The organism is Gordonia sp. 34D (assembly GCF_056682775.1).
This window is the reverse complement of sequence record NZ_CM155293.1, coordinates 3448753-3561872: the sequence shown is the minus strand read 5'-3', so window position 1 is coordinate 3561872 and position 113120 is coordinate 3448753. Positions and strand designations below refer to the sequence as shown.

Sequence of the window (113120 nt, the reverse complement as noted above, 5' to 3'; positions counted from 1 at the left end):
GCCTCCACGCAGCCGAGATCCTGGGCGCCGCACAAAGTGGCGTGATCGAACGCGCCGGGATCGACCCCGAACTCGTTGAGCAGGTTGTTGGCGGCTGCGTAATGCAGGTCGGCGAGCAAGGCAACAACGTCACGCGCACCGCTTGGCTGCACGCCGGGCTCCCCTGGCAGACCGGTGCGACCACCATCGACTGCCAGTGCGGATCGGCGCAGCAGGCCAATCACATGATCGCCGGCCTGATCGCCACCGGAACCATCGATGTCGGCATCGCGTGCGGCGTCGAATGCATGTCGCATGTGCCACTCGGCGCCAACGTTGGCACAGAAGCAGGCCCGCGACGCCCCGAATCCTGGTCGATCGATATGCCGAACCAGTTCGAGGCCGCAGAACGTATCGCCAAGCGCCGCGGCATCACGCGCGCTGAGGTCGACGCCCTCGGCGTCCGTTCGCAGGCCAACGCGAAGCGCGCCTGGGACGAAGGCCGCTACGACCGCGAGGTTCTCACCGTGAAGGCCCCGGAGCGCACCAAGGAAGGCGAGCTCACCGGGAACATCCTCGAGGTCAACCGCGACCAAGGCCTCCGCGAGACCACGCTGGAATCGCTTGCCAACCTCAAGCCCGTCATCGAGGGCGGCATCCACACCGCAGGCAACTCGTCGCAGATCTCCGACGGTGCCGCCGCCATCCTGATCATGGATTCCGACAAGGCCAAGGCCCTCGGCCTCAAGCCGCGCGCCCGCTTCGTCAGCCAGGCCCTCGTCGGTGCAGAGCCGTACTACCACCTCGACGGCCCGGTGCAGGCAACGGAGCGTGTCCTGTCGCGTTCCGGCATGACGATGAACGACATCGACATCGTCGAAATCAACGAAGCATTTGCTTCGGTCGTCCTCAGTTGGGCACAGGTTCACAACGCCGATATGGACAAGGTCAACGTCAACGGTGGCGCTATCGCGCTTGGTCACCCCGTCGGTAGCACCGGTTCGCGCCTGCTCACGACTGCTCTCCACGAACTTGAGCGCAGCGACCAGCAGACAGCGCTGGTCACCATGTGCGCCGGTGGCGCGCTCTCGACCGCCACCATCATCGAGCGCATCTAAGTTGGACGCCAATGCGCGCCCGGCACAGCTAGATTCGCCGATTGTCGCGAAGTTCATCAAAGTCGGGTCGCGGCTTAACACGCGGCTGTACAAACTGACTCGCGGCAAGTTCGGCGGCACCTGGCGCGTGGGTTCCGCACTGCGGAATCCCACGCCCGTCTGCCTGTTGACGAGCATCGGACGCAAGTCGGGACAGGAGCGGACCGTACCGCTGCTGTTCCTTCGCGATGGCGACGACATCGTCGTCGTGGCGTCGCAGGGTGGCCTGCCGAGCAACCCCGCTTGGTATTACAACGTGCGCGACGACCCGTCGGTCCGCATTCAAGTCGGCGGCGACGATCGCCGTTACACCGCGCGCATCGCCAACGACGCCGAACGGGATCGGTTGTGGCCGCAACTGGTGGATCTGTACGCAGATTTCAACACCTACGCCGCCTGGACCGACCGGAAGATTCCGGTCGTCATCTGCTCACCGAAGTAACCACGCGTCAGCCAAAATTAGTGCCGCCGATCGTGACTCATCTTGGGTCACGATCGGCGGCACTAATTTTTTCGAGCTATGGAATGTCGACCGGTTTGCCATCTGCGAGCAAGGTCAGCACACCCTTGGGGCACCGCGAGACCGCCCGTATCACCCGAGCTTCCTCTTCTTCGGAAACATTCGGGTCCTTGATGAGGACGTACCCATCGTCGTCGAGCGCAAACACGGCGGGTGCGGCTTTCACGCATTCGCCATAACCGTCGCACAAGCTCATGTCCGCGACTACGGTCAGCTCCGGTCGGTCGGTTCCGGGCTCCGGTTCTTCGTCTTCCACGGCCATCAGCCCACCGCTCGCTCCGATTCCTTCCAGAACTGCGCTCGCAAGGCCTTCTTATCGGGCTTGCCAAGTCCGGTCAGCGGAAGCGAGTCCGCGAAGACCACCGTCTTCGGTGACTGAACTGCGCCCTTGCGATCCTTCACCGATGCCTGCAGTTCGGCCACGATCTTCGCCTTGGCCTCGTCGCCGCCATCGGCGTCAGCCCGCAGCACGACCACCGCGGTCACGGCTTCACCCCACTTCTCATCGGGAGCACCCACGACACCCACCTGCGCGACCGCCGGATGCTCGGCAATCACGTCTTCCACTTCGCGCGGGAAAACATTGAAGCCACCGGAGACGATCATGTCTTTGGTGCGGTCAACGATGAACCAGAAGCCATCCTCGTCTTCGCGAGCGACGTCGCCGGTGTGCAACCAGCCGTCGACGAATGTCTCGGCGGTTTGCTGCGGGAGTCCGAGGTAGCCGCCCGCCAACAGCGGCCCAGACACGCAAATCTCGCCGGGCTCACCACGCTTGACCCGGTTGCCTTCGGCGTCGAGCAGCGCGGTCCGCAGGAACACCGACGGGCGACCGCAGCTACCCAATCGTTCCTTGTCGTGCTCGTCTTTGCGGAGGTAGCTGATGACCATCGGCGCTTCGGACTGGCCGTAGTACTGGGCGAAGATCGGACCGAAGCGATCGATCGCCTCGCCGAGACGCACCGGGTTGATCGGCGACGCCCCGTAGTAGACGGTCTCCAGCGATGACAGGTCGCGGGTGTGCGAATCCGGGTGGTCCATCAGCGCGTAGATCATCGACGGCACAAGCATGGTGGCGGTGATGCGTTCGCGCTCGATGGTCTCCAACACCTCTGCGGGGTTGAAGCTACTCAGGACCACCATGGTGCCGCCCTTTACCAGGCTCGGCACAAAGAAGGCCGCGCCGGCGTGCGAGAGCGGCGTGCACATCAGAAACTTGGGACGCTCCGGCCATTCCCATTCGGCGAGCTGGATTTGCGTCATCGTCGCCATGGCTCGTGCCGTACCGATCACACCCTTGGGCTTGCCGGTGGTTCCGCCGGTGTAGGTAATGGAGACGACGTGCTCGGGGTCGAGAATCGCCGCGGTCAGTTCTTGCGGCTCGTACTTGGCGGCAGCGGCGATGATGTCCACCCCAACCTCGGCGAGTTCGGCGGGCACCGGGCCGAGGGTAAGCACCTGGGTCAGGCTCTCGACCTGCTCCAGCAAGGCGACGGCGCGTTCGACGAACTTGGGATTCGGGTCGATGATCAACGTCGAGACACCGGCGTCGGACAGGACGTATGCGTGGTCGTCGAGCGACCCCAGCGGATGCAAAGCGGTACGACGCCAGCCCTGCGTCTGGCCTGCACCGATCACGTAGAGCACTTCCGGACGGTTCAGCGCCAGCAGTCCAACCGCCTTGCCAGTTCCGGCGCCTGCGGCCTCGATGGCCTGGGTGAAGCAACTGATCTGTTCGGCCATCTGCTTGCCCGTCAGTTCCGTATCCCCCAGGCGGAGCACGGGTTTGTCGTGGTTCCGGTGCAGCGCGGCCACCATGAGGTCGCCCAGGTGGACGGGATTGTGCAATAGATCGTCGATATCGAAACCAGATTCCATATTCCGAATACTAGAACGTGTTCTAGATTTGCGAAAGCACTTGCCCAATCCTGTTGCGCCGCAAGCGCTAGAGCCCAAGGTCCACACCTGCAAACACTGCGTTAAATTCGTTCCGGCCAGCGGTAGACCCGGGTGCGAAACACTCCGGTGTGGCTACTATCGAACTATGACCGATGTGGACCAGACAGCAAGCCGACGCGACATTACCGACGCACTGCTGAGTGCGATGGAACGTCGCCACGAAGTACTCGACATCATCGTCGAGGCCGAGAATCGCGACACCGCAGCCACCAAGATCGCGGCCCTGCTCGGCAAGTCAAAGCTCGGCGCCGAAGCCGTGTTGAACATGTCGTTCTACCAACTCACCACGGACGAGCGCCGCAAGAACCAGGCCGAACTCGACAACCTCAACGAAGCCATCAGGTTCACCCTCGCCGAACGCCCCGCCAGCTCTGGCGACACCCTCAGCCTCCGCCCGTTCTCCGCTGACGAGGACGCCGACATTTTTGCTGAGCGCACCTCCGAACAGGGCGTGGCAGGAGACGGATCGGGTGCTCCCGCGGGCGCACTCGACGACGAGATCGCCCAGGCTGTCGACCGCGTCGACGCGGAGGACGCAGTTTGGCTCGTCGCCGTCGAAGACGACCGCAAGATCGGCATTGTGTTCGGCGAGCTTCACGGCGGCGAGGTCGACGTCCGCATCTGGATCCGCCCCTCTGCCCGCAAGCACGGCTACGGTACTGCGGCCCTGCGCAAGTCACGGTCGGAGATGGCAGCACTGTTCCCCGGCGTCCCGATGGTGGTGCGCGCCCCCAGCTCCTAAATCCAAGTCAATACAAAACGAGCCCGGTCATCGCGACCGGGCTCGTTTTGCGTGTGCCTCACTCTCCCAGCGAATACGCCAGGAGCGAGTTAAATCCGAAGCGCAGCGCATCAAGGGATTCGACCGTTCCCATCTGATACCCCACGAGCAAATACATCGAGACCTGAGCAAACTGTCGTGCCGTTGCCACGTCGCCCAAGACCTGCGCCGTGGTGTCGGCTATGACGTCCGTCCGCTCGCGGTCAACCTCGGTCAAGTGCGCAAGGACTTCGGGATCATGCTGGGACCAGACGCGGATGGCTGCCTCGCAGGCGCGATCGAGCCCCAAGCCGATGTCGATGAGGTAATCCATCCGTTCGCGAAGATCAGGAACCGCAAGCGCGTCCTCGATCAGTCGGCTGCTTTGCTCGCTGCGCCAGTGGGCGATGAGTGCCGTCTTGTACTCCGCCCAGCTACCGAAAGCGTGGTAGAAGCTGCCCGTTGTTGCGCTGGCCGCGTCGCACACCTGGGCCAGCTTGAGGCCCGCATGTCCACTTCCTGCCAGTACCGCCAACCCCGCATCCAAAAATCGTCTGCGCGCTTGCTCCGACGGCACCGACGCCTTTCTCACCATTCGTCCAACTGTATTCACATCTGCGCGAACAACCTCTTGCAGAAAACTATAAGTCCACTTACAGTGACGTAATCGACATCCAAGGAGCGATCTATGTCAAGCAAGAGCACGACTGCCGGTTTGGATCCGGAGACTGACTTTCACGAGATTTACCGCAGGCTCGCCACCTACGAATTTCCGTGGGATATCAATCAGGCGCTGAGCTTCGCCCTGTTCCGCACCTACGCGGTGCCGACCGTCGGCAACCTGCTCGACGAGACCGCCCAGTTCAAGGACGTCCCCCAGAAGCGGTACGACGACACCGCCATCCTTTTGGAGGTGCCACTCCTGAAGGGCTTCGACAGCACCGACGGCACAGCCGCCATGCGCCGGATCAATCAGATGCACAAGATGTACGACATCTCGAACGCGGACATGCTGTACGTTCTAGCAACGTTTGTGGTGGTGCCGGTCCGCTGGATCCACGACTATGCATCGCGCCCACTCACTGCCGAGGAGGTACGCGCCAGCGTCCGGTATTACCGCCAACTTGGCCGCCACATGGCGATCAAGGACATGCCCGAGACATACGACGAGTTCGCGCGACTCATGGACGAGTACGAGAAGGAGCACTACGTCTCCGGCGGAACCCCCGGCGTCCGCCGCACCGGCGATGCCACGCTGAAGCTGTTTAAGACCTTTTACCCGAGGCCACTCGGTCCGGCGATCGACCTCTTCAGCCTGTCCGTGATGGACGATTCCCTGCTCGATGCCTTCGGCTATAAGCGGCCGCCGGCACTGGTGCGCGGCGCATCCCGGGTGGGACTGAAGGTGCGCGGAAAGATCGCCGGACTACTCCCGAGCCGCCGCAAGCCGCGCTATGTCCACAACATGGCCCGGATCAAGTCGTACCCCGACGGGTTCGAAATCGAATCCATGGGTACCTTCGCCCACGCTGGCTGCCCCGTCCAGCATTAGCCGCTGCTCCGCGCATAAAAGTTCCCGCACAGCGTTGATGAGACCTTTCTGAGCCTCATCGGTCCTGTGCGGGAACTTCTATGCAGGTACTACTCGCCTTGCCAGTTCGGCTGACGCTTCTCAGCGAAGGCCCGGGGACCTTCGCGGGCATCCTTCGATGTGAACACCTTCATCCCGAGATCGGTATTGACGGCCCACGGATCCTCGGCACCCCACGCGGGGTTCCAGTCCGAACGTCCCTGCTGGGTCCGGTAGACGGTCTGCTTGGAGTACTGCACCGACAGCGGCGCATTGGCGGCAATTTTCGCAGCCAACTCGAGCGCGGTCGCCAACACTTCTTCGGCGGGAACCACACGGTTCACCAGCCCCCAGTCGAGGGCGGTCGCCGCCTCGATACCGTCGCCGGTCAGGACCAGTTCCAGGGCCCGCTTCAGCGGCAGCTGTCGCTGCATGCGCAGGACGCCGCCTGCACCGGCGATGAGGCCGCGCTTCACTTCCGGCAGGCCAAAGACTGCCGAATCGGCGGCGACTACCAGGTCAGCAGCCAACATAATCTCGGTGCCGCCACCCATCGCGAATCCATTCACGGCGGCGATGACCGGCTTGTCGATCCAATGCTGGACGATTCCCGCGAAGCCACGCTCGGGATGGTCGTTGTCGGCGATGCCCTCGCCACGCGCGACGGCCTTGAGGTCGGCTCCGGCACAGAATGCCCGACCGTTTCCGGTCAGCACCACAACCCGCACTGCAGGGTCGGCCGAGGCTTCCGCCAAGGCATTGCCCGCGCCGATGGCGAGGTCGGCGTTCACCGCGTTCATCGCTTCGGGTCGGTTAAAGGTGATGATGCCGACGCCCTCGCGCACCTCGTAGAGAACAGCAGATTCGGTCACGGTTGTTCCTTAAACCTTGCGGGTGGGGACGGAGAATTTGGCGGTGATCGCCGAGATCGCTCCCGACTCGTCAACGTCGAACGATTCCACCACGCGTGCCGCCAACCCGAGAATCTTGGGATGAACGTGCACGTAGTAGGTGGTGTTGACGGTGCCGTCGACAACGTTGGCCGTGAAGTCACTGATCTGGTAGATCAGTTTGAACTGCGGGCCGTTGTTAAGGCTGCGGCGAATGTGGTCGCCGTTGCGCCCGGTCTTCACACCCAACTCGATGCGGGTGCAACCGGGCGTCAGCTTCACTGCCGACGCATCATGGCTGACAAGCGCATCCACATAGGCGCGAGCGGCCGCGATGCGCTCGGCATCAGCGAGCGCCATATGCCTTCACCTGCTTCGGCGATGCGTCGATAAGCTCGGCGATGACGGGAGTCAGATCGGCAACCTCCCAGCGCGCACCGTTGTCGCGCGAAGCGGCGCGCTGCCAGCCGTCGAGCACGGTCACGATGCCGCCCTCAACCTCGAAGAGGCGTCCGGTGACGGCCGCAGACTCCGGTGAACCGAGCCACACGACGAGCGGCGAGATGTTGGCCGGGTCCATGGCGTCGAACGAGCCGTCGGTGGGGGCGGCCATCTGGCCTGCCATTTCGTCGCCTGCGCCCATCGTCATCTGGGTGCGGGCTGCGGGGGCAATGCCGTTGACGGTGATGCCGTAGCCACCGAGTTCAGCGGCGGCCTGGATGGTGAGCTCAGCAATGGCGGCCTTGGCGGCGGCGTAGTTGCCCTGGCCCACCGAGCCGAAGATGCCCGCGCCCGACGAGGTGTTGATGATGCGGGCGGCCACCTGCTCGCCGGCCTTCGACTGTGCACGCCAGTAGGCACCGGCGTGACGCAACATCACGAAGTGGCCCTTGAGGTGCACGCGAACCACCGAGTCCCACTCTTCTTCGCCGAGCGAGAGCAGCATGCGGTCGCGGAGGAAGCCAGCGTTGTTGACCAGGATGTCGAGGCGACCGAAGGTGTCGATGGCGGTCTGCACGATGGCAGCACCGGTCTCCCAGTCGGCAACGTCACCGGCGGCGACGACGGCTTCGCCACCGGCTGCACGGATCTCTTCAACGACGGTGGCGGCCGAGTCTGCGGCGTAGTCGTTCACGACCACCTTGGCGCCGTCGGCGGCGAAGGCGTGCGCGTGGGCGCGACCGATGCCCTGTCCGGCGCCGGTGATGATGACGACGCGACCTTCATTCAGCTTTGTGCTCACAGGTTTTCGCTCTCTACTTGGTTCTGGGGTGGGTTCTAAGCGGGGTGGGGTTAGGCCTTGTTGTCCGCGTTGGCGGCCGACAGGAAGGCTGGCTTTTCGCCGCCGCCGTGAACGGTGACGGTGGAGCCAGTGATGAACGACGCCATCGGCGACAGGAAGAAGGCGACGGCGTTGCCGATGTCTTCGGGGAGCGCGAGGCGACCCATCGGGATGGTGGCACCGACGGCGGCAATGCCATCGTCGTCGCCGTAATGCAGGTGCGACTGCTCGGTGTGCACCGGTCCGCAGATCACCGAGTTCACCCGAACGGCAGGCGCCCATTCGACGGCGAGGGACTCGGTCAGGTTGTCCATGCCGGCTTTGGCAGCACCGTAGGCGGCGGTGCCGGGCGACGGACGGTGCCCGCTCACGCTCGAGACGTTCACGATGGAACCGCCGTCGGGCTGATTCACCATCACCTGGTGGGCAGCGCGCGCCACGATCAGCGGGGCAATCAAGTTCAGTTCGATGATCTTGCGCGAATAGTTGTCCGATGCATCCGCGGCGAGCGCGAACGGCGAACCGCCCGCATTGTTGACGACACCGTCGAGGGTGCCGTGTTTGGCGACGATCGCGGCGATCATTTCGGCGACGGCGTCACTGTCACGGACGTCGCACGGGTAAAACTCACGGCCGTCGTCGCCCGGGCGGCGCGCGCACACCACGGGGTTGGCACCGAGATCAGCAAGTACCTGCGCAATGCCTGCGCCGACACCGCGGACACCCCCGGTGACGAGGATCGTTTTCCCTGCAAGTCCCAGATTCGCCGGGCTGTGCACTCCATTGGTCATGGTGCTACTGTAACAAACAACCAAGCATTTGCTTGGGTAGTCATTGAGTACCACCCAGCCCCCCAGCAAAGGAGTCGGTGTGCCGATCACCACCGCCCGCGTCGAATCCGGCATTGTGACCGTGACTGTCGACTTTCCGCCGGTCAACGCCCTGCCCAGCGCCGCATGGTTCGAGCTCGGCGAGGCTATCTTGGCCGCCGGCGCCGACCCGGAAACGTCCGTCGTGATCCTTCGCGCCGAAGGCCGCGGCTTCAACGCCGGCGTCGACATCAAGGAAATGCAGAACACCGAGGGCTTCGGCGCTCTGGTCGACGCCAACAAGGGTTGCGCCGCAGCCTTCTCCGCCGTGTACGACTGCCAGGTCCCCGTCATCGTCGCCGTTAACGGCTTCTGTGTCGGCGGCGGCATCGGCCTCGTCGGCAACGCTGACGTGATCATCGCCTCCGACGACGCCGTCTTCGGTCTCCCCGAGGTGGACCGCGGCGCTCTGGGTGCCGCCACTCACCTGGCGCGTCTGGTTCCGCAGCACATGATGCGCACCCTGTACTACACGGCGCAGAACGTGACCGCCCAGCAGCTTGTGCACTTCGGCTCTTGCTACAAGGCCGTCCCGCGCGAAGAACTCCTTGAGGCCGCCCTCGAAGTCGCTCGCATGATCGACCAGAAGGACACCCGCGTGATCCGCGCCGCCAAGGCCGCGATCAACGGCATCGACCCCGTCGATGTCAAGACCAGCTACCTGCTTGAGCAGCGTTACACCTATGAATTGAATCTGGCCGGCGTCGCCGACGAACATCGTGATGCGTTCGTCGAGACCGGCAAGACCTTGAAAGGGAACTGATGTCCTCCAAGACTGACAAGACGTCGAGCTTCGACGACGTTGTCGCCGAGCTCGAAGACGGCATGACGATCGGCCTCGGCGGCTGGGGCTCGCGCCGCAAGCCGATGGCCCTGGTCCGTGCGATTGCACGTTCGGATGTCAAGGACTTGACCGTGGTGACCTACGGCGGCGCCGACCTCGGCTTGCTGTGCGCCGCGGGCAAGGTGAAGCGCGCCTACTACGGTTTCGTTTCGCTCGACGCCGCCCCCTTCTACGACCCGTGGTTCGCCAAGGTCCGCACCGAAGGCACCCTGGAAGCCCGCGAGATGGATGAGGGCATGATCAAGTGCGGCCTCGAAGCCGCCGCTGCTCGCCTCCCGTTCCTGCCGATCCGCGCCGGTCTCGGTTCCGCTGTTCCCGAGTTCTGGGAAGGCGAGCTCAAGACCATCGAGTCGCCTTACGCGGACGCTGACGGTCGTACCCAGACGCTGATCGCGATGCCCGCCCTGAAGCTCGACGCGGCATTCGTGCACCTGGATATCGCCGACATTCACGGCAACGCCGCCTACACCGGCGTCGACCCGTACTTCGACGACCTGTACCTCGCCGCCGCTGAGCGTCGTTACGTGTCGGCCGACGAGGTTGTTTCCACTGAAGAGCTCGTCGGTTCGGTGGCCCGCGAACGCCTCATCGTTAACCGCATGAACGTCGACCGCGTGGTGCACGCCCCCAACGGCGCACACTTCACGTTCGCCGGCGGTTACGGCCGCGACAATGCCTTCTTGAAGTTCTATGCCGAGTCCGCTGGCACCGAAGAAACCTGGTCGGCATTCAAGACCCGTTTCCTCGACGTTGACGAAGCCACCTACCAGAGCGAGGTCGCCAAGTGGCAGGCCGAGCAGCAGGCACAGAAGGAGAGCAGCAAGTGAGCACCGAAATCACCCGCGCCGAATACTGCGTCGTCGCATGCGCCGACGTTTTCACCGGGGCTGGCGAGATCATGGCGTCGCCGATGGCGACCAACCCGCTGATCGGTGCCCGTCTGGCACGCCTCACCACCGAGCCCGATCTGCTGATCACCGACGGTGAAGCACTGATCCTCGCCGACACCCCCGCTGTGGGACAGTCGAGCCCCATCGAGGGTTGGATGCCGTTCCGCAAGGTGTTCGACGTCGTCGCCTCGGGCCGTCGCCACGTCGTGATGGGCGCCAACCAGATTGACCGGTTCGGCAACCAGAACCTCTCGGCATTCGGTCCGCTGCAGCACCCCAAGCGCCAGATGTTTGGTGTTCGCGGCGCCCCAGGCAACACCATCAACCACGCCACCAGCTACTGGGTTGGTAACCACACCGCTCGCGTGTTCCCGGAGACCGTCGACATCGTTTCCGGTGTCGGCTACGACAAGATCGACGAAAACAACCCGGCGTACGACGACCTCAACATCCACCGCGTGGTCACCAACCTGGGCGTCTTCGATTTCAGCGGCCCCGGCCACACGATGCGCGCACTGTCGTTGCATCCCGGCGTCACCGCCGAGCAGGTTGCCGAGAACACCGGCTTCGCTGTTGCCGATCTCGACAAGGCACCGGTCACCGCTGAGCCCACGGCTGAGCAGTTGCAGATCATCCGCGAGGTCCTCGACCCGAAGAACCTGCGTGATCGCGAGGTCCGCTCGTGACAGACGCTGCGAAGGCTGCACCGATTTCGACTCGGTTCACCGAGATGGTCGGCGTGCAGTATCCGATCGTGCAGACCGGCATGGGCTGGGTGTCGGGACCGTCGTTGACGGCCGCCACCGCCAATGCGGGCGGCCTCGGCATTCTGGCCTCGGCCACTATGACGTACGACGAGCTTGAGTTTGCGATTAAGAAGACCAAGTCGCTGACCAACAAGCCGTTCGGCGTCAACCTGCGTGCCGACGCCACTGACGCTAACGAGCGCGTCGACCTGATGATCCGCGAGGGCGTCAAGGTTGCTTCGTTCGCGTTGGCGCCGAAGAAGGAACTGATCGCCAAGCTCAAGGACAACGGACTCGTCGTTGTGCCGTCGATCGGTGCCGCCAAGCACGCCGTCAAGGTGGCTTCGTGGGGTGCCGACGCGGTGATCGTGCAGGGTGGCGAAGGCGGTGGCCACACCGGCCCCGTCGCGACCACGCTGCTGCTGCCGTCCGTCGTCGATGCCCTCGGTGGCAACGACGGTCCGACGTCGATCCCCGTGATTGCGGCCGGCGGTTTCTTCGACGGTCGTGGCTTGGTAGCCGCGCTCGCCTACGGTGCCGATGGTGTTGCGATGGGTACGCGTTTCTTGCTGACGTCCGATTCGGCTGTGCCGGAGAGCGTCAAGCAGGAGTACCTGAAGCGCACCCTCAACGACACGGTGGTTTCACTCAAGGTCGACGGCATGCCTCACCGCGTGCTCCGCACTCAGTTGGTTGAAGCTCTCGAAACTGGCTCGCGCGCCAAGGCTCTGTTTGCCGCCGCACGCAATGCCAACGAGTTCAAGCAGATGACCGGCATGAAGTGGACTTCCATGCTCCGCGACGGCGCGTCGATGAAGAAGAGCGGCGACCGCTCGTGGCAGCAGATCATCATGGCTGGCAACACCCCGATGCTGCTGAAGGCCGGTCTGGTCGACGGCAACACCGAAGCTGGCGTGTTGGCGTCCGGCCAGGTGGTCGGCATGATCAACGATCTCCCGTCCTGTGACGAGCTGATCCAGTCGATCATGACCCAGGCCCACAGCCGCTTGGCCTCCCTCCCCCGCTAGGGAGCTCTAGACCCAGGCCCGACCGGCGAATCGCCGGTCGGGCCTGTTCCATTTGTGGATCGGTGGTTAACTCCATCCACTTCCCGGCATCCCTGGTAACCCACAACCAAACCGGGGACAATGGGAAATATGACCGCAATCGAGTTTCACATGGATGGTGCCCTGGCTCGCGCGGCGAGGCATTTGACGCAGGTGTCGGCGCGGACGATCGCCCGGTTCGCAGACGTCGATCAGGATGCTCTTCGCCGCTACGAGAAGGGGGGAAATTCGTTGTCGTCCAAGGAAATCCAGGCCGTCACCGAAGCCCTCGTGCACTACGGTGCGTCCTTCGTGCCCGAAGACGAAGCTGGTGGCATCGGGGTTCGACGCAAGTTCACCCGCACCAATGTGCGCATGATTGAGAACTGGGAAAGTGAAGGCGGCCCCGTCGGCGACGACGACGCCTAAAGCACTTCCGGCAGACCTGCCAACGAAAACAGCGCGGGTTCAAAGAACGCACCCACGTGCACGACCTTCCCCTCGACGATGCTCAGCACGTCTAACTGGAATCGGCGCCAGACGTCGCCGTCACGTAGATACATGCCGGCCGCGGGCTGGCCGTTGCAGGTGGTCTTCACCATTTTGAGATCGTCGGCCACCTTGGCTGGGCATTGCGAAAGCGTCAGCACTCCAATCTCTTCCGCGCCGATGTACCAGCCGGGGAACGGCGGCATCTCCCAGATGGCGTCGGCGGCAAGGACGTCGACGACGCCGGGAATGTCGTGCCGCTCAAAGGCGGTACAGAAGTCGTCCCACACCTGCCTCTCGTGCTCGGACAACTCCGCCGCACGACGACCATCCCTGCGCGCACAGTCCCCGACCGTTGCGCGCGCCCGCGACAGCGCGCTGTTGGCGGCAGCCACCGACATGTCGAGCACGTCGGCGGTCTCGGCTGCCGAGAACGCCAGCACATCACGCAAGATCAGCGTGGCCCGCTGCCTCGCCGGTAGGTCTTGCAGGGCTGCGACCATCGCCAGGCCGACGCTCTCACGTGCGGTGACTGCCGCCGCCGGATCGCCCAGCGCCGCATCGGGAAGCGGTTGGAGCCACAGGATTTCGTCGTTCGCGATCACCGGCTCCCGCGGATCGGACGACTCGGTCCCCAACCCCGTTGGTAGCGGTCGGCGCGCTTTTCCCTCCAGCGCGGTGAGGCACGTATTGGTCGCGATCTTGTACATCCAGGTCCGGACCGATGACCGCCTTTCGAACCGGTGATACGCCTGCCATGCGCGGAGGTAGACCTCCTGAACGACGTCTTCGGCATCGGTCGCCGAACCGAGCATGTGATAGCAGTGCACCAGCAACTCCGCGCGCAGGGCGCTAGTCGCTTCGTCGAACTCGCGGTCGCCGCTCATGGATCTGGTTAGCTCTCGTTCTGTGCTGCGAAGGCTTCCGGCCCAGCTTCAGCTGCTGCCGGGTCCATCCACATCATCTCCCAGCCGTGGCCGTCGAGATCGTAGAACGAACTTCCGTACATGAATCCGTGGTCTTCGGTATCGCCGAAGGTCGCACCGGCTGCGACGGCTTTGCCGACGAGTTCGTCGACGATCTCACGACTATCAACGTCGAGGCAGAGGATAGCGCCACTGACCTTGTGGGCGTCGATGACCTGCCTGCCCGGCACAAAGCTCTGATAGAAGTCGCGCTTCAGCAGCATCGCGACCATCGTCTCACCGAGGACCAGCGCGGCGGCATTCTCGTCAGAGAAGCGCTCATCGAAGCGGTAGCCCAACGCGCCGAAGAACTTCTTCGAAGCGTCCAGGTCGGCGACGGGAAGGTTGACGAAAATTGTCTTGTGCATGTCGGTTCCAATCGTCTGCGGCACCGCCGATCGATGCCGTCATAGATATAGACCGGTGCCGACCCCGAAACTGATCGGTCGTCGCGCAAAAGATTTACAACCCGTTGACGGCGGGAGCACCGTCGGGCACATGCACAACCGTGATCTCGTCCCCCGGCGCGATGCTTCCCCGCTTCACAACGCGCAGGTAGGGGCCGACGCGACCGGACTGCGCAAAGCGTTTCACCCAGCCATTGGTCTCTTCGCCCATCCAGCGCGCGAAGGTTTGGCAAGGCACTCTCGGCGACGTCACTTCGACGACCACCGTGTCGCCGATGCGCCACTGCTCCCCGATCCGCGCGGCGTTCACGTCGATCCCGACGGTCCGCAGGTTCTCGCCGAAGGAGCCTGCCGGAATCTCCCGGCTCAGTTCGTGCGCCCAGAAGTCGGCATCTTCCTGCGCGTAGGCGTACAGCGCTTTGTCGAGCCCACCGTGGTGTTTGCGGTCGGCCTGCACGTCGGCGTACACGCCGTAATCACCAACCTTGACCGCTCCGGCGACGGGCCGTTTGTCGATCGCCGTTGTCCCGACCTTCCCCGAATCCGGGAGCAGTGCGTGCACAACGCAGATTGCCGTCACGTGAGCCATGGCCGCTACGGTACCGGCGGCTTGAAACCTCCTCGAAGGCACCTCGGCACGCTCAACGAACTTCCTACCGCAACGTCGTCAAAAACGCTCCCGCAGCCAACACCGTGCACGTGAAGATGACGATCGCCATCGGCAGCACGCTGGTGGAACCACCAATCCCTACCAGCGGAGAGACGATGGCCCCGACGGTGAATTGCAGGGTACCGAGAACCGCAGATCCGGTGCCTGCCCGATCGCGGACCTGCCCCAGCGCCAGCGCCGTCGCATTTCCTGCCGTCAGCCCAAAAGTCGCGGTGAGACAAAACACCAGGACCAGCAGAAGCCAGTGCACATCCGGCGCAAACAGTGCGACCGCCAGCATCCCCGTACCCACCATCACCAGCGCGCCGACGCCAATCGTCAACAACCGCTGCGGATGCAACTTGCCGACGAGTCTGGTGTTCGCGGTACCGGCCAGCCCGATTCCGAGGGCATTGATCGCAAAGAGCACGGAGAACACTGCGGGCGAGAAGCCCATCAGTTCCTGGATGACGAAGGGCGAGGCCGAGATGTAACCGAACATCGCGCCGAAGCCGATACCAAAGGTCAGGGTGTAACCGAGGTACAGCCGATTGCTCAGCACCGCGCGGATATTGCTGGCGATGGCGCGCGGCTCCACGGGGTGCCTCCGCTCCACGGGCAAGCTCTCGGGAACAAACCGCGCTACCGCGAACAGCATCACCAAGGCTAATCCGGTCAGTACGTAAAAGACTCCGCGCCAGCCGATCGGCCCCACCAGCACGCCGCCGAGCAACGGCGCGACCACCGGTGCCGCGCTGGTAATGATCATCATGATGCTGAACAGCTTCGCTGACTGATCGCCCTCGGTACGGTCGGCGATCACCGCCCGCGCCACCACGACGCCGATGCCTCCAGTGACCCCTTGAAGGAATCGGAGCGTGATCAACACCCCGATCGACGGTGCTAACGCGCACCCCAGTCCGGCGAGCGTCAGAAGCACGGTGCCGACGATCAGCGGGCGTCGTCGACCCAATCCGTCCGAGAGCGGTCCCATGACGAGTTGCCCGGCGGCCAACCCCAGCATGAACGTGGTGAGAGTCAACTGCACCAGAGACGGTGACGTGTCGAGTTCATCAACGACCCGCGGCAGGCCCGGGAGATACATGTCGGTCGCCAGCGGTGCGATCGCCGACAATAGCGCCAGACTCAGGAGCATCGGCACGGGGATTGAACGCTGCACCTGCGCACCAGAAGACATGGGCTCGACGCTACCGCTGCACCAACGATGCGCCGATCGCGGCCCGTCACCGGTAACCTCCCGATCGTGGACTTCTCCCTGCTCCGGCGCGACCCCGACCCCGACGGCCCCGATCTGTCCGCCTCCGATGCCGCCGACCGGCTGATTCTCGACGAGGCCGCAGGATTCCTCGCCGATGCGACCGCCGACTCGGTGACGGTGTTCGACGACGCCTATGGCGCGCTCGCGATCGGCGCGGCGGTCAGCGGTGCCACGAGTGTGCGCAGCCATCAGGACCTGGTGACGGGCGAACGCGCGTCGAGTCGCAACGCCGACCGTTTCAACGTCGAGATCATCCAGCTGCCCTTCGACGCGAGTGCGGTGTCCGGCGCACGCGTGGTGTTGCTGCGCCTACCCCGCAGCTTGGAACGCCTTGCCGAGGTCGCAGCCCTAATCGCCGCCAACGCCGACCCCGAAGTGGTCGTGGTGGCGGGCGGTCGCATCAAGCACATGTCGGTCGCGATGAACGACGTCCTCGGCCAGTTCTTCGACCGCGTCGACATCTCACACGCACGACAAAAGTCGCGCGTCCTGTTCGCTCGCGGCCCGCGCCCAGCCATTGCCGTCGAGCAACTCGGCACCTGGCCGAAACTGGAACGCCACGACGACCTCGGCGTCACCCTCGCCGCCCACGGCGGAGTTTTCGCAGGCAACCGCGTCGACGTCGGCACCCGCTTCCTACTCTCCACCCTCGACGCCGCCCGCCCCGACGCTACGACCGCCGTCGACCTCGCGTGCGGCAGCGGCCTCGTTGCCGCATCCTTGGCGTTAGCGCGCGACAACATTACGGTCTTGGCGACCGACCGCTCCGCTGCTGCGGCTGCGTCTGCCCGCGCGACCGCCGCCGCCAACGGCGTCGCCGATCGGATTCACGTGGAACAGGCCGACGGCCTGGAGTCGGTGGCCGACGGTTCGCAGGAACTGATCGCGCTGAACCCGCCGTTCCACAGCGACGCCGCCGTCTCGACGGGCATCGCCCGCCATCTCTTCGCCGACGCCGCCCGCGCCCTCGCATCAGGTGGCGAACTCTGGTGCGTCTGGAATTCGCACCTGCGTTACCGGCCGACGTTGGAAAAGGTCGTCGGACCGACGCGTCAGATCGCGCGGAACACCAAGTTCACGGTGACTGCTTCTCGGAAGCCGTAAGTGCTCACGAACACCGATCAGCGCGGCAGGATCCCGTCGAGCACGATCGACAGGTACTGATCCGCGATCTGCTCGACAGTCATGGTGCCGCCGGGGCGGTACCAGCGGACGGCAACCCAGACGGTGTCGCGCATGAAGCGGTAGACGAGGTCGATATCGAGGTCCGGGCGGAAGTCGCCGTCGTCGACGCCGCGGCGCAGCACCGATTCCCACAGGTTGCGGAACTCGAGGTTGCGGTCACTGATGTACTCGAAGCGTTCTTGACCAGCGAGTTGTCGTGCCTCATTCTGGTAAATCGCGACGGCGGTATGGCGGGCATCGATGGCCTCGAATGAGGCGACCACGAGTGCTCGAATGGTGTCCGTCGCCGACATTTTCGCTTCGACGATTTCGCGGTAGCTGGCAAACAGGCTGTCGAGGAAGTCGCGAAGCAACTCGTCGACCATCGACTCCTTGGAATCGAAATGGTGATAGAGGCTGCCCGACAGGATTCCGGCCGCGTCAGCAATATCGCGTACCGTGGTCGAGCGCAGGCCGCGATCAGCGAACAACTGGCCGGCGATCCCCAGCAGTTCGTCTCGACGGCTGGTCCCGCTTACCGATGTCTTCGACGCCACCGTGCCTCCCTCGTATGACTACCCCCTACCCTAGCAAGTGCTTGGTTGGTTAGGTGCGTCGCTCCTCGTTACAGCCCCTGATCCGTAAAGACAACGGTGCGCCCCATCCCGAGGGAATGAGGCGCACCGAGTGACCTACGAGATCACCGCTTCTTGGCCGACTTCTTCATCGCACGACCGTTGAGGAAGCGCCACAGCTTCATCTGAATGCTCGTCGCACGCTTTTCGCGTTTGCCGAACGGCGGCACCATGTTCTCCGCGAACGACATCGGCAGCTTCGAGACAGTAACCGCGCGAGCGTGACTGAACGTGTTGAACCCGAACTCGCCGTGGTAATTGCCCATGCCGGAACGCCCGACACCGCCAAACGGCAGCTTGGACGACAGCATATGCAAGCCAAAGTCGTTCCCCGAGATGGATCCACTGCGGGTGTTATCGGCAACCGTCTTCAGGTTGTCGTTGTCCTCACCGAACCAGTAAAGCGTCAGCGGGTGCCCGGCCGAGTTGATCTTGTCGATCGCCTCAGACAGGTCGCGGTACGGGTACACGGTCAGGACCGGACCAAATACCTCGTCGTCCTCGATCTTCATCCCGGGGGTAACACCGGTGAGGATGGTCGGCGGAATCTTGCGCGCCCCCGCATTCGGCAGTTCTTCGCCCGCGGGCTTGAGCTGATGCTTGGTGGCACCGAGGTTCACGGCGTCGTCGATCAGATCAACGATGCGGTTGTAGTTCTTCTCGTTGATGGTCGACGTGTAGTCGTCGTTGTCGACGATGGTCGGGAAGTTCTTGGTCCAGCGCGCCATCACCTTGTCGGTGAACTCGCCAACCTTGTCTTCGGGCACAAACACGTAGTCGGGGCACAGGCACACCTGGCCGCCGTTCACCATCCGCGAGTCGGCGATGCTGGTCGCGGCCTTGGCGATGTCGTAGCTCTTGTCGACGACGACGGGGTTTTTTCCACCCAATTCCAAGGTGACCGGCACCAGGTTCTTGGCCGCTTCTTGTGCGACGGACGAGCCAACTTCCGGCGAACCGGTGAAGAACATGTGGTCGACCTTGAGCTTCGCGAAGTCCGAACCGCCACCGTGTTTGCTGGTGATGACGGCCAGTTCTTCGATCGAGAAGTAGTCGGGGGCCACGCGCGCGATCACGTCGGTGGTCTTCGCGGTGACCGACGACGGCCGGATGAGGACGCGGTTGCCCGCAGCGAACGCCGAAGCCGCGGGCACGATCGTCAGCTGCAACGGGAAGTTCCAAGGACCCATGATGCCGACAACGCCGAGCGGATCGCGACGCAACCGCTGTTTGAAGCCCACCAGGCCCTGCAGCTTATTGACGGTGACTTCCTGCATCCACTTTTCAGCGCTGCGGCGCTGGTGTGCGATGTCGATCATGCAGCCAGCGATGTCGGCGGCGACGGAAAGGTCAGCCGGCCGGGTACCGAAGTCTGCGGTCAGCGCGGCCGTCAGTTCGTCCGAGTGGTCGAGCAGCATCTGCCCGAGACGGTTGATCCGGTCGATGCGGGTCCGCGCATCGGGGATTCCGTCGCGCAGAAACGCGGCCTTCTGGATGTCGAGAAGCTCTTCCAACGTCCGCGATTCCGACGACACTTTGTCGCCCGCACGCACGGCCATTTCTGCCGGTTTGGTCATTCCACTCTCCCACTACGAGGCATTCAAAACACCGTGAGACAAATTTGCTCACTCATCCCAAGTGTAGCGGCCCCGTGGTTTGAATCACAGGGCCGCTACACGGAAGACACACCTTTATGTGCGCGATAGCGCACGCTTGCTTATGCGATGGCGCGGGCGAGCTGCGGCCACGACTTGTGGAGCTGCTCCTGCCAGTACGGCCAAGAGTGCGTGCCAGCGATCGGGTAGTCGACGGTTGCCGGGATGTTCAGGCTCTTGAGCTTGCCCACCAACTGGTCGGTGCAGATGCGGGTAGCCGCTTCGATGCCACCGCCAACGACGATGCGGTCAGCGAGGACGACGGGATCCGGAACTTCGACGAGAGTGTCGTGCGGGCCGGGCAGACCACTGGCATTACTGAGGTACAGCGACAGTCCGCGCAGGCCGTTGGCGTGCACAACCGGGTCGTTCTTCTTCCACAGCGGATCGGAGAGGTCGCCCCACATGTTGGTGATGTCGGCCTTGCCGCGCTGCTCGACGACGATCTGCATGTAGATCTGCCCGAGCTGGCTCGAAGTGCTGGCGCAGCCACTGTACGAACCGACAGCCTTGTACAGGCCCTTGTGTTCGATGGCGAGGTTCAGCACAGACGTCGCGGATGACGAGATTCCGGCGATCGCATTCTTGCCGCTGGTGTTGTACTTGCCGCCGATGGCCGGCGGGAGTTCCTTACCGAGGAATGTCGTCAGTGTTGCGTTGCCAGGTGGCGGTGTCTTCGCCGCCGCCAGCACCATTGAGGAGGTACAGGACGGGCGCAGGCTTGGACGTGTCCTTCGGCTTGAGGACCGTCAACGGAATGTCGCGGTTCATCGATGCCGAGTGGACCACGATGTCTTCCATTTGCGGGGCCGCATTGCTCGGTGCGGCGGTGATACCAGCGAACACCAGTGCCGATGTTAAGAGAAGCCCCAATCGGCCCAGTCGCGCGCGGTTCATCCAGTAACTCCTCATAGGTAAAGCAAGTGTAAAGAACATGTCAGTTGTTCAGATGCTATGCGACGCTTTTCCCAGGGAGCAAAAAATACCGACATCCCATACTTATTAGGCACGGAATGTCGGTATTAATCTTGCGACTGATTAGCCCAGACGTTCGATAATGGTGACGTTTGCGGTGCCGCCACCTTCGCACATGGTCTGCAGTCCGTAGCGGCCGCCAGTGCGCTCCAGTTCGTTGAGCATGGTGGCGAACAGCTTGGCACCGGTGGCACCCAGCGGGTGGCCGAGGGCGATGCCGCCACCGTTGGGGTTCACGCGAGCCGGGTCGGCACCGGTTTCCTTGAGCCACGACAACACGACCGGCGCGAAGGCCTCGTTGATCTCGACAACGTCGATGTCATCAATGCTCATGCCCGTCTTTGCGAGGGCGTACTCGGTGGCTGGGATCGGTGCGGACAGCATCATCACCGGGTCGTCGCCACGCACCGACATGTGGTGGATGCGGGCGCGAGGGGTCAGGCCGTACTGCTCAAGCGCCTTCTCCGAAACGACGAGGGTGGCCGACGCGCCGTCGCAGATCTGCGAGGCGACGGCTGCGGTCAGCTGCGAGCCGGGAGCGAGGACGTCGAGCGATGCCATCTTCTCCATGGTGGTGTCGCGGGGGCACTCGTCGACGACGCAGTCACCGAGGGCTACGTACTCGTTAGCGAAGCGGCCTTCAGCGATCGCCGCCTTAGCGCGCTGATGGCTCTGGAGCGACCACTCCTCCATCTCGAGGCGGCTGATGTTCCACTTCTTGGCGATCATGTCGGCGCCGACGAACTGGCTGATCTCCTGGTCGCCGAAATGTTCGGTCCAGCCCTTCGACTCGGCGGTCGGGGTGGTGAAACCAAACTGCTGGCCAGCGATCATGGCCGCACTGATCGGGATCGCGCTCATGTTCTGGACGCCACCGGCGAGCACCACGTCTTGGGTGCCGCTCATCACGGCCTGTGCCGCGAAGTGGATGGCCTGCTGGCTGGAGCCGCACTGGCGGTCGACGGTGGTGCCGGGGACGCCGAGCGGCATGCCTGCGGCCAGCCACGCGGTACGGGCGATGTTGCCTGCCTGCGGGCCGATCGTGTCGACGCAGCCGAATACGACGTCGTCGACAACCTCGGGATCGATCCCGGTGCGATCAATGATCGCCTTGATGACGTGGGCGCCCATGTCGGCGGGGTGGAAGCCGGCCAACGAGCCGTTGCGCTTGCCGACGGGGGTGCGGATCGCGTCAACGATGTATGCCTGGGGAGTTGTCATGAGAATGCCTTTCGGGAAGCTGGCGGGTCAGGCGCGCTGGCTGGAGATGGAAACGATTTCGCCGGTCAGGTAGGTGGTGTAGTCGCTGGCGAGCATGGCGATCGTCGCGGCGATCTCCCACACCTCAGCGGCACGACCGTACGCTTCGCGCGAAGCGAGTTCGTCGAGCAGATCGTCGGAGGTCACCTTCGCCAGGAACGGGTGCTTGGCGATCGACGGTGCGACGGCATTGATACGGACTCCGTAGTCGGCGGCTTCGACGGCCGAGCAGCGCGTCAATGCCATGACGCCCGCCTTGGCGGCCGCGTAGTGAGCCTGGCCGCGCTGTGCACGCCAGCCGAGGACCGACGCATTGTTGACGATGATGCCGCCGTGCGGTGCGTCGCGGAAGTATGCCAGTGCGGCGCGGGTGGCGCGGAACGTGCTGTTGAGCGTGATGTCGACGACGCGATCCCACTGCTCATCGGTCATGTCGACGACGGGCGTCTCGCCGCCGAGACCGGCGTTGTTGACGACAACGTCGATGCGGCCGAGCTGGCTGGCAGCGCTGGCGAAGAGTTCGTTGACCTGCTCGGTGCTCGAAACGTCGCACACAAACGAGACAACCTGCTGGTTCGGGAACTCCGCCGACAGCTTCTCGACAGTCTCGCCGAGACGACGCTCGTGGAAGTCCGACACTAGGACATCGCCACCCTCAAGCAGAATGCGGCGTGCGGTCGCGAAACCGATACCGGTGCCCGCGGCAGCGGTGACGATCGCCTTCTTGCCTGCGAGGAGGTTGTGTCCGGCAACTTCCTCCGGCGGGGTTGCCAGCGGGGAAACGGGGCGGGAGTCGGTCATGCGCGTGCCTCTCGGGGAAGGCCGAGCACTCGCTCGGCGATGATGTTTCGCTGCACTTCGTTGGAGCCGCCGTAAATGGTGTCGGCGCGGGTGAAGAGCAGAAGTCGTTGCCACTCGTCGAGTTCGACGTGTTCGGGGTCGGCGATGTCGTTGGCACGACCCTCGGTGGTGGCGGGCGGGCCGATCAACGACGGCGCTCCGACGACGGCAACGGCAAGCTCGCCGAGGTCGCGGTGCCAGTTGGCCCACAGCAGTTTGGTGACCGAGGCGGCCCCGGCTTCGGAGACAACGTCGCCGGACAGGGTGCGGCGCGCGTTGGCATCCATCACGGTGAGCCCCACCTTGGCGCGCCGGAGGCGGCTCGCAACGTCGGGGTTGTTGATGCTGCCGTTGCTGCGAGCCAGGTCGATGATGTCTTCCAGTTCACGCTGGAAACCGACCTGCTGGCCGAGCGTGGAGACGCCGCGCTCAAACTGCAGCAGCCCCATCGCGACCTTCCAGCCGTCGCCGGGCTCGCCAACAATGAGGGACTCTTCGGTGCGGGCGTCGTCGAAGAAGACTTCGTTGAACTCCGACGTTCCGGTGATCTGCTGGATGGGGCGGATGGTGACGCCCGGCTGATCGAGCGGGACCAGCAGGAAGCTGAGGCCCTTGTGGCGGGTCGAACCCTTTTCGGTGCGGGCAATCACGAAGGCCCACTGCGAAAGGTGCGCCAGCGACGTCCAAATCTTTTGGCCGTTGATAACCCACTCGCCGTTGTCGACTACGGCCGACGTTGCGACACCGGCAAGGTCACTGCCTGCGCCCGGTTCGGAGTAGCCCTGCGCCCACAGCTCGGTGACGTTAACGATGCCCGGCAGGAACCGTTCTTGCTGTTCGGGAGTGCCGTACTCAATCAGCGTGGGTCCCAGCAGTTCTTCACCGAGGTGATTGACCCGGGCCGGAGCATTGGCGCGCGCGTACTCCTGGTGGAAGATGATGCGCTGGGCGATCGTCGCTCCGCGACCGCCATGCTTGACCGGCCAGCCGAGGCACGTCCACCCGGAGGCAGCCAGGTGGCGGTCCCATTCGAGGCGTTCGGCGAAGAACTCGTGCTCACTGCCGGGTCCGCCGCGGCCGCGAAGTTCCGCGAAGTCGCCAACCAGGTTGTCGGCGAGCCAGGTGCGGACTGCTTGCGCAAAGACCTCGGCGGCATCGGGTGTCGTGGCCGCCCATTCGCCCAGATCGACGCTGCGATCGGCGAGATTGATCGTCGTCATACCGCTAGCTTAACCTACCAAGCATTTGCTAGGTTTTGGTTATGCTCCCGAACCCGTTGACCACCCCCGCCGCACTCCACCGCGCCGAGACGCAGTGGCCCGACGGTATCGCCATCGTCGACAACCAGTGGGGCGAACCCGTCAGCCTGACCTGGCCACAGCTCGCCGACCGGGTCCGCGAGTTCGCCGCCGGCCTGATCAAGATCGGCGTTGCCCCCGGTGACCGCGTCGCACTGTGGGCACCCAACAGTTTCCACTGGCCCATCGCGGCGCTCGCCGTCCACTACGCAGGCGGCGTCCTGGTTCCCCTGAACACTCGCTACACAACCAGCGAGGCGACCGACATCGTCGACCGCGCGGGTGCCAAGGTGGTCATCGTCTCCGGTGAGTTCGCGGGCATCAACCGCCTCGACGAAGTCCTCGCGACCACGATTCCGACCGGCCGGACCATCATTTCTGTGCCGCTCGAAACCAGCGCCGACGGCGACGGCGTCCTCACCTGGGACGCACTCATGGGCTCGGCCACCGATGAACTGATCGGCCAGGCCCGCGCCCGAGCCGAGGCCGTCGCCGCCGACGATCTGTCGGATATCCTCTTCACTTCCGGAACCACTGGCGCCCCCAAGGGCGTCATGGCCGAGCATCAGCAGACCGTTCACGGTGCTCACGCGTGGGGCAGCAACGGCGGCCTGAGCTCGACCGACCGCTACCTGATGGTGAACCCGTTCTTCCACACCTTCGGCTACAAGGCAGGCATCCTGCCGTGCCTACTTCTGGGCACCACCATGTACCCGCTGGCCGTGTACTCGCCGACAAAGGCGATGGAAACGGTCGCCGCCGAAGGCATCACCGTGTTCCCCGGTGCACCCACCATCTTCCAGACCATCCTCGACGACCCCGACCGCACCAACCACGACCTGTCGAGCCTTCGGCTGATCGTCACCGGTGCCACCATCGTCCCCGTCGTACTCATCGAACGCCTGCAGTCCGACCTCGGCGTCGAAACCGTGGTCACCGCTTACGGGCAGACCGAAACCAGCGGTTTCATCACCACCTGCCGCCCCAACGACGATGCCGTCACCGTTGCCACCACGTGCGGTCGTGCCTTCGACGGCATGGAGGTGAAGCTGTCAGAACAGGGCGAGGTCCTCACGCGCGGCCTCATGGTGATGCGCGGGTACCTCGACAACCCGGAGGCAACTGCCGAAACCATTGACTCGGACGGCTGGCTGCACACCGGCGACATCGGCGTGCTCGACGAGAATGGCAACCTCAAGATCACCGACCGACTCAAGGACATGTACATCTGCGGCGGGTTCAACGTGTATCCGGCGGAGGTCGAGCAGGTCCTGTCTCGCCTCCCCGGCGTCACCGAGGTAGCCGTGATAGGCGTACCCGACGAGCGTCTCGGCGAGGTCGGCAAGGCCTTCCTCACCGTGCAGTCGGACGCGACAATCGAGCCCGCAGCGGTGATCGCCTACGCCCGCGAGCACCTCGCAAATTTCAAGGCCCCCCGCACCGTCGAGATCCTCGACGCTTTCCCCCGCAATGCTTCCGGCAAGATCCTCAAGCGCGAAATGAGTTAGTGCTGGCAGGTTCCAGCGCCAGAAAATATGGAGCGGAACGGCGTATCGGCCTCGAGAGGACACCTCAAACCCCTCGAATCTCGATACGCTCGCTCCGCTCCCCCTCCCGCCAAAAAGGTCGTGGCGCAGTTTCCTACTGCCGCAGGATAAACCGCTGAATTTTGCCGCTCGGCGTCTTCGGGAGTGACTCCACGAAGTGAACGGTCCGCGGGTACGCATGCTTGGAGTACTTGTCCCGCACCAGGTGCTTTAGCTCGGTAGCGAGGGCATCGTCGCCGGTAACCCCGGCCTTCAGCACCACAAACGCTTCGACGACCTCGCCGCGGATCCCTTCCGGATCTGGGCGTCCGACCACCGCGACCTCGTTAACCCAGGCGTGCCCGGCAAGGACGCTCTCCACATCGAACGGGCCGATTCGGTAGCCAGCCGCCAGGATGACGTCGTCATCGCGCGAGCTGAACGAGAGGTAGCCCTCATCGTCCTGCTTGCCGGTGTCTGCGGTCAGATACCAACTGCCGTCTGCGGTAAAACGTTCGGCGGTCTTCTCGGGGGCGTCGTCGTATCCGGTGAACCAGAGAAGCGGACTGTCGTGCACGTTGAGCGCAATCTGCCCCTCAACGATGCCCGCGGTAAAGCCCGGCATCGCCTGCCCCATCGATCCGACCTTCACCGGCTTGGCTACCTCGGGGTGCCAGTGGTTGCCGATGACCATGCCGAGTTCGGTCTGCCCGTAGTGGTCGCGGACCTCGCAACCGAGGTTCGCGATGCCCCATTCGACGATGTCGGGCGTTAGCGGTTCACCGGCGGACGATGCTCGCCGCAGCGCAATGCCTTCGGTGCCGACCCCGGCGCGGATGGCCCGGTAGATCGTCGGCGCTGCCGCAAAGTTGGTAACGCCAAATTTCCGGATCACCGCGACTGTCGACTCCGGAGTGAAGCCCTGGTTCAGTAGCAAGCTGGTGCGGCCAGCAACCATCGGGGCCAGCAGCGCGTAATACAGCCCGTAGGCCCAACCCGGGTCGGCCGCGTTCCAGAAGACGTCATCGTCGCTGACATCGAGCGAGTAGTGCAGGTACGTGTGGAACGACGCGAGGCAAAACAGCGGGACCGGGACGCCCTTGGGCTTGCCAGTGGTGCCGGAAGTGTAAAGCTGAACCAGCGTGCCGTCGCCGCCAATGGCGACCGCATCGGCGAGCGGTTCGGCCGTAGCGGCCTCAGCGACCAGGTCGTCGACATCAAGAACGGTGACCGCGGCGATCGGATCAACCTTGTCTCGCTGTGAGGCATCGGTCACAACCACCCGGGCATCGGCACTCTCGGTGCGCAGTTCAATGGCACCGGTCGCAAACGCGGTAAAGAGCGGCACGTGGACAGCACCGAGACGCCACAGGCCCATCAGGGTGACGACGAGCGCCCGACGCTTGCCGAGCAGGACCGGCACGCGGTCGCCCCGGCCAATCCCCTTGGCCGCCAAGACTGTTGCCATCGCCCGAGACTCTGCCGCCAGCTCGCCCCAGGTCATTGGTTGCGCTGTCAGATCCGGTTCAACCAACGTAAACGCGACGGCGTCTGGGTCGTGACGGTCGCACAGGAGGTGTGCCGCGCTAGCGTCTTGCGCCCGATAGAGTTCGAGCCACGCCTGAGTCTGTTGCTCGGCATTCATTCGGCAATCTCCCTCGGGTTGTCGCTCTTGTTCGACTCGTCCCACTTGATCTGGGATGATCATCGACGTGACAGCCGACACGCACAACCCCCCAAAGAGGGGTACGCCCCACGACGAATTTGCTCGGCACCTGCTCCGGACGCTTCGTCGTCTCCGGAAAAGTACTGGCGCAAGTTTGGCCTTCGCCGGGCGGGTAGTCGCCGAAAGCGGCGACGATCCAAAGATCGAATTGAGCTTCTTCGACGGCGACGTGGTCGGGCCGTTGCGCGGGGCCAGGCTGGATTACGGTCACGGACTCGGCGGACACGTTCTGCAGCGTCGCCGCGCGACCGCCGTGAACGACTATTTTGGGTCACCGGTAATCACCCACACCTACGACAACCTCATCCGCGCTGAACGCCTAAGCTCCCTCGTGGCCGCGCCCATCATTGTCGGCCGCAGGCATATCGGCGTGCTGTACGCGGCGAGCCGAACCGCACACGATCAATTGGACGACGCCCTCGACATCGTCACCGACGAAGCGCGAGCTATCGAACAGCAATTAACGGTGGCCGAGGTCCTCGGGACTCTCCGCACCGACGAAGACGAGCTCAGCCTCGCCGCCTGGCGCAGTCGGGTGCAGGAGTCGCACACCCGACTGCGGCGGCTCGCCGACACCGTGGACGAGCCGTCGCTCCGCGCCCAGCTTCTCGACATCGCCGCAGATCTGGCAGGACATGCCCCCGCCGACGACATCGTCGTCCGGCTCACCTCCCGCGAGCAAGACGTCCTGAGCCTCCTCGCCGTCGGCCTGACCAACGCGTCAATCGCCACGCATTTGGGCATTGGCCTGCACACGGTCAAGGGTTACGTGAAGTCGCTGCTCACGAAACTCGACGCCTCGTCCCGCTTTGAGGCCGTCGTTAATGCCCGCCGCGTCCGGCTGATTCCGTAGCGGCAGACCTAACGCGCTAGCTACGACTGCAGCGGCTTCACCAGCGGGAATAGCACGGTGTCACGGATACCGAGGCCGGTGATGGCCATCAGTAGACGGTCAATGCCCATACCGGTGCCGGTGGTCGGCGGCATGCCGTATTCCATGGCCATCAGGAACTCTTCGTCGAGGACCATCGCCTCGTCGTCACCGGCAGCCGCCAGTCGCGCCTGGTCGACGAACCGTTCGCGCTGGATTACCGGGTCGACGAGTTCGGAGTAGCCGGTCGCCAACTCGAAGCCGCGGACGTACAGGTCCCACTTCTCGACGACGCCGGGGACGGTCCGGTGCGCGCGCACCAGCGGCGACGTTTCGACGGGGAAATCGCGGACAAACACCGGCTCGTCGAGCTTGTCTCCGACGAGGTGCTCCCAGAGTTCTTCGACGAGCTTGCCGTGTCCGTACCCCTTGTCGCGGGGCACGTCGAGGCCGACGCGGTCGGCGATCTTCAGCAGTTCGTCCACCGACGTCTGTGCGGGCACAATCTCCTCGCCCAATGCCTCCGACAGCGACGGGTACATCGACACCGTCTTCCATTCGCCGGACAGGTCGTAGGTGCTGCCATCGGGCATGGTCGGGGTCAGGGTGCCGACGGCGGCCATCGAGACAGCCTGCACGAGTTCGCGGATCATGACCGCCGAATCGTCGTAGGTGCCGTATGCCTGGTAGGTCTCGAGCATTGCGAACTCGGGCGAGTGCGTGGAGTCCGCACCTTCGTTTCGGAAGTTGCGGTTTACTTCGAAGACTCGCTCGATGCCGCCGACCACGCAGCGCTTGAGGAACAGTTCGGGCGCGATCCGCAGGAACAGTTCCATATCGAAAGCGTTGGAGTGCGTATGGAACGGGCGGGCTGCGGCACCACCGTGGAGGGTTTGCAGCATGGGGGTCTCAACTTCGAGGAAGTCGCGGTCGGTCATGAACTGGCGCAGCGCGGCCATTACCTTGACGCGGGTGCGGGCCGTCGCCCGAGCTTCCGGGTTCACGATCAGGTCGACGTAGCGCTGGCGGACGCGTGACTCTTCGTTCATGTCCTTGTGCGCAACGGGCAGCGGCCGCAGGGCCTTCGACGCCATCTCCCAAGCGTCGGCCATCACCGAAAGTTCACCGGTGCGCGAGCTGATCACTTCACCGTGCACAAAGACGATGTCTCCGATGTCGGTGTCAGCTTTCCACCGGGCCAGAGCTTCCTCGCCGACGCCGTTAAAGCTGACCATCACCTGAAGCTGGGTGCCGTCGCCCTCCTGCAGGGTGGCAAAGCACAGCTTGCCCTTGTTGCGAAGGAAGATGATGCGGCCGGCGACGCCAACGATTTCGCCGGTCTCGGTGCCTGCTTCGAGTTCGGGGTGCGCAGCCCGGATTTCGCTGAGGCTGTGGGTGCGACCTACCGCTACCGGGTAGGCCTCGCGTCCCTCGTTAAGGATGCGCTCACGCTTGTCTTGCCGGACGCGCACCTGTTCGGGCGTCTGATCGGCGGCTGCGGAGGCGGGCGTCTGGGCGCTGGAATCCTGGTCACTCACCCTCCCAGGTTATGCGGCCCACCAGGGACAAGACCAATCAGCGGGTCAGTGCGCGTCGAACAGGCCCAGGGCGTCGCTGCCGACGGACCCATTGACGCCTGCCGATCGGAGCGCCCCGTGTCCTCCGACGACAAATCGGGCGCCGCGCACACCCCGCGCTTGCAGGTGCCAGGCGACCATTTCGGCGTCGTGACCGTCGTCGCTGACGAGCACCCAGTTGGCGTCGGCGGTTGCTGCGCGAAGCCGCTCCGACGATCCGGGCGACAGCAGTTCCAGGGCGTCGTCGACCCCGACGGCCAGTGCCCCCATGAGGGCACCTTCGGCAGCGCGAACGTCCGTGGCGCGCAGATCGACGGCCACCGCCCCGCCCGCGAGCGCCGCGCGGTAGTCGGCAACTTGCAACGAAATCGGGGCCTGCGTGTACGAAGAAGTGACAGGTGCAGAAAAAGAAACAGTCATGACGAGGGAATCCTCAAATGATCGAAACGAGCAGGGGTTGACGAAAGGGCGTTTCAGCCCCGACAACACTCCATACAGCTCTTGATCACGGAAGTGATTTTGCCACAGCCCGCTCCCCCTGACTACCCCTTGCGCGCACCGTGGTTTTAAACACTCCTGCTCCCGTCCGTACTTTGGGCCCAAATACTGGGCCCAAAGTACGGACGAAACGCTGCCGTCGAGTTATCCACAGGGGGGACTACCGCAAAGCCGGACTTATCGAGAAACTACCGGTATGACGATCTCGGGGGAGCTTGGTCGGCTATTGAACGCACAAGACGGTGTCATCGCACGACGCCAGGTGCTCGACTGCGGTCTCGCCCGCGCGTTCATCAGGCAACGCCTCAATCGCAGAGACTGGGTACAAGTGCATTCCGGCGTTTACGTGGCGCACACCGGACCACTCACTCGCAGGCAAAAGGAATGGATCGCAGTTCTCTCGGTAATGCCCGCAGCGCTCAGTCACAGATCGGCGATCCAAGCCGGGACAGGAGCCACCGGGAACCTTCACGATCCAATCCACATCGTCGTCGATGGGGGACGGCGCGTCACCCGACCTCCAGGTGTAGTCGTGCACTACAGCAATTACATGGCCGAGCGCGTTATGGCCAGTACGCATCCACCGCGGACCCGGTTGGAACACGCGGTGCTCGACGTCGCCGCCGACGCGACTTCGGAACTGGATGCGATTGCCTACCTCTCGGACGTCGTCCAATCGCGGCACACAACTCCGGACCGACTGCTCAATGCCCTCGCATCCCGAAGTCGGATCGCCCGGCGGCGGTTCCTGAGAGCAGTACTGATTGATATTCGCGACGGCACCTGCTCGGTGCTCGAGCATCGCTATCTCACCAATGTGGAACAGGCGCACGGACTGCCTCGCGGTACTCGACAATCACCGACGGAAGTCGGCCGACCAGGCTTCCGCGACGTGGAATACGACGAGTGGGGGCTGATCGTCGAGTTGGATGGTCGTGCCCACCACGACAGCGCCCGCGCCCGCGATGCCGACTTGGAGCGTGACCTCGATGCCTTTGTCTTCGCTGGCAAGGACACAATCCGATTAGGTTACGGACAGGCGGTGGAACGAGCCTGCGCAACGGCCATCAAGGTGGGAACAGCCCTGAACCACCGCGGATGGCGGGACTTCGTAAAGCCATGCAGATCAACACAATGCGCAGTTCGCCCGCCGACTTAGCCTCCGTCCGAACTTTGGGCCCGGTATCTGGGCCCAAAGTACGGACGGAGCAAAGAATCGAAACCTACTTCGTCGGCGCGGCGTGAAGCAGGGAGGCGGTGTCGGTTCGGAGGACGGCTTTTCCGTCGACGGTCAGTTCCGTAATGATGCGAACGAGGGCTCGGTTGCGGTCGTCAAACTCGAGTTCGCTGACCGTCACAGTTCCGGTGATGACGTCGCCGGGACGCACGGGGCGGAGGAACTTGATGTCGCGGACTTCTTTGCCCGCAATGACGGCCCAATTGTCGTAGACACCGATCACCGACAGACGCTGCATGATCGCGAAAGAATGAATGCCGCTGGCGATGAGTCCGCCGTAGGGGCTGGCGGCGGCAATGTCCTCGTCGATGTGAAAGCCCTGCGGGTCCCACTTGCGGGCATACTCGACGAGTTCGTCTTTCTCGACGATGTACTCGCCGAGTTGGTAAACCTGGCCGGGCTCGATATCTCGGCCATAAATCTTGTCTGTCACGCTCGGCCCTTTCCTAGGCGGCGACTACGCTCGTGCACGCGGCGCAGGCCGTCGAGCACCAAATGTGGGTGATGCACGCTGATCTCACGACACTGCTCCACCATCATCGGTGCGCGGAAACCCGTGCCGATCACGGTCACATCGTTGCCGTCGAAGCCCGGAACGTCGTTCCTGATCCGTTGGACGAGGCCGTCGACCTGCCCGGCGAACCCGTAGATAATCCCCGACTGCAACGCCTCAACCGTGTTTTTCCCGATCACGCTTCGCGGTGGCATCAGCTCCACCTTTCGAACAGTCACGGTGTGCTCACTGAGCGCTTCCACCGCCAAGTCGACGCCCGGGGCAATCACCCCGCCCAAAAACTCACCCTTCGCCGACACCGCATCTACGACCGTCGCCGTACCGAATGCCACAACAATGCATGGCCCGTCCGGGTAGTTTTCGTGCGCGGCCAGGCTGTGCGCCACCCGGTCGGTGCCAACTTCTTTCGGGTTGTCGACGAGCAGCGGCACCCCGGTGCGAACACCGGGTTCAAGCAGCACGTGTGGGCCATGACCGAAATAGCGCGGCAGCATCTCCCGCATTTCCCGCAGCAACGACGGCACCGTCGACAGTCCGGCAACCGCTGTCACCTGCTCGATGTCTGGGCCAAGCAGGCCGCGCAGTTGCAGGGCAAATTCGTCGGCGGTCAGATGCGGTTGCGTGTGGATCCGCCAGTCACGCACCAGCTTCGCGTGATCGCCGGTTCCGGCGAACACCCCGAGGTTGATATTCGTGTTGCCGACGGCGACGGTCAGGAGCACGGTTGCCCGATTCAGACTGCGGCGGTCGCGAGGCCGCGCGGGTCCTTCAGGCCGGAGCCTTCGGGAACGTTGGCCGGGTCGGTGCCGAGGCTAATCGGACGGTTGGCTTCGTCGACAAAAACCACGGCGGGCGAGTACTCAGCCAGCTCGGCCTCGTTCATGACGCCGTACGCGATGATGATGACGAGGTCGCCGGGATGCACCAGGTGCGCGGCGGCGCCGTTAATCCCGATCACACCCGTGCCACGCTCACCCGCGATGACGTAGGTCTCGAGCCGATTTCCGTTGTTGATGTCGACGATGCAAACCTGCTCGCCTTCCATCAGATCGGCGGCATCGAGGAGGTCGGCGTCGATGGTCACCGAACCCACATAGTGCAGGTCGGCCTGGGTCACCGTCGCGCGATGAATCTTCGACTTCATCATGGTGCGAAACATGTCGCCCCTACCCTTCTGGTCGTTCAATAAAGCCGGTGCCGATGGCGACCCCGACATTGTCGATAAGGCGTGCCGGTCCCACGCGGGCGGCCACAAGCAGGCGGCCGTCCCCGAGTTCCGGCGGTTCTTCTAGGCCCCGCCCCCGCAATTCGAGATAGTCGATCTCGATTTCCGGTGCGGTAGCCAAGACGGAGTGAGCGGCTGCGAGGATCGCGTCGCGTCCTCCCGCTGCGGCGTGCGTGCCAGCCAGCAGCGCCGCGGACAGGACGGTCGCGAGTTCGCGTTCGTCGGCGGACAGGTATCGGTTGCGCGACGACAGTGCCAGCCCGTCGGCTTCGCGCACGGTGGGGACGCCGATGATTTCGACGTCCATGTTGAGATCGTTCACCATCTGGTTGATGAGAACCAGCTGCTGGTAATCCTTTTCACCGAAGTACGCGGCGTGCGGTGCGACGATGTTGAGGAGCTTATTGACGACCGTCAGCATGCCCGAGAAGTGCGTCGGACGAGTCGCGCCTTCCAGAATGGCACCGGTCTCGCCGGGAAGCACCGTGGTGCGGGGGCCGGTCGGGTACATTGCCGAGGCGGTCGGGGCGAACACCAATTCCACCCCGGCCTTTTCCAGCAGGGCACGGTCTTCGTCGAACGTCCGCGGGTAGGCGTCCAAATCTTCGCCTTCCCCGAACTGCAGCGGATTAACGAAGATCGACACGACCACGACGTCGTTGTGCATCTTCGCCGCTTCCACCAGCTGCATGTGTCCGAGGTGCAGCGCACCCATCGTCGGCACCAACGCGACGCGCTTACCGGTGGCGCGCAACGCCTTCACGACCCGGCGCAGGTCTGCGGGATTACGGTGGACGGTCATCTCACCCGGCGCATACAGGGAGCTCACGATTGCTTCTCCAAAAGGTCTCGTAGTTCTTCTCCGGCGGCACTTTGGCCGGCCGCACGGAGCGACAGGGCACGGTATCCATCGACGACGCCCGCATCGGGCAACGCCGCAAGGGCATCAAGGTGACGGGCGACGGTCGCGGCGTCGTCCCGCGCGACAGGTCCGGTCAACGCGGCCGGACCCATGTCGAGGACATTCTCCAGCGAGGCACGGACCAGCGGCCCAAGGATCCGCTGGGCCAATCCAGAATCGGGACCGTCGACGGTCGCGGTGTTGCGATGCTCTCCCGTCGGCCCTTCGATCGCCACGGTCAGCGCGGTCAGCGCATCCGAAATGAGGGCGATCAAATTGTTCGCACCGTGCGCGAGGCTCGCGTGATAGAGCGTGCGGTCGGATTCGGCGATCCGCACCGGTGTGCCACCCATCTCAAGAACGAGGGCGGCAGCGATGGCCTCGCCGATCTCGTCGACCGCAGTGATGCCGAAGCACGACGACGCGACGCGGACGGTGTCATCGGACGTGCCAACGAAAGTCATGGCGGGATGGACGGCCATCGTGACGGCCCCAAGTTCGGCGAGCGGCGCCAGGATGTTGGCACCGTAGGCGCCAGCGGTGTGCAACACGATGGTTCCGGGACGAGGCTGTGCGTCAGCAACCTGAGCGATCACCTCGGACAGTTCCGTGTCCGGGACCGCGAGGATCAAAAGTTGCGCCTGGCTAACTACGCCGGGGATGTCGAGAAGGCGCGCGCTGGGGAGTCGGGTAGCGGCACGGGCCTGAGATTGGACGGAGCGTGCGGTGACTGCAACTACGTCGTGTCCGACCGCCGCGAGCGCCCCACCGAGCGCAGTGCCGACGCGACCGGCCGAGACGATGCCGACACGCAGACGTGCCGGGGTCATCGGTGAGTTCACCGCGTTCCTCCATTCCGTTCCAGTCCCTACTCGAAGGCGAGTTGTGGGTACCAGACGTTCCACACCACGATATGCGGGGCGGGGTATGGGCGGCTACGCCGTGTGACAACTTTCACGGCGCGGAATTTCCGGGCACAGTCCGGCGATACGAGGCAGCGTTGCAATACGCGGGAAGTCTGCGGGCCGGTCACGCCCGCAGCCGCGTGCGCACGAACCCTGTCGGCAATAATTCTGTCGGCAATAACTTCAGTCGCGGCGGCGACGCCCGCCTTCACGGCTCGGCGCGGCGTTTTCGCTGGCAGCGCGGAGTCGACTCAACAGCTCGCTGGCCGGTCGACCTTCCGAATGCGTGCCCTCGGCCTCATCGACCTCGGCAACCGGTTGCTGCGGTCGCGGCTGCGAAGGCCGGGCCTGTTCGCGCCGCGGCTGATGCGGGCGGGGCTCCTGCGGGCGGGGCCGCTGGGGTCGGGGCTGTTCGGCGCGGGCCTGTTCGGCGCGGGGCTGCTGGGGACGGGGCTGCTGGGAAGGCCCGGCCGGCGGCTCGTAGGCCTGCGCACTGTAGGCGACGCGATCGAACGGTCCGGTCTGGGGCGTTTCGTCGGCTTCGGGATCTTCGGTGACAACCGGGATGATTTCCGTCATCTCGACCGGATCGACTTCTTCGACGTCCTGCGGTTCGGTCGGCACGTGGCGGCCCGTATCCGAGGGCGGTGCGGTGGTCGCGAAGTCACGATCGGCAACGAAGCGATCGTCCGCGGCTGCGGCGGTGTATCCGGTACGACCGGCACCCAATTCGCGGGGACGTTCGAGGCCAATCGCCACCCGGGCATCGGGAAGCGGCTTGCCGAGCAACTGCTCCAGACTCGACCGAAGCGCCAATACTTGGGCCTTGAGCTCGTCTAGTTCCACGTTCGATTCCGCTGAGATTTCCTGGCGGATCGCCACCTCAACGTCGGACTCGTACTGTCTGCGGGCCGAGATCTCGCGTTCCAATTGCAGCTCGTAGACGAGCCTGAGGTCACGACTGCGTGACTCGGCGACGTCGGCCTGCCGCCGGTACTTGGTCACCAGGACTGCACCGATGACCGCTGCCCACAGCGCGGCAATTACGGCTAGGGTCGCCTGGATCGAAAAGTCATTTCCGAGCACCATTAGCAGGCTCGCGATGAGCGCCAGCAAAACCAACAACCCGATGAGCCATTGTCCAGCCGTGGACGGTCGCTTTGTTTTGGCCTCTTCGGATCGTTCCCTAGTGGTCATTGGCCAAACTTACCGCTATTGCCGCTGCTAACGGGGTTAGCACGTGGGCCGTGTCGGGTATTGCCTGCACTAGGCCAAGCTTGGCGGACTATCCGGGGCAGAGTCGAATTCGTCCGCCGACGGATCATCGGGAGCCCGACAGCAGTGCTCCAACCACATCGCCGCAGCGGTGAGAACGACGCCGCCGACCAGCCCGATGATGGCTCCCGGCCGATCCTGACGCGCGGCATCGAGAATGCCGTTCTGCATCAGGAAAATCAGCACTCCGGTCCACCCGCCCGCGGCGACGGCACCGAGAATGGCCGACGCCTTCGCCAGGGCGACGAGTCGCGCGGCATTGATCGGATGGAGTTGCCCGCCCGCCCGGCCGACTTCACGGTTGGCGATGCGCTTCTTGACGACGAATCCAATGACGACTTCCAGGGCCGCAACCACGTACAGGGAAAGGCCCGACAGCAGGGGTAGGTCGGGGAACGAGCCGTAGTTGTAGTGGATCAGGATCCACATCGCCAGGCCCGCCACCACCGCGACCGCCGTCAAGTCCCGGAAGCGGATCGGACCGAGTTTGTGGCCCTCCCCCTCCGGATCGTGCTTCTCCCCCACTGGCCCGAGGCCCGTCACGGCGTTGCCTCCAAGCGCCGAACTGCGGCTACATCGTCGGCGTCGAGGGCAGCCACCAGCTCGACGACAGACTGCTCCCCGCTAGCGGTCCACAGGGTTGCGTCCGGATCGATTTCCAGCCACGGCACCAACACGAAGGCCCGCTGCGACGCTCGCGGATGCGGCAGGGTGAGTTCGTCGTCGTCGGAGATCACCGGCTCACCGTCGGTTTCCGCGGCCACCACGTCGACGTCGAGAGTTCTGGGGCCCCAACGTTCGTTACGGACGCGGTCGGCGGCGCGTTCGAGTTCCCAACAGAATTCGAGCCACTGTCTCGGGGTCCGGGAGCCTTCCGCGATGAGCGTGATGTTGGCAAAGTCGTCCTGATCGACGCCGCCCCACGGCGGCGTCGAATACACCGCCGAGGCAGCGATGAGGTCGGCCCCGACGGCGTCGACGACCGCCTGCAAGTGTCCCCTCGAGTCGCCGATGTTCGATCCTGCGGACAGGACCACCCGCGTCGTCACGGTGTGGCCCGTCGAGCTGCGGCGATGGCTGCCGTCTTAATCGACCGCCGGGTCACCACGGCGACGTCGTCGAAGGTCAGCGGGATCGGCGCGGACGGCTTGTGGACGGTCACCTCACACGCCGAGATCCGATCATCGCCCATGATGGCGTCGGCAATTTCCGCGCCGACGGTTTCAATGAGATTGCGCGGCGTGCCCGCCACGATGTCGTGGGCGGTTTGCGCCAGCGAACCGTAGTCGACGGTGTCTGCAAGGTTGTCGCTCGCGGCCGCAGCCTGCAGATCGAGCCACAGGGTGATGTCAATGATGAACTCTTGGCCGTCGCGGCGTTCGTGATCGAAGACACCGTGATTACCTCGGACTCGGAGCCCCTTGAGTTCGATGCGGTCAGCCATGTTCATTGCCTCTCCGACCGCCGCCACGCCAGGCGAGGGCCACTTCGATGGCGTCGCGACTCGACGCGACGTCGTGCACGCGAACGCCCCAGGCACCACCGGCTGCCGACAGCGCGGAGATGGCGGCGGTCGCAACTTCGCGGCCCGCCGGGGGCCGATCCACACCGTCCCGCGCGAGCAGCGAGCCGAGGAAACGTTTGCGAGACGCCCCGATCAGGACCGGGAATCCCAGTCCGACGAGGGTCGGGAGGGAATGCAGCAGTGCCCAGTTGTGATCGGCGTTCTTCGCGAAGCCGAGTCCCGGATCGAGGATGATCGCATCGGGATCGACGCCCGCTGCGACAGCGGCATCCACCTGCCCGAGCAGTTCACCGGAGACCTCGGCAACCACATCGCGGTAGCCGCCCGCTTCGTCGATGCGGTGGGTGAAGTGGCGCTGCCCGCTCGGCGCATTGTCGGCTGGCCGCCAATGCATCAGGATCCACGGGACCGATGCGTCGGCGAGGACCCGAGCCATGTCAGCATCTGCCCGGCCGCCAGAGACATCGTTGACCAGGCCAGCGCCAGCTTCCAGCGCATCGGCGGCAACAGCGGCGCGCATCGTGTCGACAGACACCCGGGCTCCGGCGGCCACCAATTCTCGGATGACCGGTACCACCCGCCCCGATTCGGCTTTCGGGTCAACACGAATCGCGCCGGGACGCGTCGATTCGCCCCCGACATCGATGATGTCGGCACCGGCCTCCAGCAATTCCAAACCGTGCGCGATCGCCTTATCGACCTGAAGAAACTGGCCGCCGTCGGAGAACGAATCGGCAGTCACGTTCAGCACGCCCATGACGAGCGTGCGATCTTCGCCGGCCGAGGGACGTTCCGAGGTCACCGGGTAATCAAGTCCAGTGCTTCTCCGCGGGAAACCGCGCTGGTTTTAAACAGTCCGCGCACCGCCGACGTGGTGGTGCTGGCACCCGGTTTGCGGATACCTCGCATCGCCATGCACAGGTGCTCGGCTTCAATCACCACGATCACGCCGCGCGGATTCAACTTGCGCACGATCGCGTCGGCGATCTGGCTGGTTAGTCGTTCCTGGACCTGCGGGCGTTTGGCGTACAGGTCGACAACCCGGGCCAGCTTCGACAGTCCGGTCACCTGACCGGTCTCGCCGGGGATGTAGCCGACGTGCGCCACCCCGTGAAATGACACCAGGTGATGCTCGCAGGTCGAGTACATCGGGATGTCTTTGACGAGGACGAGTTCTTCGTGGTTCTCGTCAAAGACGGTGGCGAGCACATCGTCGGGGTTGGTGTAGAGGCCCGCGAACATTTCCCGGTAGGCGTTGGCCACGCGGGTGGGTGTGCGCACCAGGCCTTCCCGGTCGGGATCCTCGCCCACCGCGATGAGGAGTTCCCGGACGGCGGCCTCGGCTCGCGCTTGGTCAAAATCGCGCTGTCCGTCGGGTGCCGGAACAACGAGGCCGTCGACGGCGTGCGGATCTACGCCATTCACGTTGCTGGTGTTCGTCATATCGGGTCTCCTCACTGACCGTCGCGTGGCTCGTCTGCGGGCGGCCATCCGGGTGCCGACCAGTCGCGCGGGGCGCCGTAGTCGGGGCGGGTTCCGTGCCCGGGACGTGATGCGTCATTCGGCGGCGCCACCGGGTCGTTGCGCGAGTCACCGTCGGAAGGCGAACCCTGCGGTGCCTCCTGACCGTGTTGCGGCTGAACCGGCTGAGGCTGGCCGTACGGCTGTCCGTAAGCCGGCTGCCCGTACTGGGGTTGGCCATACGGCTGCCCGTTCTGCGGCTGCCCGTACTGCGGTTGGCCGTACTGGGGCTGCCCGTACTGGGGCTGACCACCGTATTGCGGCTGACCATACTGCGGTTGCCCGTAATGCTGGCCGGCGCCCTGCTGGGCCGGATCGCCGTACACCGGCTGCGGCACCGCGGGCACCACCGGTTCCTCGACGGGAGGCCACGGCTCGCCGCGTTCGACGGCGAGTTCACCCTTCGTCTTGATCGGCGGTTTGGTGCTCGGCGTACGCTCACCGAACTCGTCGAATTTGGTGATGCGGGGCCGCTTGATGACATCGCGCAAGATGTCCTCGAGGTCCTTGCGGATCAGCGTTTCCTTCTCCAGCAATTCGCCGGCGAGGACGTCGAGTACATCGCGGTACTGGTTGAGAATCGCCCACGCTTCGGTGTGCGCCGCCTCAATCAGGTTTCGAACCTCGGTGTCGATCTCGGCAGCGACATCTGCGGAGTATTCCACTCCGCCGCCCATGCCGCGGCCCATGAACGGGTCGCCCTGGTCTTGGCCATAACGGACCGCCCCGAGCTTGGCACTCATGCCGTATTCGGTGACCATTGCGCGGGCAATCTTGGTGGCCTGATCGATATCGGAGCTCGCACCCGTCGTCGGCTCATGGAAGACCAACTCTTCTGCGGCACGACCACCCATTGCCATGACGAGGCGGGCGAGCATCTCCGAGCGGGTCATCAGTTCTTTGTCCTGCTCGGGCACGGCCAGCGCGTGACCGCCGGTGCGTCCTCGCGCCAGGATGGTGACCTTGTAAATCGGGTCGAGGTCGGGCATCGCCCACGCGGCAAGCGTGTGGCCGCTCTCGTGGTACGCCACGACCTTCTTCTCGTGTTCGCTGATAACGCGGCTCTTGCGTCGCGGTCCACCCACCACGCGGTCGACAGCTTCCTCGAGCGCCTCACCGGAGATCACCGTCTTGTGCTCGCGCGCCGTCAGGAGGGCGGCCTCGTTGATGACGTTCGCGAGGTCGGCACCGCTCATCCCCGGTGTCCGCTTGGCCAATCCGTCGAGATCAGCGTCGGGGGCAATCGGCTTGCCCTTGGAGTGCACGGCCAAGATGGCGCGGCGGCCCGCGATGTCGGGGTTGCTGACCGGGATCTGGCGGTCGAAGCGTCCGGGACGCAGCAGCGCCGGATCCAAGATGTCGGGGCGGTTGGTCGCAGCCATCACAATGACGCCGGACCGATCACCGAAGCCGTCCATCTCCACCAGGAGCTGATTCAGGGTCTGCTCGCGTTCGTCGTGACCGCCGCCCATGCCAGCACCGCGCTGGCGGCCGACCGCGTCGATCTCGTCAACGAAGATGATGCACGGACTGCTGGCCTTGGCCTGTTCAAACAGGTCACGGACGCGGGAGGCACCCACACCGACAAACATTTCGACGAAGTCCGAACCGGAAATCGTGAAGAACGGCACGCCCGCCTCACCGGCGACGGCCCGCGCTAGCAGCGTCTTACCGGTTCCGGGTGGGCCGTACAGCAGGACGCCCTTCGGGATCTTGGCGCCGAGTGCCTGGTAGCGGGACGGGTTCTGCAGGAAGTCACGGATCTCGTCGAGTTCTTCGACGGCTTCATCGGCACCGGCGACATCGGCGAACGTGGTCTTCGGCATGTCTTTCGACAACTGCTTGGCCTTGGACTTACCAAAGCCCATCACGCCGCCCTTGCCGCCTTGCATGCGGCTCATGACGAAGAAGAACAGGCCGAACAGGATCACCATCGGCAGCACAAAGATCAGCAGCGACTGCCAGATCCCGGAATCCTTGGTGACGTTGGTCTGGTACTCGGCACCGGAGTTGCTGACCGTGTTGAAGATACGGTTGCTGACCCCGGCGGGATACTGCGTCGAAATCTTGGTGGCATCAGAATCACCGACCTTGATCGGCTTGGTCAACGTGATGCGGAGTCGCTGCTCGCGGTCGTCGATCTGAACCGACTTCACGTTCTTCTGGTCCAACTGGGTCATCGCGATCGACGTGTCGACGTCGGTGTACTCGCGATCGGAATTACGCATCATGCTGAAGCCCCAGATGGCAAACAGAATGACGGCCACAATGGCCAGATTCCGGAACAGTGTCTTGCGATTCATTCGGATACGCGTGGATTCGGTCGACGTGTGAGGGGCTCCCCGCCCGTCGCCGTGCCCATTTGTCCTTCCCGTCGGCTCAAATTCGAGGCTACCTGCACCCCTGAGTTGTCAACTTAATCGTCAACGCACCGGGTGCGCCCATTGTTCCTGTGACGGCAAGTCAGCAGGACGACCATTAAGGCAGAGACATTAGGACCAAGATTAGTGCGAATACACCGACGGGTGGAGCCGTCCAACGAACGACAGGTCGCGGTACCGCTCGGCGTAGTCGAGTCCGTAACCAACGACGAACTCGTTCGGAATGTCGAAGCCGACGTCGGCGACGTCCAACTGCGCGCGCACAGCATCGGGCTTGCGGAGCAGCGTCACCACCTCAAGCGAACGCGGCGAGCGCGTCGCGAGGTTCTTAATCAGCCACGACAGGGTGAGGCCGGAATCGATGATGTCTTCGACAATCAGGACGTCGCGGCCAGTGATGTCACGGTCGAGGTCTTTCAAAATCCGGACCACGCCCGACGATGAGGTGGACGAGCCGTAGCTCGAGACAGCCATGAACTCGAGTTGCGACGGGATCGGCAGCGCCCGAGCGAAGTCGGTCATGAACATGACGGCACCCTTGAGGACACCGATCAACACCAGATCCTCGGCGGCGTCCTTGTACCGTTCGCCGACGGCCTGAGCCATCTCTACTGTTCGCGCATAAATTTGCTCCTGAGTGATCAGGACTTCTTCGATGTCATCGCCATAACTGTCGTTGCGGTCCACCCATATAGCTTCGCACAAGACACTGACAGAACAATCACCAGTTACCGGCAGGCCACAGATCCGCGTGTGCCAGGTCACCGCTGGTCGCGGTACGCCCGAAGCTCATCGCCTTCTCGCGCCACCAGAAGTCGGGAATCGCTGTCGCCGCCGACAGCAACCGCTCCCTGCCCAGACCAATCGACAATGAGAGAATCTACGGCCGAGACGACACGAAAATTCGGTTCCGGAGCGCCGACCGAAAGCAGCCACGAGCGGACCACCCGCGTTCGTACAGCCGCCCAAACCCCGACGATCGGCGCGATATCCAGCACTCGCCCGTACGTACACTCTTCAAGAAGGTCCGCAGCGGGCATATCGAGCGCGTCGGCGTCGTCTTGCAGTTGCCTCGCCGTGCGCGCTAACGCCTCCGGCACCCCACCGCCGAGGACTTCGTCCAGCAGCGGCAGCACTTCGTTTCGGAGGCGCACGCGAGTAAAGCGGGGATCCTCGTTGTGCGGGTCGTCCCAGATCGGTAAGTCCCACCCCTGGCAGGCCGCACGCGTCTGCGACCGTCGCAAACCCAGCAGCGGGCGCCCCCAGGGCGACGCCCACCCGCGCATCCCCGCCAGCGAACGCGTCCCCGAGCCACGGCCGAGGCCCAGCAGGACGGTCTCGGCTTGATCGTCGAGGGTGTGTCCGAGCAGTACCGGGCGTCCGTCGCGAACGTCGTTGAAAGCCGCGTACCGCGCTTGTCGTGCCGCCGCTTCCATGCCGCCGGGCCCGTCGACGGTGACCGCTTGTACCTGCGCTGTCGCTCCCAGATCGCGGGCGACGGCAGCCGCACGCTGGGCCACCGCACCCGATCCCGCCTGCAGCTGGTGATCGACCACCACGGCATGCACCGTTAACCCGGCGCGGACCGCGGCCGCGGTCAACGCGAGCGAATCCGCCCCGCCCGAGAGGCCAACGCATACCGGGCTGTCCCGGCAATACCGTTGAGCAAAGCCGCGGACCGCCCCGATCAGGGCCCGCTGGGCCGCTACAGAACCCGCTTGATCCACGCGTCCGGGTCGCCAATCTCCGCCATCAGCGGCATGGTCTCCGCCGACGTCCAAATGGTGTTGAATGCTTCCATCCCGACAGCATCGACGACGTGATCGACGAAGGCCTTGCCGCGGATGTACTGCGCCATCTTGGCGTCCATGCCGATGAGCGCGCGGATGATGCGCTGCAGGGGGTTCTTCGGTGCGGTGCGACGCTGATCAAACGCAGCGCGGATCGACGCCACGGACGGCACGTGCGCCGGGCCGACGGCGTCCATCACGTGGTCGGCGTGACCTTCCAGCAGCGTGCCGAGCACCAAGACTCGTTCAAAGGCCTCGAATTGTTCGGGCGACTGCAGCAGTTGCATCAGTCCGATCACACCCTTTTCGCGCGGCTTACCGCTGCGCAGACTCTCAGTGATGCGGCCCACCAGCTCCGACGCCGAGTCGTCGCCGTCGCCCGTCAACTGCCCGATATTGCTGCGCATATAGTCCGGCAGCCACGGGTTGGCCGAGAACTGCACGCGGTGGGTCACCTCATGCAGACAGACCCACAACCGGAAGTCGGAGGGGTCGGCGCGCAGTTGTCGTTCCACCGCGATGATGTTCGGTGCCACCAGCATCAAGACGCCGGGCTCCCCGGTCGCCGGGTCGGGGCTAAACGGATCGTATTGTCCGAGAATCGCGCTCGACATGAACGCCAGCAACCCGCCGGCCTGCACGCCAGCGAGCTTGCCGCTCAAGCCGTACGACGAGTTCGAGTCGTCGGCTGCACCCAGCATGGCGGGCATCGAGCGCGTGGCGGCGTCGATCCAGCCGGAACGATCCAAGACCTGCGCGGTCGGGACGGCGAGACCGTCGGCCAGTCCCGTCACCTCGCGAACGGGTCCTTCGGCACGCACGGCCGCGTCGAGCAGTTCGTCGTTGGCCCGTTCGTAGGTGTAGCGGGTCACACGCGGCCCGGGCCGCGCGATGCGCTTACCGATCGACGCGGCGACACCCCAATCGATGTTTTCCACCGGTCCGGCATCGGCCAACTCGTCGGGTACTGGACTCTCGTTGGGCACTGAACTCTCGGTAACACTGTTCACGGTTTTCCTTCCGATCGATCAGGTGCGGCAACCGCAGTCGCGGAGCGTGCCAACCACCGCGTCAACGGCGGGCCGTGCATCGGCGGGCGAGGTGCCGCCAGAAATCATCGCGAACGCGAGAACGCGGCCGTCGACGGTCTGCACTATTCCGGTCAACGAACTGACACCCGTGAGTGTTCCGGTCTTGCCGCGAATCCAGCCGGCACCGTTGGTTTTGTCGGGGTCGAAACGGTCGGTCAAGGTGCCCGTCCCGTGGGCCACCGGGAGTGAATCGAGCAGCGACCGCAATGCGGGCTGACCGTTACCTGCGGCAGCCGACATCAGTTCGTCGAGCAGCGAAGCGGTGACGCGATCGGAGTATGAGAGACCCGAGGCGTCGACGAGTACCGTGCCCTCGACGTCGAACTTGTTCTTCTGCAAGGTCGCCAGGACGGCGTGCGCACCGCCCTCAATACTGGCCTCCCCGCCGGTCGCCACCGACAGTTCGATGGCGAGTTGCTCGGCGAGCACGTTGTCGCTGAAGCGCATCATGTCGCCAACCCGGACCGTGAGCGGTGCGGACTTGACGGTCGCGATGGTCGGCGCACCCGACGGTGCCGTGACTTCAGTGACCTGACTGTTCAAGCCGAGCTCATCGGCCAATGCACGTCCGGCGGCCAGGGCCGGATCGTCCGTTCGCGGCGAGTACTCGTCGAGCGGTTTGAGGCGGGCCCCGTCGACGGTGAGCGCACTCATCGGTGCGATATCTCCGCCTTCAATGTCGCGCTTGTCCCACGTCTTTTGCATGCCGGGACCGGTGAACAACGAGGTGTCGACGGCGACCGACGTGATCTGTTTACCTGATTTTTTGATCGCGGCCGCCAGGTCGGCAATCCGCGCGGGATCGGAGTAAAACGAGGGCTCACCCGCCGACGCCGTCGTCAAGGTCGGGTCGCCTGCCCCAACCAGAATCGCCTGCCCGTCCGCACCAAGCACCACCTTGGTGGTGATACGCGCATCGTGTGGCAACTCCAGCAGGACTGCGGACGCGGTCAAGATCTTCGCGTTCGATGCGGGCACTCGAGGCGTGTCGGCACCCTGCGACCACAGCACCTCGCCGGTGAGCGGATCAGACACCTGACCAGTGAATTCACCGAGCATCGGGTCTTTCAGCGCCTTTGCCATCGCCTTTTGCACACCGTTCGCGGTGGGCTCGGGCGCGGTCGATGGCACAGCCTTCACGGTGGGTGCGAAGGTCATCGCGGCCGGACGTGCAGGCGTTCCTGCGGGAACGGGATCTGCACGGTTCTCGAAGAGCCACCACCCGACTCCAGCGCCCGCAGCTAACACGGCAACGAGCAACACCACGAGGATCGCGCGTAACACTTTGCGCGGCCGACGGGCGGGCGAACTTGTCGGCTGAGCCACTTATCCTCCGGTCTGTGGTCGGTGATCGACCCTAGTAACAGTATCCTTGACAGCCGTTGAAGCAATTCTGGACAGTCTGAGCAGTAACCGTAGGAGGCAGCATGGAGTACGAAGTCACCATCGAAATTCTCAAGGGTGGTCGTAACAAGTACGAGATCGATCACGAGTCCGGCAAAATTTACCTGGACCGCTACCTCTACACCTCGATGGGTTACCCCGCCGACTACGGCTACATCGACCACACCCTCGGCGAAGACGGCGACCCGTTGGACGCCATGGTGCTCCTGCAGGAGTCGGTCGTCCCCGGTGTCATCGTGCGAGCTCGCGTCATCGGCATGTACACCATGACCGACGAGGCCGGCGGCGATGACAAGCTGCTCGCCGTCCCCGCTGGGGACCCGCGCTGGGACTCGATCCAGGACATCAGCGACGTCGACGAGTTCGAGCTCAAGGCGATCTCGCACTTCTTCGAGCACTACAAGGATCTCGAACCCGGGAAGTCCGTGAACCCCGGTGGCTGGGTCGGCAAAGAGCAGGCTGCCAAGGTGGCGCAGGAAGCTGTCGACCGCTACCAGGGCTAGTTTGTCCGCTTGACAACTTGTGCCGTACTTTGCATCCCAATTTGGGGTGGAAAGTACGGCATTTGGGGTTGTCCCCCGGGTTCGGAGTCGGCACGCTGGAAGTACCGTCCGAACAGGGAGTGACCTATGTCGACGCAGTCCATCGTCCCGAACCTGTGGTGCAACGCGAATGCTGAGCAAGTGGCGCAGTTCTACGCCGCAGCATTCCCTGACACGACGTGGCAAGTGCTCGGTCGGTATCCCACAGAGGGTCTCCCCGAGTTCCAGCAGCGGTTTGCTGGGCTACCCGTCGCCGTCGAGGTAGTAATCGGCGGCTATCGAATCGGGTTGATCAATGCCGACGACACCTTTGCTCCGAACCGAAGCATTTCGTTTCTCCTCAACTTCGACCCCGCCAGCTTTGCCAGCGAGGCTGCTGCCCGCGACCAACTCGACGCGATGTGGGGCATCCTGTGGGACGGCGGCTCCCCCATCGTTCCGCTCGATGAATATCCCCACAGCAAGCGGTACGGGTGGCTCCGCGATCAATTCGGGGTCACGTGGCACCTGATGCTGACCGACCCCGAAGGCCCACCGCGGCCCTTCATCACTCCACTGCTGCTGTTCTCCGGCGACGTCGGACATCGCGCACGCGCGGCAATAGCCAAGTACACGGCATTGTTTACCCCCAGCGCCGTCGGTACCGTCGCGTCGGCCGCGCAGAGCCCGGAAGCGGTGATGTACGCCGACTTCCAGTTGAACGGACAATGGTTCGCCGCCATGGACACCCCCGAACTCAGTTCCAGCGGTCCCGATCAAGAGTCCTTCAACTGCGGGGTCTCGCTGGAAGTCCAGTGCGCGGACCAAGCCGAGATCGATCGCATTTGGGACGGACTTACCGCCGTCCCCGAAGCCGAGATGTGCGGTTGGCTCGCCGACGAGTTCGGCGTCAGCTGGCAGGTGACGCCCGCAAACATGGGCGAACTGATGGCCCGACCGAACGCCTACCAGCACATGCTGGCAATGAAGAAGATCATCATCGCTGACCTGTAAAAGCCCTGACTGAAGCCTCCGCCGTCATTCACGAAAAGCATTTCGCACACCGCGACTGCCGGTACGCGACCTTCCGCCGTTAGGGTCTGTTCGAAGAGTCTTTTCGAGGAGGACGAACGCTCTAATGGTGCATCCGAATTTTCCGCCGAACCAGCCGGACCCGCAGCCCGGCTATCAGCACGGACCGGTCCCCCAGCAGCAGTTCGTCCAACAGCCGTTCCCTCAGCAGCCGTTCCCATATCAGCCGCCGCCGGTGCCGCCGAAGGCCTCCCGCGCGCCGCTGATAGTCGGGCTTATCGCGCTGGTCGCCATCGCGGCAGCCGCGGTAACCCTGCTGATTGTTGCACCGTGGAACAAGAAGGTTGCTGGACCTGCAGACCCCGTCGCGCAGACCTTTACCCTCGCCGACGGCATTTCGGTGGAAGTCACGGTCCCCGAGGAATGGGCGGCCACCGCTGAATCCGTCGACGAAACCACCGGCGTCATTATCCGCGCCGACGCTGACAACCGGCCTCTCACCCAAATCATCGAGTCACTCAGCACCTTCAAGGAATCCGGTATCGGCGAACCCGTGCATGTGATCGTTGTGGTGCCGACCAACTGCACGGAAAACGCACCGCACAGCAATACCTGGACTACCCGGGAAGAGAACAAATCGTCATCGGCACACACCGAGAAATGGTCCAAGGCCATCCTCCGGGTCGATGACCACAAGTGCATGGTGATGTCCGGCATCGACGCCGCAACAGACGAGTCCGTCGCCGGTTCCACCGCCCGCGACCTCATGCGGTCGTTGATCAACGATGACCTCATCACCGTCGGAAAGTCGATCTAGCGGACCCAGGTAATCTGATTTGGTGCCTGCCCGCCTGTCGTTCCAATTGTCGAACGCTGAACAATCCGTCCGCGGGTTCGGTGTTCGCAGCGTCTTCGGCTCGGTTCGCGAGGCGTCCGCCGCGCTTGCCTCCGGGACTGTCGGATTCGTTGGTGGTGCACTCGGTTTCAACACCGAAGGTGCCGCATCACTGACGGCCCCGGAAGAAGTCGAATTTTCCCCGACCGTCACCGCACGCGCTGACGTTACGCCAGTTGTCGAACGGCTGACGGTAACCCCCGACGCCGTCCACCGGGACCTCGTCCGGCGGGCCATCGAAGCTATTGATGCGGGCCAAGTCGACAAAGTGGTGGTTGCTCGCAGTCTCGACGCGCAGCTCACGGTGCCGGTAGAGCCCGAGGCGATGATTGACCGCTTCGCCGCCACCGCCGGTGGCTCCACCGTGTTCGGTGCCGACCTGAGTGCCGCCCCCGGCTTTGCCGACCACTGGCTCATCGGTGCCAGCCCCGAACTACTTCTCCGCAAACGCGGTGCCACGGTCCAGTGCGTCCCCTACGCTGGCTCGGCCCCGCGATTCGATGCCGACGGAGCCGAGATTCCCGGTGCCGCCGACAGCCTCCAGCGGTCGGCAAAAGACCTGCGCGAGCACCGCTACGTTGTCGACTACCTGCGCGAACTCCTTGCACCCCTGTGCTCAAGTCTCGAGGTACCCGACCGTCCCGAAACCACCTCCACCAGGCATGTGTGGCATTTGGCAACACCGATCACCGGGCAGCTCGCCGACCCGTCGGTGACCGCTCTCGACTTGGCCGCACTCCTGTCGCCAACCCCGGCCGTCTGCGGAACCCCCACCGCCGCGGCCGCCGAGCTCATCACCGAGATTGAAGGTCGCCGGGATTTCTACGCGGGCGCCGTCGGCTGGTGCAATGCCGAAGGCGACGGCGAATGGGTCGTTTCCATCCGCTGCCTCGAACTCGATGCCTCTCGCACCAGCATTCGCGCGTGGGCGGGCGGCGGCATCGTCGCCGGATCGGACCCCGATGCTGAAGTCGCCGAAACCACCGTCAAATTTCAGACGGTGCTCGCCGCGCTCCGCTAGAAAAAACTAGCCGAGCGCACCGTCCAAGTCGCGCAGCAGGTCGTCGACATTCTCCAAGCCCACCGACAGGCGGAGCATGGAGTCAGTCAGACCGATCGCGGCACGACCCTCCGGACCTGTCGCCCGGTGCGTCGTAGTTGCCGGGTGCGTGATGAGGGTCTTGGCGTCACCGAGATTGTTCGAAATGTCGATGATCTGCAGGCGATTCAGCATTTCGAAGGCGCGTTCCTTGCCAGTCAGGCCGGGCTTTTCCGCCAACTCGAACGTAATGACCGTGCCGCCACCCGACATCTGCGACCGCGCCAACTCGTACTGCGGGTGCGACGGCAAGAACGGGTAGATCGCCTTCGCGACGCGCGGATCGGCATCCAAGTACTCGGCGACCTTGAGTGCCGACGCAACCGACTGGTCGAGCCGCAGTTTCATCGTCTCCAGGCCCTTGAGCATCACCCACGCGTTAAACGGGCTGAGCGCCGGGCCAGTATGCCGCATCAGGTCACGGACCGGACCGTCAATAAACTCCTGCGTGCCCATGACAGCGCCACCCATCACCCGGCCCTGGCCGTCGATGTGCTTGGTTCCCGAGTACACGATCACATCGGCACCGAGGTCCAACGGGCGCTGCAGAAGCGGCGTCGCAAATACGTTGTCGAGGACCACCTGCGCGCCAGCCGCATGGGCCATAGCCGAAACTTTTCGCACGTCAACCAGGGTCTGCATCGGGTTCGACGGAGTCTCAAAGAAAACCGCCGTGGTCGGCTTGGAGAGCGCCCGCTCCCACTGCTCGAGGTCGTCACCGTCGACGAATTCGGTCTCCACGCCCCACGACGGCAAGATTTCGTTACAAATCACGAAGCAGGATCCGAATAGACTGCGCGCGGCAACCAGTCGGTCGCCGCTCTTCAGCAGCGCGCCAAGCGCCACAAACACCGCGGCCATGCCGCTTGCCGTCGCGAAACACGCCTCGGTGCCTTCGATCTGGCGCAGTCGTTCCTGGAACATCGCGACCGTCGGATTGCCGTAACGGGTGTACACGAAACGCTTGTCTTCACCGGTAAATGCTCGCTCGGCCGCTTCGGCCGTCTCGTACACGTAACCGCTGTTCAGGTACAGCGCCTCGGAGGTTTCAAAAAAGCCCGAACGGAGGATTCCTCCGCGCACGGCAACAGTTTCCGGCGATACCCAGTCGGGTAGTTCATGGCTCATCTTCTTACTAACTCCTTATGACTGTCGCCACGGCAGCGACTCAGCACGCCAACCGGCGCCTCCGCGGTGACCCGCTGCGTCTGTTGCTCCTTCAAACCCGTCCAGAATGTTGTACGCCTGGGCGAATCCGGCCGACACCGCGGCCTCAGCTGCGCCCATCGAACGCTGCCCCGACCGGCATAGAAACAGCACCCGGTGGTCGGGCGTGATGCCCGCTTCGTGCAGTTGCTCCACAAACCGAGGGTTCAGGGCGCCATCCGGGTAGTCGATCCATTCGATGAACACGGCGCGCTTGCCGATCGACGTCAGGTCGGGGACGCCGACAAAACTCCACTCGGCTTGGGTACGACAGTCAACCAAGACCGTATCCGGGTCTTCCTCGAGCAGTTCCCACGCTTTCGTGCACGTCATGTCACCCCGATACGCTCCGGTCATCGGCTGCACACCTTCCAGTCGTCGCCGACCTTCACCAAGTTCAAGTCCGTCGTCTGCTTGTTGTTTTCGGTCTTCTCCCGGTTCCAGTACGACTTCACCGTCGAGGTGGTGCCAACAATCTCGACGTCCATCTTGGTGACGACAACCTTGCCTTCGGCGTCGTTGAGGGCGCGGTTCTCGTCTGCGAACGCCACCGACTTCGGGAAGTCCGGCGAGTCGATGTCGGCCTGGCAGAACGAGTTTCGGTACTGGTCGTAGTTCAGCGTGCCCATTGCGCTGTACATGTCGTTGACGCGGTGCTGCACCAGGGTGGAGTCGTTAAGTCGCTCGTCCGGCGGGTTCACGAGGGCGACGATCAACACGAAGGCGAGCAGCGCCAGCATCAGCGATCCCGCGAGGATCATCGGCAGGGCGGCCTTCCACGATCGTGGCTGGTCGTCATCGTCGCCGTATTCGTCGACTTCGGGCTGGTCTTGGCTCATGAGAACCGAGTCTATCGGCCCGCCCGCTGGTGGTTTCTGTGCGGCCATCCCGCCAGATAAGGGCACCCGCGGTGATTCGTCAAGAGTTAATTGCACAACGAATTCAACATAGGCATGCCTCACCCAAAAATTTTGGGACCGGCGCGGCAAGACATAACGTAGAGGACATCCGGAGTCCAATCATTTGAGGAAGCACCTGTACATGAGTGACAACAGCCGCCCGTTGCGGGTCGCGATCATCGGCGCCGGTCCCGCCGGCATTTACTGCGCGGACGCCCTGATGAAGTCCGACACCGCGGCCGCTCGTGGCGTGAGCATCGACCTGTACGAGCGCATGCCTGCGCCCTTCGGCCTGATCCGCTACGGCGTCGCACCCGACCATCCCCGCATCAAGGGCATCATCACCGCCCTGCACAAGGTGCTCGATAAGCCGCAGGTTCGCCTGCTCGGCAACATCGACTACGGCACCGACATCACACTGGCCGACCTGCGCAAGCATTACGACGCCATCGTCTTCTCGACCGGCGCTACCGACGACCGCGGGCTGAAGATCCCCGGCGTCGACCTCGAACGCAGCTACGGTGCCGCCGAGTTCGTCGCCTGGTACGACGGCCACCCGGACTTCTCCCGCGAATGGCCGCTCGAAGAGGAGAAGGTTGCCGTTATCGGTGTCGGCAACGTGGCCCTCGACGTCGCGCGCGTCCTTGCCAAGACCGGCGACGAACTACTGCCGACCGAAATCCCAGACAACGTCTACCAGGGATTGAAGGCCAACAAGGCCCTAGAGGTGCACGTCTTTGGTCGCCGCGGTCCGGCGCAGGCCAAGTTCACGCCACTGGAGTTGAAGGAACTCGACCACTCACCGAACATCGAGGTGATCGTCGCTCCCGAGGACATCGACTACGACGAAGGCTCCACCGTCGCTCGCCGGTCGAGCAAAATCACCGACCAGGTCGCGACGATCATCGAGAACTACGCGATCCGCGAGCCCAAGCAGGGGGCAATCCACAAGCTGTTCTTGCATTTCTTCGAGAACCCGACCGAAATCTTGGGCGAAGACGGCAAGGTCGTCGGCATGCGCACCGAGCGCACAGAACTCGACGGCACCGGCAACGTCCGCGGCACCGGCAAGTTCAACGACTGGGATGTCACGGCCGTCTACCGGGCCGTCGGCTACCTGTCGGACAACCTGCCGGAAATCCCGTTCGACGATCAGGCGGGCGTCATCCCCAACGAGGCCGGCCGAGTCTTTGACGACGGCGAACAGGTCACCGGGCTGTACACCACGGGCTGGATCAAGCGCGGCCCCGTCGGCCTGATCGGTCACACAAAGGGTGATGCCAGCGAGACCGTGCAGTGCATCGTCGACGACATGCTGGCCGACAAGCTCAATGTTGCTGAAGATCCCTCGGAAGAGGCGGTCGTCGCGATGCTGGAGTCGCGGAAGATCCCGTTCACCACGTGGGACGGCTGGTACCGCCTCGATGAGCATGAGCGCAAGCTGGGCGAAGCTCAGGGCCGTGACCGGGTGAAGGTGGTTGAGCGTCACGAGATGCTCGCCGCTTCCGAGCCCGACAAAGCTAACGGCTAACAAGAGGGGCGTAAAGGCTAACGAAAGAGGGAGGGCAACCGAATCGGTTGCCCTCCCTCTTTGCTGTGCCGCGCCACTATTGGCGCGGGCTAGCTCACTTCTTGGGAGCGTTGCGTGCGTTCTGCCAGAATCCGAAGTTGTTCGTCGGGTTCTCGATCTGCTGTCCGATCGTGTAGCCCGAGATGGAGGCTGGCCAGCAGCCCTTCCACTTGGTATCGACAGTGATAGCCGTCTGCCCGGCCTTCAGTTCGCCGGTCTTGGTCTTCAGCGTCTTGTTGGCGGGGACCCACTTGTTAGCGCCGCCAATCTCGCTGACGGTGACACCGGTCATAGTGGAGCTGCCGATGTTCCGGACGCCCATCCAGCGGTGCATCTGCCAGACCGGACCGTCGTTCCAGTTGGGGCCCCAGAGCTTGAAGGTGCAGTTGACGCCACCGATGAGCTGGAGATCGCCGGGGCCAGCTGCGTGCGCCTGCGGCGCGGCAACCAGGGTGCCCGCACCAACGGCGCCAGCTACTGCGACAGCCGCAGCTGCTCGGGTCAAGGACTTCTTCATGTCTAGCCTTTCGTGCCGTTCGTCAGGAGGTCGGAGCGACCAGCCCAACCCTTAACCGTTTATCGAGCCGACCGTGCCAATTCGTTACCGATTCGGCAATCAGATTTTGGCTCGAAATACCTCAGGTCTGTCGTATTTTGGCACATTACTGATCCACCCGATCGAAACCCCGGGCGTCTACTTAGGTAAGGTAACCCTTTGTGAAAAAGGGAATCGGCGCATTCATCCTCGTGGCCGCAATCGCCGTCGCCTTTGTCGCATCCATCGCCATCGGTACCCGCAACGTTGCGCCGTCGGACATCTGGAACGCTCTTATCGACCCCGCCAGCGCGACCGCTGGTGGCCTGGACGTCCTAGTCCACAGTCGCCTCATCCGATCGGCACTTGCCGTAATCGTCGGGCTCGCCATCGGCGCGGCCGGTGCCCTCACTCAGGGCCACACCCGCAATCCACTCGCCGACCCCGGACTCCTCGGAATCAATGCCGGGGCCGCCTGCGCTGTCGTCACCGGCGTCTTTGTCTTCGGTACCTCGGGGCAACTCACCACCACCTGGCTCGCACTGCTCGGCGCATCTATCGCGGCTGCCACCGTCTTCGGCATCTCCGCTATCACCGGCGCATCACCGTTGACGCTGATCCTCGCCGGGGCGGGAATCAGCGCATGCTTAGCCGCGGTGTCGTCGGCCCTCGTTCTCATGGACGGCGCCTCCCTCGACACCTGGCGTTTTTGGAACGTTGGCGCCGTCGCAGGTCGCGGTGCCGACGTCCTCTGGACCACCCTCCCATTTGTGGTGGTCGGGTTGATCCTGGCGTTCGCAAGCGGGTGGTTCCTCAATCTGCTGAGCCTCGGCGATGACATTGCGGCCGCGCTAGGCGGACGGGTCGGCCTCATTCGGGCGAGCGGAATCCTCGGGATCACTGTCCTGGCCGGCGCAGCCACCGCAGCGTGTGGGCCAATTGTCTTCCTCGGGCTGGTGGTGCCCCACATTGCGCGGGCGTTCACCGGACCCGACTACCGCTGGATCATCCCCTACTCGGCGCTGGCCGGGGCCCTGCTAATCCTCGTCTGCGACATTGTCGGTCGCGTTATCGCACGCCCGGGCGAAGCACAGGTCAGCGTGGTGCTCGCGCTCATCGGCGGTCCCATCCTCATGCTTATGGTTCGACGAAAGAGGCTGTCCGCCGTATGACCACCGACCTCAAACCCGATTTCCGAACCGGAACGCGCATCGTCCGCATCGGCGAAGCCAGCTGGTCGCTCAAGCTCGGTCTATTGCGCTGGTCGATCGCTGGCCTCGTTGCCACCGGCGTGCTGTTCCTCATCGGACTGTCGGTCGGATTCACCACGCCGGTCCACGTCGCCCGCATCATTCTCGGTGGAGGCACGACGGCCGAGAACATCGTGATCTTCGACGACGTGCTGCCCCGCGTTCTCGTCGGCTCGCTCGCCGGATTCTCCTTGGCATTAGCGGGCTGCCTCACCCAGATCGTCACCCGAAACCCCCTCGCCACCCCTGACATGCTCGGCATCACGTCCGGAGCCAGCGCCGGAGCGGTCCTCGCGTTAACCTCCGGTTCGACGGGCTTTGGGGCATTTTTCACAGCGCTCGGCGTCCCGACGTCGGCGCTAATCGGCGGACTCTTTGCCGCCCTGCTGATGTACGCGCTCGCCTGGACCAAAGGTCAAGTCATCACGAGCACGCTGCGCCTGATCCTGATCGGGGTCGGCTTGACGTGGATGATGCAGGCCGTCGTCGGCTACGTCATGACGCGCGCGGACGTGCACGACTCCGGGACCGCGCAAAAGTGGCTCGTCGGCTCACTGGCGTCACTGGGGTGGAGTTCGGTGATCACCGTCGGCGTCGCCGCCGTGATCGGGATTGGGTGGAGCATGGCAAATACCCGATCACTCGCGGTCAGCAGCCTCGGACCCGATATCGCGCAAGGCCTCGGGGTCCGCCTGGGAGTGGTCACCTATGGCACGCTGATCGCAGCCGTCGTGGTGGCCTCACTGGCCGTATCTGTTGCCGGTCCCATCGCCTTTGTGGGGTTGGTCGCCCCACAAATCGCACTCCGGCTGGCCCACACCGCGCAGCCCACGCCGATGTTCTCCGGACTCGTTGGAGCAGCCATGGTCCTGACCGCTGACATCGTCTGCCGCACCATTGCCCCGGCAGGCCTGCCGGTCGGCGTCATTACCGCCGCGGTTGGCGGACCGTTCCTGGTGCTCTTGATTATCCAGTCGGCCCGCCGATCCCCCGTTTAGGCGGCTTTAGCGCGGCCCCGGCGGAAACTGTCCCGGTCGGGGCGGCGGCGGCCCTGCCGGTCGCTGCCCACCGGGCCCAACCGGTCCGCGTGGCCCCGGCTGCACCATCGGTCCGGGTCGCTGGGGCGGCCCGGGCGGCATCGGCGGCCGAGGCATCGGCGGGCCCGACGGCCGGCCAGGTGCCTGCAATAGTTCGGTTGCGGCTTCATCGGCGGGCGAGGTTGGCTGCAGAATCGGCGCCATGATCGTCGGCGACACCGGCTGTGGCGCTTCGGCATCGGCGGTATCCGGACCCGTTGCCGCGGCGTCTGAGGCGAGCAACGGCTTCACCAAACCGGCGGCCCGCACGGCCTTCTCGCGTGCGGCAGCAGTGTTGGGTGCGGTCGCAACCGCCACCCCGACCCGGCGTCGAGCAAAGCTCTCCGGCTTACCGAACAGGCGCAGGTCCACATCGGGGTCCGCGAGCGCCTCCGCGACACCGGCAAACCTAATGGCGACGTCGTCGTGCTGTCCGTAGATTACGGCGGACGCGGCGGGGCTGCGCATCAACGTACTGACGGGCAAGCCGAGGACTGCCCGGGCATGCAGTTCAAACTCCGACAGTCGTTGGGAGGCCATCGTCACCAAACCGGTGTCGTGCGGACGCGGGCTGACTTCTGAAAAGTACACTTCATCGCCCTTGATGAAGAGCTCGACGCCGAACACGCCGCGGCCGCTGAACTCGCCCGCCTTACTGTCGGGGTTACCCATGGCGGTGACAATGCGGGCCGCGATCGACCGCGCGACGCCGTAGGCGGCCTGACTCATCCGCTGGGGCTGCCAGCTTTCGACATAGTCCCCGTCTACCTGGCGGTGCCCGATGGGGTCGCAGAAGTAGGTCGTGAGTTTCCCGGTCGCCGGGTCGATGGCGCGGACAGTCAGCAGGGTGATTTCGTAGTCGAACTCGACAAACCCTTCGACGATCACGCGATCGTTGTTGACCCGGGCACCCGTGCGCGCAGTTTCCCACGCAGCATCAACGTCGGCGGGTCCGCGCAACGTGGATTGCCCTTTGCCCGACGACGACATGACGGGCTTCACCACGCAGGGGAAACCGATGCTGCCGACGGCACGCCGCATCTCATCGAGCGATCCGGCAAACAGATACGGGGAGGTCGGAAGGCCGAGCTCTTCGTCCGCGAGACGCCGGATGCGTTCCCGATTCAACGTCGCCGACACTGCCTTGGCACTCGGAATCACTTCCGAGAGCCCTTCAGCCTCAACGGCTTCCAGCGCATCCGTGGCAATTGCCTCAATCTCGGGAAGCACATAGTTCGGCTGGTATTTGGCAATAACGTCGCGAACCTGGGCAGCGTCGGTCATGTCGATCACCTCGGCGTGATGGGCCACCTGATGCGCCGGAGCGTTCGCATATCGATCGACGGCGATCACTTCCACACCGAATCGCTGCAAAGCGATCGTGACTTCTTTACCGAGTTCTCCGGATCCGAGGAGCAATACCTTCACCGCGGTCGGACTCAGCGGAGTCCCGATCACATTCGACACCATGTGCCAGATCCTACCTATCGTGCGGAGTGTAAATCTCCGTCCGCTCACTGCGACCACGCAGCGTCACCGACGTGCGCCGCTCCCACCGCTCCCGCTCATCGGCGTTAGCAGCAACGATCGTGCGGGCCGACGCGAAGGGCAGGTCCGGGGCCTCTTTGGCGACCTCCGACAACCGCGCACTTTCGTTCACCGGGTCACCGATGACCGTGTACTCGAAACGTTGGATGGCGCCGACGTTGCCTGCGACCACATTGCCGTAGCTGACACCGATCCCGGCTTGTAACTCTGGCACCTCGGCGGCCAGCCGGCCGGCAACCTGCCGCGAGGCCAACAGTGCCGCACCTGCCGGGTCACCGATCTGCAAAGGTGCGCCGAAAATCGCGAGGACGGCGTCGCCCTCGAACTTGTTGACCAGTCCCCCGTTGGCTTCGACAACTTCGACAATCACCTGGAAAAAGCGATTGAGCACGTCGACGACTTCCGTCGGGGTGCGTTCGGTGGCCAGGCGAGTGGACCCGATGACGTCGACGAAGATCACGGCTACCGTGAGCTCCGCGCCGCCGAGCTCCGGATCTTGGCGGAGTGCGGCGGCAGCGACGTCACGGCCCACGTGGCGACCAAAGATGTCGCGGGTCCGCTCCTGCTCCCGGAGCCCGGCAACCATCGTGTTAAACCCGTACTGGAGTTCCCCGAGTTCGGAGGCGTCGTAAACGACGAGGTCGGCGTCTTTGCTGACATCACCCGCGCGAACCCTCGCCATGCCGGCCTGCACATTGCGGATCGGGCCGGTCACCTCCCAGGCGAACAGCAGCATGGCGAGCAGGCCGATTGCCCCGGCGACAAAAACCAGCACGGTGACCGACACGAAGAGACCGGTCCTCGTTACTCGATCGCCGACGGCCGATAAGAGCGTCACGATAAAGATGCCAGCCAACGGCACGCCGGTGCCGACAATCCAGGCGCTCAATGCCCGCGAACGCACCGAACTGCCCCGTACCCGAAAGCCAGCTTCCATGATTTTCGCGTACACCGGGCGCAACAGCACGTCGATAAAGATGTTGACGATCGCAATCACGACCACCCCGCTCATCAGGACGATGAGCACCACTTTCAAGATCAGGTCGGGATCGATGATCCCGTACCAAATCCCCAATAGCAGAGCGCAGCCCGCCCACAGGAGGCCTTGCAGCCCGGTGAGAAAGCGACGCGCCCTTACCGTGCGTCGAACGTCCTGTCGTGTGGGCTCCCGATCCTCGATCGCCCATTTCAGGGAGCGAACCGTCGCTACGGTCCCGATGAACGCCCCGACAGCGAGTCCCACCACGATGTAGATCGGGAGGGCCACAAAGTTGACCCACGCCAGATCTCTGCGCAAGAACGACGGATCCGGGATCCCGACCGTGGCCAGCACGATGGCGATACCGATGCCGATGACCTGGGCGATAACAATCGTCGAGGTCAGCAGCGACTGGATCCGGACCCGCTGCCGATGCGGGTCTTCATCGACCCCACCAAGCAGAATCGAACCGTAATCGCGCCGGAAGTTGGGACGCCGGGGCATTACCAGCTACACGATTTCGTGGCGAACAATCGTCTCGTCGCGGCCGGGGCCAACGCCGATGCACGACACCCGAGCACCCGAAAGTTCCTCGATCCGGTGCACATAGTTCTGCGCGTTGGTCGGCAATTCCTCGAAAGTGCGGCACCCGGAAATGTCTTCCGACCAGCCGGGCATCATCTCGTAGATTGGCTTCGCGTGGTGGATGCCGGTCTGCGTCATCGGCCAATCCTCGACACGTTCGCCGTCCACGTCGTACGCCACACAGATCGGCACTTCGTCCAGGCTCGACAGCACGTCGAGTTTGGTGAGGAAGTAATCGGTGATGCCATTGACGCGGGTTGCGTAGCGGGCGATAACGGCGTCGAACCAGCCGGTGCGGCGGGCACGACCGGTGGTCACGCCAACTTCACCGCCCGTCTTCGCGAGGTACTCGCCGGAATCGTCGAAGAGTTCCGTCGGGAACGGTCCTTCGCCGACACGCGTGGTGTACGCCTTCAGAATGCCGAGGACAGTGGTGATCCGCGTGGGTCCGATACCGGCACCGACGGCCGCGCCACCCGCGGTCGGATTCGACGACGTCACATACGGGTAGGTGCCGTGGTCGACGTCGAGCAGGGTGCCCTGCGAGCCTTCGAGGAGGACGGTGTCGCCGCGCTCGAGTGCCTCATTAAGCAGTCGTTGAGTATCGGCGATGCGGTGCTTGAACCCTTCTGCCAGCTCAAGAGTCTCGTCAACAACCTGCTGCGGGTCCAGCCCCTTGCGGTTGTAGATCTTGGTGAGGATCTGATTCTTGAACTCCAGGGCCGCTTCGACCTTCTGGGTGAGGATCTTCTCATCCAGTACGTCGGCGACACGAACGCCCACGCGGGCGATCTTGTCCTGGTAGCAAGGACCAATCCCGCGACCCGTGGTGCCGATCTTGCTGTTGCCCAGGAACCGTTCGGTGACCTTGTCGATCGCCACGTGGTACGGCATCAGCAGATGCGCGTCGGCGGACAACATGAGCGCCGAAGTGTCGACGCCGCGGTCCTCGAGCCCCTTGAGTTCGCTCAAGAGAACACTCGGGTCGACGACGACGCCGTTGCCGATCACGTTGTTCACACCCGGCGTCAAAATCCCCGATGGGATCAGATGCAGGGCAAACTGCTCGCCGTTCGGCAGCACAACGGTGTGACCCGCATTGTTACCACCCTGGTAGCGAACCACCCACTGCAGACTTCCGCCGAGCAGATCGGTTGCTTTACCTTTGCCTTCGTCGCCCCACTGGGCGCCGATGAGCACAATCGCAGACATATAGGTGCTCCTCCTAACATGCCTACCCTACTGGGTAAGTCCCGAATTGTTGGTCACGAGCCGCGTATACGCTTGTCGGGGTGACCCCCATTGTGTTGACCGTCAGCCCCGGCGACGAGGTTCCGTCGTCGCTGACGCGCCGATTGTCGGACCTCCTGGACGATGCTGCGTCCACCGGTTCCGACACCATTCGTGTCATTGTCGAGCCGGGCCGCGATTCAGAAATGGCACCCGATGCGTTCCTGTCGCGAGTGGTTGCGTCGTTGATGAAATTAGAGCGACTCGACGTCGAAGTTGCCTATGTGACGTGGCGGGCCACGCCGGCGACCATCAACTACGGTCTGCCGATCGGTCCCATTGCGCGCAAGCTCGCGGAGACCGGCGTCGCGCAAACCCTTCCGCTCATCCGCGACGATGCCGCCACCGTGCTCGTTGGTTACGCCCGTCACCTCGGCCAGGGCGGAGAAAAGTTGCACTGCGAGACCATCGCCGATTCAGAGCGGATCGCCGATGGGCGTGTCGCTGCCATCGAGATCCAGCCCCTGCTGGTGCAACCCGGAGTCCGCGGCCGCGTCGCGCGCTTTTTACCCGGCGGCTGGAAATCCGGTCGCGCCGTCCAGACCGGCGGGTTGAATCTGGTGGTCGAGCGCGAAGGCGAACTGACCGATCGGGTGGTGAAGCGGTCGACGTTCTACCGCCACCACGAGGATTGGCGGCTGGTGCGACCATGACGACCCCCACCACGGCAGCCCTGAAGTCGGTCCGTCCGGGCCCGGTGTTCCTCGGCCTCTGCGCAGCTTTCGGGTTGGGTATTTACCTGCTGTTGCGGTCGGGTACCGAACGCAACTGGCAGGGTCATCTGGGTGCGTTCCTGTTCGTGTTGAGCGGTTGGGTGATTTCCCTGGCGCTGCACGAGTTCGCGCACGCATTCACGGCTTTCCGGTACGGCGATCGGTCGGTGGAGGTGCGCGGATATTTGACGCTGAATCCGCTTAAGTACACCCATGCCGGACTGTCGATTGCGCTGCCACTGCTGATTGTCGCCCTGGGCGGGATCGGATTCCCGGGCGGCGCCGTCTACCTACATACAGCGGGGTTCACAAACGCCCAGCGCACCAAGGTGTCGCTGGCTGGCCCGGCCACCAACTTCACGTTGGGTTTGGTATTGCTGGCGGCGTTGGCAGTCAATGATCCGACGATGCAGTCGGGCAACCTGTGGGCGGCGACCGCCGCATTGGCGTTCTTGCAACTGTCGGCAACGCTGTTGAATATCTTGCCGGTACCGGGCTTCGACGGCTACGGCGCGATTGAACCGTACTTGTCGCCCGAGGTGCGGATGTCCGCGCAGAAGATTGCCCCGTTCGGCATTTTGCTGGTGTTCGTCCTACTGTTCATCCCATTCTTGAACCGCGCCTTCTTCGGCCTGGTTTATGACGTCTTCGACCTCTTCGGCATCAATCCCGGCTTTGCCCAATACGGCATGGGCCTGTTCGCCTTCTGGCTGTAGGCCGCCGGTCGAACTTGGCCGCGAATACCTCGAGCTACCAGGACATCTCTTTTTCGCAAGCAGCCTCGCCGCCCGCTGGATCCACTTGGATCGTGACGTGTTTCAAGCCGTGGGCGGCGAAAACGTTCTGCGCCGCCGCCAGGACCACCGCCCCGTCGCTGACCGCCGCAACGTGCACGGCGGCAATGTCCATCCCGGTCGTCAGCGACCAAATGTGAAGGTCGTGCACGTCGACGACGCCGGGGATGGCAGACAGTTCGGTTCGGATGAGGTCGACGTCGACATTCGCGGGTGCCTGCTGGTTCAGGATTTTGAGCGCGGCGATCGCCAACTTCAGCGCACGCGGCACCACCCACAGGGAGATCGCGACGGCGACGATGAGGTCGGCGTAGCCCCAACCGGTGGTGAGCGTGATGATGCCTGCGATCAGGACGCCCACGCTGCCGACCGCGTCGGCCAACACTTCCAGGTAGGCACCGCGGACGGCGAGGGAGCCTTCAGCGTCGGCCCGCAGCAGGTACATGACGACGATGTTGGCGATCAGCCCGAGGATTGCCACGACGATCATCGGCATGCCGGGGACGTCGGGGTCGGTGCCGAGACGCGAGATCGCCTCGTACAGGACGTAGGCACCAATGCCGAGGAGCAGAGCCGCGTTGACGACGGCGGTGAACACTTCCGCGCGGTACCAGCCGAAACTGCGGCCGTCGGTGACGCGCCCGTGGCGTGCGAGGAGCAGCGCCGCGAGTCCCATGGTGAGGGCGACGAGGTCGGTCGCCATGTGGCCAGCGTCGGCCACCAGCGCGAGCGACCCGGAGATCAACCCGGTAACCAGTTCGACGATGAAGAACACGCCGATGATGCCCAACGAGACTGCCAGCGGCCAGATTCGACGATGCCCCGCGTTCGGGCCAGCTAGGTCTGCCGCCGTGGGGCCATGACTATGCCCATGCTCAGTGCCCATAACCTCAATATATGCACCAATACGCATATATTGCAAGGCCTCGAATCACCGCCCCCAATCCGTTCTCGCATGATGCGTCGATTCCCGCACTATGTCCGACATAGTGCGGGAATCGACGCATCATGCGAGAACACCAGAAGGGGGTTAGCGGTTTAGGTGCAGTTGCGCGATTGCGGAGAGGCGTTTGAGGCCGGCGACCATCAGGAGGTCGACGAGCAACGACCGTAACTCCACCAGGAGCGCGGCTTCGGAGAGGTCTTCGACGTTGTCGGCGAGCGAGGTTCGTGCCTTGCGGACCACTGAACGGATCAACCGCGCGGCATCGGCTTGGTCCGGCTCTGCGCCGGGGGCCGCCAACATCACCTGGCGAAGAATCTCGAAGATGTCGCCGAGGTCGTTGATGATGTTGATCATCGACTGCTCTACCGGGACACCGCGCTGGGTCAGTGCCAGCGCACGCCGAGTGACGACCCGAAAGTTACGGACCGCGTTGTCGAGGGGATCGGCAGTGGCCGCGATGGTTCGCAGCCGATCACGCGACCCCCAATACAGCGGGGACAACGTCCCCACTTCACGTCCGGCGAGGACATCAGCTTGCAGGGTGTCGATCGCCGACTGCGTGCCGCGCGCCTTTTCCAGAACCTTGGCCACGGCGTCCTCATCACGTGCTTGCAGCGCCTCGGCCAACTCGCAGCTGAGATCTCGAAAGGTATCCAGGATTCCGGCCGCAGCACGTCGTGCCCGCCGGACCGGATTAATCGGCACCAACGCCCCCACCAGCAGGCCAATCAGCCCGCCAACCAATGCGTCGATCGCGCGTTCAAACCCGGCGACATCGCCCGGCGGCAGCAACGTGGCAACGAGCACCGCCGACGACGAGGCCTGCAACGGCAGCAGCGGCCCCTTGTCGAGGAACACCGCAGTCCCCATCGCTACCGCTACGACCACCGAAATCTGCCAGGGCCCGGACCCAATCTGGCTGATCACGATGTCGCCGACCAGAATGCCAATCGACACTCCGACGACGAGCTCTAAGGACCGCCGCCAGCGTCGCGCCAGCGACAAACCCAACGAAGCGACCGCCGCGATCGGGGCAAAGAACGGGGCCGCGTGGTCGAGCAAATCGAGCGCTACAAACCACGCCAGTCCCGCGGCGATCGCACACTGGGCGATCGGTAACAACGACAGCCACAATCGTCGCACCCGCGTCCGCAACGCCGGGTGCAACCCGGCGACGGCCCGCGAGAAGTCGTCGCGGACCGTCGTTGGTTCGTCCGATAGGGGGTCGGTACTGATCAGTCCAGGCCCAGTTCGGCGATGGCGCGGGGGTCACTGTCGTTGAGCAAATCCAGGCACCGAAGGTATTCATCTTCTTCACCGACGGCCTGCGCCGCGCGAGCCAACGCACCGACGCAACGCAAGAATCCGCGGTTTTCTTCGTGGCTCCACGGGACCGGGCCAAAGCCCTTCCAACCGGCTCGACGCAACTGGTCGAGCCCGCGGTGGTAGCCGGTACGGGCATAGGCGTAAGCCGCGACGACGCGGGTCAGGTCGGGTTCAGCACCATCGAGAGCACCGTCGAGCGACGCCTCGGCGAGGTAAGCCCAGGCGATGGACGCCGACGGATGCGCTGCCGCGACGGCGCTGGGGTCGAGCCCGTTCAGCAAGTCCGACTCAGCGTCGTCGTCTCCCGGGAGCAGGGTGGGCGGGGGTCCGAGAAGATCTCCAAATGACGTCACAGATTCATTCAACCATCTGATCGGGCCGCTCCGACCACGCTCGTAGGAGGCCGGTCCGATATCCTGACGCTTGCGCGTGTAGCTCCACCGCACCCGACGAACATTGGAACTTGAGTAAATGTCTGAATCGGACAACGACAACGCCGCCGCCATTGACAAGGTAGTCGGCGCTTTCCGTGCCCAGCGCGAGCAGGGCAAGTCCACCGCCGCGGAGTCAGACGAGGCTGCCGCCCCGGCTGACCAGGTCGAACCGACACGCACCCCGACCGAGGTGGAAAAGCTCGAAGACGAGCCGGAACCGGCAGGCGGGGGCACCTCCGAAGCTCCGACGAAGGCATTCAAGATTCCGGCAGAAGTTGCTGCGGCCGCCGCCGCGGCCGCAGCTGCCCGCACGACCGACGTCGCGAGCACCGCCGACATCGTCGAGGAGAGTGTCGTCGGAGATCCCCTCGAAGGCGAAGCCTTCGCCGACGCCCCCGGAGCCGATGCCGACGACCTCGACAAGGCAATCCTCGTTGAGCAGTCCATTGCGCTGGCCGAGGAGAAGAGCTCCGACGACGCCGCCGGTGCTGACGCCGCCACCGAGCAGATTTCGACCGAAGCGGTTACCGCCCAGCTCGCCGACGCCAGTTCCGAAGCCGCGACCACCGAGATGAAGGTGCCTGCCGGAGTCAGCGCAGCCGCTGGGGCAGCCGCTGCGGCCGCCGCAGCCGCCGCAGCGACGACCACCGGCCCCACTCCCACCGCCGAGAAGCCCGCACCGCAGGTGGTTGCCCCGGCAACGAATGCCGCCGAGGCGAAGTCGAAGGGCGGGCGCGGCAAGTGGATTGCCATCGCCCTGGCCGCAGTTGTGCTGCTCGCCGTCATCGGCATCGGCCTGTGGTACGCGCTGGTTGCAAACTCACCCGAGAACGACGCCGCAGATGTCGCCAAGGACTTCCAGAACGCCATGACCGACGGCGACCTCGATGATCTTCGCGACCTCACCTGCGGCGCTGAGAAGGCCTTCTACACCTCCGTCTCCGAGGAGCAGTTCCAGAAGGCCTACCAGGCACAGAAGGCAACCAACCAGATGATGACCTTCGACGACGTCAATGCCGTCCAGATCAACGGCGACACCGCGCTCGTCGGCGTCGACATGTACCCGGTCAACAACCCGTCGAAGAAGCTTCCCGCGCAGATCACCCTGCACAAGGTCGACGGCGACTGGAAAGTCTGCACCAAGCCGTAACTGATTCGGTCTGGACCACAGAACCGAAGGAGGGGCGCCCGGATTACTCCGGGCGCCCCTCCTTATTGCTCGCGATTGCTCGCGTTACAGCTTTTGCGCGAACCGCAGTTCTTAGCGGCCGATCGACTTACCGGACGAACCGAGGTCGTTGCAGGCTTCCACAACGCGCTCAGCCATCGAGGTCTCAGCCTTCTTCAGGTAGCTGCGGGGGTCGTAGACCTTCTTGTTACCAACTTCACCGTCGACCTTGAGCACGCCGTCGTAGTTGCCCATCATGTGACCGGCAACCGGACGGGTGAACGCGTACTGGGTGTCGGTGTCGACGTTCATCTTGATGACGCCGTAGCTGACGGCTTCTTCGATGTCCTCAACCGACGAGCCCGAGCCGCCGTGGAAGACAAAGTCGAACGGCAGGGCGTCGGCGTCGAGTCCGAGCTTGGCGATCGCGGCGTCCTGACCCTCCTTGAGGACGGCGGGGCGCAGCTTCACGTTGCCCGGCTTGTAGACGCCGTGCACGTTGCCGAAGGTTGCGGCCAGCAGATATGTGCCGTTCTCGCCAACGCCGAGGGCGTCGACGGTCTTCTCGAAGTCCTCAACCGAGGTGTACAGCTTGTCGTTGATGGCGTTCTCGACACCGTCTTCTTCGCCGCCGACGACGCCGATCTCAACCTCGAGGATGATGTTGGCTTCGCGGGCCTTCTGCAGCAATTCCTTGGCGATCTCAAGGTTTTCGTCGATCGGCACCGCCGAGCCGTCCCACATGTGCGACTGGAACAGCGGGTTCTGACCGTTGGCGACGCGTTCGCGGGAGATCTCGATCAGCGGGCGGACGAAGGTGTCGAGCTTGTCCTTCGGGCAGTGGTCGGTGTGCAGTGCGATGGTGACGTCGTACCGGTCGGCGACAACGTGCGCGAACTCGGCGAGCGCGACTGCTCCGACAACCATGTCCTTGACTCCGAGGCCGGAACCAAATTCGGCACCACCGGTGGAGAACTGGATGATGCCGTCACTGCCTGCGTCTGCGAAGCCCTTGATGGCAGCGTTGATCGTCTCTGATGAAGTGCAGTTGATGGCGGGGAACGCGTACCCTTCCTTCTTCGCCTTGGTAAGCATCTCGGCGTACTTTTCGGGGGTTGCGATGGGCATTTCACGTCCTGTCGAGCGGTGGATTCGTTCCACACTGAGAATGGGGTACCACCCCAGTTTGCCAGGTCTGCCGCGGGCTTGGGCCGGTCCCCCATCATCGCGGTTAAGGGTTCTCCAAACTTTCCCCGGTAAGGTCAAGCCCTGTGATCGACACTCTTCTCGCCGAGACCACCACAAATGTGGCGCTGATGCCCGGCTTCATGGACCCCTTTAACCTGATCGGCTACTTCGGTGCCGCCGCTTTCTGGGGTCTACTGCTGGTGATCTTCATCGAATCCGGCGTTCTGTTCCCCGTTCTCCCCGGCGACTCGCTCCTGTTCGTCGCTGGCCTTATCGCCGCTGGTAGCGCGACTGCCGAGCATGCGGAGAAGGTCGCCAATTCGGGCTTGACGTTGTGGCCCCTGCTGATCGGCGTGCCGATCGCGGGCATTTTGGGCGGTCAGGTGGGCTACTGGATTGGCCGCTACGTCGGCACTTCTATGTTCAAACCCGACGCCCGCTTCCTGAAGGAGCGGTACATCGAAGAAGCCCACACCTTCTTTGAGAAGCACGGCCCCATCACGATCTTCTTGGCGCGTTTCGTGCCGATCGTCCGCACCTTGGCACCGATTGTCGCTGGTGCGGCACGCATGAAGTTCACGGTCTTCACCATTTACAACGTGGTCGGCGCGATCGTTTGGGGCGCAGGCATCGTCCTCCTCGGCTACTGGCTGGGCCAGTTCGAGATCGTTCAGAAGCTCATCGAGCCGATCTTCATTCTGATCGTCCTGGTGTCTGTGCTTCCGATGGTCATCGAATGGCTCCGCCGCCGCCGCAGCGGCAACGAGCCCGCAGAGATCGCCGAGTAACCCACCGGATTTGTCGCACCCCGTCTGTTGTCGCACTATGTCGCGACATCGTGACAACCCGACGGGGTACGACAACCAGCGTTCGGTTCAGATGATCGGGCCGACGTCCTTCCGCACAATCTCGTCGAACGAGCGCTCTGCGACGGCCGCGATGGTCATCGGCGGATTGCAGGCCGCAGCGGTTCCCGGAATCAGTGCGCCGTCGACCACGTACAGGCCGCGTTGACCTTGGACGCGGCCGACCAGATCGCAGACTGCACCCATGTACCTGTCCCATAATTTCGGCGGCATCAGCATCTACGACATTCGGCAGGTCACCAAACGCTCGCCGAATCCGCAGGTGCCACTGCTCAGCAACCTGTCGTGGGACGATGCAGGCTGGGCCACCCAGCATTCGGTGGGTTGTTCGCCTACGAGTCCCACTATTGCTCGGCCGACCGCCCGGTCAATCCGACCGCGCTGGCATGCGGCTGGACGTCGTCTGGCGTTCGCGTGTTCGACATTCGAGATCCGTTGCACGTCAAGGAAATTGCCTATTACGTACCGCCCGCCAGGCCAGCCACTCCGCTCACCGCCTGGAACTCACCGCACACCATGTCGGCGGTGATCGGTGTGCCAGCCTTGAGTGCGCCGTCGATTCGCGACGCCCTGCGCCGCGGCGAGTTTGATCCCGCCCAGGCGCAGAGCAGTCGCAATGGTTTGCTGGTCAGCGACATGTCGAGCGACATGTGCTTCTCCCCGCCGGAGTGGCGCGGCAACAAACTGTACGTGACGTGCTCGGATAACGGTTTCCAGGTCATCGAGCTGACAAATGCCGTCTACCGGGCACCTGCAAACCAGGAAACGACAGTGGGTTCATGACCGCACGCTCAACCGTTATTGCCTGTGTTTGGTTCACCTTTGCCGTCCTCGCTTTTATTGCGGGACTGGCACTTCGGCCCGCAATCCTGAACGAGGCGCCGCGCACGTCGCTGCTGTCACCGATTGAAGTCGGCTACCTGCAAGTTCCTGCAGATGGCTGACGAGCCGATTTCCTCGCCGTCCCCCATGTCGTGGATGCACCGGTACGGCAGCCCCTCGCATCACCACGAGCCCGGACACGAGATGCCGGGGATGGCGACCGACGACGAGGTCGCCTCCCTCGGTGTGCTTACCGGGGTGGAGGCGGAGAACCAGTTCCTGCGCCTTATGCAACGTCACCACTACGGCGGCATCGCAATGACACAGGACCTGCTTGCTTACGGCCCCGCGGTTGGTCCGGTGGTTCGGCTCGCCCGCACCATCTTGAACGCGCAGACCAAGGAGACCGGATTGATCGGTGCCATGCTCGTGGCGAGAGGCGTCGTCGACTCTTAACCCCAGGCCTGATCCAGATCGGCGTGCTGGGCAATCCAGGTGTGCATCACGATTCCGGCGGCCACACCCGCGTTGATGCTGCGGGTCGAGCCGAATTGGGCGATAGACACGGTGAGGTCGGCGCGGTCTTGGGTTTCGTCACTGACTCCCGGGCCTTCCTGACCGAACACGAGGAGGCAGCGGAGAGGGAGTTTGGTGCGCTCCAACGGAACGGAACCGGGGGTATTGTCCACCGCCACGACCGCCAACTCGTTCTCCCGAGCCCATGCCATCAGGTCTTCGACCCGCTCGTGATGCTGCAGGTGTTGGTAGCGGTCGGTCACCATCGCGCCGCGGCGGTTCCAGCGCTTGCGCCCCACAATGTGGACGGTCGAAGCTAAGAACGCATTCGCCGTCCGCACAACCGTCCCGATGTTGGCGTCGTGGCCCCAGTTCTCGATGGCGACATGAAAATCGTGGCGTCGAGTATCGAGGTCGGCGATGATCGCTTCCCGGGTCCAATACCGGTACGCATCAACCACATTGCGGCGATCACCCTCGAGGAGCAGTTGCCGATCAAAACGGGGATCGCCCGGTAGCGGGCCTTCGGATTCTTCGAGCCACGGCCCAACACCAATGGCCGGACCGACGCCCGTCACCCACTCGGTGGGCCCCGCCGCGGGGTCCGCCTCAGGCTCAGGCAAGGCCGAGGTCAGCGAGGTTCAGCAGCGAGCGGTACGGGACGCCGAGAGCGGTAATGACATCGTCGGCACCCGTGGCGCGATCGACAACGGTCGCCACGCCGACAACCTCGGCACCGACCTCGCGGGCCGCTCGTACCGCCTCCGACGGCGATGCCCCGGTGGTCGAAGTGTCTTCGACGACGAGGACGCGGCGACCCACAATGTCCGGGCCCTCGATGCGCCGCTGCATGCCGTGGGCCTTGGCGGCCTTGCGGACGACGAACGAGTCAATGGCGCGCCCCTGCGCGTGCATGATCGATGTTGCGACGGGATCGGCCCCGAGGGTGAGCCCGCCGACAGACACGTAATCCCAGTCGGCAGTGAGTTCACGCATCAGCTGACCGATGAGGCGGCTGGCTTCCGAGTGCAGGGTCGCGCGGCGCAGGTCCACGTAGTAGTCAGCAACCTTGCCCGACGACAGGGTCACCTTTCCGTGCACCACGGCCAGCTCGGTCACGAGCTCGGCGAGGCGGGCGCGGGCGGCACCGTCGACGGCGGGAGTGGCATCAGTTGACGACATATTTAAGTCACCGATTCTCTCTGAGTGGCGCGTCTTGAGGAGACGGCGAGGGCTAGCGGTCGCGGGGGTCGTTCAGCGGAGGCAGATCCGGTGGGCTGAGGCGGTCGCGCGGCGTGCCCGTCGCGGGTCGCGGAGCTGACCGACGGATCGGCGCAATCCGTTCTGCGCTGGGGCGATCGGCACCGGGCCTGGGCGTCGCGTCCATCCGGGAACGGAGCGGTTCATCGAGTTTCGCGGATGCCGCTGCGGCATCTTCCATCCGACGACGGCGGGCCTTGTCGCGGAGCGATTCGGTTTTCTCGTCGGCGAGTTCGTCGTTGGTGGGCCCGTGCGGGTCGCGGGGATCCGGCGCGTCCTGCGGGACCACTGCGGGTGGAAGCACGCGCAGCAGGTCGGCGAAGCGTCGGACGGACTCGAGCGCCACGTCGAGTCGCTCATCATCGGTGGTGACCGGCATGGCACCGAGGACCCAGTTGCCTTCGTTCCACAGGATCTCGACGTAGTTGGGGGTGTCGGTGGCCAGCGCGACCATCCGGCGGTCGCAGATGCGGCGCGCGGCGTCGAGGTTGCTGGCGAACATCACCCGCGACCCCATGGCGCCGAGGAGATCCACATCGTCTTCTGCTGGCGCGAGAACATCCTCGTAGCGAAGGTCGACGGTAACGGCGGACGCTGCGGGGCGACGCACGGCGACGACAGTCGCAGTCTCTTCGAGGTCGAAGACAACAGCTTCGGCACCTTCGTAGAGTCCATAAGCCACATCGCGCACCTGGACGTGGTCCGGCGCGTCCATCACGGCGCGATGGAAGACGGTGCGGAGCTTGCTGTCGGTCTCACGGAACTTGAAGGAATGCGTTTCTCCCCACACAGCACGCTGGTGGTGAACCTGTTGGGACCGGTTCCGATCCAGCCACAACAGTGCGCCCGCACCGGCTAGGGCGAGCGCAGCAATCACGAAATACAGAGTGGCCATCACACGTAGCCTACTATCGAGTGCCCTGCGCTCGCCGAACGACTCGAACATAGAGGAGAATCATCGTCGTGATACCTCAATTCTTGAGTTCTGTGGTGGCTTCGATTTCCTCGTCCGACGTCGAAGCGTTGGCAGTCGCGCTCGTGGCCGCGCCGAGCATAAATCCGGGCGGCACTGAGGAAGCTGCCGTCTCGGTTTTGGCGGACGCCTGCCGCGCTGCGGGTTTCGACGTCACCCTTTCCGAAGTGGAGCCCGGCCGACCAAACTTGGTTGCCACGATCAACGGCGATGCGACCGGCCCGGGATTGATGATTCTGGGCCACTCGGACGTGGTGCCGCCGGGGCCCGGTTGGTCAGCCGACCCGTTTGTCCCCCGCCGGGATGGCGACCTGATCATTGGCCGCGGCACCAGCGACATGAAGGGCGGAATCGCATCGGCAGTGGCTGCCATGTCGGCGATCAAACGCGCGATCGACGACGGTGCCACCGTGTCAGGTCCGATCCGTTTGGTGGTGACTGTCGATGAGGAAGAACACGGCATCGGCATTGCGCACCTCTTGAAGAACCCTCCGCCGGGCACTTACCGCGGGTGCATCGTCGCCGAGCCGACGCGCCTGGATGTGGTCCGCGGATGCCGCGGTGCCTCGTACTTTCAGATCGTGGTGACCGGCCGCGCTGCCCATTCGGGGCGGCCCAGCGACGGTGCCAGCGCCATTGAGGCCGCAGCCAAAATCATCGGCGTCATCGGCGACGACCAACGCGAGATGGCCGCCAACCCCGATCCCCTCCTCGGCTACGGCACCTGGAATGTCGGGACTATCCAAGGCGGGCAAGGCATTTCAGTGGTCGCACCGGATTGCACCCTGGGCGTCGATCGCCGCCTGATGCCGGGTGAGAACGTCGACGATATCGGCCGAGCTCTCGCTGCGCGCATCCGCGAGGCGGGCATCGAGTCCGACGGTATCGCGGTGACGGTGACTCCCACCATGTATCTCCCCGGCTTCGCGACACCCGAAGACGAGCCGATCGTCGTCGAAACGGCGCGAGCCGTCGTCGAATCGGGTGCCACGACTTCCGTCGGTGGTTGGTCTGCGGCGTGTGACGGTGGCTGGACCAGCACTGCGCTGGGCATTCCGACCGTCGTGATGGGCCCCGGCGATATCAACGGTCAAGCACATCAGCCCGACGAATCGGTGTCGCTAAGCGAGTTGGTGACCGCAGCGCAGGCCTACGTTCGGGTGGCGCTCAGCCTTCTGTAGCAGCTTCTTCGGGAGCCACCGGCCGAACCCGAATCCCGATGGTGGCCGACGCCCCGCGGCGCAGTTTGGATCCGAGGATCGTGAGCCGACCCATGATTCCGTACTTGGCGATGATGGCGTCGACGGCCGACTCACGACTGACGATCTCACCGACTCCCGCAACCACGGGCCCCATGGTTTTGCTTCCGTTGACATTGCACGCCTGCACCAGGACGTCACTGTTGCGGCGCAGTCGCTTCACTTTCCACGAGTCGGTAACGCTCCACAGCATCATGTCGTCGCCGTCCGGTGCCGCCCATAGGGGCGACGCGACTGGCGTGCCGTCCTTTTTGTAGGTCGTGAGCATGACGTACTGGGCGGCGGCAACTTCGGCGACGGTGGTCATGGGGCCCAGCGTAGTGCCGAGTACGTTCGTCGGTGAATTTCGAAGTCCGCTCTCACCGCACAAACCGGTAGCCCATACCGGCCTCGGTAATCAGGTGCTGCGGGTTCGAGGGGTCGGCTTCGAGTTTGCGACGGAGGGCAGCGAGATAGACGCGCAGGTAGTTGGTCTGGTTGACGTAGGTGGGGCCCCAGACGGCGGTGAGCACCTCCCGTTGGCTCACCAGGTTCGGCTCGGCGCGCACCAGGAGTTCTAAAACTCCCCACTCGGTTGGCGTTAGTCGGACCGGAGCGCCATCGCGTAGGACGCGCTTACCGACCAGGTCCACCTCCAAGGCACCCGCATGCACCACGGGCGCCTCGCTTGGGGTGCCGGAACTGCTGCCGCGACGAATGGCGGCCCGCAGTCGGGCCAGGAACTCTTCCATCCCAAAAGGTTTGGTGACGTAGTCGTCGGCTCCGGCGTCGAGAGCCTGGACTTTGTCTGCGGCATCGGTGCGGGCCGACAGCACGATCACCGGGACCGCCGTCCATCCACGCAGTCCCGCGAGCACCGTGAAGCCATCCATATCCGGCAGACCCAGATCAAGCACCACCACGTCGGGCATGTGCTTGCTTGCCGCATCGAGTGCCTGCGCTCCGTTGGCTGCCGTGGTGACCTCAAAACCGCGGGCGCGCAAGTTGATTCGCAGGGCCCGAAGGAGTTGCGGCTCGTCGTCGACGACCAGGACATGTCCGTTCTCGGCCATCAGTTCGCTCCTTCCCCCACCGCTTCTTCAGAGACGGGCAGCAACACCACCATGGTGGTACCGCCGCCCGGCGTCGTCTCCACTCCCAGTGTCCCGCCAATCGCGGAAATAAACCCGCTGGCAACCGACAGGCCCAGTCCCACCCCCGAGGTCATTCGATTCTGGTCACCGTACTGATGGAAGGGCGTGAAAATTCGGGTTCGCTCGTCAATGGGAATCCCGGCACCGTGATCGATCACCCGGATCCGACAGCGCGCGGCATCGGAGTCATCGGTTTGCGCGGCGAGGTCGGTACGCACTTCCACCGCGCCCCCACCCCCGTGCCGCACCGCGTTGTCGATGAGATTCGCGAGGGCACGCTCCAGGAGACCGGCATCGGTGCTGGCCCAGTCACATGCGATGTCTACGGCCACGTCGGCCGCGACGGTCGCCGTCGCCCGGTGAATCACTTCGGGCAGATAGGTGCGACCCAACCGCGGTCGGACCACCCCGGCCGCCAGGCGTGACGAATCGAGCAGGTTCCCGACGAGAGCTGAGAGTTGATCGACGGATTCTTCGACGGTCGCGAGAAGTTCGGCCGTGTCTTCTTCGTTGAAGGTCACTTCCGGGCTCCGCAGGCTCGACGCCGCAGCCTTGGCCGCGGCGAGCGGCGTCCGAAGGTCGTGGCTGACCGCGGTCAGGAGCGCGCGACGGAGTTCGTCGGTGCGAGCAAGTTCATCGGCTTCTGCGGCTTCGGCGGCCAACCGATCGCGTTCGACGGCGGCCGCGACTTGACTGGCGACGGCGGCAAGGACGCGTTGGTCTGCGGCATTCACTTCGGGACCGCGCAACAGCAATTCGTATTCGCCGCCCGCTGCCGGACACACGGTATCGGCCGCGGCCGCCGATTCCGGCGGGTGGTCGCCGACGGCGTACTCGGTTGTCTCCCCGCGCCGGGCGACGATCACCGCGCTCTGCTGATAGGTCTCGCGGACTCGCTGCAGCAGGCCGGTCACACTTACGCCCTCCAGCACGGCACCCGAAAACAACGTCAGAAGTTCGGCGTCGCGGCCGGCACGCTGGGCTTCACGTCGTCGGACGGTCGCCGAATCGACCAGGGCCGCCACGGCGATCGCGATGATCAACATGACGACGATGGTGATGACGTTGTCTGGTTCGGCGATCGTGAAAGTGAACCGGGGGTCCGCGAAGAAGTAGTTCAGCAGCAGTCCCGACAGGACCGCCGACAGCGCCGCCGGGACCACGCCGCCGAGAAGCGCGACCGCCAAAATCACCACGAAGAACAGCGACGTCTGGCTGGCGAACGCCACCTTCGACTGGATCAACGACAGCAGTGCCGTCAACGCGATCGGTGCCAAGACCGCCAGAATCCAACTGCCGGGGCGGTGGAATCGGGTCTGGCGGATATCGAGTCGGTTGCGGGGCGCGGAGCCCTCATGGGTCACCATATGCACGTCGATTCGGCCGGAGTCGCGTACCACTGCGGCGCCGACCCCCTCATCAAACAATCGCCGCCACCGCGACCGCCGCGAGGTTCCGAGCACCAGTTGGGTGGCGTTCATGGCGCGCGCAAAGTCGAGGAGGGTCACGGGCACGTCGTCGCCCACGACGGAGTAGAAGCCGGCGCCGATCCCTTCGGCCATGGCCCGAAGGGCACCGACGTCGGCCGCTCCGCGATCGGCGAGGCCGTCGCCCCGCACCACGTGCGCGACGATCAGTTCGGCACTCGATCGCGACGCGATGCGGCGAGCACGGCGAATGAGTGCCGTCGATTCGGGGCCGCCGGTCACCGCTACAACGACCCGTTCGCGGGCTTCCCAGGTGTCGGTGATGGCGTTCTCGGCGCGGTATTGGGCGAGTTTGTCGTCGACCTGGTCGGCGAGCCACAGTAGGGCGAGTTCGCGCAGCGCCGTCAGGTTGCCCTGCCGGAAGAAGTTGGTGAGCGCACCTTCGATTCGCTCGGAGTGGTACACCTTGCCCGCTGCCAGGCGCTGCCGCAGGGCCTTCGGTTCGATATCGACAAGTTCAATTTGATCGGCGGCACGCACCACTTGGTCGGGCACGGTTTCGCGTTGAACGACACCCGTGATCTGCGTGACGACATCGTTGAGGCTTTCGAAGTGCTGAATGTTGACGGTCGACAAGACATCGATGCCCGCATCGCGCAGGGTATCGATGTCTTGCCAACGCTTGCCGTTCGCCATGCCGGGAGCGTTGGTGTGGGCGAGTTCGTCGACCAGCACCACCGCCGGGGCGCGAGCAATGATGGCGTCCACGTCCATTTCCAGAAGCGTGGTGCCGCGGTATTCGACCGGCAACCGATCAATGACCTCTAAGCCGTCGACCATGGCCGCAGTCGCGGCACGACCGTGGCTTTCGACCAGGCCGACCACCACATCAACGCCGTCGTTGACCAAACCGCGCGCGGTCTCGAGCATCTCGTAAGTTTTACCGACGCCCGGGGCGCAGCCGAGGAACACTTCGAGTTGGCCTCGAGGTTCCTCGGTTGCAGGCATGCCGCCGATGTTATCGGCAGTTGTAGAGGCTTGGTCGGGTCGTGGCATTTGCGAGGTCACGATTCACCTTCTGGACGTTGACGCGACTCGTTCCGAGGAAACCCAACTGCCGCCCGTCAGTATTGGCCGCGATGACCTCGCGGACCCGCCGCTGGGTGAGCCCGGTGACGCGCGCAATCCGCGGGACCTGAATGTTGGCGTATGCCGGGCTGATGTTGGGATCCATCCCCGACCCCGAGCCTGTCACCGCATCGGTGGGCACCTGCTCCGGCGGCACCCCCTCGCGGACGGCGATGGCGGCGCGGCGGGTGTCGATGAGCTTCACCAATTCCGGACTGTTGGGTCCGAGGTTGCTGACCGTCGAAGGCCGATTGTGCAGGAAGGGGTCCGGCGCACCCGCTCGTACCTGCTGGTCGATGCCCAGCAAATCCGATGTGGTGCAACCGCGCGCATCCGTGACGAAGGCCCCCTCGGCCGCCGTTGAATTGATCCGCGAAACTCCCCATACGACCGCCGGATAGCCGACGCCGACGATGACGGTCAGGACCAGCAGCGCTCCCAGCGCGACGACACATTGGCGCAGCAGAGTCCGAATAGTGCTCTTCATAACGGTCATCCCATCCCCGGCAGCAGCCGGACGAGTAGGTCGATGAGCCAGATTCCGATAAACGGCGTCACCACGCCACCGATCCCATAGAGCAGTAAGTTGCGGCGCAACAGGTTGGCCGCGCTGGTCGCCCGATAGCGAACACCCTTGAGTGACAACGGAATCAGCGCGACGATGATGAGTGCGTTGAAGACCACCGCGGAGACCACCGCCGACTCCGCCGAATGCAGCCGCATGATGTTGAGGGCGTCGAGCTGCGGATACACCGAACTGAACAGGGCGGGCAGGATTGCAAAGTACTTCGCGAGATCGTTGGCTAGCGAAAACGTTGTCAGCGCGCCGCGGGTAATCAGCAGTTGCTTGCCGATCGCCACCACTTCGATCAGCTTGGTCGGATCGGAATCGAGATCGACCATGTTGCCCGCTTCTTTAGCGGCCATGGTGCCGGTGTTCATCGCGAGGCCAACATCGGCCTGGGCGAGCGCTGGCGCATCGTTGGTGCCGTCGCCGGTCATGGCGACGAGTCGCCCGCCGGCTTGTTCCTTGCGAATCAGGTCCAGTTTGTCTTCGGGCGTGGCTTGCGCGATGTAGTCGTCGACCCCGGCGGTACCGGCGATGGCCTTGGCGGTGAGGGGATTGTCGCCGGTCACCATGACGGTGCGGATGCCCATGGCGCGCAGTTGAGCGAAGCGCTCGGTCATGCCCGGCTTCACCACGTCGGACAGCTCGATCACCCCGAGAATCCGGGTCCGCATACCGGTTTCGACTCCGACTACCAGAGGTGTTCCGCCACGGTTCGAGATCTCGTCGACCGTTTCGCGGACGTCGGCGGGCATGGTGTGCCCCCATTTTTCGACGGCGTCGGCGGCACCCTTGCGGTACTGGTTCCGGTAGCCGTGTTCTTCCACGTCAACGCCGCTCATCCGGGTTTGTGCGGTGAACGGAACCACCGTGAACAGCGGATCGGTACCCGACCGAGCGGAGGCGACCTCGATATCGCTCAGCGGTGTCACCTCGTAGCGGTCGAGGGCGAGGTCAATGATGCTGCGCCCCTCGGGAGTGTCGTCGGCGAGGCTGCACTTGTAGGCGACGCCGGCGAACTCGACGATTTCCACACCGTCTGCCGGGTGAAACTGCGTGGCGCGACGGTTACCGAAGGTGATGGTGCCGGTCTTGTCCATCAGCAGGGTGTCGATGTCACCTGCGGCCTCCACCGCACGACCGGACATGGCCAAAACGTTCCGTTGAACAAGCCGGTCCATGCCCGCAATGCCGATCGACGACAGGAGCGCGCCGATGGTCGTGGGGATCAAACACACCAGCAAGGCGATCAGTTTCAGGGGATCGGCGGCTTCGCCCGCGTAACCCTGCATGGGGCCGATCGCGACCACGGCGAGCAAGAAGATAATGGTCAGGGCGGTCAACAGGATGTCGAGGGCGATCTCGTTGGGCGTCTTCCTGCGCTCCGAACCTTCCACCAGCGCGATCATCCGGTCAACAAAGGTGTGGCCCGGCTCGGCCGTGATTTGGACAACTATGCGGTCCGACAAGACCACGGTGCCGCCCGTGACGGCCGATCGGTCCCCACCGGATTCGCGGATCACCGGCGCCGATTCGCCGGTGATGGCCGACTCGTCGATCGTCGCGATGCCTTCCACCACGTCGCCGTCACCGGCGATAGTCTCCCCGGCCTCCACGACAATTCGCATGCCGAGCTTCAGGTCGGAGCCGGGGAGTTCGGTAATGCTGCCGTCGTCGTGAAGAACGCGGGCGACAGTATCGCGCTTCACCGCGCGCAGGGTGTCGGCTTGGGCTTTGCCGCGCCCTTCGGCGACAGCTTCGGCGAGGCCCGCGAAAATCACCGTGAACCACAGCCACACCACAACCACCCACGCGAACACCGACGGCTCGATGATCGCCAGGACGGTCGTGATGATGGCGCCCAGGTAGACGACGAACATCACCGGGTTGCGCATTTGGTCGCGCGGTCCCAATTTGCGCAGGGCTTGGGGCAGGGCGGCGATCATCTGGCGCGGATTGAAGGCACCGCTGCCCGCCATGCTGTCGCTGTTGGCGCTGTGAGACTTGCTTGCGTTCATGAGAGTGCCTCTGCGATCGGTCCCAGCGCCATGGCGGGGAAGAAAGTGAGTCCGGCAACCAGGAGAGTGGTGCCCAGAAGCAGCGCGCCGTACGTTAGGCCGCTAGTCGGGAGGACGGCCGAATCGGCTTCGCTATCTTTTGGTCGTTGCTTGGCCAACAGTCCGGCCAAGGCGAGGACCAGGACGATCGGCACAATCCGACCCAGCAGCATCGCGATCCCCAGCGAAATCTGGAACCAACTGCTGGTGGCGGTGAGACCACCGAAGGCGCTGCCGTTGTTGTTCGATGCCGACGCGAACGCATACAGCATTTCGCTGAACCCGTGAATCGCGCTGTCGCTGCCGCGCGGACCGTCGTTGGTGAGGGCATTCGGCGTTGATCCGAGGACCGCGGTGATCCCGGTACCTGCCAGCACCAGGGCGGGCATCACCAGGATGTACAGCGCAGAGACGGTAATTTCCTTCTGGCCGATGCGCTTTCCGAGGAACTCCGGTGAGCGTCCCACCAGCAAACCGCCGACAAAAACGGTGATGATCGCCAACACGAGCAGCGAGTACAGGCCCGTTCCAACGCCGCCGGGTGCCACTTCGCCCAGGAGCATGTTCCAGAGCAGTCCGCCCCCACCCGTCGCCGAGTAACTGTCGTGGGCGGAGTTCACCGCGCCGGTCGAGGTACCCGTCGTGGAGACCGCGAATAGTGCCGAACCGGCGATGCCGAAGCGGTCTTCCTTACCTTCCATCATGGAACCTGCCGCCCGCGAGGCGAGTCCGTCGGTCCGAGATTCAAAGTTCCAGACCAGGGCGAGCATGCCGCCCCAGATAGTCGCCATTACGCCGAGGAGGGTGAGCCCCTGCTTACGGTCGCCGACCATGGTTCCGTACGTGCGGGTCAGGGCGACCGGTATCAGCAGAATCGCGAGCACTGACAACGCATTGGTGACCGGCGTCGGATTCGAGAACGGGTGCGCCGAGTTCGCCGCGTACGTGCCGCCGCCGTTGGTCCCGAGAAGTTTGATCGCTTCTTGGGATGCGAAGGGGCCCAGCGGAATTCGTGAGCCAGCACCGTCGAGCATGGTGAAGTTTGCGGCCACATGCCACGATTGCACCGCTCCCTGGAGCACAAAGATCGCGGCGATCACGATGGCGATCGGGAGCAAGATACGCAGGGTGCCGCGGACAAGGTCGACCCAGAAGTTGCCGATCTCACCGTTCCCGCGACGGCACTTGATTCCCCGAATCAGGGCGACGGCCACCGCCATCCCGACCCCTGCGGACAGGAAATTCTGCACCGCCAGACCCAACATCTGAGTGAGGTTGGTGATGGTTGATTCCGGCGTGTACGACTGCCAGTTGGTGTTGGTGACGAACGAGATCGCGGTGTTGAACGATGTCTGCGGTGACATACCTGACTTGCCGTCCGACCACGGGAGATGGCCTTGGACCCGCTGAAGAACGTAAAGCAGCAGGATAGACACGGTCGTGAAGCCGAGGACCGACAGTCCGTAGCCGCGCCAGGTTTGGCCACTGCGCGGGTTCACTCCGATGACCCGGTAGATAAATCGTTCAACGGTCGAATCGTGGACCGATTGGTAGGTGCGCGCCATGTAGTCGCCGAGCGGCACGTATAGCGCCGCGAGGATCAGCAGGACGAGGGCCAGTTGTAGAAGGCCGGCGGTGAGGTCAGACATTCAGCCGCCCCTAGAACTTGTCTGGGTACAGCAGTGCTGCCACCAGATATCCGACGGTGGCCAACGCCGCGATCAACAGCAGGACGGCGAGCACTCCGGTCCCGGTCATCGCCCCGACCCCCGCTCGAGTGCGTAGAGCAATCCCGCGCAGGCGGCCATCGCGATGAGTGCGATGCCGACCATGAGGACGTCGAGCATTTCCCGCCTCCTAAACCCCACGCCCGCACGCTCGGCGGGCTCTCCTTTCACGGTGATCGCGGCGAAGGTGTTGCGCCAGAGGCTTTAACGCGATCTATACGGGGTGTCGCGCAATCTTGACGCGCTCCTTCACATCGGACTGGTGAGGGCTGTTGTTCCAACGATTTGCGTGGCGACATGCCGCGTGACGCGGCATGTCGCCACGCAAATCGAATCGCACGTCGGCTACGACAGTTGCCCGGTCAAATACCGCTGCAATGTTGGTCCCACCATGTCGGCGAGGTCGGCGAGGGGCATGGTCGCGATGGGATCAAGCTTGAGGATGTGCCGCGACACCAGGACTCCGAGGAGTTGGGATGCGGTTAGCGAGGTGCGGAGCGCCACGTGGTCGCCGGACGTGAGCCGTTCACCGATGGCTGCGAGGACGATCTCCGTCAGGAACGACCGCAGCATTGCCGGATCGGGCGCGGACAAGTTGGCTTTCACCAGCGCAACCGCCGCCGGGCCCGCGTCACCGTCCCACAGTCCAACGATGGTGAGGATCAGTTGCCGCCCCAGGTCTTCCACCTCTACGGCCATCAGGCCGGACAGGACTTGCTCGGGATCCACCGGAATCTCGACTGCCGCGATGAACAGTTTTCGCTTGGTCCCGAAGTAGTGGTGAACGAGTGCAGCATCGACACCTGCGGCTTCGGCGATGGCGCGCACAGAGGTTTTGTCGAAGCCGTCACGTGCAAAGGATTCTCTGGCGGCAGCGAGGATGGCGTCGCGAGTGTCGGGCGCGCCCGGCCTGCGTCCTCGTCGTCGCGGTGAGTCGGTCACGGGGTACGACGTTTGAGGGTCGCCGCCGCGAGAGTCAATGCAACGATCGTGCAGGCCAGAATGATTGCCATGTCACGCCACATCAGGCCGGTGGCCGAAGTGTGCGTCGCGACTTCTTGCAGCCCCTGCACCGCATACGTGAGAGGCATCGCAAGGGACAGTCCTTCCATCCAGCCGGGCAGATCGTTGCGCGCCACAAACAATCCGCAGAGGAACAGCTGGGGAATCACCACGATCGGCATAAACTGCACCGCTTGAAACTCCGTTTGAGCGAAGGCACTGGCCAACAGGCCGAGACCGACGCCGAGCATGGCGTCGAGCATCGCGATCAGGAACACCCAGCCGATCGAGCCCGCAACATCCAGACCCAGCAGCCAGTACGAGACGCCGACGGCCAAGACGGCTTGCACTGCCGCGACAACAGAGAATGCGATGCCGTAGCCGCCGAGGAGGTCGAGCCGACTCATCGGGGTGGTGAGGAGCCGTTCCAGGGTGCCGGATCGTCGTTCGCGCAGCATCGCGATGGAGGTGATGAGGAACATCGTGGTGAACGGGAGAATCCCGAGCATTACGGTGCCAACGCGGTCGAATGGATCGACGGGCACCATCGGATTCCGCGGTGCCTCGGAGAACATGTAATACAGCAGCACCATCAAGATCACGGGAATCATCACGATTAGCGCAACGGTTCGCGGGTCGGTACGCAGTTGCCGGAGAACACGGACCGCGGTCGCCAGGAGTAGTTTGGGTCGGATCGCCGCCGGGCTGCTGGTCATGCCGCACTTCCTTGAATGAGGGACAAGAAGGCGTGCTCGAGGTTCTCTTCGCCAGTTTGGGCGCGCAGTTCGTCGGGCGTCAGTTCCGCAACGAGTCGCCCGCCGCGCATCAAGATCAGGCCGTCGCAGTGTTCAGCTTCGTCCATCACGTGGCTGGAGATCAGCAGGGTGACGCCAGATTCGGCGAGCCGCGCAAACCTGGCCCACAGGTCGGCACGCAGGACCGGGTCCAGTCCGACGGTCGGTTCGTCGAGGATCAATAGTTGGGGCCGGGTCACCAATGCACAGGCGATGGATACCCGGTTGCGTTCACCGCCGGACAGGTCGCCCGCCAGGTGCTGGAGACGATCTCCCAGGTCGACTGATTCGATGGCTTCGGCGATCTGTTCTTCCGCGTCGAAGATCTGCGCGAAGTAGCGGATGTTTTCCTCGACGGTCAGGTCGGTGTAGATCGACGCCGACTGGGTGACGTAGCCGACTTCGCGGCTCAGGGTTCTCGCCCCGGCTGGGCGACCGAGAACGTCGATTCGCCCCTTCACGCGCTGCTGGGTTCCGACGATGGCCCGCATCAGCGTGGTCTTTCCACAACCTGATGGTCCGAGAAGTCCGGTAATCGACCCGCGCGGCACCGACACCGTGATGTCATCGACGGCCAGCACCTTGCCTCGTTGCACCGTGACGTTCTCGCATCTGACAGCCACCGGATAATTCACCATGTGATGAATTAAATGCCGGTCGACCGTCTCAGTCAAGGGACTGCGCCTACAAAAACTGGCCGTCGTTCGTACGGACTACACGCCTTCAACTTGCGCAAATCCACCTCGACCCGTTCTAGTGGAAGTTATCCAGGCCACCTCTCGAGGAGTTCACGTGAAGGCATCCTTCAAGCTCGCCGCCATTACCGTCGCTACGGCAACCGCTGCCGTTTCTGGCGTTGCACTCGCGCCGGGCACCGCTGATGCGGGCACCGTCGGTAAGTACTCGCAGCCGGCCTCGGGCGCGGTCTCGATTACGTCGGGCACCAGCGAGATCAACGTGATGATCATCAACCGCAAGGGCGCCGATTCGTGCACGGTCACCGCTACCCGCCCCCTTGGCGGCGGCGAAGTCCGAACCCTGACGCGGGTCGTCAAACTCACGGCTTTAAATCAGTACACGGCGATCGCCAACTTCCCCGAAGCACTGAACAACCGCACCTACACGGTCAGCGGCACCTGCGTGGGCACCAAGGCTCCCGAAGCCACGGACACACCCCCGTCAGACGTCGCCGAGCCCACCGAGAAGGTCACCACCAACCTGCTTGGCGGCAATAACAAGGTTGAAGTCAAGGTCAACGACGCCGTGAACTCGAACTATGGGCAGTGCTTGCAGATCGTCAAGGGCATCTCCTGGGACCTCGGCCTGCGTGGCGCTCCCCTCGAGACCGTTATGGGCATCGCCACCGCGTTCTGCCCCCGCTAGCACCCACCGCAATTAATCGTGCGGGTTTTTACCAGGTAATGGTCAAACCCGCACGATCAATTGTCTGCCCTAGACCGGGAACGCGCCCGCCCGCGGAAGCAGAGCCGGAACCGTGGCCCCGAGAACCTCGCTGAGCCAGTTGGCCGTACCCATCAACGATTCGAGGTGCAGCCCCGTCTCAATCCCACTCCGATCGAGCAGGTAGACGAGGTCTTCCGTTGCGATATTCCCGGTGGCATTGGGTGCGAACGGGCAACCGCCGATCCCACCGATCGACGAATCAAGCACCGTCACACCGGAATCCAGTGCGGCGACGGCATTCGCGTAGCCGGTGTTGCGGGTGTTGTGGAAGTGAGCACGCAGAGTTGTCCCCGGAGCCACCTCCGCAACGCCGGTGATCAGCCGCTTCACCTGAGACGGCACCCCGACGCCGATGGTGTCGGCCAACGAAATCTCATCAACGCCAAGTGCGGCCACCGCGCGTGCCAACTCAACGACGCCAGCCTCGGACACTTCACCCTCAAACGGGCAGCCAAAAGCGGTCGCGATCGTCACCGACAGTCCGAGTTTCGCCGCGCGCGCATCCTCGACCAGATCTTCCACAACGCGCACCGAGTCAGCGACCGACATCTGCTGGTTGCGCTGACAGAAAGTCTCGGATGCCACCACCACGCAGTTGATCTCATCAACCCCGGCCGCGAGCGCCCGATCAAAGCCGCGCCGGTTCAACACCAGCCCGCTGTACGAGACATCGTCGCGCCGTGGAATACCAGCCATCACCGCTTCAGCATCAGCCATCTGCGGTACCGCCCGGGGATGCACAAAACTGGTGGCCTCGATCCGGCGCGCCCCGCTGTCGATCGCCCGCTCGATCAGCGAAATCTTGTCGGCAGTCGAGACGGGAACGGCTTCATTCTGCAGTCCGTCACGCGGACTGACCTCGACGATCTGCACGGTCATCGGACCACGCTGTCCCGACGCAACTGCGAGATCGTTTCCGCGTCCACGCCGACCACATCCTGCAGGACGGAATCGGTGTCAGCACCCAGTTCGCGGCCAGCTACCGGCGTTGCAGGCGTCGACCGCGAGAACTTCGGAACCACGCCCGGTGCTGGCACCTGCTTGCCGCCGCTGTTGAGCAGTCGGATCACCATGTCGCGAGCCGCATAGTGCGGATCGGTCAACGTATCCGCGGCCGTGTAAATCCGACCGGCGGGCACACCGCTAGCTTCCATCCGCGCCAACAGTTCTTCGCCGGTCATCGTCGACGTCCATTCGCCGATCATCGCATCGAGTTCGGCCATTCGCTCACCGCGCGGCCCGTGCTCGGCAAAGCGCGGATCGTCCGCGAGGTCATCGCGCCCCATGGCACCGCAGAGTCGACGGAACACCCCGTCTGCGTTGGCGGCGATCAGCACCTCAACGCCGTCGGAGGTCGGATACACATTGGACGGGGCAACGCCGGGCAGCACCGAACCCGTTCGACCGCGGAGCACCCCGGCAATATCGAAGTCGGCCATTGACGATTCCATCAGTGCCGCCACCGCCTCGTAGATGGCGACGTCGACTTCCTGGCCCCGGCCACTCCGCTCACGCTCATGCACGGCCGACAGCGTGCCGATCACCGCAAACATGGCCGCGAGCGAATCCCCCAGGCTCACGCCGGTCCGACTCGGCGGATTCTCGGGATCACCGGTGGTGAACCGAATGCCGCCCATCGCCTCGCCGACGCTGCCAAATCCCGCGTCTGTCGCCCGCGGACCGGTCTGACCGAAGCCGGAAACGTGCACCACGATGATCCGCGGGTTAATCGCCGCCAGATCGTCGTAGCTAAGGCCCCATCGCGCCAAGGTGCCGGGGCGGAAGTTCTCCAGGATCACGTCGGCCTCGGCGGCAAGCTTGCGCACCAGGTCGCGACCAGTGTCGGTGTGCAGGTCGATCGCCACCGACTTCTTGTTGCGCGCGATCGACGGCCACCACAGGCTTTCACCGTCGACGTTGATGCCCCAGCGTCGCATCGGGTCGCCGTTCTCGGTGTTCTCCACCTTGATGACTTCGGCGCCGTAGTCGGCGAGCAGTTGCCCGGCAAACGGGCCCGCAATAAAGCTGCCAAGTTCAATGACCCGCAGGTCTGCGAGAGGTCCTGTACGAGGATTCTGAATGGTCGCCATGTCCATGATTGTACACAATCTGAAGTTCTGGACGCCAAACTCTTCGCGATTGCCCGGACCATCGACTGCGACGAATATGCTTAGCCCACAGCCACCACCAAAGGAGTCGCGTGACGTCGCCCGGTCAAACCGCCTACACCCGGATCCGCGAAGCGATCGTCGAAGGTCGGTACCGCCCGGGGCAACGCCTCATTGAACAGCGCATTGCCGAGGAAATCGATCTGTCACGCACCCCCGTTCGCGAAGCCCTGCGACGACTTGAGGCCGAAGGCTTAATCGTTAGCGAACCCAACCGGGGCGCGGCAGTCCGGTCCGTAAGCGTCGATGAACTCACCGACCTGTATGAACTCCGCGCCCGCCTCGAGGCCTACGCCACCGAACTCGCTGCACAGCGCATTGATGCTGACTGCTTATCTGAACTCGATTTGGCCATAACCGCTTTCGGCGACGCACTCGATGCGAACTTCCCGTCCGACCTGGAGCGAGTGCGCGCCATTGACGACGCGAACCACCGGATTCATCGGGCGATCCACCTCGGTGCAGGCCACCAACGCCTGGCCGGGCAACTCGAACGCACCACCGATGTCCCCCTCGTCTTCCAAGCATTCCGCCAGTACGACGCCACCCAAACGCTCAGGTCGCATAGCTTCCACCAGCTCATCCGCGACCTCATCGTCGCTGGCGATGGCCAGCGTGCGGGGGCCCTAATGTACGAACATGTCCTTCAAGGCCGCGATGTTCTCCTGGCACATCTTGAGGCCGCTGGCACCGACGACGTCGATTCCGTCTTCGACATTCCCGACAACAATTGAACAGCCGGGACTCACTTTGCATACAATGTGCGTATGACAGTCACCGACACGCACCGCATGCAGACCGGGCTTGAGGAAGTTCTGACCGAAGCTTTGGGCGAAGGCGATGCCCACGTCTTCGAGCTCTCCCGCGTGCCAGCCGGCGCATCCCGGCAAACATGGTCGCTTCGGGCCACCACCCCCGCAGGCACTCACGATCTCATCCTGCGCCTCGACCTCCCCGGCGCCCGAGAGGATTCCTCCCTCACCCGCGAGGCCGCCCTCATGTCGAAGGCCGGTGCCGCCGGTGTCCCGTCACCACGAGTTATCGCCGACGGCATCGAACACCCCGGGATCGGCGGCGACTTCATCGTGATGAGTCGCGTCGACGGCGAAACGATTCCGCGAAAGCTGCTGCGCGACAGTCAATTTGCCGAAGCCCGGCAGACCCTGCCAGCACAGCTCGGTGCTGCGCTGGCACGCCTGCACACCGTCGACGTCTCCGACCTCAACGATCTCCCCGACGGGGATGAACTCAACGTATGGCGCGATGAACTGCACCGTCTCGACGAGCCGATGCCGACTTTCGAGTACGCGGCTCGCTGGCTCGAGCAGCATCGCCCACCCTCCTCGCGTCGCACACTGGTTCATGGCGACTTCCGGAACGGCAACTTCATCGTCGGACCGGAAGGCCTGCGCGCCGTCCTCGACTGGGAACTCGCGCACGTCGGTGATCCGTTGGAAGACATCGGATGGCTGTGTGTGAAGGCATGGCGCTTTGGCGGCGATAAGCCCGTCGGCGGGTTCGGCAACCTCGACGACCTCGTCACTGCCTACGAAGCATCGTCGGGGTACCGCATCGACCGCGAAGCACTCCACTGGTGGCAAATCCTCGGCACCCTCAAATGGGGAATCATCTGCGTCCACCAGGCCCAACGGCACCTCAGCGGGGCGGCCAGATCAGTGGAGCTGGCCAGTATCGGCCGACGTGTGAGCGAAAACGAATGGGAACTCCTCGAACTACTGCGTTGAGTGGTTCGAGGAGTCCCCGGTTCGGTCGGACCGGCAGCTAGCGCAGGCCGAATTCCCAATTGCCGCCCGCCCGGTACTCCTTCAACACGCGGCGACCGACGGTGCTGATGTGAACTTCGTCGGGACCGTCGTACAGGCGGGCAAAGCGAGCCTCCCGGTACATGCGCGACAGCGGGGTGTCGTCGGTGATGCCTTCGGCACCGTAAACCTGGACGGCGCGGTCGATAACGTTGTGCAACATGCGCGCGCCGTGCACCTTGATGGCTGCAATCTCCACGCGTGCCTGATCACCGCGGTCAATAGCCTCGGCAGCCTTCAACGTCAGCAGTCGGCTCGCCTGAATTTCGGTGTACGACTCGAAGACGTGCTGCTGCATTAGCTGCTTGTCGGCCAACGGTTCGCCGAAGGCGACGCGACTGGTCAGTCGGTTGCACATGAGGTCGAATGCCCGCTGAGCTTGGCCGAGCCAGCGCATCGCGTGGAAGATGCGACCGGGGCCGAGTCGCTCCTGAGCGATGACGAAGCCATTACCGCGCTCGCCCAAGAGGTTCTCGGCCGGGACACGCACATTGTCGTACTCCACCTCGTAGTGGCCACTTTCCATGCCCAGCACCGGGGTGTCTCGGACAAGTCGGTAACCCGGGTTGTCGGTCGGCACGATGATCATGCTGAATGCACTGTGTGCAGGCGCATCAGGCTCGGTCCGGCACATCACCGTGGTGTACGCGGCGATGCCGGCACCGGTGGTGAACCACTTGCGGCCGTTGATCACCCACTCGTCGCCGTCTAGGACCGCGCTGGTCTGCAAGCCGGTGGGATCAGATCCGGCGATACCCGGTTCGGTCATGGCGAAGCTCGGTGAGATTTCGCCGTTAACCATCGGCGCGAGATACTTCTCCCGCCATCGCGGCGATGCGTGCAGGTTCAGCATGATCGAGTCCTGCAGGGTCCACGTCCCGAGGGCAAGCTGCCCGTACTCGCTACGGCCCTGGACTTCGTTGATGTAGACATAGTCGAGGAACGGCAGCCCGCCGCCGCCGATGTCTTTCGGGTGGCCCAGCGCCCACAGCCCGCGACGCTTGGCCTCGGCCTGCAGTTCCGCTAGCTTGGCGCGCGAGGCAGCGTCGCCTGCGTGCAACTCGTCTTCGGCAGGTTCCACGAGCTCGGTGATGAACTCGTATACCTGGTCGCGGAGCGGCCGAATATGTTCGGGCACTTCAAAAGTCATTTGTTTACTTCTCCAGAAGTCTCGGATTGTCGACCTGCAGCTTGGCCGCGACGGCCCGGGTCAGCAAGGCATTGAGTTCACTGCTCCGGTCGTCTAGATCGCCAGCCGCGATAGCCTCGGCGAATGCCGCACTGTCGGGGTAGCCGAGAGCCGCGATCTCGCGACGATAGTTGTCCGGAGCGTCGTCGGAGGCCGTCAACTCCCGGTGGACGATCGACAGCGCATTAATGGCGACACGGACGTGAAACCCGACGCTGCCCGACGTGGCATCGAGAACCTGGTCCTGCAGAAATTCGCGCACCGCGTCGACTAATTCGGCTGCCGTCGGGGAGTTGTAGAAGGCATCTTCGGACGTCACTGACGATCCTCGGCCAGGCTGGTGGCGGCACCAACGTCGAACGCGTCGTAGCCTTCCGGAGCAGCGACCTCGACGATCGGATCGTCGCGGTCGTCGAACTCCACACGTAGCGCGCGACTCATCACCGCATGCATGTCGTACAGGCACGTAATGTATGTCAGTTCCAAGATTTGCTCGTCGCTCAACTCCTTGTGGAGGGCAGCAACGATCGCGTCGTCCACCCGACCACCGTCGTAGACGAGGGCATCGGTGTACGCCAAGACTGCGCGCTCGATCGGCGTGAACAGTTCCGACACCTGCCACGACGGGATGGCCTCGATGCGCTCCTGCGAGACACCGAGTGAACGGAGCGACTTACAGTGCTGAGAGAACACGAACTGACTGCCGCGGGCCCATCCGGCGCGGGTCTGGCCGAGTTCGCGCAGCACGGGATCGAGCAGACGCTTGGGGCTTCGATACAGCGCGAAACCCCGAACCGCATGCTTGAAGACATCGGGGACCAGCGCAAACACGGTCCACCAATCGCCGGGAGTTCCGGCTTCGGTGCCGGGCTCGGCGACGGGGTCGCGGTCCGGGCCAAACAGTTGGTCGTACATCCGCACGACGATGTCGGCTTCAACCTCGGAGCGGGGTACTTGGCGCAGGCGTGGCATTAGATTTCCAATCGGTTAGTTGTCGGCGACGGTGCGATCCGCGGCGGTCTTGGGTTCGTGGCGAATATCGGCGGCGGTCAGCTCGCGGGTGTAGGCCGCGAACTCGAGCAGGATGCCGTCGGGGTCTTGGAAGTACAGCGACCGGACAAATACGCCGGGATGCATCTCACGTGCGACGCCGGAGACGCTGTCGTCGTGGTTGAGGATGTACCCGACACGGACACCCTTGTCCTTGAGCTTTTGGCGGTACTCGTCGAACTTGTCTTCCGGGATGGTGAAGGCAACGTGGTTCATGGAGCCGACGGCGCTGGTGATGTCGGCCTTGCCGGGGATCCCGGATGCAGCGGCGATCCCGGGTGCAGCCTTGGGTGCGTTGGGGAACCAGAAGAACGCGAGGTGGTTGTCGCCGCCCATGTCGAAGAAGAAGTGCTGGCCTCCCCCGTCGGGTATTTCGATGGTCTTGATGAGTGGCATGCCGAGAACCCGGGTGTAGAACTCCACGGTTCGGGCCATGTCGGAGCAGACCAGGGCGAGGTGGTTGACGCCGCTGATCTCGAATTCAGTGTTGGTTGCGGTCACGATGATCGACCTCTCAAAAGCGTGGCGGGCAGCTCGATTGAGCACCCGATGAAACTTGACATGATTGTCATATCATATCCGATCCGCTCGCACTGGCTGCTACGATTCACGGGTGACTGAGGTCGGACTACCGGCGACCAGCCGCGGCCGAGCCACCCGCGAGAAGCTGATCGATGCCGCCAAAACCGTGTTCGCCGAACGCGGATTCGTCGACGCCCGCGTGTCCCACATCGCCAAAGCCGCGCATGTCGCCTATGGCACCTTCTACACCCACTTCGAGTCCAAAGAGGCGATCTTCTACCAGGTTGCCGACGAACTATTCCGCGAAATGTTCGCGCCACACGAACCCGTCGCCCACGCCGACGAGAGCCCAGCCGAACGTCTGACACACGCCAACCGCGTGTTCTGGGATCGCTACCGGGACCGTTCAGCGCTCATGGCGATCGTCGAGCAAGTCGCCACCATCGACCCGGAATTCGCGAAGTTGCGACACCAACATCGCGCAGAGACCAATGCGCGAACCGCAAACTCCATCCGCCACTGGCAACAGCAGGGGTTAGTTCCCGCAGACTTGAACCCACACACCGCAGCCCAGGCGCTCGGAGCAATGGTCGATCGCACCCTGTACCTGCGATACGTCTTGGGTGAGAATGACGAACCCGACACCGCGTTCGAGACCGTGAACGCTCTCGCCGTGCGAGCACTGGGCCTCACCACCTAGCACTCCTGGGCCTTCCACCTGCCCACAGTCCAGCCATCGCCATGCGCCAACTTTCACCAAAACCTTGACACCATCCGAAAACTGAAACTAACGTCAGTTTTAGTTTTTCAATCGAAAGGGAGCTTTGCAATGAAACTGGGTGTCATGAGCCTCGGCGATCACCTCGCCGATCCCCACACTGGAATCCGCACAACGCAGGGCGAACGCCTCCGGTCGATCGTCGACAGTTCGATCGAAGCCGAACAGTTGGGCTTTTCCATGGTTGCCCTGGGCGAGCATCACTTCAACGACTACATCATCTCGTCGCCGAATATGCTGCTGGCCGCGATCGCCGAACGCACCAGCACGATTCGCCTCACCACCGCCGTTACCCTGCTCGCTACCTCCGACCCCGTTCGAGTGGCCGAGGATTTCGCGACTCTAGACCTACTCTCTGGTGGACGAGCAGATATCGTTGTCGGCCGCGGCATCAACAAAGATGCCTACGCCGCCTTCGGCCAACTCGACCCCGCCCGCGGTGCCGAGATTCTCGCCGAGAAGACTGCCCTGCTCAATCGCCTCTGGACCGAGAAGGAACCGTTCAGTTGGTCCGGCGAGTTCCGCGGCCCCCTCGACGAGATCCAACTGAAGCCGAGTCCCGTCGCCGCTCCGCGGGTATGGATGGGCACCGGCACCACCGAAGAATCCGTACGCCGTACCGCGGCGCAAGGATTGCCACTGATGCTGCCGAGTATCTTCGGAAGCCTCGACGGATGGGGGCCGCTGGTCACGCTGTACCGCGAATTGATGACCGAGAAGGGCCTCGAGCCCCTCGTCGGATCGTGCAGCTACGTGCACGTTGCCGAAACCACCGAGCAGGCCCGCGAGCAGTGGAAGCCGTACCTGACAAATTATGTTCAGTGGGCCTACGACTTGCTCGGCAACACTCGACCCGTCGACTTTGACAAGCTCCTGGCCGGTACCGCGATGTGCGGCAGCCCCGATGTCGTCGTCGACCGGATGTTGACGGTCAAGGACGCTGTTGATCCCGACATTCACCTGGCGGTGTTCGACGTCGGCGGCCTACCGCACGACATGCTCATGGACAGTATGCGACTGTTCTCCAAGCACGTGATGCCCAAGTTCTAACGCGGACCTTGGACGGATAGGATGTCGTCGAGCCGGGCCAGGTGGAATGTCGATGGAGGAAGTTCAGATGGTCGATAGTCGCGCCGACCGCACCGGCAAAGGCGCCAAAGGCCGCCAGACGGAACAGACCATCAAAGATGCTGCACGCACCGTCTTTGCCAGGGACGGGTATCTGAATGCCCGGATCGCCGACATCGCCGAAGAAGCCGGCAAGTCCCCGGCGACGCTCTATAACTACTTTGACGACAAGAGCGACATCCTCGAAGTCCTGCTGGACGACTTTCTCGAACGCGCCCGTTTGACGACTACCGAACCGCTCCAAGACTTTTCGGCCAGTATGCTGCGCGACTCGATAGCCGCGTTCTGGCAGACGTATACGGAGTTCCTTCCCGAAATGGTTGGAGTCACACACGCGGCAGCCACCGACCCGCTTTTCATGGACATGTGGATGCGAATTCGGGAAGTCGGCGTCCGCAGCTTCGCGCACCTCGCCGCAGCAATGCAAGACAATGGCCGTCTTGACCCTTCGTTGGACCCCTACGTGGTCGCGTCGGCCCTCTCTTCGATGCTCGAACACAGCTGCAATCTCTGGCTGGGTACCAATGCCCAGGGCCTCGGTCGGCCGTCTTCGGACGAGGAAGCAATCAATACGATCACGGTCCTGTGGTCGCAGGCCTTGGGCATCGCCGACTAAACCTCCTGGCCCGAGCCCCCGCCTAGGTCCACCATCTACTCCCGAATCCCGATGGCGATGCCTCATGTCGACGATGTCGACGCCTGCAAACAACCTCTCGAGCAAGAGTCGACCCTCACCGTCGGAACTGGACGGTCGTCGACGGCCCGAGACTTCAAGGGGAGAAATGAAAACCTGCCAACCCGACATTCGCGATGCGTTCAAAGAGGTCATGGCTAACGTCGCCAGTCCGGTCTCCATCGTTACGACCTTCGATGGCGAGACTCCTTTCGGAACCACGGTAAGCGCATTTTCATCGTTGTCGATGAACCCGCCGATGGTTCTTGTCTGCCTCGACCGTCGATCGGACACCCTGGCCTCAGTCCAAGCATCTGGGCGATTCGGACTCAACATCCTGGGTTCAAACCAAACGGACACCGCGATGACGTTCGCAAAGAAGGGCACCGATAAGTTCCACGGCACACATTGGGATGTCCACGACGGCTTGCCGCGGGTCGCCGAAGCGCCCGGTTGGGTGGCATGCACCGTTACTGACTTCATCGAAGGCGGCGATCACCTCATCGCCGTGGGTGCGGTAGAGACCGCTGAACTCACCGATGGCCGCCCACTCGTCTATCACCGGCGGCTCTTTGGAACGCACGCACCATAAGGCTCATAAACCTGCTCGCACCACTGAACCACGAGGCGCAAGTCGGTGCAGGCAGATCTCCAAGAACTCAACTTTCCATACAATTTATGGACAACGTGCCGACAAACTGCTGAATTGCGCGGCAATATGCTACATAGTTCACTCAGATCACAGTCATTGTATGCAATCGACCGTGCTCCCAATAACAACGAGGAGACTCAATGCACTACACGGACGTCCTGCGACGCAACGCATCACGATTCCCCAACCGTCTCGCGCTCGCGATGTGCGACACCGAAGACCGCCGGACATTCAGCGAGCTATACCTCAGATCCACACGACTCGCGAACGCTCTCAGAGGCATCGCCGCCCCAGGATCTCGCGTCGCGATCCTGTCGGAGAACAATCTGGAGTACATCGAGGCGTACTACGGTGTCCCCGCCGCCGGGATGACGCTGGTTCCGCTGAACTTTCGACTGCACCCGCTCGAATGGGTCTGGACGCTCAATAACTCTGGCGCCCGGGTGATCCTGGTGACTCCCGACTACCTCGAAGCAATCGCCGACTATCGGAACGACCTGACATCGGTCGAGTCCATCGTGGTCATCGGCGGCAATGCCCCCGAGTTCTACAGCTACGAGGATCTACTCGGTGCCGCATCCGAAACTGCTCCCGACATCACCTTCAGCGACGATGACGACGCCTGGATCCTCTACACCAGCGGCACTACTGGAAAGCCCAAGGGTGCGCGCCTAAGTCACCGAAATCTCAACACCGCGCTTATACAGTCGGTCATTGAGTACGCTCCCGGCCCCGACACCGTGATGCTCAATGCGATGCCCCTGTGCCACATCGCTGGCTATCTGGCTCCACTGCATCAGTACCGTGGCGGTTCGGTCTTGATGATGTCCGGTTGGGACCCCGAACGTTGGATGCAAATCGTCGCCGAGAGCGGCGTCACCAGTGGTGGCTTTGCTCCCACGATGATGCAGATGCTGCTGGCTCATCCGAAGATCAACAGTTACGACCTCAGCAGCCTGGAGTGGATGGGCTACGGCGCGTCAAAGATCCCCGCTGAAGTTCTACGCCAGACGATCGAAAAGTTCGGGCCGATTGTGTACGCAGGCATGGGCATGACCGAAGTCGGCGGCAACATGATCACGCTCGACAAAGAAGCCCACGTTCGAGCTGCAGCCGGCGAAACCCACCTTCTCGATGCCGTCGGCAAGCCGATGTCGTTAGTCGACATCCGTGTTCTCGGAGCCGGAGGCGAGGAGTGCGCGCCGGGCGAGATCGGTGAAATGGTGGTGCGTGGCGATCAGGTGACCACCGGGTACCTCGACAATCCTGACGCCAATAAATCGGCCTTCATCGACGGGTGGTTCCGGACCGGCGACCTCGCTCGTGCCGACGAGGAAGGGTTCCTCTACATCGTCGACCGGGCGAAGGACATGATCATCACGGGCGGCGAGAATGTCTACTCCGTCGAGGTGGAGAACGCTATCCACACGAACCCAAATGTGCTGGCGACCGCAGTCATCGGACTCCCCGACGAGCGCTGGGGTGAGGTCGTCACCGCCATCGTCGTCCCTAAGGCCAACGCGGCCGTCAGCGAGGATGACGTCATCGCGAGCTGTACCTCCCAGTTGGCTCGATTCAAGCAACCGCGCCGCGTCATTTTCGCTGACGAATTGCCTCAAACCGTCAGCGGCAAGGTCCGCAAGAACGTGCTTCGCGAGCAGTACAGCTAGGCGCCCTCCCACCCACGCCCCATTCACCCCAGCCCAACTCGAAAGCGAATCCCATGAGCAATTTGCCCTTCGAAATTGTCACCACCGGCCTGCTATTTCCGGAAGGCCCGGTCGTCCTCCCCAACGGCGACGTCCTCACCGTCGAGATCCACCGCGGAACCCTGACCCGGGTGTCGCCCGACGGCACTCGTACCATCGTCGCTGAACTCGGCGGCGGGCCAAACGGTGCCGCGATTGGCCCGGACGGTCGCGTCTACATCGCCAACAGTGGCGGCCAGAATCGGATTATGGTCGGGGACCTGGCCTTCTCCGGCGGCACCCCCGACGACTACGTCACTGGTAGCCTCCAGGCTGTTGACCTGACCACCGGCGAAGTCGAAACGCTGTACACCGAGTGTGATGGCCTTTCCCTCCGCGGCCCTAACGACATTGTCTTCGACGCCCATGGCGGCTGCTACATCACCGACTACGGGAAAAGCGACGGGATCGTCGCCGATCGCGGTCGAATCTTCTACTGCCAGCCAGACGGCTCAGGCATCTCGCTGGTTGCCTCGGACATGAACAATCCAAACGGGATTGGCCTCTCCCCCGACGGTACCCGGTTGTACGTGAGCGAAACGTTGTCAGCTCGCGTCTGGTGGTGGGAGGTGACCGCTCCGGGGCAGGTAGTCGGCGGTCGCAGCATCGCCGGATCGGGCGGTGCGAACTTTCTCTGGGCCTCGCGCGAACACCGGTGCCTGGATTCGCTCGGCGTCGAAGCGAACGGCAACATTTGCGTGGCATCGCTCGCCGATCCCGGCATCATGGTCATCAGTCCAGAGGGTGAGACGGTGGAGTTCGTCGCCATCGACACCGACGGCGACCCCGGCATCACGAACATCTGCTGGGGTGGCGACGACATGAAGACCGCCTACGTGACCGCCTCCAGCACCGGCAAACTCCTGAAGTTCGCCTGGCCACGCCCCGGCGCGGTACTGAACTACCAGGGTTTGGCTAAGTAGCCTCGTCCCCGGTCTAACTGTTCGGAACTGGTGCACGTCCGTACTCAGCAAAGCGGTCCCGCTCCCCACCGGGGAACGGGACCGCTTTGTATTTCTCCCAATTATCCGACGACGAGGCCTTCGCCGTCGTCGGTCACGTCGACCTTGACGGTGTCGCCGTCGCGGACGGTGCCTGCGAGCAGGGCCTTGGCGAGCTGGTCGCCGATGGCTTGCTGCACGAGGCGGCGGAGAGGACGGGCGCCGTAGAGCGGATCAAATCCGCGTTCGCCCAGCCATTGCTTCGCCTGCGGCGTGACGTCGAGTTCAAGGCGACGCTGCTGCAGTCGCTTGGCGAGTCCGTCGAGTTGAATGTCGACGATCCGCACCAACTGGTCCGGCGACAGGGCGTCGAAGATGACGACGTCGTCGAGTCGGTTGATGAACTCCGGCTTGAACGCCGAGCGCACTGCCGCCATCACCTGGTCCTTGTCACCCCCGGCACCCAGGTTGGACGTCAGGATGAGGATGGTGTTGCGGAAGTCCACCGTGCGTCCTTGACCGTCGGTCAGGCGACCTTCGTCGAGGACCTGCAGCAGCACGTCGAAGACGTCCGGGTGAGCCTTCTCGACCTCGTCGAACAGGACCACCGAGTACGGGCGACGACGCACGGCTTCGGTCAGCTGACCGCCGGCCTCGTACCCGACGTAGCCGGGAGGAGCACCGACGAGCCTTGCGACGCTGTGCTTTTCGCCGTACTCGCTCATGTCGATACGAACGATGGCGCGTTCGTCGTCGAACATGAACTCGGCCAATGCTTTCGCGAGTTCGGTTTTACCGGTACCGGTCGGTCCCAGGAACAGGAACGAGCCGAGGGGTCGGTTCGGGTCGGCGACGCCAGCACGGGCGCGGCGGACCGCGTCCGAGACGGCCTTGACCGCGTCGAGCTGACCGATGACGCGCTTGCCGAGCTCATCTTCCATGCGCAGCAGTTTGGCCGTCTCGCCTTCGAGCATCTTGCCCGCGGGCACACCCGTCCATGCCGAAACCACTTCGGCCACCTGGTCGGGTCCGACCTCTTCTTGCAACATGACGTCGCCGGTATCCGGGTCGCCGCCGGACTTTTCGATCGCCTCCTCGAGTTGCTTCTCGAGGCCGGGGACCTTGCCGTACCGGAGTTCGGCGGCCTTGCCGAGATCGCCGTCGCGTTCGGCACGATCGGCCTCACCGCGCAGGCGTTCCAGCTCTTCCTTGACGTCGCGGACTGCGTCGATGGCGGTCTTCTCCGACTGCCAGCGCGCCGACAGTTCGCTCAGCTTTTCGCGGTGGTCGGCGAGCTCGCTGCGGAGTGCTTCGAGTCGTTGCTTCGACGCGGCGTCGGTCTCCTTTTCGAGGGCGACTTCTTCCACTTCGAGGCGTCGGACGATGCGCTCCACCTCGTCAATTTCGACGGGGCGCGAGTCGATTTCCATGCGTAGGCGCGACGCGGCTTCGTCGACGAGGTCGATGGCCTTGTCGGGCAGGAACCGCGAGGTGATGTACCGGTCGGACAGGGTTGCCGCCGACACCAGCGCGGAGTCGGTGATGCGCACGCCGTGGTGCACTTCGTACCGTTCCTTCAGTCCGCGCAGGATGCCGATGGTGTCTTCCACCGACGGCTCCCCGACGTACACCTGCTGGAAGCGGCGTTCCAGTGCGGCGTCCTTCTCGATGTACTTGCGGTATTCCTCGAGGGTGGTCGCACCGACCAGCCGCAGTTCGCCGCGGGCCAGCAACGGCTTGATCATGTTGCCTGCGTCCATCGCGGAGTCGCCGGTGGCACCGGCGCCGACGATGGTGTGCAGTTCGTCGATGAACGTGATGATCTGTCCGTCGGCGGCCTTGATTTCGTCGAGGACAGCCTTCAGTCGCTCTTCAAACTCACCGCGGTACTTGGCACCGGCCACCATGGAACCCAGGTCGAGGGAGATGACGGTCTTGCCGCGCAACGACTCTGGGACGTCACCGGCAACAACACGTTGCGCCAAGCCTTCGACGATCGCCGTCTTACCGACGCCGGGTTCACCGATGAGGACCGGGTTGTTTTTGGTGCGACGGCTCAGCACCTGCACCACGCGACGAATTTCGGAGTCGCGGCCGATCACAGGGTCGAGCTCGCCGTTGCGGGCCCGCTTGGTGAGGTCGGTCGAGTACTTCTCGAGCGACTGGTACGTCGACTCCGGGTCTTCGCTGGTGACACGTGCGGTGCCGCGGACGGCGACGAATGCGTCACGCAAAGCCTCCGGCGTTGCACCGGAACCGGCCAGCAGTCGTGCTGCATCGGAATCGCCGGTCGCCAGTCCGACCATGAGGTGTTCGGTGGAGACGTATTCGTCGGTGAGTTCGGTCGCGAGCTTCTGCGCCGCGGTGATGGCGGCGATCGACTCGCGACTCAGCTGAGGCTGAGCGCTTGCGCTGGAGACAGTCGGCGCACGGTCGACCAATCCTTTTGCCTCGTTACGGATCCGGACCGGATCGACGCCGACAGCCTTCAGCAGCGGTGCTGCAATACCGTCGGTCTGCTCAAGGAGCGCCACGAGAATATGGGTGGGCCGCACATCGGGGTTGCCCGCTGCAGCCGCGTCTTGGACAGCCGCTTGCAGCGCTGCCTGCGTCTTGGTGGTGGGGGTGAAACTATCCACTGACATTCGCCCTTCTGTTGGTTACGCGTTCGGAGCTACTCCGAACCTAAGTCTACGAGGCTCATGTTGGCCTCACGCATAGTTCAACCCCGTAAGAGTTGAGCGTATTCCGCTTAAGTTTGGGGATTGAGTGATGTGCGACACGGCGTAGTAGGTAACGCACGAAATCGCGGCGCAAACCCCCACCAACGACAACTGCCCACCCCAAACACATCGAGGCGAGCCGTCACACTGGCGTCCTTGTCACATCACCCCAGGTCGGGCCACTCCACCCCAAAGTGCGATAGCCACGGCTCAAACGGCGTTCCAATCACACCCAACTCATCGCTCACAGGACTGGGATCTGCCTCCAGGTCAAGCAGAACCTGCGGATCAACATCGTAGAGATCAGCCGCAGCCGCAGCAGGCCCCGCACCGACGATTGCCCGCGCCGCAGTCGCCGGTTCCGGATCCTCATCGGGGTCATGCACATACGCCCGGTACAAGCACTCACTCCCGGCAGGATCCAAACGCCACACCTGAAAAAGGACCCCGTACTCATCGCCGTCCTCACAGACCACCGCACGCCCAACCGGAGATCCGACGAAGAAATCCGCCTCACGACGATCAGCAACCATCCCCTGCACATTGATCGAAACCCGAACACCGCCCGCGGCGTCGACGACCTCATACTCCAGGTCCTCGACTGGCGACTGGCCCGCGCCCCAACTCGCAATCAACGCCGACTTCACTCGCGAAACCAACGCTTCAGCCGCGCCAGCCTCTGTCAGATCAGCAACAACAACCAATCCATACGTACTCACCACTGCACCTCCGGTTCCGGAAAAATAGGATCAGGAATATCTTCCTCAGCAAGCCCAAACGCCCGCAACGAATCAAACCTCGTCTGCGCCAACAACTCCTGCACCGCAGGACGATCCCCAGCCTCCAACCGCACAAACAAGTCCTGCCACATCGCCCGATTCCGGGCCTCACCCCGATCAGGACTCCGATCCCCCAAAATCCCAAACGACGAAAAATTATCATCGTCCAAAACCCGACGCACATCAGAAACCAAATCCGGCAACGGCCTCGAACTACACAACACACGCAACGAAATAAGACGACGCAACGTCATCCCACTATAAATACGATCCTCATTACCCCGATCACAATTGCGAACGTAGTAATCTTCTTCGACTTCCAGGGCTTTACTGACATCAAATACCGGATCAAGCTTCAACCGGGTAGCCGCTTGAGCAAATGCCGCGACGACCGCGGGGTCGCTAACATCACTAAATCGTCGATCCGGGAAATCCGGGTCACGAAACTGCCCTCCGGTAACTCCGCCTTGGCCAGATTCGCTCCATGGAAGATGAGCCGATAAGAGCCCCTGATAAGCGACCAACCGGCCGTTTGATGTCGGTTCTTGGTAGACAAATTGCAATAGCCATTGAGGCCTGCTTCGCACCAGCGCCGTAAGTCGCCCTTTTCCTGCGACGTGCCAATCATCTCCAAGAATGTCAGCCGATTCAGCAATCACCGATCGCCACTGCTTTACGCTTATTGCCACAGAATTTTCTCCTCTTCGTAAACCTGAGTAGGCCGAGGCAGACTCGGCCGTAACTCCCGAACCACGTCACCCAACTGCTCGAACGGAATATCAAAGATCTCCTGCAAACTCCGCGCCCACGCCTTCGAGATACCCGCTTTGCCGGTCTTCAAATCTACAATGAATACTAACGTCTCCACCCCATCGATCACTTGCGTGACGATCACATCAGGGCGGACTGTGTTAGGCGCTCCGCGTAGCGCCCATTCAATCTTGCCATCCTTGCCAATCTCGAGAGACTTCCCCTTCAGAATTGATTGCTCGGGATAAATGATGAAGCCTTCACCGAGCACCTGCCCGATCTGGTCCGCCATCGCATCAACGAGATCCTCGAACGCTTTGTGGACCTTGGTGCCCCACACCTGCGCACTCAGAATATCTTCCAAGGTGGCTTCCACGGCAGCGTGCGCGTCGTCTGCTATCGGCCCCAGAATTTCAAGGATCTGTTCCCGGACTGCAGGATCGTCCGGTGCAATAGTCTGCATGATCGCGCCCAATGCACTGCTGATCATCTCGGAGATCTGATCGCTCGGACTACCAGGGCGCACACGGTCGCCCGGGACACCGGGTGAAACGTCGCCCGGCACCGGAGGCCCAGTGGTTTCAGGCACCCTCTGACCAGGCGGCGTGACCCCACCTGGCACCCCTCGATCGGGGAATTCCGGTGCCGGCCGCGCCGGAGTCAGACCCCCTTCAGACTGCTCGCCGCCGCCGGTCCCTTCCGAACCGTCAGAATCGCCCGGGAGAGCTGGCTCCGTTGGCTGATTCGTTCCCGGATCCGGGATTTGCGGCGGCATGGGAGTACTGGGCCCTGGTTCCGGATCCCCGGGTTGTGTGGGCCCGTCCGGTCCTGGATCGGGATCCCCAGGTTGTGCAGGCCAGTCTGGTCCTGGATCGGGATCTCCGGGTTGTGCAGGCCCGTCCGGTCCTGGATCGGGATCCGCGGGTTGCGTCGGTGAATCCGGTCCTGGTTCAGGATCACCCGGCTGACTCGGCCCATCCGGCCCATTTTCTCCCTCGCCCGGCTGAACCGGCGCATTCGGATCTGGGCTGTCCTTACCCGGCGGACCGCCTTCGTTTGGCCCGGGCCAAATCCTACGGCCGTCGCGTTCACGACGTTCCTGTTCGAGTCGATCCAACAGGTCGTTGTGCTTATTTAAGTCATCTTCAAATTGTCCCCTTACCGGATCCGGAAGCTCCTTAACCCATTCGCGCGCAACTTCGGCGTTCTTGAGAATTTCGTCGAGTTCTGCATCGGTGAGAGACCCAGGATCTGGGTTCTTTCTCAACTCCTCCAGTAACTTCGCTAACGCAATTCCGCCGTCGTACCCAGGATCACCTTTTCGCGGCGTAAAGAATCGAGGTAGCTGCCGGATCGCGTCAGGTACCTGGCTCTTCGGATTTCAGAGTGCGTTGATCCGTTCTTCGAACTGACCTGAATGTAGAAGTGACCGCAAGATGTAGTGCTCGAGGTTGCGGAATCCTTGGGCGATGCCGCGGAGGTGTTCAAGGCGGCCATTGACGGCTTCGACGGGTCCGTTGGAGACGCCGGTGTCGAAGTAGGCCAGGATTTCGGCTCGGCGGGCCCAGAGACTACGACCCAACTGCGCCAGTTCAGCCAACGCGGAGGGCACGCCCTGGTGGATTCGTTTGAGCGTTTTGTACATAAGCTTCTTTCCCTCACGACGCTCGCGATGCTCGTAGGCCGCTATCAATTGTTGATAGACCTGATGGGTCACCTCGACCGCTACGTGGTCATCATGGCTGGTCAACGACTCAAAGAGGCGAATCTTCTGCTTGTCAGTGAGCAGGGTGGTTCGGGTGTGCAGGATCCGCCGGATCCGATAGAGCGGATCGCTTTTGCGTCCGCGGTGACCGCAGGTCAGTTGCTGGATCCGTTGCCGGCACAAGTCCAGTTTCGCTCCGGCTAGGTGCACCACATGAAACGGATCCATCACCACCCGAGCCTTCGGGAGCTGTTCGGACGTGGCGGTTTTGTAGCCGGTGAACCCATCCATCGCAACAATCTGGATGCGGTCCTGGAAGGCCTGATCACGGGCGGCGATCCAGGCCTTGACCGACTTCTTCTCCCGGCCAGCGATCATGTCCAGCAGGCGTGCCGGGCCTGTTCCGTCGATCACCGGTGTCAGATCTATCAACACCGTCACGAAGCTTGGGTCCCCTTGTCCGCGAACGTGTTTCCACTTGTGCTCGTCGATCCCGAGGTATCGGACGTTGGCGAGGTGGGTGCTGCCGTAGGCCAGGTCTCGGCAGGCTTGCAGGGCAATCCTGTTGACCACTTTCCAGGCGAGGGAGAGATTCTTGGCGACCGCGGCAACGCTCATCTTGTCGGTCGCGATGCGTTGCAGGATCCACCGTGTGGTCCTGGCGGTGACCACTGCCCGCGGGGCGGCGATGTGCTCGATGTTGGCCCGAAAGATTGTTCGCCGGCACTCGCTGGTGCTGCACAGGTAGCGCGGCACGGCGATGTGCAGTCGCACTGGGTACCCGGCGGTGGGAATGTCGGTGAGGACTCGGTCGGCGTGATCGCGTAGTTGACCTGCAATGTTGCAATCGGGACAGTGCGGATCGGGGTCGAGAACTCGAGCAAAGATGTGGGTGTCGTTGTGGCGGTCGACGGCGGCGTCGGTGATCGTGAGGCCGAGTTCGACGGTTCGGCAGATCGTGTCGGCAACATCGCAAGTATGCTCGCTCATTGGGTCCTGATTGGTGTGTGTGGCTGTTGAGGAACTTCCATTTCACACCACAGGGCCCGCCTACATCTTGTGGTCAGCCCGCCACGTCACAAAGCGCCCCTACGCACTCTTAGATTCGAAGAGCCAGGTACCTTTTTGACCACTCCCGGGAGCTCCCGGATCACCCGAGGAAGCGACGGAACTACGAACGCAGGCGATACGACGACGCCGTCGCCGGTTGCACCGGGCGAGGTAGGCGCAGAAGGATCAGTTCCGCCAATCGGGGGCGTTTCAACAGGAGGTGGTTCAACGGGAGGTGTTTCTACCGGTGGCGGCTCGACCGGCTGGTTCTCAACCGGGGGCAGTTGGGGCAACTCGTTGGGAGGGTCCAGCGTCAGTCCCCCCGACGGGAGCCCTTCATTGACTTCTGGAGGTCGGGACGACCAAGGTCATATTTCGGGTCCCAGTCGGGATGATCGGGCCCCCATGGAATGTCGTTGCCAGGCGATGGCAACATTGCCGGGTCAGCAAGGATCGGAAACAACGCGTTATCCGCGGGTTCGACATGCTGGATAAGGTCACCATTCTCGGCAACCTCGTACCACGTCTTCTGTTGACGCCCAGCGGCGTCGAAGGCCCACGGCTTGGCTACCTGACGAACTGGATTGCCACCCTTGTCATAGACGGTTGCTGACCCATCAGGATTAGCGGTCGTGCGGCCGCCGTCGGGAACATTCATCGCAAACCGATACGTCTTCGGCGAGGACTCGTCATGGATGAGCACCATTCGTGAGGGCCCCACCGTCGCCCGAGTCGATCCACCTCGAGAAAGTACCGATCGTGCCCGAGGACTTGCAGCACCCACCGCAGCCGCAGCGGCCAACAACCAGAACGCCAATGGAATGACGCCACCGTCATCACCATCTGGTCGATCATCTTGCACAGTTTCCGCGGGCGCCCGCTTGCCAACTTCTTGTGTTGCCGGCGATACTGCACGTCCCGGCGTTTCTACTGACCGAGGCTGCCCCTGCTCGGCACCGCGCTCGAGGGTGGCCGGAGCCGGAGTCCTCCCCGGCCCCGTGCTCGCTGGCGGCCGGTTACCCCGTTCCGGGGTCGGGCCACCCACGATCGGGGTCCCGTTCCCTTCACCAGGCCCAGGACCAGCATCACCACCAATCACCGGACCACCCTGCGACGGGGCACCCGGAGCACCCGCCTCCGGTGGGGCCTGCATCGTCGGCGGCGGGGTATACGTCGGCACGCTAATACACGGCCAACCCGGCCCATACTGAGCCCGCATCTGATCACACAAAGCATCAGCCCCAGCCACACCAGCACTGCCGCTGGTACCGGTCAGCCCAGCTACGGCGATGCCGGCCGAGACCGCCAGGGTCCCCAGCCCAGCGATCACCGCCGCACCACGACGGCGACGTTGTTCCCCCACAAACATTGCTTTCCCCCTCATCGCGCCGGCGCCCCTATTCGGTGTTCTTGTTGCCGCGGACCGCGCCGACAATGCTGTCGACGCCGGACCAGAACCAACGCCCGGCGATCGACATCACCAAAAAGACCAGTACTTGACCGTGTTCGGCAGCCCACGGACCCAGATTCGTCAGATTCATCGCCGCCAACACCAACAACGCGCACGCAGCGATGAACAACACGACAGTCCATACCGGCACCGCCCCAGACCTCTCCCCAGCGGCCTGACCATCAACACTCTCTTGTGAGTGTCGAGCACCCACATCAGTTCCCGTACTCACAGAATTCCCCCCTGAAGACGTCATAGAATTTGAACAAAAGACCTGGTCGATCAACCCTGGCAGGTTAGAGGTGATGTGGCTTGCCGTAGAGGCTGAAGGCGTTGTCGCCAAAAGACTTGACACCCGGATCTTCCAACGCCCCGATCCGGCGGATCGGAGAACTTGCCGACAACCGCAACCACTACCGGATCGAACTCTTCGCCGGTGATGGTTACTTGAAGCAACGTGGCGGCTTCGATCAACCGTGGACAGTTCTCATCGACCACATCCGTTGGACCGACGCGGACAAGCGAAGTTCGAGCAGATCTACCCCGCAGCAGTGAACGACGCACGAGAGCCCACGGCTACCGATTCCATGTACTCGGCGATCAGATCCTGAGCAACCGAACGAGATCCTCGTCGATCGGCCGAGCCGCGTCTACGTCGTGAGAGAGCGCTGAGTACCCGCGCACGTGGGTCACTGCCGCAGAGACACCCACGAATTACAGATCAACGGGCCCTGATATCCAAAGAATGATTGAATCCAAATTTCAGTAACTCAAATTCAGAGATTCGATTCTTAGTCAGGAATCAGACGAGCCCTCTCAACTCCACGATCGGTTAGTTTAAACCATATTTCGAAACCACTATCTGGCCAAGTTCCATTCTCGCGAAGATACTGACGGATCTTGTCTTTTACAACCTCCTTCGTCATAGTTTCTGACCACGGCTTAAACCCCCCTACCAAAGTGCCGGGAATCATCATTTCATCGTCAATTAGAGAGTCAAAGACAGGACCCATCACACTTTCGGGATCAAATTCAGAGGTTCCCAAGACCGTTCTGGCAGATGAATAGAATTCCAGTATCGCTATATAGTCATCCACGCCAAGGGAAATTCCATCTTCCAATATTCTTTCATAAATTCCCATAGTCTCCCCTAATACTGTCAGCCAATATGTATTTTAAATCGCTTTCCATTTCTCGGGATAATGTCTATCGTGCGACCACCCGACTCGGAACTTTCTCGTAGTCCGATCCTAGTTCCATCAGGCATCTCCCGGACTGCACCTCCATACCCTGGCATTTCAACTTCTGCTCCTCCCTTAGAGATATTCTCAAACAACTCCTCCAGTGTGGCATCGTCGGGAACAATCTTTACGCCCTTGTTATTCCCCCTCGGAAGGTCTTTGATCGCCTCCTTGGCACGATCCAGATCCGGGGTCTCTGGAGCGTTCTCACTGAAGAACCTATCTAGAACAGAACCTAGTTGATCAGCCACCCATTTAGCGCCGATGACGGTACTGAGGATCCCGTCCATAATCTCGTCACGATTGGCCATCATATAGCCGATGGTCACCCCGGATGCCAAAAGGAACGCAAGGTACGCAAGCGTCTCTGCCGTGACGACGGCAGCAATTCCAGCAGGTATTAGAAATGCAAACGCTGGATCTGCTTCTAGTTCTCCTGGTGAAAGTGGAGCGTTCGGAATAGCACCAATCTCAGGGTTCTGCGCATTTGGGTAAAAAGGAAGCGCCTTGATCAACGGCGGCAATTGTCCTTCACCTTCTGGGAAACCCTCTGATCCAGGGCCATACGTGTTCGGCATAGGGATTATCGTGGGGGCGTCGTTCGGCCGCTGAGAACCCGAACCCGGGCCGTAGCCTCCGTCCGTGTCCGGCGATCCGGGAGCTTCCGGACGATTCGGTTGCGGTTCCGGCTGCGGTTCCGGTTCCGGCTGCGGTTGCGGTTGCGGTTCCGGCTGCGGTTCCGGTTCCGGTTCCGGCTGCGGTTCCGGTTCCGGCTGCGGTTCCGGTTCCGGCTGCGGTTCCGGTTCCGGCTGCGGTTCGAAATCACGATCCTCTCGACGGTCCTCTTCGCCATCGGATCTGGGACCCTCCACACCTGGAACAACCCCTCCGTCGCCAGGCTTCCAATGGTCTTCGGCCCCGGGCAATTCGGAATTGCTCCCACTTGGCCCCGCCTGTGGGACTGCGGCGGCCACTGCGATCGAGCCCATCTTGGTCTGGGGTCGGGAATAGCCAGATGACGACACTCGACGTCGCCCGACCGCGAATGCCGCAGCGCCAGCCACGATCCAGAATGCGAAACCGGTATCGGATGACGAGTCTTCCTCTAGCGATCGCTCCACACTTGACGACGGATGTGAATTCTCAGGCCGACTCGATGGTTGTAGCGACGGCGTAGGCGGTGCCACGCTGCTGATTGCCGGGCGACTTCCCCCGGGAGCAGCGTTCTGTTCCGAAAGCCCCGGCGAACTCGGTTCGGTGCCAGCGTTGGGCGTCGACTCCGGGGTCGGGCCACCCACGATCGGGGTCCCGTTCCCTTCACCAGGCCCCGGACCAGCATCACCACCAATCACCGGCCCACCCTGCGATGGGGCACCCGGAGCACCCGCCTCCGGTGGGGCCTGCATCGTCGGCGGCGGGGTATACGTCGGCACGCTAATACACGGCCAACCCGGCCCATACTGCGCACGCATCTGATCACACAAAGCATCAGCCCCAGCAACACCAGCACCACTACCGGCACCGGTCAGCCCAGCTACGGCAATCCCGGCCGAAACTGCCAGGGTCCCCAGCCCAGCAATCACCGCCGCACCCCGACGGCGACGTTGTTCCCCCACAAACATTGCTTTCCCCCTCATCGCGCTGGCGCCCTATTCGGTGTTCTTGTTGCCGCGGACCGCACCGACAATGCTGTCGACGCCGGACCAGAACCAACGCCCGGCGATCGACATCACCAAAAAGAACCCCAAAAACACCAACACTTGACCGTGTTCGGCAGCCCACGGACCCAGATTCGTCAGATTCATCGCCGCCAACACCAACAACGCGCAGGCAGCGATGAACGACACGACAGTCCACACCGGCACCGCCCCAGACCCCTCCCCAGCGGCCTGACCATCCACACTCTCCCCCGAGTGTCGAGCACCCACATCAGTTCCCGTACTCACAGATTCCCCCTTGAAGACGTCATGGAATTTGAACAAAAGAACTGGTCGATCAACCCCGGCAGGTTAGAGGTGATGTGGCTTGCCGTAGAGGCTGAAGGTGTTGTCGTTGACCGCCGTGCTCATCGCCACCCGCACATACGCGCGGACCGCCGGCTTAGCCAGACCCACACAACCGGAGATCTCCACCCGCACACCCTCCATCCGGGCACCAGCCTTCGGACCTCGCAACTGCTTGGTCGCAAACTTCACATCCGTCGACGTCCCATTCCGCAACGTCGTGGAGATACTTGGCATGACCTGCGCGCCAATAACCATTGCCGGCGGGTACGAGATCGACATCTGAGCTGTCGGCCCACCCGTGACCCCGACCTGAACGCCATCCATCTGCCACTGGCACGCGACCTGGAAACCGGTGGTCAACACAGCAGCATCGACCGGTGAGGATCCGCGACCGGTGATCTCGGCGGTCCCGCGCAAATCCAAGAACGCTTCGTAGGAACCATGGCCACTACTTAGTGCCGGCACCGAATGCACCCGCTCACCAAACTTGCCCAAGTGCACCTTCCAACCATCGTCAGAAGTCCGCACAATCGACCGATCAGCAAACGAACCACCCGGTGCCGCCCCCGCCACACCACCACCGAGCAGCAACGCCACCACCGCAGCCAACACCGAAACAACACGCACAACGCGCATAAACAAAATCTCCCTCGGACAACGAGAAAGAGAACCCCAGACACCCCGAACCCCGTACCAAACAACCTCGTCAGCTACGAAGCAACGCCCCTGAACTTCCCCCTGCGACTATCGCTATACCCAGACATGCAACCACACAATGATCCGCCAGCAAACTATAAGCAAACTTAGGGTAGGTCACGAACTCGGCATGACCAGTGACAGAAGTGCCGAACTACGCTCTCCATCAACGTAATTGGCCTGATTCGCCATTTCACTCCCGCTCAAAACTCACGCATGGCAACCAACTAGCAATTCTGACGATGTGCACCAGTCCACGAACCCTTGGGGTAGTCAACACTGGAACCGTCGCCGCATGCAGCCTTCCGCGTGCACCAACGACGTCGCCCGCCCCTAGACGTCGACCCCCGTTGCTCTGCCCAGCACCGTCAGGCAGTGTCCCAGCGAACTCTCCCGGGTCCTCGCCCGCCAATCAGGGTCTGGCACCCGCGCGGAGGCCAATCCGTCGACTACTGCTGCGCACCTAGCCGGCGACCACAAACATGCAGCTCAGCAACGCCTTGCACGCGAGTCCAGACTTTCCACCAAACCCAGTCCAGAAATTCACCGTTTGCCCAGGTCGCCAGTCCAGACTTCGAGCGCCTGCGGCATAGGTGGCTGCGGACGCTCGAAGTCTGGACTGGCAGCCTGGGTAAACGGCGTAAAAATTCCATCACCAGAACTCCACGTCGGCTGCCACGCCACTGAACCCCGAAGAGCCTCGCTTCGGATGGCAGTTAACCGCGACATCACTCCATGACATCAATGTGCGATGACAGGCCGCCCACCAGGGCGATCCGGCACTCGCCGATGCACGAACATAAGCTGCGGCCGCCGATCATCGCGGGTCAGGCCACTCCCGAGCAGCTATTAGCGCTTCCATCCGTCACAACGACTGACGCCTATCAGGTTGTGTGGATCGGTGATCACAGTCCGCACACCAGGCTTGTTGGCACCGAGGTCAGGCACGCCGCACGCCAACCTTCCCGGGGTTGACCCGGACTGAAACGGCTGGGCAAACGTGGCCTCGGCGTCGCGCAGTCTGAAACTGGCGCTACCCTTGGGCGCTACCGCCGACCTCGGTTCGAGGGTTTCGGACCGTAACACTCTTGGAGACAGCCCTGCCAGAGTTTGCGCGGCTCCCGGTTGTAACAAAGCGGCCGGTGACGGCACTACGGCGCACGGCACCGCTCACTCGATAGGTACCGTTGCCAAGGTCTTGATAACCGCTGCGCTGTTTCTCCATCGACCCATCCTTCCTCTGGCACCTACGATACCGCTCACCACTGGTCTTCGAAGCCTATGAAACCGATACGCTCGCCCCATGCGTTTCCTATGTCTTGGAGCTGCTCGCCCCAGATAGCCGCAGTCGGTGCGAACTCCGCGGCTGGCTTCGGTAGCCCGATCGTGAGCACCGCAGAGGTAACCGCAGGCAGATATGGGTGTGGTACTGCGATTGGGAGTGCCATCACCGATTCCCATCGGTGAGTGCCTGCCCGAACCAGGTCCTGGTGCAGCAGTTCTTCTCCGGCGAGAGCACGCCCAGCAATCCATCGGCCGTCATGCCCTGTCTCGACTGCACGGAGCGCTTCGAGGTTGCGGTAGACGCGATCGTGCGCTGCCCACCGCGCCAGGTGGCTGTCCCCGTCCGCAATCCAGAGCGTTAGGTTCAAGTTGTCGACGTCCAGCTCAGCTTTCATGACTTCCGCGTCTTCCCCTAAGCGGTCGACGTAGGTTGCCTGCAAGTCTTCGAACTGGGACGCGTGCTGTCCCCAGATCTCTCGCGCTCGTTGCTGCGGAGCGAGGTAGTTGACGTCGTGAATGTGGCGGAGCTCGCGGATAATCTGAGCTGCGTCTGCATGGTCTTCTAGCAGCACCGGCTCTATCCCGACCGCTCGCCACTGGTCCGCTAGCGACGATTTGGTGGCTTCAAACTGCGACTTGGTCATGGCGAAGCCTTGGCGAGCGAGTAAAACAATTGCGGCTCGATTCTCAGGCTTGTCACGAAGCGCCGCGTGCAGCCAATGGCGAAGATCGGGGTCCCGGTACGAGGTGCCTGCGATGACGAGTGCACCACGTGTGACCGACTCTCTGATGTACTGCGCCTGCCATGCCGAACTGTCGGCGATCACGTCGTAGAATTCAGTGAGAGTGAGTATCACCTGCTCGGCACGAGATCGCTGAATCACGCCATGCAGATGATGCACGGTGTGCGGAACCCCGCGTTCAAGCCGACCCGTCGTCGCCGAATCCACCTTCCCTCCCGTCTCCTGTTCGATCGCTTTTTCAAGCAACGTGTCGAAGTTGAGCGTGACGAGATCTGTAGCGGGAGCCTCCGTGTCGAGTAGGTTGCCCACGGCGGCCAGGTGTAGTGGTGATGGTTCTTCAGAAACAACGCCCTCGTAAAGCGCAGCGCGAAGGTTTTGGTCCCAACGCGCCGGATCTGCAGCCCGAGCAGCCTCCACGACCAGCATCGGGTCCTGTCTCTCCAGGAGAAGCCGGGCGATGGACTCGTCCATTACTGCCCCGCTCTTAAGCAGAAGCCGAATCGCGAAAGTGTCCCAGTCAGGGAGTCCGGAGGTAGTCGAGGCGCCTGCGCCGAGCAGTACGGTCACGTGCTCTTGCGAACCGGAGTTGTTGAACTGCTTCATCGTTTCGATCGACAGGTCAGATGCGCTCACAGGTATTTGGCTCTCAGATCGCGTTCTTGTCTCTTGGCTGTACAGGTGTGCGGGTTAGGCTAGCGGGCCAGAGCGCGCCAACTACAAGACCGCCTGCCCGAAAGGAAAAGTTAAGTCCCCCGACCAGTAAAGGGCCGCACCCAGTCTCTGGCGGCGCGGCTGGAACTGTCCCCAGACTCATCTACTGTCTCCAGTCTCACTCACGTTGTCATCCGACACTGCCAATCGCCCACTTTTGTTCTCGGACGTCGGGCGACAAGCTAATTGGGCTCCATGTCACCGACCCGAGAAGTAGGCATTCACTGAGCTACGACCTGCACCATGCAGTTTTGTCCGGCGTGCTCATAGAATGCTGCCATGACCGACTCCGCAGGTTCCGGGATCGACGACCCATACCTACCGCTTGCATTCTCGATGCACTCCACCCCTGGAGCCTATGCAGTCCTCGCCGGCGCTGGAGTGTCATTCGGAGTTGTACCGACCGCGTGGGAGATCGTTGTCGAACTCGCGCAGCGAGTGTGCCGGATTCGGGGCGACGAAGCCACCGCGGCAAGCTTGACTGGCGACACCGTGGAGGACTGGTTCGCCAAGACCTTCACCAAGCCACTCACCTACGGCGGCATCCTTACCGAAGTCGCTCCAGCGCCACATGAGCGCGGAGCGGTGCTACGTGAGTTCTTCGAACCCACCGCCACCGAGGACGCGGCCGCGCTCCCCAACCCCACACCCGCCCATCGAGCTATCGCGCGACTGGTCGCTGAGGGCACCGTGCGAGTAATCGTGACAATGAACTTCGACCACCTCTTCGAGGCGGCGCTCCGCGAGGTCGGCATCGAACCGGTCGTTGTGGCCACAGACGGCGCCGCAGAAGGACTGCCTCCACTGCACACCTTGGAGTGCTGTGTGGTGCATCTACATGGCAGCTACCGTGACGCCAGCTCGATGCTGAACACGGACGATGAACTAGGCACCTACAAGCCGCACATGCACGTACTGCTGCGCGACATCGTGTCCTCTCATGGAATGCTGATCGCCGGATGGTCCGCGCAATGGGACCATGCACTGCGCGACACTCTGCGCCAACACTACCGACGCTTTTATACCTCCGCTTGGATCAACCCGAGCCCACTACGTGGCGACGCCCGCGAGGTCGCCACAGCCCTCGGCGTACAAGCTTTCGAGACGACCGCTGACGAAGCCTTCACTCGACTAGCCGACGCGGTGACGGTGATGCGCACCCGCC

The 113120-nt window shown here is 63.3% G+C and carries 116 protein-coding genes and 2 pseudogenes (2 of these 118 only partly in view); 39 read left to right on the top strand and 79 right to left on the bottom strand.

What is annotated here, in order from left to right; genetic code table 11:
- Together AC1L34_RS16555 and AC1L34_RS16550 are read left to right on the top strand one after the other, a co-directional pair.
- A protein-coding gene (locus AC1L34_RS16555) for a steroid 3-ketoacyl-CoA thiolase (protein ID WP_424297076.1) crosses the window boundary here: on the top strand, positions 1 to 1097 show its 3' portion. 67 nt of this gene lie to the left of the window's left edge; only the last 1097 of its 1164 coding nucleotides appear in the window; its start codon lies off the left edge, out of view; it ends in the stop codon at positions 1095 to 1097.
- Position 1098: 1 nt separating this feature from the next.
- The gene (locus tag AC1L34_RS16550) at positions 1099 to 1578 is read left to right on the top strand and encodes a nitroreductase family deazaflavin-dependent oxidoreductase (RefSeq protein WP_424322371.1); all 480 of its coding nucleotides are present in this window, start codon (positions 1099 to 1101) and stop codon (positions 1576 to 1578) included.
- 76 nt (positions 1579 to 1654) lie between these two features.
- Here AC1L34_RS16550 and AC1L34_RS16545 read toward each other — a convergent pair whose 3' ends face one another.
- Both AC1L34_RS16545 and fadD8 read right to left on the bottom strand, forming a co-directional pair.
- Entirely contained in the window at positions 1655 to 1918 is a 264-nt protein-coding gene (locus AC1L34_RS16545) for a ferredoxin (protein WP_424322353.1), read from the bottom strand.
- On the bottom strand, positions 1918 to 3534 hold the full coding sequence (fadD8, locus tag AC1L34_RS16540; RefSeq protein WP_424295070.1) for a fatty-acid--CoA ligase FadD8: 1617 nt from the start codon (positions 3532 to 3534) through the stop codon (positions 1918 to 1920). The genes AC1L34_RS16545 and fadD8 overlap by 1 nt, the downstream gene beginning before the upstream one ends.
- 166 nt (positions 3535 to 3700) lie before the next feature.
- Here fadD8 and AC1L34_RS16535 point away from each other — a divergent pair, with 166 nt between their 5' ends.
- Positions 3701 to 4357 (top strand): GNAT family N-acetyltransferase, encoded by a 657-nt coding sequence (locus AC1L34_RS16535; protein WP_424324082.1) that lies wholly within the window; start codon positions 3701 to 3703, stop codon positions 4355 to 4357.
- A 58-nt stretch (positions 4358 to 4415) separates the two neighbouring features.
- Here the strand turns inward: AC1L34_RS16535 and AC1L34_RS16530 are convergent, their stop codons facing one another.
- Positions 4416 to 4970, bottom strand: coding sequence for a TetR/AcrR family transcriptional regulator (locus tag AC1L34_RS16530; protein WP_424294209.1), 555 nt, complete (start codon positions 4968 to 4970; stop codon positions 4416 to 4418).
- A 93-nt stretch (positions 4971 to 5063) separates the two neighbouring features.
- Between AC1L34_RS16530 and AC1L34_RS16525 the strand changes: the two genes are divergently transcribed.
- Positions 5064 to 5927 carry an oxygenase MpaB family protein gene (locus tag AC1L34_RS16525; protein ID WP_424322355.1) on the top strand — a complete coding sequence of 288 codons (864 nt, stop codon included), beginning with the start codon at positions 5064 to 5066 and terminating at the stop codon, positions 5925 to 5927.
- Positions 5928 to 6016: 89 nt separating this feature from the next.
- Here the strand turns inward: AC1L34_RS16525 and AC1L34_RS16520 are convergent, their stop codons facing one another.
- The 4 genes from AC1L34_RS16520 to AC1L34_RS16505 are packed head-to-tail and all read right to left on the bottom strand — an operon-like array spanning position 6017 to position 8908.
- Positions 6017 to 6817, bottom strand: coding sequence for a crotonase/enoyl-CoA hydratase family protein (locus AC1L34_RS16520; protein WP_480034944.1), 801 nt, complete (start codon positions 6815 to 6817; stop codon positions 6017 to 6019).
- A 9-nt stretch (positions 6818 to 6826) separates the two neighbouring features.
- Positions 6827 to 7195: a DUF8021 domain-containing protein gene (locus AC1L34_RS16515; RefSeq protein ID WP_480034943.1), complete on the bottom strand. Its 369-nt coding sequence runs from the start codon at positions 7193 to 7195 to the stop codon at positions 6827 to 6829.
- Entirely contained in the window at positions 7182 to 8078 is an 897-nt protein-coding gene (locus AC1L34_RS16510) for an SDR family oxidoreductase (protein WP_424324091.1), read from the bottom strand. Before AC1L34_RS16510 ends, AC1L34_RS16515 begins: the two co-directional genes overlap by 14 nt.
- A 50-nt stretch (positions 8079 to 8128) precedes the next feature.
- Positions 8129 to 8908, bottom strand: a complete 780-nt coding sequence (locus AC1L34_RS16505) for an SDR family oxidoreductase (RefSeq protein WP_424295393.1) — start codon at positions 8906 to 8908, stop codon at positions 8129 to 8131.
- A gap of 79 nt (positions 8909 to 8987) precedes the next feature.
- Here AC1L34_RS16505 and AC1L34_RS16500 point away from each other — a divergent pair, with 79 nt between their 5' ends.
- From AC1L34_RS16500 to AC1L34_RS16480, 5 genes are all read left to right on the top strand, one after another.
- Positions 8988 to 9749: an enoyl-CoA hydratase family protein gene (locus tag AC1L34_RS16500; protein ID WP_424295395.1), complete on the top strand. Its 762-nt coding sequence runs from the start codon at positions 8988 to 8990 to the stop codon at positions 9747 to 9749.
- Positions 9749 to 10657 (top strand): CoA transferase subunit A, encoded by a 909-nt coding sequence (locus AC1L34_RS16495; protein WP_424295397.1) that lies wholly within the window; start codon positions 9749 to 9751, stop codon positions 10655 to 10657. The genes AC1L34_RS16500 and AC1L34_RS16495 overlap by 1 nt, the downstream gene beginning before the upstream one ends.
- Positions 10654 to 11406 (top strand): CoA-transferase subunit beta, encoded by a 753-nt coding sequence (locus tag AC1L34_RS16490; RefSeq protein WP_480034942.1) that lies wholly within the window; start codon positions 10654 to 10656, stop codon positions 11404 to 11406. Before AC1L34_RS16495 ends, AC1L34_RS16490 begins: the two co-directional genes overlap by 4 nt.
- A gap of 44 nt (positions 11407 to 11450) precedes the next feature.
- Positions 11451 to 12494 (top strand): NAD(P)H-dependent flavin oxidoreductase, encoded by a 1044-nt coding sequence (locus AC1L34_RS16485; protein ID WP_480035340.1) that lies wholly within the window; start codon positions 11451 to 11453, stop codon positions 12492 to 12494.
- A gap of 129 nt (positions 12495 to 12623) precedes the next feature.
- A complete protein-coding gene (locus AC1L34_RS16480; RefSeq protein ID WP_424294210.1) occupies positions 12624 to 12941 on the top strand; it encodes a helix-turn-helix domain-containing protein in 318 nt (105 codons plus the stop codon).
- Here AC1L34_RS16480 and AC1L34_RS16475 read toward each other — a convergent pair.
- From AC1L34_RS16475 to AC1L34_RS16460, 4 genes are all read right to left on the bottom strand, one after another.
- Positions 12938 to 13888, bottom strand: a complete 951-nt coding sequence (locus AC1L34_RS16475) for a sigma-70 family RNA polymerase sigma factor (RefSeq protein WP_480034941.1) — start codon at positions 13886 to 13888, stop codon at positions 12938 to 12940. The genes AC1L34_RS16480 and AC1L34_RS16475 overlap by 4 nt on opposite strands.
- 8 nt (positions 13889 to 13896) lie before the next feature.
- Positions 13897 to 14334 (bottom strand): VOC family protein, encoded by a 438-nt coding sequence (locus AC1L34_RS16470; RefSeq protein ID WP_424322361.1) that lies wholly within the window; start codon positions 14332 to 14334, stop codon positions 13897 to 13899.
- 94 nt (positions 14335 to 14428) lie between these two features.
- Positions 14429 to 14962 (bottom strand): MOSC domain-containing protein, encoded by a 534-nt coding sequence (locus AC1L34_RS16465; RefSeq protein ID WP_424322362.1) that lies wholly within the window; start codon positions 14960 to 14962, stop codon positions 14429 to 14431.
- 64 nt (positions 14963 to 15026) lie between these two features.
- Positions 15027 to 16220 (bottom strand): multidrug effflux MFS transporter, encoded by a 1194-nt coding sequence (locus AC1L34_RS16460; RefSeq protein WP_480034940.1) that lies wholly within the window; start codon positions 16218 to 16220, stop codon positions 15027 to 15029.
- Positions 16221 to 16286: 66 nt separating this feature from the next.
- Between AC1L34_RS16460 and AC1L34_RS16455 the strand changes: the two genes are divergently transcribed.
- On the top strand, positions 16287 to 17405 hold the full coding sequence (locus tag AC1L34_RS16455) for a class I SAM-dependent methyltransferase (RefSeq protein ID WP_424322364.1): 1119 nt from the start codon (positions 16287 to 16289) through the stop codon (positions 17403 to 17405).
- A gap of 17 nt (positions 17406 to 17422) precedes the next feature.
- On the opposite strand, the gene AC1L34_RS16450 is transcribed toward AC1L34_RS16455, so the two are convergent.
- The 6 genes and pseudogenes from AC1L34_RS16450 to AC1L34_RS16425 form a co-directional block, all read right to left on the bottom strand.
- A complete protein-coding gene (locus tag AC1L34_RS16450) occupies positions 17423 to 18022 on the bottom strand; it encodes a TetR/AcrR family transcriptional regulator (RefSeq protein ID WP_424294141.1) in 600 nt (199 codons plus the stop codon).
- Between the two features lie 143 nt (positions 18023 to 18165).
- Positions 18166 to 19677, bottom strand: coding sequence for an aldehyde dehydrogenase family protein (locus tag AC1L34_RS16445; RefSeq protein WP_424322365.1), 1512 nt, complete (start codon positions 19675 to 19677; stop codon positions 18166 to 18168).
- Positions 19678 to 19817: 140 nt separating this feature from the next.
- Positions 19818 to 20652, bottom strand: a pseudogene (locus AC1L34_RS16440) (alpha/beta hydrolase).
- A gap of 141 nt (positions 20653 to 20793) precedes the next feature.
- The gene (locus AC1L34_RS16435) at positions 20794 to 21951 is read right to left on the bottom strand and encodes an acetyl-CoA C-acetyltransferase (protein ID WP_424322366.1); all 1158 of its coding nucleotides are present in this window, start codon (positions 21949 to 21951) and stop codon (positions 20794 to 20796) included.
- Positions 21952 to 21978: 27 nt separating this feature from the next.
- Positions 21979 to 22791 (bottom strand): SDR family oxidoreductase, encoded by an 813-nt coding sequence (locus tag AC1L34_RS16430; RefSeq protein ID WP_424293636.1) that lies wholly within the window; start codon positions 22789 to 22791, stop codon positions 21979 to 21981.
- Complete coding sequence (locus AC1L34_RS16425) at positions 22788 to 24050, bottom strand: acyl-CoA dehydrogenase family protein (RefSeq protein ID WP_424322367.1); 1263 nt, start codon at positions 24048 to 24050, stop codon at positions 22788 to 22790. The genes AC1L34_RS16430 and AC1L34_RS16425 overlap by 4 nt, the downstream gene beginning before the upstream one ends.
- Positions 24051 to 24091: 41 nt before the next feature.
- Between AC1L34_RS16425 and AC1L34_RS16420 the strand changes: the two genes are divergently transcribed.
- Entirely contained in the window at positions 24092 to 25636 is a 1545-nt protein-coding gene (locus AC1L34_RS16420; protein WP_424322368.1) for a FadD3 family acyl-CoA ligase, read from the top strand.
- Between the two features lie 133 nt (positions 25637 to 25769).
- On the opposite strand, the gene AC1L34_RS16415 is transcribed toward AC1L34_RS16420, so the two are convergent.
- On the bottom strand, positions 25770 to 27299 hold the full coding sequence (locus AC1L34_RS16415) for an AMP-binding protein (protein WP_424322369.1): 1530 nt from the start codon (positions 27297 to 27299) through the stop codon (positions 25770 to 25772).
- Between the two features lie 67 nt (positions 27300 to 27366).
- On the opposite strand from AC1L34_RS16415, the gene AC1L34_RS16410 reads away from it, so the two are divergent.
- Positions 27367 to 28233, top strand: coding sequence for a helix-turn-helix transcriptional regulator (locus tag AC1L34_RS16410; protein WP_424293640.1), 867 nt, complete (start codon positions 27367 to 27369; stop codon positions 28231 to 28233).
- A gap of 20 nt (positions 28234 to 28253) precedes the next feature.
- Here AC1L34_RS16410 and lysS read toward each other — a convergent pair whose 3' ends face one another.
- Together lysS and AC1L34_RS16400 are read right to left on the bottom strand one after the other, a co-directional pair.
- Positions 28254 to 29789: a lysine--tRNA ligase gene (gene lysS, locus AC1L34_RS16405; protein ID WP_424293641.1), complete on the bottom strand. Its 1536-nt coding sequence runs from the start codon at positions 29787 to 29789 to the stop codon at positions 28254 to 28256.
- Between the two features lie 45 nt (positions 29790 to 29834).
- Complete coding sequence (locus tag AC1L34_RS16400) at positions 29835 to 30248, bottom strand: rhodanese-like domain-containing protein (protein WP_424293642.1); 414 nt, start codon at positions 30246 to 30248, stop codon at positions 29835 to 29837.
- A gap of 274 nt (positions 30249 to 30522) precedes the next feature.
- Here AC1L34_RS16400 and AC1L34_RS16395 point away from each other — a divergent pair, with 274 nt between their 5' ends.
- Positions 30523 to 31485, top strand: a complete 963-nt coding sequence (locus tag AC1L34_RS16395; RefSeq protein ID WP_424323336.1) for a hypothetical protein — start codon at positions 30523 to 30525, stop codon at positions 31483 to 31485.
- A 64-nt stretch (positions 31486 to 31549) separates the two neighbouring features.
- Here the strand turns inward: AC1L34_RS16395 and AC1L34_RS16390 are convergent, their stop codons facing one another.
- From AC1L34_RS16390 to dacB, 16 genes are all read right to left on the bottom strand, one after another.
- Positions 31550 to 31996, bottom strand: a complete 447-nt coding sequence (locus AC1L34_RS16390; protein ID WP_424295806.1) for a MaoC/PaaZ C-terminal domain-containing protein — start codon at positions 31994 to 31996, stop codon at positions 31550 to 31552.
- Complete coding sequence (locus tag AC1L34_RS16385; protein WP_424295808.1) at positions 31993 to 32799, bottom strand: type III pantothenate kinase; 807 nt, start codon at positions 32797 to 32799, stop codon at positions 31993 to 31995. The genes AC1L34_RS16390 and AC1L34_RS16385 overlap by 4 nt, the downstream gene beginning before the upstream one ends.
- A gap of 11 nt (positions 32800 to 32810) precedes the next feature.
- The gene (gene panD / locus AC1L34_RS16380) at positions 32811 to 33236 is read right to left on the bottom strand and encodes an aspartate 1-decarboxylase (RefSeq protein ID WP_424295810.1); all 426 of its coding nucleotides are present in this window, start codon (positions 33234 to 33236) and stop codon (positions 32811 to 32813) included.
- A gap of 7 nt (positions 33237 to 33243) precedes the next feature.
- Complete coding sequence (gene panC / locus AC1L34_RS16375) at positions 33244 to 34104, bottom strand: pantoate--beta-alanine ligase (protein ID WP_424322372.1); 861 nt, start codon at positions 34102 to 34104, stop codon at positions 33244 to 33246.
- Positions 34105 to 34127: 23 nt separating this feature from the next.
- On the bottom strand, positions 34128 to 35045 hold the full coding sequence (locus AC1L34_RS16370) for a Rossmann-like and DUF2520 domain-containing protein (RefSeq protein ID WP_424295812.1): 918 nt from the start codon (positions 35043 to 35045) through the stop codon (positions 34128 to 34130).
- A gap of 246 nt (positions 35046 to 35291) precedes the next feature.
- Positions 35292 to 36305 carry a DUF6779 domain-containing protein gene (locus AC1L34_RS16365; RefSeq protein WP_480034939.1) on the bottom strand — a complete coding sequence of 338 codons (1014 nt, stop codon included), beginning with the start codon at positions 36303 to 36305 and terminating at the stop codon, positions 35292 to 35294.
- A gap of 69 nt (positions 36306 to 36374) precedes the next feature.
- A complete protein-coding gene (locus AC1L34_RS16360) occupies positions 36375 to 36926 on the bottom strand; it encodes a DUF3180 domain-containing protein (RefSeq protein ID WP_424297473.1) in 552 nt (183 codons plus the stop codon).
- Positions 36923 to 37432 carry a 2-amino-4-hydroxy-6-hydroxymethyldihydropteridine diphosphokinase gene (gene folK / locus AC1L34_RS16355; RefSeq protein ID WP_424323664.1) on the bottom strand — a complete coding sequence of 170 codons (510 nt, stop codon included), beginning with the start codon at positions 37430 to 37432 and terminating at the stop codon, positions 36923 to 36925. Before folK ends, AC1L34_RS16360 begins: the two co-directional genes overlap by 4 nt.
- Positions 37429 to 37827 (bottom strand): dihydroneopterin aldolase, encoded by a 399-nt coding sequence (gene folB / locus AC1L34_RS16350; protein WP_424297476.1) that lies wholly within the window; start codon positions 37825 to 37827, stop codon positions 37429 to 37431. Before folB ends, folK begins: the two co-directional genes overlap by 4 nt.
- Positions 37820 to 38665, bottom strand: coding sequence for a dihydropteroate synthase (gene folP, locus AC1L34_RS16345; RefSeq protein ID WP_424297512.1), 846 nt, complete (start codon positions 38663 to 38665; stop codon positions 37820 to 37822). Before folP ends, folB begins: the two co-directional genes overlap by 8 nt.
- A gap of 41 nt (positions 38666 to 38706) precedes the next feature.
- Positions 38707 to 39351: a GTP cyclohydrolase I FolE gene (gene folE / locus AC1L34_RS16340; RefSeq protein ID WP_424323665.1), complete on the bottom strand. Its 645-nt coding sequence runs from the start codon at positions 39349 to 39351 to the stop codon at positions 38707 to 38709.
- A gap of 11 nt (positions 39352 to 39362) precedes the next feature.
- Complete coding sequence (gene ftsH, locus AC1L34_RS16335) at positions 39363 to 41732, bottom strand: ATP-dependent zinc metalloprotease FtsH (protein WP_424297479.1); 2370 nt, start codon at positions 41730 to 41732, stop codon at positions 39363 to 39365.
- A gap of 201 nt (positions 41733 to 41933) precedes the next feature.
- Positions 41934 to 42497, bottom strand: a complete 564-nt coding sequence (gene hpt, locus AC1L34_RS16330) for a hypoxanthine phosphoribosyltransferase (protein WP_424297481.1) — start codon at positions 42495 to 42497, stop codon at positions 41934 to 41936.
- Between the two features lie 74 nt (positions 42498 to 42571).
- The gene (tilS, locus tag AC1L34_RS16325) at positions 42572 to 43537 is read right to left on the bottom strand and encodes a tRNA lysidine(34) synthetase TilS (RefSeq protein ID WP_424323666.1); all 966 of its coding nucleotides are present in this window, start codon (positions 43535 to 43537) and stop codon (positions 42572 to 42574) included.
- Positions 43516 to 44586, bottom strand: a complete 1071-nt coding sequence (locus tag AC1L34_RS16320; RefSeq protein WP_424297514.1) for a zinc-dependent metalloprotease — start codon at positions 44584 to 44586, stop codon at positions 43516 to 43518. Before AC1L34_RS16320 ends, tilS begins: the two co-directional genes overlap by 22 nt.
- Before the next feature lie 42 nt (positions 44587 to 44628).
- Positions 44629 to 46017 carry a D-alanyl-D-alanine carboxypeptidase/D-alanyl-D-alanine endopeptidase gene (dacB, locus tag AC1L34_RS16315; protein WP_424297484.1) on the bottom strand — a complete coding sequence of 463 codons (1389 nt, stop codon included), beginning with the start codon at positions 46015 to 46017 and terminating at the stop codon, positions 44629 to 44631.
- A 101-nt stretch (positions 46018 to 46118) separates the two neighbouring features.
- Between dacB and AC1L34_RS16310 the strand changes: the two genes are divergently transcribed.
- From AC1L34_RS16310 to AC1L34_RS16295, 4 genes are all read left to right on the top strand, one after another.
- On the top strand, positions 46119 to 46598 hold the full coding sequence (locus AC1L34_RS16310) for an inorganic diphosphatase (protein ID WP_424297486.1): 480 nt from the start codon (positions 46119 to 46121) through the stop codon (positions 46596 to 46598).
- A 126-nt stretch (positions 46599 to 46724) separates the two neighbouring features.
- A complete protein-coding gene (locus AC1L34_RS16305) occupies positions 46725 to 47630 on the top strand; it encodes a VOC family protein (RefSeq protein WP_424297488.1) in 906 nt (301 codons plus the stop codon).
- Positions 47631 to 47754: 124 nt separating this feature from the next.
- Complete coding sequence (locus tag AC1L34_RS16300; RefSeq protein WP_424321847.1) at positions 47755 to 48465, top strand: hypothetical protein; 711 nt, start codon at positions 47755 to 47757, stop codon at positions 48463 to 48465.
- Positions 48466 to 48487: 22 nt separating this feature from the next.
- A complete protein-coding gene (locus AC1L34_RS16295; RefSeq protein WP_480034938.1) occupies positions 48488 to 49564 on the top strand; it encodes an isochorismate synthase in 1077 nt (358 codons plus the stop codon).
- Between the two features lie 6 nt (positions 49565 to 49570).
- Here AC1L34_RS16295 and AC1L34_RS16290 read toward each other — a convergent pair whose 3' ends face one another.
- From AC1L34_RS16290 to AC1L34_RS16280, 3 genes are read right to left on the bottom strand one after another with little or no spacing between them, the layout of a single operon-like run.
- Positions 49571 to 50770 (bottom strand): O-succinylhomoserine sulfhydrylase, encoded by a 1200-nt coding sequence (locus AC1L34_RS16290; protein WP_424297494.1) that lies wholly within the window; start codon positions 50768 to 50770, stop codon positions 49571 to 49573.
- A gap of 15 nt (positions 50771 to 50785) precedes the next feature.
- Positions 50786 to 51205, bottom strand: coding sequence for a rhodanese-like domain-containing protein (locus AC1L34_RS16285; RefSeq protein WP_424297496.1), 420 nt, complete (start codon positions 51203 to 51205; stop codon positions 50786 to 50788).
- Positions 51202 to 51687, bottom strand: a complete 486-nt coding sequence (locus tag AC1L34_RS16280; protein WP_424297498.1) for an Rv0361 family membrane protein — start codon at positions 51685 to 51687, stop codon at positions 51202 to 51204. Before AC1L34_RS16280 ends, AC1L34_RS16285 begins: the two co-directional genes overlap by 4 nt.
- Positions 51688 to 51889: 202 nt before the next feature.
- Here AC1L34_RS16280 and AC1L34_RS16275 point away from each other — a divergent pair, with 202 nt between their 5' ends.
- The gene (locus AC1L34_RS16275) at positions 51890 to 53278 is read left to right on the top strand and encodes an FAD-dependent oxidoreductase (RefSeq protein ID WP_424297499.1); all 1389 of its coding nucleotides are present in this window, start codon (positions 51890 to 51892) and stop codon (positions 53276 to 53278) included.
- A gap of 94 nt (positions 53279 to 53372) precedes the next feature.
- On the opposite strand, the gene AC1L34_RS16270 is transcribed toward AC1L34_RS16275, so the two are convergent.
- Positions 53373 to 53834 (bottom strand): hypothetical protein, encoded by a 462-nt coding sequence (locus AC1L34_RS16270; RefSeq protein WP_424297500.1) that lies wholly within the window; start codon positions 53832 to 53834, stop codon positions 53373 to 53375.
- Positions 53835 to 54034: 200 nt separating this feature from the next.
- Between AC1L34_RS16270 and AC1L34_RS16265 the strand changes: the two genes are divergently transcribed.
- Positions 54035 to 55024: a FecCD family ABC transporter permease gene (locus AC1L34_RS16265; RefSeq protein WP_424321844.1), complete on the top strand. Its 990-nt coding sequence runs from the start codon at positions 54035 to 54037 to the stop codon at positions 55022 to 55024.
- A complete protein-coding gene (locus AC1L34_RS16260; protein ID WP_424321843.1) occupies positions 55021 to 56100 on the top strand; it encodes a FecCD family ABC transporter permease in 1080 nt (359 codons plus the stop codon). Before AC1L34_RS16265 ends, AC1L34_RS16260 begins: the two co-directional genes overlap by 4 nt.
- Before the next feature lie 6 nt (positions 56101 to 56106).
- Here the strand turns inward: AC1L34_RS16260 and purT are convergent, their stop codons facing one another.
- The 3 genes from purT to AC1L34_RS16245 are packed head-to-tail and all read right to left on the bottom strand — an operon-like array spanning position 56107 to position 60502.
- Positions 56107 to 57648, bottom strand: coding sequence for a formate-dependent phosphoribosylglycinamide formyltransferase (purT, locus tag AC1L34_RS16255; RefSeq protein WP_424321842.1), 1542 nt, complete (start codon positions 57646 to 57648; stop codon positions 56107 to 56109).
- Between the two features lie 10 nt (positions 57649 to 57658).
- Positions 57659 to 59209, bottom strand: a complete 1551-nt coding sequence (locus AC1L34_RS16250) for an adenylate/guanylate cyclase domain-containing protein (protein WP_424297508.1) — start codon at positions 59207 to 59209, stop codon at positions 57659 to 57661.
- A gap of 6 nt (positions 59210 to 59215) precedes the next feature.
- The gene (locus AC1L34_RS16245; protein ID WP_424321841.1) at positions 59216 to 60502 is read right to left on the bottom strand and encodes an adenylosuccinate synthase; all 1287 of its coding nucleotides are present in this window, start codon (positions 60500 to 60502) and stop codon (positions 59216 to 59218) included.
- An 89-nt stretch (positions 60503 to 60591) separates the two neighbouring features.
- On the opposite strand from AC1L34_RS16245, the gene AC1L34_RS16240 reads away from it, so the two are divergent.
- Entirely contained in the window at positions 60592 to 61233 is a 642-nt protein-coding gene (locus tag AC1L34_RS16240; RefSeq protein ID WP_424293698.1) for a hypothetical protein, read from the top strand.
- Positions 61230 to 62009: a site-2 protease family protein gene (locus tag AC1L34_RS16235; RefSeq protein ID WP_480034937.1), complete on the top strand. Its 780-nt coding sequence runs from the start codon at positions 61230 to 61232 to the stop codon at positions 62007 to 62009. Before AC1L34_RS16240 ends, AC1L34_RS16235 begins: the two co-directional genes overlap by 4 nt.
- 34 nt (positions 62010 to 62043) lie before the next feature.
- Here AC1L34_RS16235 and AC1L34_RS16230 read toward each other — a convergent pair whose 3' ends face one another.
- The 3 genes from AC1L34_RS16230 to AC1L34_RS16220 form a co-directional block, all read right to left on the bottom strand.
- Entirely contained in the window at positions 62044 to 62973 is a 930-nt protein-coding gene (locus tag AC1L34_RS16230; protein ID WP_424293697.1) for a cation diffusion facilitator family transporter, read from the bottom strand.
- Positions 62974 to 63117: 144 nt separating this feature from the next.
- Positions 63118 to 64176, bottom strand: coding sequence for an FUSC family protein (locus AC1L34_RS16225; RefSeq protein ID WP_424322648.1), 1059 nt, complete (start codon positions 64174 to 64176; stop codon positions 63118 to 63120).
- 92 nt (positions 64177 to 64268) lie between these two features.
- Positions 64269 to 64712 carry a DUF3151 domain-containing protein gene (locus AC1L34_RS16220; RefSeq protein ID WP_424322647.1) on the bottom strand — a complete coding sequence of 148 codons (444 nt, stop codon included), beginning with the start codon at positions 64710 to 64712 and terminating at the stop codon, positions 64269 to 64271.
- Positions 64713 to 64830: 118 nt separating this feature from the next.
- Here AC1L34_RS16220 and AC1L34_RS16215 point away from each other — a divergent pair, with 118 nt between their 5' ends.
- The gene (locus AC1L34_RS16215) at positions 64831 to 65943 is read left to right on the top strand and encodes an Rv0361 family membrane protein (protein ID WP_424323598.1); all 1113 of its coding nucleotides are present in this window, start codon (positions 64831 to 64833) and stop codon (positions 65941 to 65943) included.
- 111 nt (positions 65944 to 66054) lie between these two features.
- Here the strand turns inward: AC1L34_RS16215 and fbaA are convergent, their stop codons facing one another.
- Positions 66055 to 67089, bottom strand: a complete 1035-nt coding sequence (fbaA, locus tag AC1L34_RS16210) for a class II fructose-bisphosphate aldolase (RefSeq protein WP_424323054.1) — start codon at positions 67087 to 67089, stop codon at positions 66055 to 66057.
- Between the two features lie 143 nt (positions 67090 to 67232).
- Between fbaA and AC1L34_RS16205 the strand changes: the two genes are divergently transcribed.
- Complete coding sequence (locus tag AC1L34_RS16205) at positions 67233 to 67937, top strand: DedA family protein (protein WP_424323053.1); 705 nt, start codon at positions 67233 to 67235, stop codon at positions 67935 to 67937.
- A gap of 87 nt (positions 67938 to 68024) precedes the next feature.
- Here the strand turns inward: AC1L34_RS16205 and AC1L34_RS16200 are convergent.
- A pseudogene (locus tag AC1L34_RS16200) lies at positions 68025 to 68201 on the bottom strand (GMC oxidoreductase); the annotation flags it as partial.
- A gap of 99 nt (positions 68202 to 68300) precedes the next feature.
- On the opposite strand from AC1L34_RS16200, the gene AC1L34_RS16195 reads away from it, so the two are divergent.
- Genes AC1L34_RS16195 through AC1L34_RS16185 form a run of 3 tightly spaced genes read left to right on the top strand, consistent with a single transcriptional unit; the run spans position 68301 to position 69293 of the window.
- Entirely contained in the window at positions 68301 to 68798 is a 498-nt protein-coding gene (locus tag AC1L34_RS16195; RefSeq protein ID WP_424294677.1) for a hypothetical protein, read from the top strand.
- The gene (locus AC1L34_RS16190) at positions 68795 to 68959 is read left to right on the top strand and encodes a hypothetical protein (RefSeq protein WP_424294675.1); all 165 of its coding nucleotides are present in this window, start codon (positions 68795 to 68797) and stop codon (positions 68957 to 68959) included. The genes AC1L34_RS16195 and AC1L34_RS16190 overlap by 4 nt, the downstream gene beginning before the upstream one ends.
- Positions 68952 to 69293, top strand: coding sequence for a DUF305 domain-containing protein (locus tag AC1L34_RS16185; protein ID WP_424294673.1), 342 nt, complete (start codon positions 68952 to 68954; stop codon positions 69291 to 69293). Before AC1L34_RS16190 ends, AC1L34_RS16185 begins: the two co-directional genes overlap by 8 nt.
- Here the strand turns inward: AC1L34_RS16185 and AC1L34_RS16180 are convergent.
- Genes AC1L34_RS16180 through AC1L34_RS16170 form a run of 3 tightly spaced genes read right to left on the bottom strand, consistent with a single transcriptional unit; the run spans position 69290 to position 71508 of the window.
- On the bottom strand, positions 69290 to 69976 hold the full coding sequence (locus tag AC1L34_RS16180; protein WP_424294672.1) for a TrmH family RNA methyltransferase: 687 nt from the start codon (positions 69974 to 69976) through the stop codon (positions 69290 to 69292). The two genes, AC1L34_RS16185 and AC1L34_RS16180, sit on opposite strands and share 4 nt — an antisense overlap.
- Positions 69969 to 70535 carry an orotate phosphoribosyltransferase gene (pyrE, locus tag AC1L34_RS16175; RefSeq protein ID WP_424294671.1) on the bottom strand — a complete coding sequence of 189 codons (567 nt, stop codon included), beginning with the start codon at positions 70533 to 70535 and terminating at the stop codon, positions 69969 to 69971. The genes AC1L34_RS16180 and pyrE overlap by 8 nt, the downstream gene beginning before the upstream one ends.
- Positions 70536 to 70587: 52 nt before the next feature.
- A complete protein-coding gene (locus AC1L34_RS16170) occupies positions 70588 to 71508 on the bottom strand; it encodes a type III secretion system chaperone family protein (protein ID WP_424294669.1) in 921 nt (306 codons plus the stop codon).
- Between the two features lie 95 nt (positions 71509 to 71603).
- Here AC1L34_RS16170 and AC1L34_RS16165 point away from each other — a divergent pair, with 95 nt between their 5' ends.
- A complete protein-coding gene (locus AC1L34_RS16165; protein ID WP_424294667.1) occupies positions 71604 to 72767 on the top strand; it encodes a M20 family metallopeptidase in 1164 nt (387 codons plus the stop codon).
- On the opposite strand, the gene AC1L34_RS16160 is transcribed toward AC1L34_RS16165, so the two are convergent.
- The 10 genes from AC1L34_RS16160 to AC1L34_RS16115 all read right to left on the bottom strand — a co-directional run bounded on the left by AC1L34_RS16160 (position 72754) and on the right by AC1L34_RS16115 (position 83319).
- Positions 72754 to 73152, bottom strand: a complete 399-nt coding sequence (locus AC1L34_RS16160; protein ID WP_424294666.1) for a PPOX class F420-dependent oxidoreductase — start codon at positions 73150 to 73152, stop codon at positions 72754 to 72756. The two genes, AC1L34_RS16165 and AC1L34_RS16160, sit on opposite strands and share 14 nt — an antisense overlap.
- Positions 73153 to 73204: 52 nt before the next feature.
- Complete coding sequence (locus AC1L34_RS16155) at positions 73205 to 73897, bottom strand: response regulator (protein ID WP_424294665.1); 693 nt, start codon at positions 73895 to 73897, stop codon at positions 73205 to 73207.
- A complete protein-coding gene (locus tag AC1L34_RS16150) occupies positions 73897 to 76413 on the bottom strand; it encodes an ATP-binding protein (protein WP_480034936.1) in 2517 nt (838 codons plus the stop codon). The genes AC1L34_RS16155 and AC1L34_RS16150 overlap by 1 nt, the downstream gene beginning before the upstream one ends.
- Before the next feature lie 10 nt (positions 76414 to 76423).
- On the bottom strand, positions 76424 to 77020 hold the full coding sequence (locus AC1L34_RS16145) for a potassium-transporting ATPase subunit C (RefSeq protein WP_424294663.1): 597 nt from the start codon (positions 77018 to 77020) through the stop codon (positions 76424 to 76426).
- A gap of 5 nt (positions 77021 to 77025) precedes the next feature.
- Positions 77026 to 79119, bottom strand: a complete 2094-nt coding sequence (gene kdpB / locus AC1L34_RS16140; RefSeq protein WP_424294662.1) for a potassium-transporting ATPase subunit KdpB — start codon at positions 79117 to 79119, stop codon at positions 77026 to 77028.
- Complete coding sequence (gene kdpA / locus AC1L34_RS16135; RefSeq protein ID WP_424325862.1) at positions 79116 to 80807, bottom strand: potassium-transporting ATPase subunit KdpA; 1692 nt, start codon at positions 80805 to 80807, stop codon at positions 79116 to 79118. Before kdpA ends, kdpB begins: the two co-directional genes overlap by 4 nt.
- A 10-nt stretch (positions 80808 to 80817) precedes the next feature.
- Positions 80818 to 80916 carry a potassium-transporting ATPase subunit F gene (locus tag AC1L34_RS16130; protein WP_424294660.1) on the bottom strand — a complete coding sequence of 33 codons (99 nt, stop codon included), beginning with the start codon at positions 80914 to 80916 and terminating at the stop codon, positions 80818 to 80820.
- A 314-nt stretch (positions 80917 to 81230) separates the two neighbouring features.
- A complete protein-coding gene (locus AC1L34_RS16125) occupies positions 81231 to 81827 on the bottom strand; it encodes a TetR/AcrR family transcriptional regulator (protein ID WP_424294536.1) in 597 nt (198 codons plus the stop codon).
- Positions 81824 to 82603 carry an ABC transporter permease gene (locus AC1L34_RS16120; protein ID WP_424294535.1) on the bottom strand — a complete coding sequence of 260 codons (780 nt, stop codon included), beginning with the start codon at positions 82601 to 82603 and terminating at the stop codon, positions 81824 to 81826. The genes AC1L34_RS16125 and AC1L34_RS16120 overlap by 4 nt, the downstream gene beginning before the upstream one ends.
- Positions 82600 to 83319: an ABC transporter ATP-binding protein gene (locus AC1L34_RS16115; RefSeq protein WP_424322568.1), complete on the bottom strand. Its 720-nt coding sequence runs from the start codon at positions 83317 to 83319 to the stop codon at positions 82600 to 82602. Before AC1L34_RS16115 ends, AC1L34_RS16120 begins: the two co-directional genes overlap by 4 nt.
- A gap of 154 nt (positions 83320 to 83473) precedes the next feature.
- Between AC1L34_RS16115 and AC1L34_RS16110 the strand changes: the two genes are divergently transcribed.
- On the top strand, positions 83474 to 84064 hold the full coding sequence (locus AC1L34_RS16110; protein ID WP_424294533.1) for a hypothetical protein: 591 nt from the start codon (positions 83474 to 83476) through the stop codon (positions 84062 to 84064).
- A gap of 69 nt (positions 84065 to 84133) precedes the next feature.
- Here the strand turns inward: AC1L34_RS16110 and AC1L34_RS16105 are convergent, their stop codons facing one another.
- Both AC1L34_RS16105 and AC1L34_RS16100 read right to left on the bottom strand, forming a co-directional pair.
- A complete protein-coding gene (locus AC1L34_RS16105; RefSeq protein ID WP_424294532.1) occupies positions 84134 to 85024 on the bottom strand; it encodes a hydroxymethylglutaryl-CoA lyase in 891 nt (296 codons plus the stop codon).
- On the bottom strand, positions 85021 to 86235 hold the full coding sequence (locus AC1L34_RS16100) for a CaiB/BaiF CoA transferase family protein (protein WP_424294531.1): 1215 nt from the start codon (positions 86233 to 86235) through the stop codon (positions 85021 to 85023). Before AC1L34_RS16100 ends, AC1L34_RS16105 begins: the two co-directional genes overlap by 4 nt.
- A gap of 110 nt (positions 86236 to 86345) precedes the next feature.
- On the opposite strand from AC1L34_RS16100, the gene AC1L34_RS16095 reads away from it, so the two are divergent.
- Positions 86346 to 87047, top strand: coding sequence for a GntR family transcriptional regulator (locus tag AC1L34_RS16095; protein ID WP_424294530.1), 702 nt, complete (start codon positions 86346 to 86348; stop codon positions 87045 to 87047).
- A 33-nt stretch (positions 87048 to 87080) separates the two neighbouring features.
- Positions 87081 to 88058, top strand: coding sequence for a phosphotransferase family protein (locus AC1L34_RS16090; protein WP_424294529.1), 978 nt, complete (start codon positions 87081 to 87083; stop codon positions 88056 to 88058).
- Positions 88059 to 88095: 37 nt separating this feature from the next.
- On the opposite strand, the gene AC1L34_RS16085 is transcribed toward AC1L34_RS16090, so the two are convergent.
- From AC1L34_RS16085 to AC1L34_RS16070, 4 genes are read right to left on the bottom strand one after another with little or no spacing between them, the layout of a single operon-like run.
- On the bottom strand, positions 88096 to 89286 hold the full coding sequence (locus AC1L34_RS16085; RefSeq protein ID WP_424323609.1) for an acyl-CoA dehydrogenase family protein: 1191 nt from the start codon (positions 89284 to 89286) through the stop codon (positions 88096 to 88098).
- 4 nt (positions 89287 to 89290) lie between these two features.
- Complete coding sequence (locus tag AC1L34_RS16080; protein ID WP_424294527.1) at positions 89291 to 89644, bottom strand: DUF6285 domain-containing protein; 354 nt, start codon at positions 89642 to 89644, stop codon at positions 89291 to 89293.
- Positions 89641 to 90297, bottom strand: a complete 657-nt coding sequence (locus AC1L34_RS16075; RefSeq protein ID WP_480034935.1) for a carboxymuconolactone decarboxylase family protein — start codon at positions 90295 to 90297, stop codon at positions 89641 to 89643. The genes AC1L34_RS16080 and AC1L34_RS16075 overlap by 4 nt, the downstream gene beginning before the upstream one ends.
- A gap of 15 nt (positions 90298 to 90312) precedes the next feature.
- Positions 90313 to 90876, bottom strand: a complete 564-nt coding sequence (locus AC1L34_RS16070; RefSeq protein WP_480034934.1) for a VOC family protein — start codon at positions 90874 to 90876, stop codon at positions 90313 to 90315.
- 112 nt (positions 90877 to 90988) lie between these two features.
- Here AC1L34_RS16070 and AC1L34_RS16065 point away from each other — a divergent pair, with 112 nt between their 5' ends.
- From AC1L34_RS16065 to AC1L34_RS16040, 6 genes are all read left to right on the top strand, one after another.
- On the top strand, positions 90989 to 91597 hold the full coding sequence (locus tag AC1L34_RS16065) for a TetR/AcrR family transcriptional regulator (RefSeq protein WP_424294524.1): 609 nt from the start codon (positions 90989 to 90991) through the stop codon (positions 91595 to 91597).
- A 129-nt stretch (positions 91598 to 91726) separates the two neighbouring features.
- On the top strand, positions 91727 to 92725 hold the full coding sequence (locus AC1L34_RS16060) for an LLM class flavin-dependent oxidoreductase (protein WP_480034933.1): 999 nt from the start codon (positions 91727 to 91729) through the stop codon (positions 92723 to 92725).
- Positions 92726 to 92777: 52 nt separating this feature from the next.
- Complete coding sequence (locus AC1L34_RS16055) at positions 92778 to 93419, top strand: TetR/AcrR family transcriptional regulator (protein WP_480034932.1); 642 nt, start codon at positions 92778 to 92780, stop codon at positions 93417 to 93419.
- A gap of 166 nt (positions 93420 to 93585) precedes the next feature.
- Positions 93586 to 94068: a flavin reductase family protein gene (locus AC1L34_RS16050; protein WP_480034931.1), complete on the top strand. Its 483-nt coding sequence runs from the start codon at positions 93586 to 93588 to the stop codon at positions 94066 to 94068.
- Positions 94069 to 94268: 200 nt separating this feature from the next.
- A complete protein-coding gene (locus tag AC1L34_RS16045) occupies positions 94269 to 95798 on the top strand; it encodes an AMP-binding protein (RefSeq protein WP_480034930.1) in 1530 nt (509 codons plus the stop codon).
- A 53-nt stretch (positions 95799 to 95851) separates the two neighbouring features.
- The gene (locus tag AC1L34_RS16040) at positions 95852 to 96799 is read left to right on the top strand and encodes an SMP-30/gluconolactonase/LRE family protein (protein WP_480034929.1); all 948 of its coding nucleotides are present in this window, start codon (positions 95852 to 95854) and stop codon (positions 96797 to 96799) included.
- Between the two features lie 101 nt (positions 96800 to 96900).
- Here the strand turns inward: AC1L34_RS16040 and clpB are convergent, their stop codons facing one another.
- The 7 genes from clpB to AC1L34_RS16005 form a co-directional block, all read right to left on the bottom strand.
- Positions 96901 to 99456: an ATP-dependent chaperone ClpB gene (gene clpB, locus AC1L34_RS16035; protein ID WP_480035339.1), complete on the bottom strand. Its 2556-nt coding sequence runs from the start codon at positions 99454 to 99456 to the stop codon at positions 96901 to 96903.
- A gap of 248 nt (positions 99457 to 99704) precedes the next feature.
- On the bottom strand, positions 99705 to 100259 hold the full coding sequence (locus AC1L34_RS16030) for a hypothetical protein (RefSeq protein ID WP_480034928.1): 555 nt from the start codon (positions 100257 to 100259) through the stop codon (positions 99705 to 99707).
- Complete coding sequence (locus AC1L34_RS16025; protein WP_480034927.1) at positions 100256 to 101008, bottom strand: hypothetical protein; 753 nt, start codon at positions 101006 to 101008, stop codon at positions 100256 to 100258. The genes AC1L34_RS16030 and AC1L34_RS16025 overlap by 4 nt, the downstream gene beginning before the upstream one ends.
- Entirely contained in the window at positions 100999 to 101559 is a 561-nt protein-coding gene (locus AC1L34_RS16020) for a hypothetical protein (protein WP_480034926.1), read from the bottom strand. The genes AC1L34_RS16025 and AC1L34_RS16020 overlap by 10 nt, the downstream gene beginning before the upstream one ends.
- 891 nt (positions 101560 to 102450) lie before the next feature.
- A complete protein-coding gene (locus AC1L34_RS16015; RefSeq protein ID WP_480034709.1) occupies positions 102451 to 103764 on the bottom strand; it encodes an ISL3 family transposase in 1314 nt (437 codons plus the stop codon).
- Between the two features lie 373 nt (positions 103765 to 104137).
- Positions 104138 to 105208: a hypothetical protein gene (locus AC1L34_RS16010; RefSeq protein WP_480034925.1), complete on the bottom strand. Its 1071-nt coding sequence runs from the start codon at positions 105206 to 105208 to the stop codon at positions 104138 to 104140.
- A 13-nt stretch (positions 105209 to 105221) separates the two neighbouring features.
- Entirely contained in the window at positions 105222 to 105506 is a 285-nt protein-coding gene (locus tag AC1L34_RS16005) for a hypothetical protein (protein WP_480034924.1), read from the bottom strand.
- 116 nt (positions 105507 to 105622) lie between these two features.
- On the opposite strand from AC1L34_RS16005, the gene AC1L34_RS16000 reads away from it, so the two are divergent.
- Entirely contained in the window at positions 105623 to 105829 is a 207-nt protein-coding gene (locus AC1L34_RS16000; protein WP_480034923.1) for a hypothetical protein, read from the top strand.
- 236 nt (positions 105830 to 106065) lie between these two features.
- Here the strand turns inward: AC1L34_RS16000 and AC1L34_RS15995 are convergent, their stop codons facing one another.
- The 5 genes from AC1L34_RS15995 to AC1L34_RS15975 all read right to left on the bottom strand — a co-directional run bounded on the left by AC1L34_RS15995 (position 106066) and on the right by AC1L34_RS15975 (position 111877).
- Positions 106066 to 106416, bottom strand: a complete 351-nt coding sequence (locus AC1L34_RS15995) for a hypothetical protein (RefSeq protein ID WP_480034922.1) — start codon at positions 106414 to 106416, stop codon at positions 106066 to 106068.
- A 17-nt stretch (positions 106417 to 106433) separates the two neighbouring features.
- The gene (locus AC1L34_RS15990) at positions 106434 to 107093 is read right to left on the bottom strand and encodes a hypothetical protein (RefSeq protein WP_480034921.1); all 660 of its coding nucleotides are present in this window, start codon (positions 107091 to 107093) and stop codon (positions 106434 to 106436) included.
- Positions 107094 to 108164: 1071 nt separating this feature from the next.
- Positions 108165 to 108461, bottom strand: a complete 297-nt coding sequence (locus AC1L34_RS15985) for a hypothetical protein (RefSeq protein WP_480034920.1) — start codon at positions 108459 to 108461, stop codon at positions 108165 to 108167.
- A gap of 63 nt (positions 108462 to 108524) precedes the next feature.
- The gene (locus tag AC1L34_RS15980; RefSeq protein ID WP_424293135.1) at positions 108525 to 109157 is read right to left on the bottom strand and encodes an MspA family porin; all 633 of its coding nucleotides are present in this window, start codon (positions 109155 to 109157) and stop codon (positions 108525 to 108527) included.
- 1319 nt (positions 109158 to 110476) lie between these two features.
- Positions 110477 to 111877, bottom strand: coding sequence for an SIR2 family protein (locus AC1L34_RS15975; protein WP_480034919.1), 1401 nt, complete (start codon positions 111875 to 111877; stop codon positions 110477 to 110479).
- A gap of 357 nt (positions 111878 to 112234) precedes the next feature.
- On the opposite strand from AC1L34_RS15975, the gene AC1L34_RS15970 reads away from it, so the two are divergent.
- Positions 112235 to 113120, top strand: the beginning of a protein-coding gene (locus AC1L34_RS15970) for an SIR2 family protein (protein WP_480034918.1). 1175 nt of this gene lie beyond the right edge of the window; only the first 886 of its 2061 coding nucleotides appear in the window; the start codon lies at positions 112235 to 112237; its stop codon lies beyond the right edge, outside the window.

What these genes read in the sequence shown, in the direction of transcription:
- fadD8 (WP_424295070.1), bottom strand. Translation starts at nt 3,534, where the DNA reads ATGGAATCTGGTTTCGATATCGACGATCTATTGCACAATCCCGTCCAC.
- panD (WP_424295810.1), bottom strand. Translation starts at nt 33,236, where the DNA reads ATGTTTCGCACCATGATGAAGTCGAAGATTCATCGCGCGACGGTGACC.
- AC1L34_RS16395 (WP_424323336.1), top strand. Translation starts at nt 30,523, where the DNA reads ATGACGATCTCGGGGGAGCTTGGTCGGCTATTGAACGCACAAGACGGT.
- AC1L34_RS16365 (WP_480034939.1), bottom strand. Translation starts at nt 36,305, where the DNA reads ATGACCACTAGGGAACGATCCGAAGAGGCCAAAACAAAGCGACCGTCC.
- AC1L34_RS16280 (WP_424297498.1), bottom strand. Translation starts at nt 51,687, where the DNA reads ATGAGCCAAGACCAGCCCGAAGTCGACGAATACGGCGACGATGACGAC.
- AC1L34_RS16465 (WP_424322362.1), bottom strand. Translation starts at nt 14,962, where the DNA reads ATGGCTCACGTGACGGCAATCTGCGTTGTGCACGCACTGCTCCCGGAT.
- AC1L34_RS16245 (WP_424321841.1), bottom strand. Translation starts at nt 60,502, where the DNA reads ATGTCTGCGATTGTGCTCATCGGCGCCCAGTGGGGCGACGAAGGCAAA.
- AC1L34_RS16190 (WP_424294675.1), top strand. Translation starts at nt 68,795, where the DNA reads ATGACCGCACGCTCAACCGTTATTGCCTGTGTTTGGTTCACCTTTGCC.
- AC1L34_RS16155 (WP_424294665.1), bottom strand. Translation starts at nt 73,897, where the DNA reads ATGGCCGAGAACGGACATGTCCTGGTCGTCGACGACGAGCCGCAACTC.
- AC1L34_RS16260 (WP_424321843.1), top strand. Translation starts at nt 55,021, where the DNA reads ATGACCACCGACCTCAAACCCGATTTCCGAACCGGAACGCGCATCGTC.
- AC1L34_RS16275 (WP_424297499.1), top strand. Translation starts at nt 51,890, where the DNA reads ATGAGTGACAACAGCCGCCCGTTGCGGGTCGCGATCATCGGCGCCGGT.
- AC1L34_RS16170 (WP_424294669.1), bottom strand. Translation starts at nt 71,508, where the DNA reads ATGGCCACTCTGTATTTCGTGATTGCTGCGCTCGCCCTAGCCGGTGCG.
- pyrE (WP_424294671.1), bottom strand. Translation starts at nt 70,535, where the DNA reads ATGTCGTCAACTGATGCCACTCCCGCCGTCGACGGTGCCGCCCGCGCC.
- AC1L34_RS16215 (WP_424323598.1), top strand. Translation starts at nt 64,831, where the DNA reads ATGTCTGAATCGGACAACGACAACGCCGCCGCCATTGACAAGGTAGTC.
- AC1L34_RS16235 (WP_480034937.1), top strand. Translation starts at nt 61,230, where the DNA reads ATGACGACCCCCACCACGGCAGCCCTGAAGTCGGTCCGTCCGGGCCCG.
- folE (WP_424323665.1), bottom strand. Translation starts at nt 39,351, where the DNA reads ATGACGAACACCAGCAACGTGAATGGCGTAGATCCGCACGCCGTCGAC.
- AC1L34_RS16525 (WP_424322355.1), top strand. Translation starts at nt 5,064, where the DNA reads ATGTCAAGCAAGAGCACGACTGCCGGTTTGGATCCGGAGACTGACTTT.
- AC1L34_RS16425 (WP_424322367.1), bottom strand. Translation starts at nt 24,050, where the DNA reads ATGACGACGATCAATCTCGCCGATCGCAGCGTCGATCTGGGCGAATGG.
- AC1L34_RS16270 (WP_424297500.1), bottom strand. Translation starts at nt 53,834, where the DNA reads ATGAAGAAGTCCTTGACCCGAGCAGCTGCGGCTGTCGCAGTAGCTGGC.
- AC1L34_RS16470 (WP_424322361.1), bottom strand. Translation starts at nt 14,334, where the DNA reads ATGCACAAGACAATTTTCGTCAACCTTCCCGTCGCCGACCTGGACGCT.
- AC1L34_RS16120 (WP_424294535.1), bottom strand. Translation starts at nt 82,603, where the DNA reads ATGACCAGCAGCCCGGCGGCGATCCGACCCAAACTACTCCTGGCGACC.
- purT (WP_424321842.1), bottom strand. Translation starts at nt 57,648, where the DNA reads ATGGTGTCGAATGTGATCGGGACTCCGCTGAGTCCGACCGCGGTGAAG.
- AC1L34_RS16045 (WP_480034930.1), top strand. Translation starts at nt 94,269, where the DNA reads ATGCACTACACGGACGTCCTGCGACGCAACGCATCACGATTCCCCAAC.
- AC1L34_RS15980 (WP_424293135.1), bottom strand. Translation starts at nt 109,157, where the DNA reads ATGCGCGTTGTGCGTGTTGTTTCGGTGTTGGCTGCGGTGGTGGCGTTG.
- AC1L34_RS16060 (WP_480034933.1), top strand. Translation starts at nt 91,727, where the DNA reads ATGAAACTGGGTGTCATGAGCCTCGGCGATCACCTCGCCGATCCCCAC.
- AC1L34_RS16230 (WP_424293697.1), bottom strand. Translation starts at nt 62,973, where the DNA reads ATGGGCACTGAGCATGGGCATAGTCATGGCCCCACGGCGGCAGACCTA.
- AC1L34_RS16130 (WP_424294660.1), bottom strand. Translation starts at nt 80,916, where the DNA reads ATGACCGGGACCGGAGTGCTCGCCGTCCTGCTGTTGATCGCGGCGTTG.
- AC1L34_RS16420 (WP_424322368.1), top strand. Translation starts at nt 24,092, where the DNA reads ATGCTCCCGAACCCGTTGACCACCCCCGCCGCACTCCACCGCGCCGAG.
- AC1L34_RS16085 (WP_424323609.1), bottom strand. Translation starts at nt 89,286, where the DNA reads ATGACTTTTGAAGTGCCCGAACATATTCGGCCGCTCCGCGACCAGGTA.
- AC1L34_RS16300 (WP_424321847.1), top strand. Translation starts at nt 47,755, where the DNA reads ATGGTGCATCCGAATTTTCCGCCGAACCAGCCGGACCCGCAGCCCGGC.
- folP (WP_424297512.1), bottom strand. Translation starts at nt 38,665, where the DNA reads ATGGGCGTGCTGAACGTGACTGCCGATTCGTTCTCCGACGGCGGCCAG.
- AC1L34_RS16015 (WP_480034709.1), bottom strand. Translation starts at nt 103,764, where the DNA reads ATGAGCGAGCATACTTGCGATGTTGCCGACACGATCTGCCGAACCGTC.
- AC1L34_RS16250 (WP_424297508.1), bottom strand. Translation starts at nt 59,209, where the DNA reads ATGCCCCGGCGTCCCAACTTCCGGCGCGATTACGGTTCGATTCTGCTT.
- AC1L34_RS16310 (WP_424297486.1), top strand. Translation starts at nt 46,119, where the DNA reads ATGGAGTACGAAGTCACCATCGAAATTCTCAAGGGTGGTCGTAACAAG.
- AC1L34_RS16290 (WP_424297494.1), bottom strand. Translation starts at nt 50,770, where the DNA reads ATGAGCCATGAACTACCCGACTGGGTATCGCCGGAAACTGTTGCCGTG.
- AC1L34_RS16020 (WP_480034926.1), bottom strand. Translation starts at nt 101,559, where the DNA reads ATGATCAGCAGTGCATTGGGCGCGATCATGCAGACTATTGCACCGGAC.
- AC1L34_RS16145 (WP_424294663.1), bottom strand. Translation starts at nt 77,020, where the DNA reads ATGAAGAGCACTATTCGGACTCTGCTGCGCCAATGTGTCGTCGCGCTG.
- kdpB (WP_424294662.1), bottom strand. Translation starts at nt 79,119, where the DNA reads ATGAACGCAAGCAAGTCTCACAGCGCCAACAGCGACAGCATGGCGGGC.
- AC1L34_RS15995 (WP_480034922.1), bottom strand. Translation starts at nt 106,416, where the DNA reads ATGGGAATTTATGAAAGAATATTGGAAGATGGAATTTCCCTTGGCGTG.
- AC1L34_RS16050 (WP_480034931.1), top strand. Translation starts at nt 93,586, where the DNA reads ATGAAAACCTGCCAACCCGACATTCGCGATGCGTTCAAAGAGGTCATG.
- AC1L34_RS16505 (WP_424295393.1), bottom strand. Translation starts at nt 8,908, where the DNA reads ATGACCAATGGAGTGCACAGCCCGGCGAATCTGGGACTTGCAGGGAAA.
- AC1L34_RS16515 (WP_480034943.1), bottom strand. Translation starts at nt 7,195, where the DNA reads ATGGCGCTCGCTGATGCCGAGCGCATCGCGGCCGCTCGCGCCTATGTG.
- AC1L34_RS16400 (WP_424293642.1), bottom strand. Translation starts at nt 30,248, where the DNA reads ATGACTGTTTCTTTTTCTGCACCTGTCACTTCTTCGTACACGCAGGCC.
- AC1L34_RS16040 (WP_480034929.1), top strand. Translation starts at nt 95,852, where the DNA reads ATGAGCAATTTGCCCTTCGAAATTGTCACCACCGGCCTGCTATTTCCG.
- AC1L34_RS16075 (WP_480034935.1), bottom strand. Translation starts at nt 90,297, where the DNA reads ATGCCACGCCTGCGCCAAGTACCCCGCTCCGAGGTTGAAGCCGACATC.
- AC1L34_RS16480 (WP_424294210.1), top strand. Translation starts at nt 12,624, where the DNA reads ATGACCGCAATCGAGTTTCACATGGATGGTGCCCTGGCTCGCGCGGCG.
- AC1L34_RS16115 (WP_424322568.1), bottom strand. Translation starts at nt 83,319, where the DNA reads ATGGTGAATTATCCGGTGGCTGTCAGATGCGAGAACGTCACGGTGCAA.
- ftsH (WP_424297479.1), bottom strand. Translation starts at nt 41,732, where the DNA reads ATGAATCGCAAGACACTGTTCCGGAATCTGGCCATTGTGGCCGTCATT.
- AC1L34_RS16430 (WP_424293636.1), bottom strand. Translation starts at nt 22,791, where the DNA reads ATGACCGACTCCCGCCCCGTTTCCCCGCTGGCAACCCCGCCGGAGGAA.
- fbaA (WP_424323054.1), bottom strand. Translation starts at nt 67,089, where the DNA reads ATGCCCATCGCAACCCCCGAAAAGTACGCCGAGATGCTTACCAAGGCG.
- panC (WP_424322372.1), bottom strand. Translation starts at nt 34,104, where the DNA reads ATGACCGTCCACCGTAATCCCGCAGACCTGCGCCGGGTCGTGAAGGCG.
- AC1L34_RS16055 (WP_480034932.1), top strand. Translation starts at nt 92,778, where the DNA reads ATGGAGGAAGTTCAGATGGTCGATAGTCGCGCCGACCGCACCGGCAAA.
- AC1L34_RS16010 (WP_480034925.1), bottom strand. Translation starts at nt 105,208, where the DNA reads ATGAGGGGGAAAGCAATGTTTGTGGGGGAACAACGTCGCCGTCGTGGT.
- AC1L34_RS16185 (WP_424294673.1), top strand. Translation starts at nt 68,952, where the DNA reads ATGGCTGACGAGCCGATTTCCTCGCCGTCCCCCATGTCGTGGATGCAC.
- AC1L34_RS16100 (WP_424294531.1), bottom strand. Translation starts at nt 86,235, where the DNA reads ATGGCGACCATTCAGAATCCTCGTACAGGACCTCTCGCAGACCTGCGG.
- AC1L34_RS16545 (WP_424322353.1), bottom strand. Translation starts at nt 1,918, where the DNA reads ATGGCCGTGGAAGACGAAGAACCGGAGCCCGGAACCGACCGACCGGAG.
- AC1L34_RS16495 (WP_424295397.1), top strand. Translation starts at nt 9,749, where the DNA reads ATGTCCTCCAAGACTGACAAGACGTCGAGCTTCGACGACGTTGTCGCC.
- AC1L34_RS16485 (WP_480035340.1), top strand. Translation starts at nt 11,451, where the DNA reads ATGGTCGGCGTGCAGTATCCGATCGTGCAGACCGGCATGGGCTGGGTG.
- AC1L34_RS16530 (WP_424294209.1), bottom strand. Translation starts at nt 4,970, where the DNA reads ATGGTGAGAAAGGCGTCGGTGCCGTCGGAGCAAGCGCGCAGACGATTT.
- AC1L34_RS16435 (WP_424322366.1), bottom strand. Translation starts at nt 21,951, where the DNA reads ATGACAACTCCCCAGGCATACATCGTTGACGCGATCCGCACCCCCGTC.
- AC1L34_RS16475 (WP_480034941.1), bottom strand. Translation starts at nt 13,888, where the DNA reads ATGAGCGGCGACCGCGAGTTCGACGAAGCGACTAGCGCCCTGCGCGCG.
- AC1L34_RS16305 (WP_424297488.1), top strand. Translation starts at nt 46,725, where the DNA reads ATGTCGACGCAGTCCATCGTCCCGAACCTGTGGTGCAACGCGAATGCT.
- AC1L34_RS16445 (WP_424322365.1), bottom strand. Translation starts at nt 19,677, where the DNA reads ATGACCAAACCGGCAGAAATGGCCGTGCGTGCGGGCGACAAAGTGTCG.
- AC1L34_RS16105 (WP_424294532.1), bottom strand. Translation starts at nt 85,024, where the DNA reads ATGACCGTGCAGATCGTCGAGGTCAGTCCGCGTGACGGACTGCAGAAT.
- AC1L34_RS15990 (WP_480034921.1), bottom strand. Translation starts at nt 107,093, where the DNA reads ATGCCGAACACGTATGGCCCTGGATCAGAGGGTTTCCCAGAAGGTGAA.
- AC1L34_RS16535 (WP_424324082.1), top strand. Translation starts at nt 3,701, where the DNA reads ATGACCGATGTGGACCAGACAGCAAGCCGACGCGACATTACCGACGCA.
- AC1L34_RS16460 (WP_480034940.1), bottom strand. Translation starts at nt 16,220, where the DNA reads ATGTCTTCTGGTGCGCAGGTGCAGCGTTCAATCCCCGTGCCGATGCTC.
- AC1L34_RS16150 (WP_480034936.1), bottom strand. Translation starts at nt 76,413, where the DNA reads ATGCCTGCAACCGAGGAACCTCGAGGCCAACTCGAAGTGTTCCTCGGC.
- folB (WP_424297476.1), bottom strand. Translation starts at nt 37,827, where the DNA reads ATGGCTGACCGCATCGAACTCAAGGGGCTCCGAGTCCGAGGTAATCAC.
- kdpA (WP_424325862.1), bottom strand. Translation starts at nt 80,807, where the DNA reads ATGTCTGACCTCACCGCCGGCCTTCTACAACTGGCCCTCGTCCTGCTG.
- AC1L34_RS16090 (WP_424294529.1), top strand. Translation starts at nt 87,081, where the DNA reads ATGACAGTCACCGACACGCACCGCATGCAGACCGGGCTTGAGGAAGTT.
- AC1L34_RS16285 (WP_424297496.1), bottom strand. Translation starts at nt 51,205, where the DNA reads ATGACCGGAGCGTATCGGGGTGACATGACGTGCACGAAAGCGTGGGAA.
- AC1L34_RS16415 (WP_424322369.1), bottom strand. Translation starts at nt 27,299, where the DNA reads ATGAATGCCGAGCAACAGACTCAGGCGTGGCTCGAACTCTATCGGGCG.
- AC1L34_RS16160 (WP_424294666.1), bottom strand. Translation starts at nt 73,152, where the DNA reads ATGACCACCGTCGCCGAAGTTGCCGCCGCCCAGTACGTCATGCTCACG.